This window comes from Actinoalloteichus caeruleus DSM 43889, assembly GCF_000429185.2.
In the GTDB taxonomy this organism is placed as follows: Bacteria; Actinomycetota; Actinomycetes; order Mycobacteriales; family Pseudonocardiaceae; genus Actinoalloteichus_B; species Actinoalloteichus_B caeruleus.
Genome location: NZ_AUBJ02000001.1, coordinates 4,260,472 through 4,375,814, shown reverse-complemented (window position 1 = coordinate 4,375,814; position 115,343 = coordinate 4,260,472). Strand labels below are relative to the sequence as shown.

The 115,343-nt window shown below is 72.2% G+C and carries 102 protein-coding genes, 1 tRNA gene and 3 pseudogenes (2 of these 106 only partly in view); 46 read left to right on the top strand and 60 right to left on the bottom strand.

What is annotated here, in order from left to right:
- The 3 genes from G443_RS17390 to G443_RS17380 form a co-directional block, all read left to right on the top strand.
- Positions 1 to 35 carry the end of a beta-keto acid cleavage family enzyme gene (locus tag G443_RS17390; protein ID WP_026419683.1) on the top strand. The gene continues 823 nt to the left of window position 1, outside the view, so 35 of the gene's 858 nt are visible here — the last part of the coding sequence; its start codon lies beyond the left edge, outside the window; the stop codon is at positions 33 to 35.
- Positions 36 to 124: 89 nt separating this feature from the next.
- Complete coding sequence (locus tag G443_RS17385; RefSeq protein ID WP_026419684.1) at positions 125 to 700, top strand: RsiG family protein; 576 nt, start codon at positions 125 to 127, stop codon at positions 698 to 700.
- A gap of 67 nt (positions 701 to 767) precedes the next feature.
- A complete protein-coding gene (locus G443_RS17380; protein ID WP_026419685.1) occupies positions 768 to 1,724 on the top strand; it encodes an asparaginase in 957 nt (318 codons plus the stop codon).
- On the opposite strand, the pseudogene G443_RS26035 reads toward G443_RS17380, so the two are convergent.
- Positions 1,717 to 2,579 (bottom strand): annotated as a pseudogene (locus G443_RS26035) (DUF8083 family protein). The gene G443_RS17380 and the pseudogene G443_RS26035 sit on opposite strands and share 8 nt — an antisense overlap.
- Positions 2,580 to 2,792: 213 nt before the next feature.
- Here G443_RS26035 and G443_RS17370 point away from each other — a divergent pair.
- Complete coding sequence (locus G443_RS17370; protein ID WP_026419687.1) at positions 2,793 to 2,978, top strand: DUF3073 domain-containing protein; 186 nt, start codon at positions 2,793 to 2,795, stop codon at positions 2,976 to 2,978.
- A 1,025-nt stretch (positions 2,979 to 4,003) separates the two neighbouring features.
- Here G443_RS17370 and purM read toward each other — a convergent pair.
- The 3 genes from purM to G443_RS17355 form a co-directional block, all read right to left on the bottom strand.
- Positions 4,004 to 5,110, bottom strand: a complete 1,107-nt coding sequence (purM, locus tag G443_RS17365; RefSeq protein ID WP_372492986.1) for a phosphoribosylformylglycinamidine cyclo-ligase — start codon at positions 5,108 to 5,110, stop codon at positions 4,004 to 4,006.
- A gap of 162 nt (positions 5,111 to 5,272) precedes the next feature.
- Positions 5,273 to 6,835: an amidophosphoribosyltransferase gene (purF, locus tag G443_RS17360; RefSeq protein ID WP_026419689.1), complete on the bottom strand. Its 1,563-nt coding sequence runs from the start codon at positions 6,833 to 6,835 to the stop codon at positions 5,273 to 5,275.
- A 248-nt stretch (positions 6,836 to 7,083) separates the two neighbouring features.
- Positions 7,084 to 7,470 carry a sterol carrier family protein gene (locus tag G443_RS17355; protein WP_026419690.1) on the bottom strand — a complete coding sequence of 129 codons (387 nt, stop codon included), beginning with the start codon at positions 7,468 to 7,470 and terminating at the stop codon, positions 7,084 to 7,086.
- A gap of 534 nt (positions 7,471 to 8,004) precedes the next feature.
- Here G443_RS17355 and G443_RS17350 point away from each other — a divergent pair.
- Positions 8,005 to 9,906, top strand: coding sequence for a glycoside hydrolase family 15 protein (locus G443_RS17350; protein WP_026419691.1), 1,902 nt, complete (start codon positions 8,005 to 8,007; stop codon positions 9,904 to 9,906).
- 71 nt (positions 9,907 to 9,977) lie between these two features.
- Here the strand turns inward: G443_RS17350 and G443_RS17345 are convergent, their stop codons facing one another.
- Both G443_RS17345 and G443_RS17340 read right to left on the bottom strand, forming a co-directional pair.
- Complete coding sequence (locus G443_RS17345; protein WP_026419692.1) at positions 9,978 to 12,146, bottom strand: putative bifunctional diguanylate cyclase/phosphodiesterase; 2,169 nt, start codon at positions 12,144 to 12,146, stop codon at positions 9,978 to 9,980.
- A 380-nt stretch (positions 12,147 to 12,526) separates the two neighbouring features.
- Entirely contained in the window at positions 12,527 to 13,564 is a 1,038-nt protein-coding gene (locus tag G443_RS17340; RefSeq protein ID WP_081715569.1) for an SAM-dependent methyltransferase, read from the bottom strand.
- Between the two features lie 180 nt (positions 13,565 to 13,744).
- Between G443_RS17340 and G443_RS17335 the strand changes: the two genes are divergently transcribed.
- Positions 13,745 to 14,653, top strand: a complete 909-nt coding sequence (locus tag G443_RS17335) for a lysozyme (protein ID WP_211237565.1) — start codon at positions 13,745 to 13,747, stop codon at positions 14,651 to 14,653.
- A gap of 240 nt (positions 14,654 to 14,893) precedes the next feature.
- On the opposite strand, the gene purL is transcribed toward G443_RS17335, so the two are convergent.
- Genes purL through purS form a run of 3 tightly spaced genes read right to left on the bottom strand, consistent with a single transcriptional unit; the run spans position 14,894 to position 18,170 of the window.
- On the bottom strand, positions 14,894 to 17,230 hold the full coding sequence (gene purL / locus G443_RS17330; RefSeq protein WP_211237566.1) for a phosphoribosylformylglycinamidine synthase subunit PurL: 2,337 nt from the start codon (positions 17,228 to 17,230) through the stop codon (positions 14,894 to 14,896).
- On the bottom strand, positions 17,227 to 17,898 hold the full coding sequence (gene purQ, locus G443_RS17325) for a phosphoribosylformylglycinamidine synthase subunit PurQ (protein WP_016698768.1): 672 nt from the start codon (positions 17,896 to 17,898) through the stop codon (positions 17,227 to 17,229). The genes purL and purQ overlap by 4 nt, the downstream gene beginning before the upstream one ends.
- Positions 17,898 to 18,170, bottom strand: a complete 273-nt coding sequence (gene purS, locus G443_RS17320; protein ID WP_026419695.1) for a phosphoribosylformylglycinamidine synthase subunit PurS — start codon at positions 18,168 to 18,170, stop codon at positions 17,898 to 17,900. The genes purQ and purS overlap by 1 nt, the downstream gene beginning before the upstream one ends.
- 348 nt (positions 18,171 to 18,518) lie before the next feature.
- Here purS and G443_RS17315 point away from each other — a divergent pair, with 348 nt between their 5' ends.
- The gene (locus G443_RS17315) at positions 18,519 to 19,733 is read left to right on the top strand and encodes an alpha-hydroxy acid oxidase (RefSeq protein ID WP_026419696.1); all 1,215 of its coding nucleotides are present in this window, start codon (positions 18,519 to 18,521) and stop codon (positions 19,731 to 19,733) included.
- 52 nt (positions 19,734 to 19,785) lie between these two features.
- Here G443_RS17315 and G443_RS17310 read toward each other — a convergent pair whose 3' ends face one another.
- A complete protein-coding gene (locus G443_RS17310) occupies positions 19,786 to 20,661 on the bottom strand; it encodes an NAD(P)-dependent oxidoreductase (RefSeq protein ID WP_026419697.1) in 876 nt (291 codons plus the stop codon).
- A 120-nt stretch (positions 20,662 to 20,781) separates the two neighbouring features.
- On the opposite strand from G443_RS17310, the gene G443_RS17305 reads away from it, so the two are divergent.
- The gene (locus G443_RS17305; RefSeq protein ID WP_035292642.1) at positions 20,782 to 21,147 is read left to right on the top strand and encodes a winged helix-turn-helix transcriptional regulator; all 366 of its coding nucleotides are present in this window, start codon (positions 20,782 to 20,784) and stop codon (positions 21,145 to 21,147) included.
- A gap of 188 nt (positions 21,148 to 21,335) precedes the next feature.
- Here G443_RS17305 and G443_RS17300 read toward each other — a convergent pair whose 3' ends face one another.
- Complete coding sequence (locus G443_RS17300) at positions 21,336 to 21,749, bottom strand: hypothetical protein (RefSeq protein ID WP_081715592.1); 414 nt, start codon at positions 21,747 to 21,749, stop codon at positions 21,336 to 21,338.
- Positions 21,750 to 22,669: 920 nt separating this feature from the next.
- Between G443_RS17300 and G443_RS17295 the strand changes: the two genes are divergently transcribed.
- The gene (locus G443_RS17295) at positions 22,670 to 23,305 is read left to right on the top strand and encodes an MBL fold metallo-hydrolase (RefSeq protein WP_026419700.1); all 636 of its coding nucleotides are present in this window, start codon (positions 22,670 to 22,672) and stop codon (positions 23,303 to 23,305) included.
- Positions 23,306 to 23,352: 47 nt separating this feature from the next.
- Here G443_RS17295 and G443_RS17290 read toward each other — a convergent pair whose 3' ends face one another.
- From G443_RS17290 to purD, 11 genes are all read right to left on the bottom strand, one after another.
- The gene (locus G443_RS17290; RefSeq protein ID WP_026419701.1) at positions 23,353 to 24,258 is read right to left on the bottom strand and encodes a phosphoribosylaminoimidazolesuccinocarboxamide synthase; all 906 of its coding nucleotides are present in this window, start codon (positions 24,256 to 24,258) and stop codon (positions 23,353 to 23,355) included.
- Positions 24,259 to 24,448: 190 nt separating this feature from the next.
- Complete coding sequence (locus tag G443_RS17285) at positions 24,449 to 25,669, bottom strand: PPE domain-containing protein (protein ID WP_253860239.1); 1,221 nt, start codon at positions 25,667 to 25,669, stop codon at positions 24,449 to 24,451.
- Between the two features lie 38 nt (positions 25,670 to 25,707).
- Positions 25,708 to 26,460, bottom strand: coding sequence for an ESX secretion-associated protein EspG (locus G443_RS17280; protein WP_162147323.1), 753 nt, complete (start codon positions 26,458 to 26,460; stop codon positions 25,708 to 25,710).
- A 150-nt stretch (positions 26,461 to 26,610) separates the two neighbouring features.
- A complete protein-coding gene (locus G443_RS17275) occupies positions 26,611 to 26,994 on the bottom strand; it encodes a hypothetical protein (protein ID WP_026419704.1) in 384 nt (127 codons plus the stop codon).
- 185 nt (positions 26,995 to 27,179) lie between these two features.
- On the bottom strand, positions 27,180 to 28,613 hold the full coding sequence (purB, locus tag G443_RS17270; protein WP_026419705.1) for an adenylosuccinate lyase: 1,434 nt from the start codon (positions 28,611 to 28,613) through the stop codon (positions 27,180 to 27,182).
- Between the two features lie 192 nt (positions 28,614 to 28,805).
- Positions 28,806 to 29,705: a hypothetical protein gene (locus G443_RS17265; RefSeq protein WP_026419706.1), complete on the bottom strand. Its 900-nt coding sequence runs from the start codon at positions 29,703 to 29,705 to the stop codon at positions 28,806 to 28,808.
- Positions 29,706 to 29,875: 170 nt separating this feature from the next.
- Positions 29,876 to 30,745 carry a hypothetical protein gene (locus G443_RS17260; RefSeq protein WP_026419707.1) on the bottom strand — a complete coding sequence of 290 codons (870 nt, stop codon included), beginning with the start codon at positions 30,743 to 30,745 and terminating at the stop codon, positions 29,876 to 29,878.
- Positions 30,745 to 31,290, bottom strand: a complete 546-nt coding sequence (locus G443_RS17255) for an RNA polymerase sigma factor (protein WP_026419708.1) — start codon at positions 31,288 to 31,290, stop codon at positions 30,745 to 30,747. The genes G443_RS17260 and G443_RS17255 overlap by 1 nt, the downstream gene beginning before the upstream one ends.
- Positions 31,291 to 31,736: 446 nt before the next feature.
- The gene (locus G443_RS17250; RefSeq protein ID WP_026419709.1) at positions 31,737 to 32,231 is read right to left on the bottom strand and encodes a DUF3093 family protein; all 495 of its coding nucleotides are present in this window, start codon (positions 32,229 to 32,231) and stop codon (positions 31,737 to 31,739) included.
- Positions 32,232 to 32,460: 229 nt separating this feature from the next.
- A complete protein-coding gene (locus G443_RS17245) occupies positions 32,461 to 32,976 on the bottom strand; it encodes a hypothetical protein (protein ID WP_026419710.1) in 516 nt (171 codons plus the stop codon).
- A 108-nt stretch (positions 32,977 to 33,084) separates the two neighbouring features.
- Positions 33,085 to 34,350 carry a phosphoribosylamine--glycine ligase gene (gene purD / locus G443_RS17240; protein WP_026419711.1) on the bottom strand — a complete coding sequence of 422 codons (1,266 nt, stop codon included), beginning with the start codon at positions 34,348 to 34,350 and terminating at the stop codon, positions 33,085 to 33,087.
- Between the two features lie 245 nt (positions 34,351 to 34,595).
- Between purD and G443_RS17235 the strand changes: the two genes are divergently transcribed.
- The gene (locus G443_RS17235) at positions 34,596 to 36,215 is read left to right on the top strand and encodes a Na+/H+ antiporter (protein ID WP_026419712.1); all 1,620 of its coding nucleotides are present in this window, start codon (positions 34,596 to 34,598) and stop codon (positions 36,213 to 36,215) included.
- Between the two features lie 17 nt (positions 36,216 to 36,232).
- On the opposite strand, the gene G443_RS17230 is transcribed toward G443_RS17235, so the two are convergent.
- Positions 36,233 to 37,522 carry an adenylosuccinate synthase gene (locus tag G443_RS17230; RefSeq protein WP_026419713.1) on the bottom strand — a complete coding sequence of 430 codons (1,290 nt, stop codon included), beginning with the start codon at positions 37,520 to 37,522 and terminating at the stop codon, positions 36,233 to 36,235.
- 59 nt (positions 37,523 to 37,581) lie between these two features.
- Between G443_RS17230 and G443_RS17225 the strand changes: the two genes are divergently transcribed.
- Positions 37,582 to 38,253: a hypothetical protein gene (locus G443_RS17225; protein ID WP_030104372.1), complete on the top strand. Its 672-nt coding sequence runs from the start codon at positions 37,582 to 37,584 to the stop codon at positions 38,251 to 38,253.
- Positions 38,254 to 38,550: 297 nt separating this feature from the next.
- Entirely contained in the window at positions 38,551 to 39,192 is a 642-nt protein-coding gene (locus G443_RS17220; protein ID WP_026419715.1) for an HNH endonuclease family protein, read from the top strand.
- Between the two features lie 107 nt (positions 39,193 to 39,299).
- Here the strand turns inward: G443_RS17220 and G443_RS17215 are convergent, their stop codons facing one another.
- Entirely contained in the window at positions 39,300 to 39,761 is a 462-nt protein-coding gene (locus G443_RS17215; RefSeq protein ID WP_051314188.1) for a pyridoxamine 5'-phosphate oxidase family protein, read from the bottom strand.
- Between the two features lie 308 nt (positions 39,762 to 40,069).
- On the opposite strand from G443_RS17215, the gene G443_RS17210 reads away from it, so the two are divergent.
- The gene (locus G443_RS17210; protein ID WP_026419716.1) at positions 40,070 to 40,330 is read left to right on the top strand and encodes a hypothetical protein; all 261 of its coding nucleotides are present in this window, start codon (positions 40,070 to 40,072) and stop codon (positions 40,328 to 40,330) included.
- Positions 40,331 to 40,364: 34 nt separating this feature from the next.
- Here G443_RS17210 and G443_RS17205 read toward each other — a convergent pair whose 3' ends face one another.
- From G443_RS17205 to G443_RS17180, 6 genes are all read right to left on the bottom strand, one after another.
- Complete coding sequence (locus tag G443_RS17205) at positions 40,365 to 41,603, bottom strand: FUSC family protein (protein WP_155886209.1); 1,239 nt, start codon at positions 41,601 to 41,603, stop codon at positions 40,365 to 40,367.
- Between the two features lie 95 nt (positions 41,604 to 41,698).
- Positions 41,699 to 42,406, bottom strand: a complete 708-nt coding sequence (locus G443_RS17200) for an SRPBCC family protein (RefSeq protein ID WP_103055925.1) — start codon at positions 42,404 to 42,406, stop codon at positions 41,699 to 41,701.
- Between the two features lie 79 nt (positions 42,407 to 42,485).
- On the bottom strand, positions 42,486 to 42,905 hold the full coding sequence (locus G443_RS17195) for a DUF3151 domain-containing protein (RefSeq protein ID WP_026419717.1): 420 nt from the start codon (positions 42,903 to 42,905) through the stop codon (positions 42,486 to 42,488).
- Positions 42,906 to 42,997: 92 nt separating this feature from the next.
- Positions 42,998 to 44,032, bottom strand: a complete 1,035-nt coding sequence (fbaA, locus tag G443_RS17190; protein WP_026419718.1) for a class II fructose-bisphosphate aldolase — start codon at positions 44,030 to 44,032, stop codon at positions 42,998 to 43,000.
- Between the two features lie 340 nt (positions 44,033 to 44,372).
- Positions 44,373 to 44,666 carry a YciI family protein gene (locus tag G443_RS17185; RefSeq protein WP_026419719.1) on the bottom strand — a complete coding sequence of 98 codons (294 nt, stop codon included), beginning with the start codon at positions 44,664 to 44,666 and terminating at the stop codon, positions 44,373 to 44,375.
- 316 nt (positions 44,667 to 44,982) lie between these two features.
- On the bottom strand, positions 44,983 to 45,252 hold the full coding sequence (locus G443_RS17180; protein ID WP_162147318.1) for a hypothetical protein: 270 nt from the start codon (positions 45,250 to 45,252) through the stop codon (positions 44,983 to 44,985).
- A 374-nt stretch (positions 45,253 to 45,626) separates the two neighbouring features.
- Here G443_RS17180 and G443_RS17175 point away from each other — a divergent pair.
- The 3 genes and pseudogenes from G443_RS17175 to G443_RS17165 form a co-directional block, all read left to right on the top strand.
- Positions 45,627 to 46,193, top strand: a pseudogene (locus G443_RS17175) (SigE family RNA polymerase sigma factor); the annotation flags it as partial.
- Between the two features lie 407 nt (positions 46,194 to 46,600).
- Positions 46,601 to 47,830, top strand: a complete 1,230-nt coding sequence (gene nagA, locus G443_RS17170; RefSeq protein WP_081715571.1) for an N-acetylglucosamine-6-phosphate deacetylase — start codon at positions 46,601 to 46,603, stop codon at positions 47,828 to 47,830.
- A gap of 36 nt (positions 47,831 to 47,866) precedes the next feature.
- Positions 47,867 to 48,127, top strand: coding sequence for a hypothetical protein (locus G443_RS17165; protein WP_030104364.1), 261 nt, complete (start codon positions 47,867 to 47,869; stop codon positions 48,125 to 48,127).
- A gap of 260 nt (positions 48,128 to 48,387) precedes the next feature.
- On the opposite strand, the gene G443_RS17160 is transcribed toward G443_RS17165, so the two are convergent.
- The 9 genes from G443_RS17160 to G443_RS17120 form a co-directional block, all read right to left on the bottom strand.
- A complete protein-coding gene (locus G443_RS17160; protein ID WP_026419723.1) occupies positions 48,388 to 49,785 on the bottom strand; it encodes an FAD-binding oxidoreductase in 1,398 nt (465 codons plus the stop codon).
- A gap of 75 nt (positions 49,786 to 49,860) precedes the next feature.
- Positions 49,861 to 51,054, bottom strand: a complete 1,194-nt coding sequence (locus G443_RS17155) for a glycoside hydrolase family 76 protein (RefSeq protein ID WP_035292524.1) — start codon at positions 51,052 to 51,054, stop codon at positions 49,861 to 49,863.
- Positions 51,055 to 51,116: 62 nt separating this feature from the next.
- The gene (locus tag G443_RS17150; RefSeq protein ID WP_081715593.1) at positions 51,117 to 51,761 is read right to left on the bottom strand and encodes a TrmH family RNA methyltransferase; all 645 of its coding nucleotides are present in this window, start codon (positions 51,759 to 51,761) and stop codon (positions 51,117 to 51,119) included.
- 98 nt (positions 51,762 to 51,859) lie between these two features.
- Positions 51,860 to 52,648 carry a LemA family protein gene (locus G443_RS17145; protein ID WP_155886210.1) on the bottom strand — a complete coding sequence of 263 codons (789 nt, stop codon included), beginning with the start codon at positions 52,646 to 52,648 and terminating at the stop codon, positions 51,860 to 51,862.
- 104 nt (positions 52,649 to 52,752) lie between these two features.
- Complete coding sequence (gene pyrE / locus G443_RS17140) at positions 52,753 to 53,337, bottom strand: orotate phosphoribosyltransferase (protein ID WP_051314169.1); 585 nt, start codon at positions 53,335 to 53,337, stop codon at positions 52,753 to 52,755.
- 73 nt (positions 53,338 to 53,410) lie between these two features.
- Positions 53,411 to 54,184, bottom strand: coding sequence for an SDR family NAD(P)-dependent oxidoreductase (locus tag G443_RS17135; RefSeq protein WP_026419728.1), 774 nt, complete (start codon positions 54,182 to 54,184; stop codon positions 53,411 to 53,413).
- A gap of 100 nt (positions 54,185 to 54,284) precedes the next feature.
- The gene (locus G443_RS17130; RefSeq protein ID WP_026419729.1) at positions 54,285 to 54,998 is read right to left on the bottom strand and encodes a TtfA family protein; all 714 of its coding nucleotides are present in this window, start codon (positions 54,996 to 54,998) and stop codon (positions 54,285 to 54,287) included.
- 166 nt (positions 54,999 to 55,164) lie between these two features.
- On the bottom strand, positions 55,165 to 57,759 hold the full coding sequence (clpB, locus tag G443_RS17125) for an ATP-dependent chaperone ClpB (RefSeq protein WP_026419730.1): 2,595 nt from the start codon (positions 57,757 to 57,759) through the stop codon (positions 55,165 to 55,167).
- 222 nt (positions 57,760 to 57,981) lie between these two features.
- Positions 57,982 to 59,436 (bottom strand): SLC13 family permease, encoded by a 1,455-nt coding sequence (locus G443_RS17120; RefSeq protein WP_026419731.1) that lies wholly within the window; start codon positions 59,434 to 59,436, stop codon positions 57,982 to 57,984.
- A gap of 544 nt (positions 59,437 to 59,980) precedes the next feature.
- Here G443_RS17120 and G443_RS17115 point away from each other — a divergent pair.
- A complete protein-coding gene (locus G443_RS17115; RefSeq protein ID WP_026419732.1) occupies positions 59,981 to 61,633 on the top strand; it encodes an alanine/glycine:cation symporter family protein in 1,653 nt (550 codons plus the stop codon).
- Positions 61,634 to 61,905: 272 nt separating this feature from the next.
- On the opposite strand, the gene G443_RS17110 is transcribed toward G443_RS17115, so the two are convergent.
- Both G443_RS17110 and G443_RS17105 read right to left on the bottom strand, forming a co-directional pair.
- Positions 61,906 to 63,468, bottom strand: a complete 1,563-nt coding sequence (locus G443_RS17110) for an MDR family MFS transporter (RefSeq protein WP_245588890.1) — start codon at positions 63,466 to 63,468, stop codon at positions 61,906 to 61,908.
- A 360-nt stretch (positions 63,469 to 63,828) separates the two neighbouring features.
- Positions 63,829 to 64,671: a TetR/AcrR family transcriptional regulator gene (locus G443_RS17105; protein ID WP_026419734.1), complete on the bottom strand. Its 843-nt coding sequence runs from the start codon at positions 64,669 to 64,671 to the stop codon at positions 63,829 to 63,831.
- 94 nt (positions 64,672 to 64,765) lie between these two features.
- On the opposite strand from G443_RS17105, the gene G443_RS17100 reads away from it, so the two are divergent.
- Complete coding sequence (locus tag G443_RS17100) at positions 64,766 to 65,656, top strand: alpha/beta fold hydrolase (RefSeq protein ID WP_245588875.1); 891 nt, start codon at positions 64,766 to 64,768, stop codon at positions 65,654 to 65,656.
- Here G443_RS17100 and G443_RS17095 read toward each other — a convergent pair.
- Positions 65,631 to 66,134, bottom strand: a complete 504-nt coding sequence (locus G443_RS17095) for a MarR family winged helix-turn-helix transcriptional regulator (RefSeq protein WP_245588876.1) — start codon at positions 66,132 to 66,134, stop codon at positions 65,631 to 65,633. The two genes, G443_RS17100 and G443_RS17095, sit on opposite strands and share 26 nt — an antisense overlap.
- Positions 66,135 to 66,283: 149 nt before the next feature.
- Positions 66,284 to 67,174 carry a pyridoxamine 5'-phosphate oxidase family protein gene (locus tag G443_RS17090; RefSeq protein ID WP_026419737.1) on the bottom strand — a complete coding sequence of 297 codons (891 nt, stop codon included), beginning with the start codon at positions 67,172 to 67,174 and terminating at the stop codon, positions 66,284 to 66,286.
- 241 nt (positions 67,175 to 67,415) lie between these two features.
- Here G443_RS17090 and G443_RS17085 point away from each other — a divergent pair, with 241 nt between their 5' ends.
- Positions 67,416 to 68,588: an FAD-binding oxidoreductase gene (locus G443_RS17085; RefSeq protein WP_081715572.1), complete on the top strand. Its 1,173-nt coding sequence runs from the start codon at positions 67,416 to 67,418 to the stop codon at positions 68,586 to 68,588.
- A gap of 232 nt (positions 68,589 to 68,820) precedes the next feature.
- Here G443_RS17085 and G443_RS17080 read toward each other — a convergent pair whose 3' ends face one another.
- Complete coding sequence (locus tag G443_RS17080) at positions 68,821 to 69,963, bottom strand: polysaccharide pyruvyl transferase family protein (protein WP_026419738.1); 1,143 nt, start codon at positions 69,961 to 69,963, stop codon at positions 68,821 to 68,823.
- A 192-nt stretch (positions 69,964 to 70,155) separates the two neighbouring features.
- On the opposite strand from G443_RS17080, the pseudogene G443_RS17075 reads away from it, so the two are divergent.
- A pseudogene (locus G443_RS17075) lies at positions 70,156 to 71,999 on the top strand (acyl-CoA dehydrogenase).
- Between the two features lie 334 nt (positions 72,000 to 72,333).
- Here G443_RS17075 and G443_RS17070 read toward each other — a convergent pair.
- Together G443_RS17070 and G443_RS17065 are read right to left on the bottom strand one after the other, a co-directional pair.
- Positions 72,334 to 73,755, bottom strand: a complete 1,422-nt coding sequence (locus G443_RS17070) for a sugar porter family MFS transporter (RefSeq protein ID WP_030104350.1) — start codon at positions 73,753 to 73,755, stop codon at positions 72,334 to 72,336.
- Positions 73,756 to 73,933: 178 nt separating this feature from the next.
- Entirely contained in the window at positions 73,934 to 75,676 is a 1,743-nt protein-coding gene (locus tag G443_RS17065) for a pyruvate dehydrogenase (RefSeq protein WP_026419741.1), read from the bottom strand.
- Positions 75,677 to 76,355: 679 nt separating this feature from the next.
- On the opposite strand from G443_RS17065, the gene G443_RS17060 reads away from it, so the two are divergent.
- Positions 76,356 to 76,988 carry an HAD-IA family hydrolase gene (locus G443_RS17060; protein ID WP_026419742.1) on the top strand — a complete coding sequence of 211 codons (633 nt, stop codon included), beginning with the start codon at positions 76,356 to 76,358 and terminating at the stop codon, positions 76,986 to 76,988.
- 889 nt (positions 76,989 to 77,877) lie between these two features.
- On the opposite strand, the gene G443_RS17055 is transcribed toward G443_RS17060, so the two are convergent.
- Together G443_RS17055 and dcd are read right to left on the bottom strand one after the other, a co-directional pair.
- Positions 77,878 to 78,405 (bottom strand): hypothetical protein, encoded by a 528-nt coding sequence (locus G443_RS17055; RefSeq protein WP_253860238.1) that lies wholly within the window; start codon positions 78,403 to 78,405, stop codon positions 77,878 to 77,880.
- A gap of 953 nt (positions 78,406 to 79,358) precedes the next feature.
- The gene (gene dcd / locus G443_RS17050) at positions 79,359 to 79,940 is read right to left on the bottom strand and encodes a dCTP deaminase (RefSeq protein WP_026419744.1); all 582 of its coding nucleotides are present in this window, start codon (positions 79,938 to 79,940) and stop codon (positions 79,359 to 79,361) included.
- Between the two features lie 68 nt (positions 79,941 to 80,008).
- Between dcd and G443_RS17045 the strand changes: the two genes are divergently transcribed.
- Positions 80,009 to 80,079: transfer RNA gene (locus G443_RS17045), tRNA-Gly, on the top strand.
- Positions 80,080 to 80,195: 116 nt separating this feature from the next.
- On the opposite strand, the gene G443_RS17040 is transcribed toward G443_RS17045, so the two are convergent.
- From G443_RS17040 to G443_RS17030, 3 genes are all read right to left on the bottom strand, one after another.
- A complete protein-coding gene (locus G443_RS17040) occupies positions 80,196 to 80,780 on the bottom strand; it encodes an RloB family protein (RefSeq protein ID WP_035292527.1) in 585 nt (194 codons plus the stop codon).
- 6 nt (positions 80,781 to 80,786) lie between these two features.
- Positions 80,787 to 82,094: an AAA family ATPase gene (locus G443_RS17035; RefSeq protein ID WP_026419745.1), complete on the bottom strand. Its 1,308-nt coding sequence runs from the start codon at positions 82,092 to 82,094 to the stop codon at positions 80,787 to 80,789.
- Positions 82,095 to 82,399: 305 nt separating this feature from the next.
- Entirely contained in the window at positions 82,400 to 83,059 is a 660-nt protein-coding gene (locus G443_RS17030; RefSeq protein WP_253860237.1) for an SgcJ/EcaC family oxidoreductase, read from the bottom strand.
- Between the two features lie 68 nt (positions 83,060 to 83,127).
- Between G443_RS17030 and G443_RS17025 the strand changes: the two genes are divergently transcribed.
- Positions 83,128 to 83,679, top strand: a complete 552-nt coding sequence (locus G443_RS17025; protein ID WP_051314171.1) for a MarR family winged helix-turn-helix transcriptional regulator — start codon at positions 83,128 to 83,130, stop codon at positions 83,677 to 83,679.
- A gap of 150 nt (positions 83,680 to 83,829) precedes the next feature.
- Here the strand turns inward: G443_RS17025 and G443_RS17020 are convergent, their stop codons facing one another.
- A complete protein-coding gene (locus G443_RS17020; RefSeq protein WP_026419747.1) occupies positions 83,830 to 85,917 on the bottom strand; it encodes an Ig-like domain-containing protein in 2,088 nt (695 codons plus the stop codon).
- 690 nt (positions 85,918 to 86,607) lie between these two features.
- Here G443_RS17020 and dnaK point away from each other — a divergent pair.
- The 4 genes from dnaK to G443_RS17000 are packed head-to-tail and all read left to right on the top strand — an operon-like array spanning position 86,608 to position 90,862.
- Positions 86,608 to 88,482, top strand: coding sequence for a molecular chaperone DnaK (dnaK, locus tag G443_RS17015; protein ID WP_026419748.1), 1,875 nt, complete (start codon positions 86,608 to 86,610; stop codon positions 88,480 to 88,482).
- Positions 88,479 to 89,237, top strand: a complete 759-nt coding sequence (grpE, locus tag G443_RS17010; protein WP_026419749.1) for a nucleotide exchange factor GrpE — start codon at positions 88,479 to 88,481, stop codon at positions 89,235 to 89,237. Before dnaK ends, grpE begins: the two co-directional genes overlap by 4 nt.
- An 18-nt stretch (positions 89,238 to 89,255) precedes the next feature.
- The gene (dnaJ, locus tag G443_RS17005) at positions 89,256 to 90,419 is read left to right on the top strand and encodes a molecular chaperone DnaJ (protein WP_026419750.1); all 1,164 of its coding nucleotides are present in this window, start codon (positions 89,256 to 89,258) and stop codon (positions 90,417 to 90,419) included.
- A gap of 2 nt (positions 90,420 to 90,421) precedes the next feature.
- The gene (locus tag G443_RS17000; RefSeq protein WP_026419751.1) at positions 90,422 to 90,862 is read left to right on the top strand and encodes a heat shock protein transcriptional repressor HspR; all 441 of its coding nucleotides are present in this window, start codon (positions 90,422 to 90,424) and stop codon (positions 90,860 to 90,862) included.
- Positions 90,863 to 91,193: 331 nt separating this feature from the next.
- Here G443_RS17000 and G443_RS25135 read toward each other — a convergent pair whose 3' ends face one another.
- On the bottom strand, positions 91,194 to 92,840 hold the full coding sequence (locus G443_RS25135) for a VanW family protein (RefSeq protein WP_272500049.1): 1,647 nt from the start codon (positions 92,838 to 92,840) through the stop codon (positions 91,194 to 91,196).
- A gap of 246 nt (positions 92,841 to 93,086) precedes the next feature.
- Between G443_RS25135 and G443_RS16990 the strand changes: the two genes are divergently transcribed.
- Entirely contained in the window at positions 93,087 to 93,878 is a 792-nt protein-coding gene (locus G443_RS16990) for a hypothetical protein (RefSeq protein ID WP_253860236.1), read from the top strand.
- Between the two features lie 111 nt (positions 93,879 to 93,989).
- Here G443_RS16990 and G443_RS16985 read toward each other — a convergent pair whose 3' ends face one another.
- Both G443_RS16985 and G443_RS16980 read right to left on the bottom strand, forming a co-directional pair.
- The gene (locus tag G443_RS16985) at positions 93,990 to 94,310 is read right to left on the bottom strand and encodes a GroES family chaperonin (protein ID WP_026066133.1); all 321 of its coding nucleotides are present in this window, start codon (positions 94,308 to 94,310) and stop codon (positions 93,990 to 93,992) included.
- A gap of 69 nt (positions 94,311 to 94,379) precedes the next feature.
- Positions 94,380 to 96,272, bottom strand: coding sequence for an NHL domain-containing thioredoxin family protein (locus tag G443_RS16980; protein WP_026419752.1), 1,893 nt, complete (start codon positions 96,270 to 96,272; stop codon positions 94,380 to 94,382).
- A 56-nt stretch (positions 96,273 to 96,328) separates the two neighbouring features.
- Here G443_RS16980 and rdgB point away from each other — a divergent pair, with 56 nt between their 5' ends.
- Complete coding sequence (gene rdgB, locus G443_RS16975; protein WP_245588877.1) at positions 96,329 to 97,033, top strand: RdgB/HAM1 family non-canonical purine NTP pyrophosphatase; 705 nt, start codon at positions 96,329 to 96,331, stop codon at positions 97,031 to 97,033.
- Positions 97,034 to 97,084: 51 nt separating this feature from the next.
- On the opposite strand, the gene G443_RS16970 is transcribed toward rdgB, so the two are convergent.
- The 3 genes from G443_RS16970 to G443_RS16960 form a co-directional block, all read right to left on the bottom strand.
- Positions 97,085 to 97,282, bottom strand: coding sequence for a DUF397 domain-containing protein (locus tag G443_RS16970; RefSeq protein WP_026419754.1), 198 nt, complete (start codon positions 97,280 to 97,282; stop codon positions 97,085 to 97,087).
- Between the two features lie 265 nt (positions 97,283 to 97,547).
- Positions 97,548 to 97,739 (bottom strand): DUF397 domain-containing protein, encoded by a 192-nt coding sequence (locus G443_RS16965; protein WP_026419755.1) that lies wholly within the window; start codon positions 97,737 to 97,739, stop codon positions 97,548 to 97,550.
- A gap of 11 nt (positions 97,740 to 97,750) precedes the next feature.
- On the bottom strand, positions 97,751 to 98,617 hold the full coding sequence (locus G443_RS16960; RefSeq protein WP_026419756.1) for a helix-turn-helix domain-containing protein: 867 nt from the start codon (positions 98,615 to 98,617) through the stop codon (positions 97,751 to 97,753).
- 692 nt (positions 98,618 to 99,309) lie between these two features.
- On the opposite strand from G443_RS16960, the gene G443_RS16955 reads away from it, so the two are divergent.
- From G443_RS16955 to G443_RS16900, 12 genes are all read left to right on the top strand, one after another.
- A complete protein-coding gene (locus G443_RS16955; RefSeq protein ID WP_026419758.1) occupies positions 99,310 to 99,573 on the top strand; it encodes a hypothetical protein in 264 nt (87 codons plus the stop codon).
- A gap of 241 nt (positions 99,574 to 99,814) precedes the next feature.
- Positions 99,815 to 99,985: a hypothetical protein gene (locus G443_RS16950; protein WP_155886213.1), complete on the top strand. Its 171-nt coding sequence runs from the start codon at positions 99,815 to 99,817 to the stop codon at positions 99,983 to 99,985.
- A gap of 84 nt (positions 99,986 to 100,069) precedes the next feature.
- Positions 100,070 to 100,423: a hypothetical protein gene (locus G443_RS16945; protein ID WP_253860235.1), complete on the top strand. Its 354-nt coding sequence runs from the start codon at positions 100,070 to 100,072 to the stop codon at positions 100,421 to 100,423.
- Positions 100,424 to 100,489: 66 nt separating this feature from the next.
- Positions 100,490 to 100,819 (top strand): hypothetical protein, encoded by a 330-nt coding sequence (locus tag G443_RS16940; RefSeq protein WP_253860234.1) that lies wholly within the window; start codon positions 100,490 to 100,492, stop codon positions 100,817 to 100,819.
- 5 nt (positions 100,820 to 100,824) lie between these two features.
- Entirely contained in the window at positions 100,825 to 101,496 is a 672-nt protein-coding gene (locus G443_RS16935; protein WP_253860233.1) for a hypothetical protein, read from the top strand.
- Between the two features lie 345 nt (positions 101,497 to 101,841).
- Positions 101,842 to 103,782, top strand: a complete 1,941-nt coding sequence (locus G443_RS16930) for a heavy metal translocating P-type ATPase (protein WP_372492985.1) — start codon at positions 101,842 to 101,844, stop codon at positions 103,780 to 103,782.
- A gap of 152 nt (positions 103,783 to 103,934) precedes the next feature.
- Entirely contained in the window at positions 103,935 to 104,567 is a 633-nt protein-coding gene (locus G443_RS16925) for a hypothetical protein (protein WP_155886174.1), read from the top strand.
- A gap of 108 nt (positions 104,568 to 104,675) precedes the next feature.
- Entirely contained in the window at positions 104,676 to 105,293 is a 618-nt protein-coding gene (locus G443_RS16920; protein ID WP_026419226.1) for a copper resistance CopC family protein, read from the top strand.
- A 28-nt stretch (positions 105,294 to 105,321) separates the two neighbouring features.
- Positions 105,322 to 105,858 carry a copper chaperone PCu(A)C gene (locus tag G443_RS16915; RefSeq protein ID WP_026419225.1) on the top strand — a complete coding sequence of 179 codons (537 nt, stop codon included), beginning with the start codon at positions 105,322 to 105,324 and terminating at the stop codon, positions 105,856 to 105,858.
- On the top strand, positions 105,858 to 107,081 hold the full coding sequence (locus G443_RS16910) for a Dyp-type peroxidase (RefSeq protein WP_026419224.1): 1,224 nt from the start codon (positions 105,858 to 105,860) through the stop codon (positions 107,079 to 107,081). Before G443_RS16915 ends, G443_RS16910 begins: the two co-directional genes overlap by 1 nt.
- A 9-nt stretch (positions 107,082 to 107,090) precedes the next feature.
- The gene (locus tag G443_RS16905; RefSeq protein WP_253860232.1) at positions 107,091 to 108,707 is read left to right on the top strand and encodes a PepSY-associated TM helix domain-containing protein; all 1,617 of its coding nucleotides are present in this window, start codon (positions 107,091 to 107,093) and stop codon (positions 108,705 to 108,707) included.
- Positions 108,704 to 109,213 carry a GNAT family N-acetyltransferase gene (locus G443_RS16900; protein ID WP_026419222.1) on the top strand — a complete coding sequence of 170 codons (510 nt, stop codon included), beginning with the start codon at positions 108,704 to 108,706 and terminating at the stop codon, positions 109,211 to 109,213. Before G443_RS16905 ends, G443_RS16900 begins: the two co-directional genes overlap by 4 nt.
- A 22-nt stretch (positions 109,214 to 109,235) precedes the next feature.
- On the opposite strand, the gene G443_RS16895 is transcribed toward G443_RS16900, so the two are convergent.
- Positions 109,236 to 110,414 carry an aminotransferase class I/II-fold pyridoxal phosphate-dependent enzyme gene (locus tag G443_RS16895; RefSeq protein WP_026419221.1) on the bottom strand — a complete coding sequence of 393 codons (1,179 nt, stop codon included), beginning with the start codon at positions 110,412 to 110,414 and terminating at the stop codon, positions 109,236 to 109,238.
- Positions 110,415 to 110,707: 293 nt separating this feature from the next.
- On the opposite strand from G443_RS16895, the gene G443_RS16890 reads away from it, so the two are divergent.
- The gene (locus G443_RS16890; protein WP_016699496.1) at positions 110,708 to 110,884 is read left to right on the top strand and encodes a hypothetical protein; all 177 of its coding nucleotides are present in this window, start codon (positions 110,708 to 110,710) and stop codon (positions 110,882 to 110,884) included.
- Positions 110,885 to 111,195: 311 nt separating this feature from the next.
- Here the strand turns inward: G443_RS16890 and G443_RS16885 are convergent, their stop codons facing one another.
- A complete protein-coding gene (locus G443_RS16885; protein WP_051314074.1) occupies positions 111,196 to 112,263 on the bottom strand; it encodes a GntG family PLP-dependent aldolase in 1,068 nt (355 codons plus the stop codon).
- Positions 112,264 to 112,403: 140 nt separating this feature from the next.
- On the opposite strand from G443_RS16885, the gene G443_RS16880 reads away from it, so the two are divergent.
- The 4 genes from G443_RS16880 to G443_RS16865 form a co-directional block, all read left to right on the top strand.
- The gene (locus G443_RS16880; protein WP_026419220.1) at positions 112,404 to 112,922 is read left to right on the top strand and encodes a SigE family RNA polymerase sigma factor; all 519 of its coding nucleotides are present in this window, start codon (positions 112,404 to 112,406) and stop codon (positions 112,920 to 112,922) included.
- Positions 112,923 to 112,976: 54 nt separating this feature from the next.
- The gene (locus G443_RS16875) at positions 112,977 to 113,753 is read left to right on the top strand and encodes a hypothetical protein (protein WP_155886173.1); all 777 of its coding nucleotides are present in this window, start codon (positions 112,977 to 112,979) and stop codon (positions 113,751 to 113,753) included.
- Positions 113,754 to 114,703: 950 nt separating this feature from the next.
- Complete coding sequence (locus G443_RS16870; protein WP_016699500.1) at positions 114,704 to 115,027, top strand: DMT family transporter; 324 nt, start codon at positions 114,704 to 114,706, stop codon at positions 115,025 to 115,027.
- Positions 115,028 to 115,067: 40 nt separating this feature from the next.
- Positions 115,068 to 115,343, top strand: the 5' end (the start) of a protein-coding gene (locus G443_RS16865) for a TetR/AcrR family transcriptional regulator (RefSeq protein WP_026066119.1). 318 nt of this gene lie beyond the right edge of the window; the window shows 276 of its 594 coding nt (coding positions 1–276); the start codon lies at positions 115,068 to 115,070; the stop codon falls past the right edge of the window.

Below are 115,343 nucleotides of genomic sequence, written 5' to 3'. Positions count from 1 at the left end.
AGTTCCTCGGAGTACGCGCCGTGGACGGCGACTGAACCGTGGGCGCACCGGACGGCGAGCGGCCCCACGGGCGAACACCGCATCGGACTTGGGTGGGCACGACGATGAGGCTGAAGGTGTCGACATGATCGAGGTACGGCCCGGTGGGCGCAGGAGGATCGACCGCGTACTGGCCCCCGACTACCTGACCGGCGTTCGTGACAGGTCCCTGGCGGAGGTTCGTGACCTGCGGGACGAGGCGGCGCAGGAGGAGACGGACCTGTCGTACCTGCGCCGGTTGCTGCACGCGCGCATCGACATCGTGGTGGCCGAGCAGCGGCGACGCGCTGAGGGCGGTTCCGCGTCCGTGGTGGAACAGCTCGCCCTGATCCTGTCCCGCAACGCGATCGGCCCGGCGACGGGGTCCGGGCGCTACCAGAACCCGGAGCCCTCCAGGGCGGAGTCCCACCGGCGCCACGTCGAGGCGCTGGTGTCCGACGTGGACCTCTCGGACGTCACCTCGCTGCCGGACGAGAAGCTGGCGGAGGCCGCCGAGGGCTACTCGGCGGAGGAGGAGTCGGTGTCCCTGCGCCGGCGCCAGGTGCAGACCGTGGTGGACACCCTGAACGAGGAGATCGCGCGCAGGTACCGGGAGGGCAGGGCCTCGGTCGACGAACTGCTCGCCAGGGAACGGCACACCCCCGGTCAGGAGCCCGGCTGAGCGGCCCCCGAGCACGGTCCTGACCGAGTGACGGGCCCGGTGGGGGGCGGTCCGTAGCATCCCCGTGATGAGCGTGCCCCTCGTAGAGGTCGTCAGGTCAGGTTTTCGGGAGAGCGTCCACCACGGCTCGGTGGCGTTGCTGGACGCGGACGGGCGGGATGCCGGTTGCCTCGGGGAGGTCCTGGCCCCGGTCTCGCCCCGGTCGGCCAACAAGCCCTTCCAGGCGCTCGCCCTGCTGCGCGCCGGTTTCGCCCCCCTCTCGGACGCGGACCTCGCGCTGTCGTGCGCCTCGCACAGCGGCGAGCCCGACCACGTGGCCCGGGTCCGGGGGTTGCTGGCCACCTACGGGTTGACCGAGGCCGCGCTGCGGTGCCCACCGGACCTCCCGCTGTTCCCCTCGGCCAGGAACCGGGTGCTGGCGGCGGGCGGCGGGCCGGCGGCGGTGACGATGAACTGCTCCGGCAAGCACGCCGCGATGCTGGCCACCTGCGTGCGCAACGGGTGGCCGACCGAGGACTACCTGTCCGCCGAGCACCCGCTGACGGCGGCGGTGTCCGAGACCATCGCCGAGTTGACCGGTGAGCAGCCGGGGCCGCCCGGGGTCGACGGGTGCGGCGCGCCCCTGTTCACGCTGTCCCTCACCGGACTGGCCCGCGCCTACGCCCGGCTCGTCACCGCGCCGCCGGGCAGCCAGGAGGCGCGGATCGCGCACGCGATGCGCGCTCACCCCCGGTTGGTGGCCGGAACCGGCCGCGAGGACACCCTGCTGATGTCGGCGGTCCCGGGGTTGTTGTGCAAGATCGGCGCGGAGGGGGCGTGGGCGCTGGCGCTGCCGGACGGCCGGGTCGCCGCCCTCAAGATCGACGACGGGGCGTCCCGCGCCCGGCAGCCCGTCGGAGTGGGCGCGCTTCGCGCGTTGGGGGTGACCTGGACCCCGGAACTGGCGGAACTCGCGGAGGTGCCCGTCGAGGGCGGCGGCCGCCGGGTCGGCTCGGTGCGGCTGCTCCCTGGCGTCCTCAGTTGAGGCGTTCGCGGGTGGCCACCTCGGTCCAGAAGTCCCGCAGCTTCTCGTACCGGATGGCGACCTCCTCCGGGTTCTCGCCGCCGAGCGCGGCGAGCGCCTCCTGGACGTCGGCCGCCGAGGTGTCGTCGGTGAGGGTGTCGTCGTCGAGCAGCTGGACCAGCCCGCCGTAGTCGAGTTCCACTGCCGAACCCGGGTCGAAGTGGTCGAGCCAGCGGGAGGTGTCCCGGAGCAGTGCCGCCGGCCCGTCGGTGCCGAGCGTGTCCTCCAGCCGCTGGCGGGCCTCCTCGGCCCGCTCCAACGCGCGCACCATCGGCACCCGCCAACACACCCGCCGGTTCGCGTCGCCCAGCGGCGTCAGCACCACCTGGCGCTCCTCCTGCCGGACCAGGGCGAACCACGGCAGCGGGACGCGCCAGGTCGCCGTGACGACGTGGACGGCGCCGCCCAGCACCCCGGAGACCGCCGCGGTCGCCCGCGCCCGCGCCACCTCGGGTGGCACGTCGACGGCGGCGCGCAGCAGCGGGGGCTCGCGCTGCCGAGGAACCCGACCAGGCCGGCCGCCGCCCTGGCGCGGACGTCCTGCGGGCAGACGAGCGGGCCGGGGCCGACCTCCACCGAGGGGTAGCCGGCGACGTCCTCCGGATCGAGGACCAGGACTCCGGGGACGTGCTGCCCGGGGCCCGCGCCGTCAGGGCCGTCGAGGGGCAGCAGCCGACGCGGCTGGGAAGTCTGTGAACGCAACCACAGTTCGCGTTCCCAGTCGCCCACGGTTCCCGGATCGAGCGGGCCGTCCCGTAACGCCCGTTCCACGGCCGAACGTGACTCCCCGTGGAAGGCGGACAACGGTTCGTACACCCGGAGGTAGGCGACGAACGGACGAGGCACGAGCAAATCCTGTCATGAGCAGGGACGGTGGGGGTGGGCGGTGGGGACTGCGTCACGTAGAACGGATGCCACGTCGCATCTACCCCGGCAGTCACGGTACGGTAGTGGGCAGGAAAAGCTGTCGAGACGATACGGGGCCGCCGTTCCCCCGGCCGCCCCGTTCCTGTGCGAGGGGGTCGAGCCATGGGGCGCGGCCGAGCGAAGGCCAAGCAGACAAAGGTGGCCCGGGAGCTCAAGTACAACACCCCCGCCACGGACTTCGATGCCCTACAGCGCGAGCTGTCGGGCACCGGGTCCTCTGGCGACCGGTCGGACAACGACCGACCCGATGACTCGTACGACGACTGGTACGACGAATACCGCCGCTGATTCGGTTGACTGCTCAACCGAACGACGGGGTGAGAACCCCGTGGGGGTGTTGTGGCAGCCACTCGAATCGGTCGGGTCTCGTCACGGGTCCGGGGTCCTTGTACTACGGGGCCTTGCCGGAGCAGCAAGCACCACACGCGACAGGACCAGGTGAGAAGCCTGGTCCTGTCGCGCGTGTTGCCGAAGTTGGTCCGGTGCCGCCCGCCCACCGGGCTTCGGTGCGGCGGCGATCCAGCCTGTCCTGGTCCGGGGCACCACGCCGTTCCGGCGGCGACGCGCTCCGCCGGATCTCGCAGGCCTCCGGCACGGCCGGGCTCGTCCGGTGCACCGCCGCCTCGCGCGCGGCGACTGGGGGTGCCGGCTCTCGTGCCGACGACGTCGCACCGGCGGTGTCCGCTCTCCCCGTCCACGGTGCGGCCAGGCCGCTGGATCCGCGTCCCTGATCGGTCGGCCTCCGCGTCTGGTCGCCGCCTGACGCGGCCCACCCTCCGAGCGGCGGGCGCGCTCGCGAGTGGTGTGCCCGGCGGCCCGAGGTAGTCCGGCCGCTGCGCGGGCCGAGGTGGCCGAGGGGCATCCCACCAGGCCCGTCAGGCGCGCCGCACCGCCGGTCCTCCCCAACAACCCGGTACGTGGGATCTCACCTCGGCGGGCCCGGTGCGGGCGGACCGGCGTCGCGCTGCTCGACGGGGGCGACACGGAGCCGGGGCCCACCGGCGCGGGCCCCGGGGTGCCGCTTCCGGGGTGCCCGCGACGGCTGGCGCGGGCACCCGCCTACGAGGGGCCGAGGGCGTCCCCACCTCGTCCCGCGCTCCGCTGGACGGCCTCCGGCCCCTGATCACCAGGTGGGCGCACGGCCAGCCGGGGGTGCGCGACGAGTTCACGAAGGTGTCGGACGAACTCCCAACCCGCGCTCACCCGCACGCGGCGACCCACGGCCCCGCCGCGCACGCGGTGGCACCCGCCGGGTGCGGGGAAGTGGCCGGGCGGGACCGCACCGGCCTCGGCCGGACGTTCCCGCCCACCGGTCAGAACCGGGGGTGCTCCCCCGTCAGCAGGACGGCTGGCCGGTTCTCGTCATCCCCGACCACGTCCGGGGTCCGGCGGACCTCGCCGGCCACCCAGGCGGGCACGTGCCGGGCGGTGAGCACGGCCAGCGCGCGGTCGGCCTCCTCGGCGGCCACGACGGCGACCATGCCGACCCCCATGTTGAAGGTCTGCTCCATCTCGTCCCGGCCGACCCTGCCGCGCTGCTGGATCATCGAGAAGACGGGCGAGGGCGTCCAGGTGCCCCGGTCGACCACGGCGGTCAGCCCCTCGGGCATCACCCGTGAGAGGTTGCCGGCGAGACCGCCCCCGGTCACGTGCGCGAAGGTCCGGACCTCGGTCTCGGCGATCAGCGCCAGGCAGTCCTTGGCGTAGATGCGGGTCGGCTCCAGCAGCTCCTCCCCCAGCGAGCGACCGAACTCCTCGACGTGCCCGGAGAGGGGGACCCGAGCGATGTCCAGCAGCACGTGCCGGGCCAGCGAGTACCCGTTGGAGTGCAGGCCGGAGGAGCCCAGGGCGATCACGGCGTCACCGGGGCGCACCCGGTCCGGCCCGAGCAGGGCGTCCTCCTCCACGACCCCGACGCCGGTCGCCGACAGGTCGTAGTCGGTGGCGGCCATCATGCCCGGGTGCTCGGCGGTCTCACCGCCCAACAGCGCGCACCCCGCCTGGACGCACCCCGTGGAGATGCCCTTGACCAGCTCGGCGATCCGCTCCGGCACGACCTTGCCGACGGCGATGTAGTCCTGGAGGAACATCGGCTCGGCACCGCACACGACCAGGTCGTCGACCACCATCGCGACGAGGTCGATGCCCACCGTGTCGTGGATGTCGAGCGCCTGGGCGATGGCGATCTTGGTGCCGACCCCGTCGGTGGACGAGGCGATCACCGGCTCCCGCCACCGGTCGAGGCGCAGCTTGAACAGGCCCGCGAACCCCCCGAGGCCCCCCATCACCTCTGGCCGGGTGGCCTTGGCCGCCCACGGCTTCAACCGTTCCACGGCTTCGTCCCCCGCGGAGATGCTGACTCCGGCCGCGGCATAGGTGGCGCTGGACATCTCGGGCTGGGCAGTCACAACTGGCTCCATGTCATCTGCTGACAAAATCTCGTCGGCCACGCTACGCGCGGTGATTCCCGGTCATCGCCCTCGCGGGGCGGCCCGTGGCGTCACACGCGCGCGGTCGCCATCCACCTTTCCCAGGTCGACGCCTCATCGGCGGTGAGACGTCCGTTCACGACCGATGCTTACTCATGGCCGACGTAGCGCGTCGGCCGCGCCGTTGCCTTGCGGCTGTGCTGGCTCCGCGGGACCGGCCACTCCGCGTTCCGCACCACCGTCAAGACCCTCGAGCAGAAACTTGCCGATCATGCGGTCGGCCGGCAGCGGGATCGGGTAGTCGCCGTCGAAGCACGCGGCGCACAACCTGGTCCTGGGCTGCTCGGACGCGGCGATCAGCCCGTCCAGTGAGACGTAACCGAGCGAGTCGGCTCCGATGGACCGGCGAATCCCGTCCTCGTCGATCCCGTTCGCGATCAGCTCGGCCGGGGAGGCGAAGTCGATGCCGTAGAAGCAGGGCCAGCGGACCGGCGGGGAGGCGATCCTGACGTGCACCTCGACGGCACCGGCCTCGCGCAACATGCGCACCAGCGCGCGCTGCGTGTTGCCCCGCACGATCGAGTCGTCGACCACCACGAGGCGCTTGCCCCGGATGACGTCGCGCAGCGGGTTCAGCTTGAGCCGGATGCCCAGCTGCCGGATGGTCTGGGAAGGCTGGATGAACGTCCGGCCGACGTAGGAGTTCTTGACGAGACCCTGGCCGTAGGGGATGCCCGACTCCTGCGCGTAGCCCACCGCCGCGGGGGTGCCGGACTCCGGGACCGGGATGACCAGGTCGGCGTCCACGGGGTGTTCGATCGCCAGCCGCCGCCCGATGGCGACCCGGGCCGCGTGCACGGAACGGCCGGAGATGGTGCTGTCCGGGCGGGCCAGGTACACGTACTCGAAGACGCAGCCCTTGGGTTCCGGCGGGGCGAAGCGGCTGCTGCGCAGTCCCTCCGCGTCGATGGCGACCAGTTCGCCCGGTTCGACCTCGCGCACGAAGGACGCGCCCACGATGTCGAGGGCGGCCGTCTCGCTGGCGACGACCCATCCCCGGTCGAGCCGGCCGAGGCAGAGCGGTCGGACGCCCTGGGCGTCGCGGGCCGCGTAGAGGGTGGTCTCGTCGGAGAAGACGAGCGAGAACGCTCCCCGCAGGGCGGGCAGCAGCTCCAGCGCGGCGTTCTCCAGCCCGGTGTCGGCGGCGGCGGCCGCCAGCAACGCGCAGACGACGTCCGAGTCGGTGGTGGCCTCGGGGTTGCCGTCCCGCCGCCGGGCGGTCCGCCCGTCACCGTCGCCCGTGCCCTCGGTCAGCTCGCGGAGCCGCTCAACCAGTTCCGCGGTGTTGACGAGGTTGCCGTTGTGGCCCAGCGCGAGACCGCTGCCGGTGGCCGTGGTCCGGAACGTGGGCTGGGCGTTCTCCCAGCTGCCGGAGCCGGTGGTCGAGTACCGGTTGTGGCCGACGGCGACGTGACCCCGCAGCGAGGAGAGCACCTGCTCGTCGAAGACGTGGCTGACCAGGCCGAGGTCCTTGTAGACCACCAGCTTGGAGCCGTCCCCTACCGCGATGCCGGCCGCCTCCTGACCCCGGTGTTGCAGGGCGTACAGGCCGTAGTAGGTGAGCTTCGCCACCTCCTCGCCGGGAGCCCAGACACCGAAGACCCCGCACTCCTCGTGCGGAACGTCCCGCTCCACGTCGCCTGGCTGGGCGGCCACGCCCGGCGGGACGGGGGTAGCGGAGGACTCGGAACGGCACGGCGACCCACTTGCGGCCGCGGGCTGGTGGGTGACCACCGGAAACTCCCTCACAACGGAGTTGGATGCCTCGGCGTGCCCGGGGCCGGACGCGGGACGCGCCGCGGAGGACCACCCGGGATCGCCACGTTCGTCTTCGAGTGTAAGCCGACTCGTTCCCGGCACCGCACCGCGAGCCGCGAATTGGGCCAGCCAGGCATGTCGCCGACCTACTCGTCCGGTTTCACCATCGGTAGCCAAGCTCGCAGGTCAGCGCGGTTCCCGGAGGCCGAGACACGCCCCGAGTCCACCGCTTCGTCCCACTCCGCACGGCCGGTGGCGAGGTCCAGCCACGTCCTGGCGTCCGTCTCGACCACGTTGGGCGGCGTTCCACGGCTGTGGGTCGGCCCCTCCCCGCACTGGACGGCGGCGAAGGGGGGTACGCGCACCTCGATGGCCCCGCCCGGCGCGACGGCGGCCAGGGTGCGGAGGCTGAGCCGGACCGCCTGTCCCAGGACGCGGCGGTCGGGTTCGGGAGCCTCGCCGCGCAGCCAGGGCGCGACGGCCGTGACGGCGGCTCGGAGTTCGTGGGGATCGACGGACCGGCGGGCTGGCACCTGGGCAGCCTAGGACCTGGCCGTTCCGCGCGGACAGGCGAGCGGCCGGGGCCGGGCCGCATGTCGTCGCCACCCCGACCGTCGGGTGACCACGACGGTGGAGAGCGCCGCCCGCCCGCACCCGGGCGCGTCCCGGACGGGCTGGGCAGACTGACCACGAACTCCCCTCGGCCCCAGCGGTCGGGGGGGATGGCCGGGGTGTCGGGTGGGATGGCCGAGGTGCCGCTGTTCGGCTCCCACCACCTCGGAGTGCCGCGCGGTGGGGCGCGGGCGGTGGGGCGCGGGCGGTGGCCGGTCCTGGGGCCGCCGGCCCGGTCCCTCCCGGGACGCGGCGGCGCTGACCGGGGCGCCGCGGCGCGCCGTTCCTCAGTGGCCACCCCAACCACGCCCCGTCACCGCCTCACCCGTCCGAGGGACATGCGTCCGGCGCGGCGCGTGGTCTCCGCGCCCGCCCGGAGACCAGCGGAGATCCGAGGTCGGTCGGCGCCGGCGAACCTGGATGCGGGAGTGCCCCCGCCGTCCTAGCCTCGGGCCATGGCCGTCGACCGGAGGGCTCCCGGGACGGGGTGGTCCCCCGTCCCGGGAGGCGGCCCGGGTCGGGTGGAGGACTACGCCCTGCTCTCCGATCTCCGCACCGCGGCGCTGGTCGGCCGCGACGGCTCGGTGGACTGGCTCTGCCTGCCCCGGTTCGACGCGGGGTCCTGCTTCGCGCGGCTGCTCGGCGACCACAGCCACGGCTACTGGGCGCTCACCCCGACCTCGGGTGACTGCCGGGTCCGCCGCCGCTACCGAGGTGACTCGCTGGTGCTGGAGACGGAGTTCGAGACCCCGGACGGGCAGGTGCTCGTCGTGGACGCGATGCCGCCCGCGCCGCACGGCGGACCGCACCAGCCGGTGCTGGTCCGCTCGGTCACCGGGCTACGGGGCAGCGTGGAGATGGAGATGCGCTGGGTGGTGCGGTTCTCCTACGGAGCCGCCGTACCGTGGGTCCGGCGCACCCGGAAGGGGGGCGTCGAGGGCATCCTCGCCGTCGCCGGACCGGACACCGTTGTCCTGCGCGGGGACCCCCTGCCCGTGGCGGTGGCGGGGGCCCGCGCCCACCACACCCGGTTCCCGGTGTCCCGAGGGCGGACCTTCCGCTGGTCCATGCAGTGGTCCCCGGACCCGGAGGAGCTGCCCGGACCCCGGGACGTCGCGGCCGACCTGGTGACGACCGAACGGTTCTGGCGGACCTGGGCCGAGCAGATCGACTACGACGGCCCGTACCAGCAGCCCGTTCGCCGTTCCCTGTTGACGCTCAAGGCGCTCACCTACGGTCCGAGCGGCGGTATGGTCGCCGCCCCGACCACCTCCCTGCCCGAACGGTTGGGGGGCGTGCGGAACTGGGACTACCGCTACTGCTGGCTGCGGGACGCCACCCTCACCCTGCTCGCACTGGACAGCACCGGCTGCCACGGGGAGGCGGCGGCCTGGCGGCGGTGGTTGCGGCGGGCCGTGGCCGGGGACCCTGGCGACCTCCAGATCGCGTACGGCATCCGGGGTGAGCGCCAGCTGGTGGAGTGGACGGCCGACTGGCTGCCCGGCTACGAGGGCTCCCGGCCGGTCCGGATCGGCAACGCGGCGCACAGGCAGCTCCAGCTCGACGTGTACGGCGAGGTCATGGACGCCCTGCACCTGGCCAGGGAGCGCGGCCTTGGCGACACGGCCGAGTCGTGGGAGGTGCAGCGGGCCCTGCTCGCCGATCTGGAGACCCGGTGGCGGCGACCCGACCACGGCCTCTGGGAGGTGCGGGGGCCGGCGAGGCGGTTCACCCACTCCCGGGTCATGACCTGGGTCGCCTTCGACCGGGCGGTGCGGGCGGTCGAGGACCACGGGCTACCGGGCCCCGTCGACCGGTGGCGGTCGGTGCGGGACCGGGTCCGGGAGGAGGTGCTCACCCGGGCGTGGAACCCGGAGGTGGGGGCGTTCACCCAGTACTACGGCAGCGGCGAGGTCGACGCGGCGACCCTGCTGATGCCGGCGGTCGGTTTCCTGCCGGCCACCGACCCGAGGATGGCGAGCACGATCCGCGAGGTGGAGACGCGGCTGCGGACGGACGGCCTGCTCGCCCGGTACGCCACTCCTCGGGACGTGTCGGCGGTGGACGGCCTCCCCGGCGGGGAGGGTGCCTTCCTCGCCTGCTCGTTCTGGCACGTGGACGCGTTGGCGCTCGGCGGCCGGGTGGCCGAGGCGACCGAGGAGTTCGAACGCCTGCTGGGACACGCCAACGACGTCGGGCTGCTCGCCGAGGAGTACGACCCGGCGAGTCAGCGGCTCGTCGGGAACTTCCCGCAGGCGTTCAGCCACCTGGCGCTGGTGAACTCGGCGATCCTGCTCTCCGACCGGGAGCACGGCCGCCACCACCGGGACCGGCGTCGGGTCCGCCGCGCCAGCTGAGGTCCGGCCTGGCGCTGGTCGGGCAGGTCACCACCACCGCCAGGCCGCCCCGCCGGTGGCACGGGGTCCGGTCAGAAGAGCCCTTCCCGCAGGAACCTGCTGATGGTCTCCGGCGGCCCTGGTCGCGCGAAGAACCAGCCCTGCCCCGACTCGCAGCCGATGTCCCGCAACCGCTCGGCCTGGGCCCTCGTCTCGACACCCTCGGCCGTGACGGTCAGGCCGAGCGCGTGCGCCAGCGTCACCAGCGCGCCGACGATCTGCTTGTCCACCGGGTCCGCCGGCTTGTCGGGTGCGCGCAGCCCCTCCACGAAGGAACCGGCGATCTTCAGTTCGTGCACCGGGAGGCGTCGCAGGTAGGCGAGGTTCGAGTACCCGGTACCGAAGTCGTCGATGGCGATCCGCACACCCATCTCGTAGAGGCGGCGGAGCGCGTCGAGCTGGTCGTCGGCCGTTCCCATGACCGCGCTCTCGGTGAGCTCCAGCTGGAGACCGGTCGGCGGGATACCCGTGTCCCGCAGGATCGACTCCACGTCGTTGACCAGGCCGGGGTCCCGCGACTGCCGGGCGGCGAGGTTGACGCTGACGTAGGGCGCGGCGGGACCGAACTCCCGCTGCCAGCGGCTGGCCTGCTGGCAGGCGTGCTCCAGGACCCAGCGACCGAGCTGGACGATCAGCCCGGTCTCCTCCGCCAGCCCGATGAAGCGGTCGGGTGAGAGCAGGCCGTGCTCCGGGTGCCGCCACCGCACCAGTGCCTCCACGCCCACGACCGCGTTGTCGGCCAGGCGGACGAGCGGCTGGTAGTCGACGAAGAACTCCTCCCGCTCCAGCGCCGCCGGCATGGTCGCGGACAGGCGGAACCGCGCCACCTCCCGAGCGTTGCGCTCGGGGTCGTAGACCGCCCACCGGCTCTTGCCCTCGGACTTGGCCCAGTACAGGGTCACGTCGGCGTCGCGGATCAGGTCGGCGGACTCCCCGCTGACCACCGGGCGCTCCACGATGCCGATGCTGGCCGACACCGACAGCTGGTGGCCGCCGATCCGGATCGGTTGGTTGAGCAACGTCAGCACCCGGTCCGCCAGCTCCACGATCTGCTCGGTGCCCGTGGAGTCCTCGACGAGGACGACGAACTCGTCACCGCCCATCCGGGCCACCAGGCAGTGCTCGCCGTTGACGCACTCGGCCAGTCGGCGTCCCACCGCGACCAGGAGTTCGTCGCCGACGTGGTGGCCGAGGCTGTCGTTGATGACCTTGAAGCCGTCCAGGTCGAGGAAGCAGAGGCCGACCCGTTGTCCGACGGGCGGGTTGCTGAAGACGCGGGCCAGCCGGTCGAGCAGCAACGCCCGGTTGGCCAGGCCGGTGAGCGGGTCGTGGAGCGCCTGGTACTTGAGCCTGTTCTGGAGCTCGTGCCGGTCGGTGACGTCCTCGACCATGGCGACGAGGTACTGGGGACGGCCGTCGGCGTCGCGGACGAGGGACATCGTGAGGTTGGTCCAGACGGCGGAACCGTCGTTGCCGAAGAACTGCTTGTCCACCTGGAAGTACTCGCGGTCGCCCCTGGCGAGTTGCCGGTACGCCTCCCAGGTCGACTCCGCGTCCCCGGCGTGCATGAACTTGCGCAGGTTCGTGCGCAGCAACTCGTCCCGGGAGTAGCCGAGCATCCGTTGGAGCGAGACGTTGACGTCGAGGAAGGTGCCGTCGAGGTCGGCGAGACCGATGCCGACGGCCGCGTCGCTGAACAGCGCCCGGAACCGCGCCTCACTGGCCCGCAGCGCCGCCTCGGCCTGCTGCCTCGCGTCGAGGACGGCCTCCCGGATCGCCTCCTGTTCCTCCAGGGTCCGTTGTCGGAGCGCGTTGGCGTAGCCCGCGGCGACCGCTCCCTGGATGGCGGAGACCCGGCCCCGGGGCACGTCCGTGCCCGGCAGGGAACCGACGAGTTCCGTTCCGACGAGCACCAGCGTCCGTTCGATGCTGGCGGGAGAGGTGAAGTGGGCCTCGACCAGCTCGGCGCCCACCTCCCAGCCCGGCCGGGCCACGAAGGGTTCGGTCGACAGGGCGGTGAGGAGACGGCGTGCGAGGCGGCTCAGGAACTCGACCATCTCCGATCTGGACATGGAGACGTAGCTGGTACCGGACACCAGGGCCGCCCAGTCACGGCCGAAACGCTCGCAGGCCGCATCCAGGCGCTCCACCTCCTGGCCCGGGGGGAGATCCCGGACCCGGCCCTCCGTGTGCTCGGACATCAGAGCGCGCCCGCCGGTCGTGGCAGCACCAGGAGTCGGGCCGAGGTCCGACACACGTCGTCGCCCTTCACGGGCTCGACCCTAACGCCCGAGCGGGAACGACGCTGCGGCACCGCGCCCCAGGCCATCGGGACGACCCCGGCCACCCGGCGGTGGGGGGTCGCGGCCGTCGCGTCACGGCCGTCCTCGTCAGGCGACCCGCTGGGGCATCGCACAACCGCACCTCTCGTCGTCACCACACGTCTGACAGCATCCGAAGCACCTGACGGTACCGGGTCCGACCGCTTTTTCGGAGGTTACCGGCCAGCAGCCGGTTTCCGGCGCCGGGCCGGCCCACGGGTCCGCCAGGAAACCGTGCCCGCACCGGATCGGAAAGTGATTCATCTCTTGCGGGCCAATCCGGCCACCGCGGGCAACGGGGGGCTGGCCGAGTCGGCCACGTACTCACCGGTGCGCCAGCACCCCAGGGGGGCCAGGCCCGGGTCCACCAGCGAGAAGGGGCCGAACAGCCGGGCCACCTCCGGGAGGGTGCGCCACTCCAGGGCGCCGGAACTGCGGGCGTAGAGGTCGCCGATCCGCTCGCGCGCGCCCGGGGGGCAGCCGTCGTCGCCCTGCCGGGAGAAAACGATGTGGGACAGGGCCAGGTGACTTCCGGGGGCGACCTCACGGTGGTAGTCGAATATCGCCTTCTCCGGTTCGTCGCTCTCGGAAAGGAAATGCAGAACACCGCCGACCAGAATTCCGAGCGGCTTTTCCCCGTCAATGAGCCGACGGCCCGGGGCGCTACCGAGAACGAGGTCGACATCCCGCAGGTCCGCCTGGACCACGTCCGCGAGCGGGTTGTCGGCGAGCAGTGCCCTGGTGCGCGAGACGACGACCGCCTCCCGGTCGACGGCGAGCACGCGGCAGGCCGGGTCCAGGTCCTGGGCGACGGCGTGGAGCGCGCCGACGGTGGGGATACCGGCGCCGAGGTCGAGGAACTGCCGGATGCCCGCCGCGTGCATGCGCCGCAGGGCGTCCCGCAGGAAGAACCTGTTCGTCATGGCCAGCTCGGCGGCTCGGGGAAAGATCCGCAGCACCCCGTCGGCCAATTCCCGGTCGGCGGCGAAGTTGTGCGCACCACCCAGGTAGTAGTCATGCATTCGGGCGACATTCGGCCGCTGAAGGTCAACTTCGGATGGCACTCCCCGCGGACGTGTGGCGTCCAAAGCAGCTCCCCCGCCCCGTTTCTCACCCGACCGGGGATCAGCATACGTCGCGTCACAACTCACCGAATCGCTGCATTCCACGGGTCCGACCACCACCGCCGAAGCGGTCTCCGCGCTGGCAGCGCCTGCCCCGACCCGGGCGGTGTCACCCACGAGACGGATCCACCCGGCCCGACCCTGGAGTGCCGGCGGCCGTCGCGGATGCGACATTCGACGCCGCGACCCTCGGCGGCCGCGGCCGCACCACCGGGCAAATGCGGCAAACCTGCTATAGGCTCCGTGGGAAAATCACGACAGCCTACGAATTCCTGTCATTCATTGACATCGCTGGTCCGGTTCGCCGGCTGGCGCGACGCAGTTCCCGTTCCGATACCCATGGCGTGGGGGTGCATGTTGAGAACCAGCAGCGGAGCCCGTCGGCTACCGGCACGAATCGGACTGGCGATCGGATCGGCCGCCACGGTGCTGATCGCGTTGTTAACTCCGGCCGCGGCCGGTCAGGAGCAGGACGAACCGACCGGTGCCGCGCAGCAGGCGGGACAGGCCCAGCAGTCGGAACAGGCGGAGCAGGCGGAACACCCCGCCGGTCCGATGGGCCACTGGGCCGGCTCCCAGATCGCCAAGCACGAGGGGCGGGACGGCGGCGTCCCGGACGCCAGGGCCGCGAGCGTCACGCAGACGCACGGCCTCGACGTCAGCGGGTGGCAGAAGAACGTGGACTGGGCCGGCGTCGTCCGTAACGGCGGGAAGTTCGCCTACGTCAAGGCCACCGAGGGAACGGGGTTCAAGAACCCGTACCACACCCAGCAGTACAACGGCTCCTACGACCACGGCCTCATCCGGGGTTCCTACCACTTCGCGTTGCCCGACCGCTCCAGTGGGGCTGCCCAGGCCCAGTACTTCGTGAAGAACGGCGGCGGGTGGTCCAAGGACGGCAAGACGCTGCCTGGCGCGTTGGACATCGAGTACAACCCCTACGGCAACACCTGCTACGGGCTGAGCCAGTCGGCGATGGTCCAGTGGATCAGGGACTTCAGCAACGAGTACCACCGGTTGACCACCCGGTACCCGACCATCTACACCAGCACCAGCTGGTGGAAGACCTGCACGGGCAACAGTTCCGCGTTCGGCGGCACCAACCCGCTGTGGCTGGCCAGGTACTCCAGCTCGGTGGGAGAACTGCCCAGCGGCTGGGGTTTCCACACCATCTGGCAGTACAACGACAGCGGGATCTTCCCCGGCGACCAGAACTGGTTCAACGGCGCGTACGACCGCCTCCAGGCACTGGCCAACGGCTGACAACCCGGCATGGCACCCACCCCCGGTCCCGGTCGAGCCCCACTCGACCGGGACCGGACGTGTGGGGACACCAGGAACGCGGGCGCGGAACCAGCGAAGGGCATCCGCCGCCGACCCCCACCGCACGGGGCCGGGGAGGCGAGCTCCGCCGCGCCCAGCGCGGGTGGCCCCACGAAAGCGGCCGGCCGGCGACCCACCGCGGGGGCCACCGGCCGGGCCGGTCCGTACCGACGAGTCGGCTCAGTCGAACAGCGCGGGCAACGTGCCCTCCCAGGCGGTCCGCAGCTCGTCCAGCCCGAACGTCGCCACGCCCTGGATCTCCACGGCGTCCGACTCCGGGTCCACCACGCCGACCTTCGTGACCGGCAGGCCCCTGGCCTGGCACATGTCGGTGAACCGCAGCTCCTCGGACCGGGGAACCGCCACCAGCATCCGACCGGCCGACTCGGAGAAGAGCCACACGAAGGGATCGGCGCCTTCCGGCAACACGACGCGGCACCCGGTCTGACCGGCCAACGCGGACTCCACCACCGCCTGGGCCAACCCGCCCTCGGACAGGTCGTGGGCGGCCGACAACATGCCGTCCCGCGAACCGGCGATGACGACCTCGGCAAGCAGCCGCTCCCGGCCCAGGTCGACCCTCGGCGGAACCCCGCCCAGGTGGCCGTGCGCGACCCGCGCCCACTCCGAGCCGTCGAACTCGTCCCGGGTCTCGCCGAGCAGCAGCAGCGTCTCGCCGGGCTCGGTGCCGAAACCGGTGGGGACGCGCCGGCGGACGTCGTCGATCACGCCGAGCACACCCACGACCGGCGTCGGCAGGATCGCCGTCGACCCGGTCTGGTTGTAGAAGCTCACGTTGCCGCCGGTGACGGGGATGCCCAGCTCACGGCAGCCGTCCGCCAGCCCGCGCACGGCCTGCTCGAACTGCCACATCACCCCGGGGTCCTCCGGGGAGCCGAAGTTCAGGCAGTTCGTCACGGCGGCGGGGGTGGCCCCGCCGGCCGCCACGTTCCGGTACGCCTCGGCCAACGCGAGCTGGGCGCCGGTGTACGGGTCGAGCCGGCAGTAGCGGCCGTTGCAGTCGGTGGCGACCGCGACGCCCCGACCGGTCGTCTCGTCGATGCGGATCATGCCGCTGTCGGCGGGCTGGGCCAGCACCGTGTTGCCCCGGACGTACCGGTCGTACTGGTCGGTCACCCAGGCGCGGCTCGCCAGGTTCGGCGAGGAGATCATGCGGAGCACCGTCTCGCGCAGTTCCTCGGGACCGCTCGGGCGGGCCAGGGCCTCGGTGGTGTCGGCGATGAGCTCGTCCTGGTCGGCCGGCCGCTCCACCGGCCGCTGGTACACCGGGCCCTCGTGGGCGACGGTGCGCGGCGGGCAGTCGACGACCGTCTCGCCGTGCCAGGTGATCTCGAGACGACCACCCCGGGCCGCCTCCTCCTCGCTCACCTCGGTGACCTCACCGATCACGGTGGCGGTCACGTCCCACTTCGCGCAGACCCGGAGGAACGCGTCGACGTCCTCGGGCCGGACGACGGCGCACATCCGCTCCTGCGACTCGCTGGAGAGGATCTCGGCCGGCGTCATCCCGCTCGCGCGCAGCGGCACTCGGTCCAGCTCGACCCGCATCCCGCCGTCACCCGCGGAGGCCAGTTCGGAGGTGGCGCAGGACAGGCCAGCACCGCCCAGGTCCTGGATACCCACGACCAGCCGGTCCCGGAACAGCTCCAGGCAGCACTCGATGAGCACCTTCTCCGTGAACGGGTCGCCGACCTGCACGCTGGGCAGCTTCTTGCGGCCCGACCCGGTCTCGTCCCCGGAGAAGGAGTCCGAGGCGAGCACGGAGACGCCGCCGATGCCGTCCAGGCCGGTCCGCGCGCCGAACAGGATCACCTTGTTGCCCACGCCGGACGCGTGGGCCAGGTGCAGGTCCTCGACCCGCATCGACCCGATGCACAGGGCGTTGACCAGCGGGTTGCCCGCGTAGGTCTCGTCGAAGACGACCTCACCGCCGATGTTGGGCAGTCCCAGGCAGTTGCCGTAGCCGCCCACGCCGGCGACGACCCCGGGCAGCACCCGGCGGGTGTCCGGGGCGTCGGCCGGGCCGAAGCGCAGCGGGTCGGCCACCGCGACCGGTCGGGCGCCCATCGCCAGGATGTCCCGGACGATGCCACCGACGCCGGTCGCCGCGCCCTGGTACGGCTCCACGTAGGAGGGGTGGTTGTGCGACTCCACCTTGAAGGTGACCGCCCACCCGTCGCCGATGTCGACCACGCCGGCGTTCTCGCCGATGCCGGCGAGCATCCCGGCCCGCATCTCCTCGGTGGTCGTCTCCCCGAAGTAGCGCAGGTGGACCTTGGACGACTTGTACGAGCAGTGCTCGCTCCACATCACCGAGTACATCGCGAGCTCGGCGTCGGTGGGGCGCCGGCCGAGGATGGCCCGGATCCGCTGGTACTCGTCGTCCTTCAGGCCCAGTTCCCGGTAGGGCTGCGGCAGGCCCGGGGTGGCGGCGGCATGGTCGACGGTGTCGACAGGGGCGGCGGTCTGCTGGCCGGTCAGATCGGTGCTGGTCACGCGGTCACCACTGTGTCGAGGAGGGAAAGGAACATGCCGAGCCCGTCGTCGCTGGGCCCGGTGAGGGCGTCGATGGCGTGCTCGGGGTGCGGCATCAGGCCCAGGACACGGCCGCGCTCGTCGGTGATGCCCGCGATGTCGCGCAGCGCGCCGTTGCGGTTCTCGCCGACGTAGCGGAAGGCCACCCGCCCCTCGCCCTCCAGCCGGTCCAGCGTCGCCTCGTCGGCCACGTACCGGCCCTCACCGGACTTCAACGGCACGAGGATCTCGGCGCCCCGGTCATACCGGGTGGTCCAGGCGCTGGTGGTGTTCTCCACCCGCAGCCACTGGTCGCGGCACACGAAGTGCAACCCCGAGTTGCGCACCAGGGCACCGGGCAGCAGGCCGGCCTCGCAGAGGATCTGGAAGCCGTTGCAGATGCCCAGCACCGGCATGCCGCCCCGGGCGGCGGTGACGACCTCGCCCATCACGGGGGCGAACCTCGCGATCGCTCCGCAGCGCAGGTAGTCGCCGTAGGAGAAGCCGCCCGGCACGATGACGGCGTCGACCCCGCGGAGGTCGGCGTCACCGTGCCACAGCGGGACGGCCTCGGCGCCGGCGGTGGTCACCGCGCGGGCCGCGTCGACGTCGTCGAGGGTGCCGGGGAAGGTGATGACACCGACGCGCATCAGACGGCCCCCGCCACGGAGCCGTCGGCGGACTCCACGGTCACGCGGCGGACGGTCCAGTCCTCGGTGACGGGGTTCGCGAGCAGGGTCTCGGCGATCCGCTCGAGGGTCTCGTCGTCGACGTCGTCGTCGACTTCCAGTTCGAAGTGCTTTCCTTGGCGGACGCTCGTCACGCCCTCGAAACCCAGCCGGGGTAGCGCTCCCGCCACCGCCTGTCCCTGGGGGTCGAGGATCTCCTGCTTGGGCATGACGTCGACGACGACTCGGGCCACGGTCGATGCTCCTGGCTAGTTCAGGTCGGCGGTACCGCACGAGCCTAGCCGAGCGACGAACTCACCCGTTGATACGGGTCGTGAGAAGCTTGATCACACACTGTGACGAAAACTCCGTCGGTCGTCGGTCGAGATCGTCCGTTCGGAGCTACTGGGCCTCGCACCGGAGGGCCACCGGGTGCGCGGCCTGCTGTGGCCAGGGACGAGCCAGGCGGGCCTCCCCGGGGGTAGCGTCAGCGGATGGCCCTGCGGCCGGTCCCGCGACGCGGCGAGCCCGCCGGGCCGCCCTCGAGAGCCACCGCGCCTGGGCGCGGTGCACGTCACACGTCCACGCCGGAGGTCCCGTCCGTGTCCGAGCGCCGCCTGCCCCGCTGGTCCGAGTTCGCGCCGCTGCTGCGCCCGCAGGTCCCCAAGCTCAACCCCACCGAGCGCAGGCTGGACCGGGCCCACACCATCGGCGACCTGCGGACGATCGCCAGGAAACGGACCCCCCGGGCCGTGTTCGACTACACCGACGGCGCCGCCGAGGGCGAGGTCAGCCTGCTGCGGGCGCGCCGGCTCTTCCGGGACATCCAGTTCAACCCTCGGGTGCTGCGGGACGTGTCCTCCCCGAACACCGCCGTGGACATCCTCGGCGCCCCCTCCTCGCTGCCCTTCACCTTCGCCCCCACCGGCTTCACCCGGATGATGAACCACGAGGGGGAACGGGCGGTCGTCCGCGTCGCGGAACGCATCGGCATCCCCTACGCCCTCTCCACGATGGGCACCACCTCCATCGAGGACGTGGCCACCGCCGGACCGGACGCCCGCAAGTGGTTCCAGCTCTACGTGTGGAAGGACCGCGAGGCCAGCGAGAACCTCGTCCGCCGTGCCTGGGACGCCGGCTACGAGGCGTTGGTGCTGACGGTGGACGTCCCGGTCGCCGGCGCCCGGCTCCGCGACGTCCGCAACGGCATGTCCATCCCGCCCGCCCTCACCCCCCGCACCGTCCTCGACGGCGCCATGCACCCGGCGTGGTGGATCAACCTGCTCACCACGGAGCCGCTCACCTTCGCCTCGGTGCGGCACTGGGACGGCACGGTGGCCGAGCTGCTGAACAAGATGTTCGACCCGACCGTCACCATCGAGGACCTGCGGTGGCTGCGGGACCTCTGGCCGGGGAAGCTCGTCATCAAGGGCATCCAGAGCCTGCCCGACGCACTCGACGTCGTCGAGCACGGCGCGGACGCCGTCGTGCTGTCCAACCACGGCGGCCGCCAGCTGGACCGCGCGCCCACCCCGCTGGAACTGCTGCCCACCGTCGTCGGGGCCGTCGGGGAGCGCACCGAGGTCTACCTGGACACCGGCATCACCAGCGGTGCGGACATCGTCGCCGCCCTGGCCCTCGGCGCCCGCGCCTGCATGGTGGGCCGCGCCTACCTGTACGGGCTGATGGCCGGCGGGGAGCGGGGCGTGGCGAAGTCCGTGGACATCCTCCGCGCGGAGATCACCCGCACCATGCAGCTCCTCGGGGTGAACAGCGTCGCCGAACTGACCCCCGACCACGTCACCATCCGCCGCTGAACCGTTCGGGCCGCCCGAACCACCCGGTCCGGGCGGCCCCGGGAACCCCGGCTCAGCCCGCGGCCCGCAGGCTCTCCACGATCCGGATGAAGCCCTCGTCCCCGTGCCCGGCGTCGATCTGCCGCCGGATCAGCGACTGCACCGCCGAGATCAGCCCGGTGTCCACCCCCTGCTCCCGAGTGGCCTCCACCAGGTAGCCGAGGTCGGAGAAGTTCAGGCTCTGCTGACCCGGCACGGCGTAGTCGCCGCCGTCGACGACCGAGGCGTAACCGGCGAAACCCGTGGTCATCGCGCTCAACCACGGCGCGGCCATCCCCGCGAACTCCGTCGCGGACATCCCCGTCGGGCGCACCATCGCCACGCCCTGCGCGAACCCGGCGAACATCACGTACATGCCCGCGAGCAGGGCGAGGTCGTAGAGGCAGGCGAGCCCGGCGTCCTCCCCGTGGAAGGCGCTCTCCCCCCACAGGTCGAGCACCGGGCGGTACCGGTCGAAGACCTCCCGCGAGCCGCTGTAGAGCACGGTGGACCCCGGCTGCCCGATCATGGGTGGCACCGCCATGATCCCGCCGTCCAGGTAGCCGATCCCGTGCTCGGCCGCCCATCGGGCCGACTCCCTGGCCTGCTCGGGGGTCGTCGTGGTCAGGTTCACCACGGTCCGACCGCCGAGCTGGGCTGCGACCGGGTCCAGCACCTCCCGCACCGAGTCGTGGCCGAGCAGGCAGACCACGACGAGGTCCGAGGCCGTCACCGCCTCCCGCGCGCCGTCCACGACCACCGCTCCCCGCTCGGCGAGGGTCGCGCCCCGGCCCGGGGTGCGGTTCCACACCGTCACATGGTGCCCGGCATCCACCAGCGCGGCCGCCAGCGCACGGCCCATCTCCCCCAGGCCCAGCACGCTGACCCGGACGCCCTCGTCGTTCGACATCTCCTCGTCGCTCCCTCTCGTTCCCGTGTGGTGCCGCCATCCTTTCCCCGGGCGGCTAGGGTCGGGAAGTACCGACTAATTAGTGGGGTACTCACCAGGAAGTAAGTGGTGGAGGAGCCGATGGGGAACCGGAACCGCCGTGGGCCCTACGTCTGCGGGATCGACGCCGCGATGGACGTGGTCAGCGGGAAGTGGAAGGCGTTGATCCTCTGGGAGCTGGACCACCACGGGGTGCGCCGGTTCGCCGAGCTGCGCCGTGGCCTACCGGGGGTGAGCGAGAAGATGCTGGTCCAACACCTGCGGGAGATGGAGGACGACGGCCTGGTGCACCGGGAGGTGTACCGGGAGGTGCCGCCGAGGGTCGAGTACTCCCTCACCGGGCACGGGAGGTCGCTGAACGAGGCCCTGGCGCCCCTCGGCGAGTGGGGACGGGGCCGCATCGGGCGGATCGGCGCGGAGCGGCTGCGGGTGGAAGCGGCGAGGTGACCGGGCCGGGCGGCGAGGTTCGCGCCACGCTCGGCGGCCGACCCGCTGACCGCCTCCTCCACTCGATCCAGGGGTGATGCTGGATCTCCGCCGCGTCCGGCCACTCGGTGCCCACCGCCCGCTGGAACCAGCGCGGACGCGGCCACGACGGAGAGCTCAGTCCCCGGAGCGGGGCCTCCCTCCTCGCCTCAGGAGCACCTGGGTTCCATGCTGACCTGGAGCGTGGAATCCGAGTAGTACTCCCGCCCCCGGTCATCCTCGGAGAACAGCCGCACCCCGTCCGTCGACGCGGACTCCGCCGTCCGCTCGGCGATCGTCGTCAAGGTCCACTCCACACCCGGCTCGATCTCCGCGCCCACGACGGGAACCCGCGCCGCCCAGGCCTCCTGCCCGTTCTCAGAGGAGGTGTCGGCGATCATCTCGTCGGACGGGTACCCACCGCCCTGGTAGGGGACGAGGAGGATGTCGCCGTTCTCCTCCGGTTCCGGAACCGGCACGAGGAGCATCTCCACCAGCGTGAAATTCTCCTCGTTCAGCAGCGACGCCCCGGTCACCCGCACCGTGCGGCCACCCTCGTTCTCCAGCCCGCTGCTGAACGTCATGAACGTCTCACCGTTCACGTCGCTCTGGCAGAGCCGAGAACCGACACCCCCGATTCGCACATCACTGATCCGTGGAGAACTGTCGCCACCCACTGACAGGCAGAGCACCAGTGTCATCAGACCCACTCCGGGTGGACGCATACTAGAACCCCCGGCCCCTGGCCGCCGCGCTCCCCGCGCCGGCTCCGGCTCGCCGACCAGAGCCGCCGTGGAACCGTCGATCGGCGACTCGCGCGGCTGGTCCCGCCGACGCGGCGCGCCCGTGGCGACCGGACGGACGGGCACCGGGGAATCTCCCAAGCCCGACCCGAGCCGCCCTCCCAGAAGGCTCGACCTGGTCCTGTTCACACGTCGGCGGCGGCATGCCTCGTAATTTCCCCACCAGCACGGTCCCCCATCGAGAATCCAGCCGCGACCGATGCGCGGCCACGCGGTGAGGTGATGGTATGCGGTACCTGGTTCCCTCGGTACCGCTTTCCGCACGACGCCGCACCGGAAATACGGACTGAAGGGGCCGGAAATGTCCGGCGGAATGTCGGGGACACCGATTTCCTCCCGGCGGGATTCCTTCCACCACCACCGGAGAACACCTCACGACCGGTGGCGGACCCGTTTCAGCGGGGAATTCCGCCGAACAGCGAGGACACCCGTCGTGGCGGTCGTCTCGCGGCACCAGGAACGCCGTCGACGGCCATCCGCCCGTGCGGCTCCGGGCCGTGGCGGGGGCTCTTGCGTCGGCTGCCCGGCGGGACGCGGTGCGCGGCGGTTCCACCCGCGCCGGCACCCCCGCCCCGCCGTCCTCGCAGGTGGGCGGATCGCCTGCTGAACGACGGCGGTCCGCCCGCTAGCGTGGTGGATGCCCTGGGGCCGTCCGGGTGGCAGGCCGGGCGGCCCACCGTCCGCGTCGAGGGGGAGTCGCCGTGCACCTCACACACTTCGGGCACTCGTGCCTGCTGGTCGCCACCGACCAGGCCAGGTTGCTGTTCGACCCGGGGGCCTTCTCCTCGGGCTTCGAGGAGGCCCGCGACCTGGACGCCGTCCTCATCACGCACAAGCACCCCGACCACCTCGACCTCGACCGCCTGCCCGCGCTGCTCCAGGCGAACCCGGGCGCCACGCTGATCGCCGACCCCGGGTCCGCCGAGGCGCTCACCTCGGCCGGGCTCCGGCCCCACCTGGCGACCCCCGACGCCGTGATCACGGTCGCCGGCCTGCCGGTGCGGGCGGTCGGCGGCACGCACGCCGTCATCCACCCGGACCTCCCCGGGCTGCCCAACGTCGGCTACCTGCTGGCCGAGGGAGCGTTCCTGCACCCCGGTGACTCCTTCGTCGTCCCGGAGCAGGCGGTGGACGTGCTGGCACTGCCCACGGCGGCGCCCTGGATGAAGCTCTCCGAGGCGGTGGACTACCTCCGCGCCGTCCAGCCCCGGCTGGCCGTCCCCATCCACGAGGCGGTGCTGGCCATGCCGAGGATGCACTACGACCGGTTCACCGAGCTGGCCCCCGAGGGCACCCGGGTGCGGGTGCTGCCCCGTGGCGAGGCCACGGCGGTCTGACCCCGGCGGGGAGGCCGGCCACTCGCCCGAACCGCGTTCGGCCGGTCTCAGCCGGCGGTCGGCCAGTCGGTGAGGGAGCGACCGGTGATCCGCTCGTAGGCGGTGACGTACCGCTGGCGGGTGGTGGCCACCACCTCGGCGGGCAGCGCGGGGGGCGGCACCTCCGAGGCGCGGTCCCAACCGGACTCCGGGGAGGTCAGCCACTCCCGCACGAACTGCTTGTCGAAGGCGTGCTGCACCCGGCCCGGCTCGTACTCGTCGGCCGGCCAGTAGCGGGAGGAGTCGGGGGTGAGGACCTCGTCCCCGAGCACGAGCCGGCCACCGGCGTCGGTGCCGAACTCGAACTTGGTGTCGGCCAGGACCAGTCCCCGGCTCTCGGCGTGCTCGGCGGCGGCCGAGTACACGGCCAGCGTGGTCGCCCGCAGCTCCTCGGCTCGTTCCCGGCCCACGGTGCCCACCACGGCGTCGAAGGACACGTTCTCGTCGTGTTCGCCGATCTCGGCCTTGGTGGCCGGGGTGAAGATCGGCTCGGGGAGGCGGGACGCCTCGACCAGGCCGGCCGGCAGCTCGATACCGCAGACCGCTCCCGTGCGCCGGTAGTCGGCGGTGCCCGAGCCGGCCAGGTAGCCCCGCGCCACGCACTCCACCGGCAGCATCTCCAGCCGGCGGACCAGCAGCGCCCTTCCCCGGACCTCCGAGGGGATGCGCGGGTCGTCCCAGGCCACCAGGTGGTTGGCCAGGTGGGGCACCCGCTGGGCCAGCAGCTCGAACCAGAACACGCTCATCGCGGTCAGCACCCGCCCCTTGTCGGGGACGGGCGTCTCCAGCACGAAGTCGTACGCGGAGATGCGGTCCGAGGCGACCAGCAGCAGGTGGTCGTCGTCCACGGAGTACAGCTCACGCACCTTGCCCGCGGCGATCAGCGGGTAGTCGGCCAGCTCGATGTCGGACACCGGGAGACCCTAACCCGCCGGTGAGCCGCCCCAGCCGCTACCCGCTCCGGCCACCGGCGGGCGAGCGCGGGGCGGTCGGGGCCGGAGCTCCGCGTCGACGCCGAGCCTCGCGGACGTGGGACGCCGGCATCCTCAGCGGTGCTCCTCGTCGACCGACATGCCCAGCACGGGAGGGGCGACCCGGTCGCCATCACCCCAGACGTCGTCGGTGTCCTCCAGGTAGTCGGCGCGCTCCCGGCCGCTCGCGTCCTCGGGGTGCGCCGACGCCCGCCGGACGCCACCCGCGCGAGAAGGGTGTTCGTGGCTGGTGGGCCCGGCCGTCGGCAGGGCACCGGCGCCGGGACCGAAGGCGTGGCCGCCGGCCGGGGCACCGGGGACGGGCGGGGGAGCGGAGGCCAGAGGTGACGGAGCCGGAGCCCCGGGTGGGACGAAGGGCTGGGGTGCCGGCGCCCGCCCGGCGCCCGGCTGGGGCTGACCGGGGGTCCCAGGGCCGGCCCCGCTGGTGGACCGCCGGTACCCGCCCCCGGGGCCGGTCCACCCGTCGCGGGCGCCGACCCGGTCCCCTGGCTGCCGGGGGTGCCCGGGCCGGCGCACCGGTGGCCGCCCACCGCCGGGGGAGGAGACGGGACCGGGTTCCCGACGCCAGGGCCCCCGGGTGGGCGGGTGCGGGTGGGGTCGCCGGGGCTGGCTGAACGCCCGGCTGGCCGCCCGCCCGCCCCGGCTGGTACTGCGGCGGCAGCGTCCCGGCCCGCCCGGTGTTCTCCGACGCCGGGACCGGCGGCGTTCCCGGCACGGGAGCCGGCCCCCCGACCAGGGGAGCCGACGCGGTGCCCCCGAACGTGGTGACCAGCCGGTCGGCGATGCCGCCACTCCCAGCGCCGGCGGTCGGCACGGGCGTGAACACCGGCAGCCCGTGGGTCGCCTCGCCCACCGCCCCCTCGTACTCGCGCATCAGGTCCCGGGCCCGTTCGGCGGCGTCCCGCTCCTCCTGCTCGGCCAACTCCTGGTCGACCCGCCCGGTCACCAGCGCGGCGACCGGCGCGTTGACCCAGGCGTCGTGGTCCGGGCGGACCGGGACCGGCGGCATCTCCCGCCGCAGGTGTTCGAAGGAGTCCGCGACCTGGCGGGCCCCCGCCCCCACGCTCCGCGCGGTCTCCCCGGCTTCCACGGCGAACTGGGCGAGCGGCGAGACACCGGCCCGCATCCGGTCCGCCGCCTGGCCGTCCCACACCGCACCGCTCGCGTGGAGCGCCTGGTCGATCAGGTCGGTGACCCGCTGGAACCGGTCGCCGAGGCCCCGCTCCCACTGGTCCACCGAGTCGACGAGCGAGTCGGTCGCGGGCTCCCGCAACCAGTCCACGATCCGCTCGTGGCTGATCCCGTTCCAGTAGACGCCGGATCGCTCGTCCACCTCGCACCCCCGTCGTTCGTCGGCCCACCGCGCCCGTCTCAGGTCACGGCGAGGAGTTCGCGCAGCATCTCCGCCAGCCGGGGCAGGTCGACCGGTGCCACGGTCAGCCAGCCGTCCCGTTCGTGGACGGCGTACCTGCCCCGCGTCGTGTCGATCACGTCGATCGCGTACGGGCCCCGGCGGCGCTGGCCCAGTCCTTCCCAGCGGCTCACCCCGAGCTGGCCGGCGCCCACGCGGTCGGTCCCCAGCATGCCCAGCAGCGCGCGGGCGTCCCCGTAGCGGACACCCGCGTCGAGCAGGGCGTCCTCGAAGTCGGCGTCGGACCGGCCCTTCCCGCCGGCCCTGGACACGGCGGCCCCCGGGAGGTTGACCACCTGCCCCGGCCCGGCCCGCACGGCGCCCAGCACGCTCACCGCCGACTCGCACAGCGTGGTCGGCCGCAACGGGTCGATGGCCAGGACGCCGTCACCCAGCACGCCGATGACGGCGTCCTGGCCGGAGAGCGCGGTCATCGCCCGGAGCCGTCGCCCACCGGGGAGGGACCAGCGCACGTCCACCGCGTGGGTGGGCGCGGCGAACAGGCGCAGCGACCAGTCCAGGTCGGGGTGCGGCTCACCGCCCCCGGTGAACAGGCCCCGATCGACCAGCGCGGACCGGCAACGCCGGTCGACGTCCTCGGCCTCCGCCAGGGTCGTCGCGGTCTCGTCGGCGCACAGCACCAGCGGACGCTGCCCGAGCCCCAGCTCACGCCACGCCAGGTTGAACTCGGCCAGCTCCAGAGTGATCGTCACGGTGCCCTCGGAGGTCGCGGTTGGGCGGATCGGTACCGGTCGCCCGAGCATCGCAGGGCGCCGGTGAGCCGGCGGTCAACCCGGTGCGTCGTACGAGGGAGATCGTCGCCGCCAGGTGGGTCGGACGGTGGAGGGCCAGGTACCCGGCGGTCATCCACGGGGCTCACCGGCGGCGCGGACGGCGTCCGCCACCTCGTCGTCCCGCGACTGGTAGTCGCGCACGCTCGCGTCGAGCTGGTCCACGAGGTCGGTGAGCGCGGCGATCGCCTCGTCGAGGGCGACGGCCAGCGACCCGTGCGGGCCGGCGGCACGGTTCACGAGGCGGTCCACGGCCAGCCTGCTGACCGGGTCGGCGGCCGGCGCCCGCAGCCCGCCCAGCTCGCCGGCGGCGACGCGGGCGGCCCGCAACTCCCCCACGGCATCGAGCAGGCGCGCCCGCAGGGCCGGCGCCCCATCCAGGTCGACGTGGAAAGCACCGGCTCCGTCGGCGCCCCCGAACGCGGGGGGCAGGGCCAGGGCGACTCGCGCGGGCATGGCGCTCACCTCCACCGTCCAGTGGACCAGCGCCCTGGTCAAACGCTGGTGTGCCGCCGGAGCCGAGCTGGCCGGATGCCTGTGCGCGGTGTCCGGCGTTCATCCCGCGTCCGGGTCCGGTCAGGGACGGGGCGCGACGTCCTGGGGCGGGCAGCCGGTGCCGGGCGGCACCCGAGCCGTGTCCGTCAGAGGATCGGCGCGGGTGCGTAGCCGGCGGCCGTGGGGTGGCGTTCGACGAGTTCCTCGACGCGGCGGGCCACCGCGTGGGCCTGCGGGCTGGCGGCCCCGGTGAAGGACAGCCGGTCGGCGAGCAGCGCGTCGAGTTCGGACCTGCCCAACGGGAGCCGGTCGTCGGCGGCGAGCCTGTCGAGCAGGTCGTTGCCCCTGGCCCCCTGCTCCCGCATGGCCAGCGCCGCCGCGACGGCGTGCTCCTTGATGACCTCGTGCGCCCGCTCCCGGCCGACCCCGGCCCGCACCGCCGCCATCAGCACCTTGGTGGTGGCGAGGAAGGGCAGGTAGCGGTCGAGTTCGGTGGCGATCACGGCGGGGAACGCGCCGAACTCGTCCAGCACGGTGAGCATCGTCTCCAGCAGGCCGTCGATCGCGAAGAACGCGTCCGGCAGTGCGACCCGTCGGACGACGGAGCAGGAGACGTCGCCCTCGTTCCACTGGTCCCCGGCCAGTTCCGAGGTCATCGACTGGTAGCCGCGCAGCACCACCATCAACCCGTTCACCCGCTCGCAGGAGCGGGTGTTCATCTTGTGCGGCATGGCGCTGGAGCCGACCTGGCCGGGTTTGAAGCCCTCGGTGACGAGTTCGTGGCCGGCCATCAGCCGGATCGTCCTGGCCAGGCTGGACGGGGCGGCCGCCACCTGGACCAGGGCGGAGACCACGTCGTGGTCCAGGGACCGGGGGTAGACCTGGCCGACGCTGGTCAGGACCTGCTCGAAGCCCAGGTGGTCGGCCACCCTGCGTTCCAGTTCGGCCAGCGGCTCCGGGTCGCCGCCCAGGAGGTCGAGCATGTCCTGGGCGGTGCCCACCGGGCCCTTCACCCCGCGCAGCGGGTACCGCTCCAGCAGCTCCTCCAGCCGGCGGAGGGCGACCAGCAGTTCGTCGGCGGCGGTGGCGAACCGCTTGCCCAGGGTGGTGGCCTGCGCGGCGACGTTGTGCGACCGCCCGGCCATGACCTCCTCGCCGTGTTCCAGGGCGAGCCGGGCCAGCCGCGCGAGCAGCGCCACCGTGCTGTCGCGCACCCAGAGCAGGCTCTGCCGGACCTGGAGCTGCTCGACGTTCTCCGTCAGGTCCCGGGAGGTCATCCCCTTGTGGATCTGCTCGTGCCCGGCGAGCGCGTTGAACTCCTCGATGCGCGCCTTGACGTCGTGGCGGGTGATCCGCTCCCGTGCCGCGATCGACGCCAGGTCGACCTGGTCGATGACCCGCTCGTAGTCGGCCACCGCCCCGGCGGGCACCGGGATGCCGAGGTCCGCCTGGGCGGTGAGCACCGCCAGCCACAGCCGTCGTTCGAGCACGATCTTGTGTTCGGGGGACCAGATGGTGGCGAGGTCGGCGGAGGCGTAGCGGCCAGCCAGCACGTTGGGGATACGGGGCTTCGACGTCACGTCAGGGGAGCTTACGGAACACGCCGGGAGGGGGGACGGCGGCGGCCCGCACCGGGTCCGGCGGGTGGAGGTGGGCGGCCTCGACGAGGCGGGGGCCGCGTCGCCCCGGTCAAGCCGGGAGAGCCGCCTCGGCCGCCCACTCGCGCCGCGATTCCCGGGGAGGAGGTGTCCGCCCCGGTGTCCCGGCGCCGCTCACCACCGTGGCCGCAGGTCGACCCCCGGGTCAGTGGCCAGCGCGACCAGGGTGTCGAAGCCGGGAGCGGGCAGGGGGCGTTCGTCAGGCGTCCGGCCGCTGATGTCGTAGGTGTAGCTGGTCATCATGAGGGTGCTGCCGTCCGTGCGGAAATGGGTGACCGACCACAGCATGGGCGGGGCCTCGCGCTCGTTCAGCCTGGTCACCGAGTACTCGAGCAGTGAACCGTCGCCGACCATTCGGTACCCGCAGGTGCTTCGCGGACCGCAGGGGTGGTCCGATGGTCCCGGTGCCGCGCCGGGGAAGGTGTGCTGGAAGATCACCTGCCCGTGGCCGTACTCGTCCTCGAACCCGAGGTCCCCGTTCACGTGCGTCTCGCCGTCGACGAAACCCGGCCCCTCGTTCCCGATGTAGTCCACGGACAGCACGAACAGCTCGGGTGCCAGCTCGGCCAACCGTTGCTCCAGGTAGGGGATGACCTCCGCCGCCCGGGCCGCCATCTCATCCGCCTTGGTCGTCGGTGGCTCGCCCTCTTCGACGTCCTCGGGCACCCAGTCCGCCGGGGGTTCGTCCATCAGGTCGGGCGGCAGCATCGAGCGCCAGTCGTGGTGCCGGAGGATCTCCCGCCGCTCCGCGACCCCCGCCGGCTCCGGGGCGGCCACCGAGCTGGCGGGTGCGGCCGGAACGAGCCGGGAGATCACGTCCGGGCCGCCCAGGAAGGTGGAGGAGGCGAGGAGCAGCGCGGAGACCGACAGCACACCGCCCGCGGAGGCCAGCGCCGCACGCCGGTTCCTGCGCCGCTCCCGGCCCCGCTGGAGCATCCGCTCCAGGTCGAAGGTCATCGGGGGTTCGTCGGATGCGACGTCCCGGAGCCGCTGGCGTACCTCGTCCTCGTCCATTCCCTCGTCCTTTCGTGGGCCCGATCCCTGTTCCCGGCGGCGGATCGCGGTCCTGTGCGTGCTGCGGGTGGTGCCGTGCCGGGGTCACGCTGGGGGTGGGTGGTCGGCCCGGCAGGTGGACGTCACCGCTGGTGGGGGTGGGCCGGAGCGGTCGGCCCACCCCGTGCGGATCAGCCGTCGATCCGGAAGTCGATCTCCTCGTCGGTGGCCAGTTCGGCCAGTCCGTCGAAGCCGGGGACCGGCAGCGGTCGCTGGACCTGCCCGGTGGGGAAGTCGTAGTTGTAGCCCCACACCGAGAGCACGGAACCGTCCACTCGCAGGTGGTCGACCGCGTAGAGCAGCGCCGGGAGCTCCTCCGGCCCCCACGGCTCCACCGCGTACCTCACGGCGGAACCGTCGTCGAGTACCTCGTGCCCGCAGGCCTGGGCAGTGGAGCAGCTCTCGCCGGACGTCGAGTCGCCCCAGACGCCGGGGAAGTTGTACTGGAAGGCGACCTGGCCGGGGCCCTGGTCGTCCTCGTAGCTCACCACGCCCATGACGTAGTCCTGCCCGTCGTGGAAGCCCGGCCCCTCGCCTCCCAACTCACCGATGGTGACCTCGGTCGCCCCTGGCAGGAGCTCCCTGACCCGTTCCTCGACGTGGGGGGCGATCTCGGCTGCCCTGCCGGCGAGCTCCCCGGCCGAGTGCGTGGGGGGCCCGCTCTCGACCGGTGTCCACCCGGTGGGCGGCCCGGCGGCCAACCCGTCGGGCAGCGACTCGGCCCAGTCCCGGCCGGGCTCCTCGGCCGGCGGCGGGGCGGGAGCCGAGGAGGAGGAAGCCACGACGGGCTGGTCGGCGAAGGCGAGGCGCACGCCGTCACCCGACAGCAGCCCCGGACCGACCAGGACCGCCCCGGAGACGGCGAGCACGCCGAATCCCGCCGCCACCACGGCCACGGCGTTCCCGCGTCGGCGACCCGTGCCCTGGGCGACCTCGCCCGGGGATCCCGGTCCGCCGGCGGAGTCCCGCCCGGCCGTCCTGCCGCTGTTCTCGTTCGTCATCAACATGTCCTTCCCGCGACCAGCTCGCCCGCGCCGTGGCCCAGGCGCACGAGGGCGGCCCGGAGGGCGCTCAGGCCGCGAGCGGTCTGGCTCTTGACGGTTCCCTGTGAGCACCGCAGGACGGTGGCGGTCTCCGCCACCGAGAGGTCCTCGAAGTACCGGAGGACGAGCGCGGCCCGTTGCCGAGGCGGCACCTCGGCCAGAGCGCGGCGGACCAGTTCCCGTTCCCACCGCCGTTGTCCCCGTTCGGCGGGATCGGAGCCTCGGTCGGGGATGTCGGGGACCGCGTCCACGCGGTTCTCGCTCCGCCGCCAGGGTCGGCGCACCTCGTCCAGCCAGCACCGCGTCAACACGGTGCGGGCGTAGCCGTGCACCGCGTCCCGCCGGTTGACCCTCGTCCAGGCCTGGTAGAGCTTCACGAAGGCGTTCTGCACGAGGTCGTCCGCGAGGTGCCAGTCACCGCACAGCAGGTAGGCGGCGCGCCGCAGTGGCGCGGCCTGCCGCTGGACGAACTCGCGGAACTGTGCCTCGTCCTCGGCCCTCATCCACTCCCCTTCCCGCGATGCCAGTCCTCTCACGCGGGAAGGGGGACCGAGGTTGCACGAACGGGTGAGCCGTGGTGGGGGACCGGCCGGCTGGTCCCGGTTGGCGGCCTTCCGACACGCCTCGGCGCGGCGATGGTTCGCCCGCACGGAAGGGGGATTCGCTGGGCGGCGGGGCGGGGCCGGACCGGCGTCGCGGGCCGCCCGCTGGATCTCGGCGGGACGCCGCGCGGCACCACTCCTCAGGGAACCGCCCCTGGTGGGTGGGGCCGGCAGGTGTGGGACGGGGACGCCGCACTCGACCAGGACGACGACGGGTGCTGGTCACCGACGCCAGGGCGGAACGTGATGTGTCGCCTTCGGCGGCGATCCCGCCGCGCACGTCTACCCGCCGGCCACTCACGCGGCCGCTCGCCCTCGGGCCGGGGTGGACCCGGGTCGGGGGTGGGTCAGCGGCGGGCGCGCTCCAGGGCGCGTTTCAGCTCCACCGGGCGGGAACAGACGACCAGGTACTCCCAGCCGTCGCTCATCGTGATGCGCACGCCCTCACCACCGCGCATGACCAGGGTCCGCTTGCGACGCCCCGAGACCCGCCACCCGGAGCCGCCGAAGTCGGCAGCGCGTTGGGGGCCGGCGTCCTCGACGGCGGTGATCTCGGCCGTCGGCAGCCTCTTCCGCACGATCGGCCTGGCCACCAGGACCAGCTGCCGCTCACGGACCTCGATGTCGCCGCTGGAGAGCAGGATGAAGAGCCCGGACACCGCCCCGGTCACGACCCCCACGACCAGCCCGGCGACGTTCTCCTCGACGAAGAGGTGCAGGCAGATCACGAGCACCACGGTCCCCACTCCGACGAGGAGCCCCACGATCCTCACCCAGGTGGGGGTGGGAAGCCGCTCCCGGTGGAGCACTCCACCCTGGCTGGCCTCGTCCCTCGATCCCACCGCACCGTCCCCTTCTCCCGATCGTGCCGCCCGTTCACCCTAGTGGTCGAGCGTGGTCGCCGAGGTCGGTCGTTCCGATGGCTTCGTGACCGGCCGCACACTCGGACCACCGGTCGTCCGCCCGGACACCCCGAGTGGGGCCCCTGGACCGGACGGAGTTGGCGGGTCACCCGACGGGACACCGTGGAGCGACCGCCACCGGGCCGTCACCGGGCGCCGGCGTGAGGGATCACACACCGCGCGACTCGTCGAGGGCGAGCAGGAGTTCGTCCGGCCGCGAGCAGACGACCAGGTAACACCGACCGTCCACCAGTTCCACCTCGACACCCTCACCGGCCGCCATCACCAGCGCCCACCGGCGTCGCCCGATGCGGCACCAGCCGAGGACGGGCAGTTCCCCGGAGGTGAGGGGCTCCACCCGCGCCGTGCGGCGTGACCCGGCGATGTCGGCGACGGCGACCGTGCGCCACAGCCGAGGAGGGCAACGCAACACCAGACCGTGCCCCCGCACCGAGACGCTGGCGCCGGCGGTCACCGCGAGCACCGTGAACGCCACGCCGACCCCAGAACCGGCGAGCAGCGCCGTCGAGGACAGCCCCACGAGGATGTGGGATAGCCCGGTCGCCACCACGACCGACGCGCCGGACAACACGCCCGTCCACCGGATCAGCGGGGGCGCGGGCAGTCGTTCGTGGAACAGGACCGTGGACCGGCCTCCGTTCGGCGCGGGGACGTCCTCACTCACCCCGACCCCCTCGCAGCCGTGCCGCCACCCTCCCGCGTGTCGACCACGGTCGGACCGCCGGTAAGGGTAGAGGAGCGAGCCCCTGCCGGGCGTCTCGCGCCGGCGGGTTCACCGTCCGCGTGGCGCGGTGACCTCCCCCTTGACGGCGCGCAGCGCGATGTCGCTCCGGTGGTGCGAACCGGTGAGGTGGACCAGCGCGACCCGCTCGTAGGCGTCCTCGCGGGCGGCGTCGAGGTCGGGGCCCGTGCCCACCACCGACAGGACCCGGCCACCCGAGGACACGACCGCGCCGTCATCCCGACGCCGGGTGCCGGCGTGGAGCACACCGTCCCCCTCGCCGCCGGAGATCACGTCACCGGTCCTCGGCCTCCCCGGGTACCCCTCGGCGGCGACGACCACGGTGACGGCGGCGCCGTCCGACCACTCCAGCGGTGGCAGCTCGGCCAGCCGCCCCGAGGCCACCGCGTTGAGCGGCCGCGACAGCGGGGTGCGCAGCAGGGCCAGCACCACCTGGGTCTCGGGGTCGCCGAAGCGGCAGTTGAACTCGATGACCTGCGGTCCGGTCGAGGTGAGCGCGAGACCCGCGTACAGGAGGCCGGAGAAGGGGGTTCCCCTCCTGTCCAGTTCCTCCGCCGTGGGCCGAACGACCCGCTCGACGATGTCGTCGACCAGCCCCGGTTCCGCCCAGGGCAGCGGCGCGTAGGCGCCCATCCCACCGGTGTTGGGGCCGGAGTCGCCGTCCCCCACCCGTTTGAAGTCCTGCGCGGGAAGCAGCGGTACGACGGTGGTCCCGTCCACCAGGCAGAACAGGGAGGCCTCCGGACCGTCCAGGAAGGACTCCAGCAGCACCGGGTGACCGTCGTCGAGCAGGGTCATCGCGTGCGCCCGCGCCGTGTCGAGGTCCGAGGTCACGACCACGCCCTTGCCTGCGGCGAGCCCGTCGTCCTTCACCACCCAGGTGGGGCCGAACCGGGCCAGCGCGGCGTCCAGGTGGGCGGGGTTGTCCACGATCTCGCTGTGGGCGGTGGGAACACCCGCCGAGGCCATCACGTCCTTGGCGAAGGCCTTCGACCCCTCGATGGCCGCCGCCGCCCTCGACGGCCCGAAGCAGAGCACGCCCGCGGCGCGAACGGCGTCGGCGACCCCGGCGACCAGCGGGACCTCCGGGCCGACGACGACGAGGTCGGCGTTCCACCGCCGCGCGAGCGCGGCCACCGCATCCGGGTCGCCCGGGTCGACGCCCAGGGTCTCCGCGAGCGTGGCGGTACCGGCGTTGCCCGGGGCACAGGCGAGCCCGGTCACCTCCGGGTCGTGGGACAGCGCGAGCAGGAGCGCGTGTTCGCGGGCGCCTGAGCCGATAACCAGGATTCGCACGAGGCGGGAGCGTAGTCGCCCCGCCCGGGAGAACCGTCAGGAACCCCGGTCGAGCGGCGCCCGGGCGCGAAGGGGCGACCGGGCCGGCTCAACACCCGGACCCCACCTCGACGGGTTCACCGTCCCGCCCCGGTTCCGCGCGGCTCACGTACCCGGCGGGCCCGGCCCGCCGGTCCTAGAGTCGGACGGAGCCGGCGCCGCACTGGGTGGCGGACGCCCTCGGACGGGTGGAGGCGGTGGTGCGGATGGGGCCTCTCCTCGTCGTGCTGTTGTGCGCCCTGACCGTCACGGCGTTCGCCCGGCGCCGGAACCTCATCGCGCCGCTGCTGCTCGTCGTCGTGGGACTGGCCGCGTCCGCGCTCCCCGGGACGATCGACGTCGAGATCCCGCCGGAGCTGCTGCTCACCGTCGTGCTGCCACCCCTGCTCTACACCGCGTCCCAGGACAGTTCGTTGATCAGTTTCCGGGAGAACTTCCGCGCGATCGCCCAGCTCGGGGTGCTGCTGGTCGTCGCGGGGACGGTGGCGGTCGGCTTCCTGGCCTACGCGCTCATCCCCGGTCTGCCGCTGGAGGCGGCGCTGGTGCTGGGCGCGGTGGTCTCGCCACCCGACGCGGTGACGGCGGCGGCGGTCGGTCGGCGGCTTCGGCTGCCGCGCCGGGTGATGTCGGTGATCGGCGGCGAGAGCCTGGTCAACGACGCCGCCGCCCTGAGCCTGTACCGGGTGACGGTGGCGGCCGCGGTGGGCGCGACGGGGTCCCTCCTCGAGGGGGTCGCGCTCTTCGTGGAGGCGGCGGTCATCGGCACCGCCGTCGGCTTGCTGCTCGGCGCGGCCGTGCACTTCGTCCGGATGCGCCTCGTCGACCAGGAGGTGAGCACCGCCCTCAGCGTCGTGCTGCCGTTCGGCGCGTACCTGGTGGCCGAGGAACTGCACGGTTCCGGTGTGCTCGCGGTGGTGGCGGCCGGGCTGTACGTGGGGCACCACAGCCCCCGGGTGGGCGTCGCCGGTCGCCTCCAGGAGCAGCAGGTGTGGAAGACGGTGAACCTCCTGCTGGAGAGCCTCGTCTTCGCGTTGATCGGCCTGTACCTGAACCAGATCCTGCGGGAGACGGCGAACTTCACCGCGAGCGCCTGGACCCTGGTGGGTTCCGGGGTCCTGGTGCTCGCCGCGGTCATCGTGTTCCGAGTGGGGTGGCTGTTCGCGGTGACCTACGTGCCGGGCCTGTCCACGCTGTTGGCGCCCACCCGGCCCAGCCAGCGGTTGCCGGTCAGGCAGACGGCCGTGATCGCCTGGACCGGGATGCGGGGCGTGGTGACGATGGCGGCTGCCGGCGCGATACCGCTCACCACCGAGGCCGGCGACCCGTTCCCGGCCCGCGAACTCGTGCAGTTCCTGGCCTTCTCGGTGACGATCGGGACCCTGCTCCTCCAGGGGCTCTCGCTGCCCTGGTTGACCCGCCGCCTCGGCGTCCACGACGGCGGGGAGGCGGAGCAGGACGCCCGGGCCGAGGTGGCCGCGCGGACGCTGGCCACCCGGGCCGCGCTCCGCCGGCTGGACGAACTGCTCCCGGCGGACCCGGTGCCCGGCCGCAACAGCGAGCGGGAACGCATGGCGGCCCGACTGCGCGGGGTGATCGAGTACCAGGGTCGGGCCGCGGTCCGGCAGATCGGCCGAGACCCCACCGAGCGGGGCGAGAGCGGCCACCGCGAGTTCGTGGAGCTGCGGAAGCAGCTGCTCGACACGCAGCGGGCCGCGTTGATCGCCCGCCGGGACACCGGCAAGCTCGCCGACGAGGTGTTGCGCCGCATCCTCCACGAGCTGGACCTGGAGGAGGCGGCGCTCGACAACTCCTGGCGCAACCGCTGACGGCCCGCCCGGGGCGTTCAGCCGGTCAGCGAGTGCCGGACGATGGTCTCCTCACGGCCGGGGCCCACCCCGATCGCCGACACCCTGGCCCCGGACAGCTCCTCCAACCGCAGGACGTAGTTCCGGGCGTTCACGGGCAGGTCCTCGAAGGTCCGGCAGCCGGAGATGTCCTCCCACCAGCCGGGGAGCTCCTCGTACACCGGCTTGGCGTGGTGGACCCCGGTCTGGGTCATGGGCATGTCGTCGACCCGCTCGCCGTCGACCTCGTAGCCCACGCAGACCGGCACCGTCTTCAGACCGGACAGCACGTCCAGCTTGGTGAGGAAGAAGTCGGTGATGCCGTTGACCCTTGCCGCGTAGCGGGCGATCACCGCGTCGAACCAGCCGGTCCGCCGGGAGCGGCCGGTCGTCACGCCGAACTCGCCGCCGGACTTGCGCAGCTGCTCGCCCATCTCGTCGTTCAGCTCGGTGGGGAACGGCCCGGAGCCGACCCGCGTCGTGTACGCCTTGAGGATGCCGATGACGGTGTTGATCCTGGTCGGCCCCACCCCCGAACCGACGGCGGCGCCTCCGGAGGTCGGGCTGGAGGAGGTCACGAAGGGGTAGGTGCCGTGGTCGACGTCGAGGAGGGTCCCCTGGGAGCCCTCCAACAGCACCGTCTCGCCCCGCTCGAGGGCCTGGTTGAGCAGCAGGCGGGTGTCTGCGATCCGGCCGGCGAACTTCGCGCCGCGCTCCAGGACGCTGTCGACGACCTCGTCGACGTCCATCGCCCGCCGGTTGTACACCTTGACGAGGATCTGGTTCTTCAGCTCCAGGGCAGCCTCGACCTTCTGGCGCAGGATCTTCTCGTCGAGGAGGTCCTGCACCCGCACGCCGACCCGAGCGACCTTGTCCTGGTAGGCGGGCCCGATGCCGCGACCGGTGGTGCCGATCTTCGCCTTGCCCAGGTAGCGCTCGGTCACGCGGTCGATGGCCACGTGGTACGGCATGATCAGGTGGGCGTCGGCCGAGATCAGCAGGCCGGAGGTGTCCACCCCCCTGTCCTCCAGGCCGCCCAGCTCGTCGAGCAGCACACCGGGGTCGACGACGACCCCGTTGCCGATGACGTTGGTGACGCCCGGCGTGAGGATGCCGGACGGGATGAGGTGCAGGGCGAAGTTCTGGCCGTTGGGCAGCACCACGGTGTGACCCGCGTTGTTGCCGCCCTGATACCGGACCACCCACTGCACGCTCTCGCCGAGCAGATCGGTGGCCTTACCCTTGCCCTCGTCGCCCCACTGGGCGCCGATCAGCACGATCGCGGGCATGTACACACTCCAAGCAGTACAGACGGCAACGCCGGTCAAAGAGAGTAAACCAGGAGCGCATGGTGACGGTGGTCGCATTGGCCTGCGGAAATCGGGACTTCACCGGTCTCACCGAGCGTGACGACGTCGTGTCGCACTCGGTAGCGGCCACCCCGGGGCGTGAGGAGGTGGACCCGGTGCTGCGGGAACTGGCCGGACGACGGCTGCTGGTCGCGGGCACCGACGCGGATCTCGCCTCGGTGGTGCTGCGCCTCCTGCGCACCGAACGGCTGGCCGAGGTCGTCGTGGGGTACCTGCCCTCCGACCCCGACTCCGAGGTGGCCCGGCTGTGGGGCTTGCCGGCGCGAGACCGGGAGGCGGCGCTGCGGCTGGCCCTGGGCGGGGAGCCCGACCCGGTGCCGCTGCTGCGGGACGACGTCGGTGGCGTACTGGTGGGCCGTGGGGTGATCGGGCCGCTGCGCGGTGTCGTGTACTGCGACGACGAGCTGGTCCTGCGGGGGCAGGCCAGCCAGCTGGAGGTCGGACCGGACCGGGGGCCCGGTCTGGTCGTGCGCACGGTGCGGCGGAACCTGCTGGGCAGGCGGGTTCGGGAGACGAGCGGCCGGGCCGTGCAGATCGGGTGCGTTCCGGCGAGGGTGGTGCGCGACGGGGTCCCGCACGAGCGCCAGCACGGCAAGTGGACCTGGTACCGGCACACCGAGGACCTGCGGTTGGTACGCGGCCTCGTCTGAGCAGCGTCGTCCGAGCGGCGCCGTCGCCTCCTCCGCCGCCGTGGACCGCCTCCCGGACCGCGCGAGGCGACGGCGCGTCGCGTCCCGCACGCCTCCCGGAGCCCGATGGCTGCCCGGGACGGCGCTGCGGCTCAGCCATTGGAAGCCCCGCCCCCCGTTCCGGGGGTGAAAATCCGCTCACGCCTTGCTGGATTTTCACTCTCCGACATCGATTCTTCACTGCCGGGTGTTGCTTTCGTTTCCGTGACTGGGTGACGGTGTGGATCTCGCACTCGTGATCCACGATCGGAGGCATTGATGTCACCACGACGAGCAAGCGCGCTACGGCTGACCTTCGCCGCGATCCTCGCCGCCCTCCTCTCCTTCACCCTGGTCTCCCCGGCGAGCGCCGCACCCCCCGGCATCCCGAGCGAGAGCACCGCTCGGTCCATGCTCGACGGGCTGACCGTCCGAGCGGAGGGCTCCATGTCCGGCTACTCGCGGGACAAGTTCCCGCACTGGAACACGGTCGAGGGCACCTGCAACACGCGGGAGATGGTGCTCAGGCGGGACGGCACCGACGTCGAGGTCGGCGCGGACTGCTACCCGACCGCCGGCAGCTGGTACAGCCCCTTCGACGGGGTCACGACCTCGGTGCCCTCCGAGATCAGCATCGACCACGTCGTTCCGCTGGCGGCGGCCTGGCGTTCCGGCGCCTCCTCCTGGTCGGCCGCCAAGCGGGAGGAGTTCGCCAACGACCTCACCAACCCGCAGCTGATCGCGGTGACCGGCCGGGTCAACAGTTCCAAGGGCGACCAGACCCCGGACAAGTGGGTGCCGCCACGCACCGACTACCACTGCACCTACGGGAAGATCTGGATCGCGTCGAAGGACGCGTACGACCTGAGCGTGACCTCCGCCGAGAAGGAGGCCCTGACCGGGCTGCTCGACACCTGCTGACAGCGCCTCCCCAGCCCTGACCAGGAGAGATGACACGGCGGGCGGCGTGCCCTGCCAGCGCCGCCCGCCCCGTCCCCGGTCGCCGCGCCCCCACGGGGCGCGGCGGATCACGTCATCGGAGACGTCCCCTGGTCCGCCAGCAGCGCCCCCGTCATCCCGGTCTGGTCGGTGCTCAGCCACCGCTCGGGCCGCATCCGCAGCACCACGGCCCCCGCGTGCGTGTCCTCGACGTAACGATCGGCCAGCTCCGCCGGCAGGTAACGGCTCGCTATCCGGAGCCTGTCCTCGACACTCGGCGACTCGTCCCACCGCACCGATCCCTCGACCGTGACGTAGGCGTAGGGGAGGGTGTCCCGTTGCGCGCAGAGGCTGAAGGTGCCGCTGTCCCGGATCAGCCGGTCCTTCAGCGAACCGCCCTCGATCGAGATCGTCACCTCGCCGCCGGGTTCGTAGTGGTACCAGATCGGCACCGCCAACGGAGCGCGGCCGGGCCGGGACACCGACAGGACACCGACGCGCGGTTCGGCGAGGAACCGTTCGCGCTGGTCGACCGACATCCTGAACGTCATGGGGATCCGCCTTCCGTCGCCCCGGTCGGCCCGGCGCCCGACCGCCACCGAGATCAACACCGGTGCGGCGCCGGTCGTTCCCCGACGCGGTGGAGATCCGTCGTTCGACGGAGCCCGGTACGCCGAGCGCCATGGGCGGCTCGCCCACCCGGTGGAGACCACCGGCGCGCGGGGAGGACCGCTCCCGCCCGTCTTCCCTCGATCCGGTGAGGCCACTTGACATCGCGTGTGGACGGTCGCCGGCGGGGCTCTCGACACGTAGCGTCGCGACTGTCCGTGACGCACGCCCGAACGAGAGCAGGTGGCCCATGCCGAACCCGCCGGAACTACTCTCCCCGTTCAGCGCGCCGCCCGGAGGCGTGATGACCGACGAGGTCGGGGTGATCACCGGGGACCTCGAACTGCGGACCGAGTGCGACGAGCACGGGCGGGTGTTCGTGTGGGTGCGGTACGCCGAGGCCGACGAGTGGTACCGGCTGGGAGCGTGCGAGGTCACCCTCCACGACGTCCGGGACCACGAGGTCCTGCACCGGGCGCTGCTCGGCGCGCTGCACCGCCCCCGGGGCTGAGGCCGGCGTGGCCACCCGCCGCCGGTGGCCACGCTCAGCCGCCCGGCGGCCCCGCTCCTCCACCTCGCTCCCCGGCGCCAGGGGCGTCCTGGTCGTCACGCGGGTGGCGGTCGGCCGGTCCACTCGCCGCCGACCGGGAGGACCTCTCCGCGTCGTCCGCCCGCCGCTCGCCGGTCTCCTCGGGCGCCCGCCGTCCACGGTGGAGCGGTGGCAGCACGGCCACGGCGTCGTCCCGGCTCATCCCGGTCGCCTGGAGGAGGTCCACCGCCACCGACCTGAGCTGGGCCACCACCACCCGCATGGAGAAGCCACCGGACTCCAACAGCTCGGCGTTCGCCGCCTTCGCCACCGCGCTGGCCGCGGCCCGCGCCTGCACCGGCTCCCGACCCGAGGACAACTCGTCCCGCAGCAGCACCACCGCCCCGGCGAGGCGTTCCAGCAGGGCCGGCAACGACCGGGCCACCTCCTCGCCGTCCCGCAGGGCCGCGTGCGCCCGCCGGGCGAGAACCCTGGTGTTCCGCAGCGCCAGATCCACCCGGCTCGACGCGGTGACGTAACGGTCCAGGTCCCGCCGCCGCCTCCACCGGAGCGGGGCGATCCTAACGATCTCCCGGCCCGCCTGGAGCGCTTCCTGGAACTGGTCGACCGCGTGCTGGCTCTCCCTGGTCCTCGTCAGCACGGTCGCCGCCCGCCGTGGATCACCCGTGGACACGGCCACCGCGAGCCCCCGCAGCGCGTCGGCGAGTTCCCCGAGGACGACGCGGCCCTTCTGGTGCGCGACGCTCAGGGGGTTCGCCGGCAGCAGGGCGGCCACCGCCAGGGCGATCAGCCCACCCACGAGCGCGTCGACGAAGCGGTCCAAGCCCCCCGTGCCACCCGGCGGCAACAACACCGTGACGAGCACCGCGGAGGACGCGGCCTGCCGCGCGATCATCGCGCCGCCGTCGAGGAACACCGCCACCGACATGGCCAGGCCGACCACCAGGGCGAGCTGCCAGGGCCCGGAACCGATCGCCGAGATGAGCAGGTCACCGATCAGGATGCCGACGCTGACCCCGGCGACGAGTTCCACCACCCGCCGCATCCGCTGGTCGAGCGAGGCGCCCAGGCAGATCACCGCCGAGATGGGCGCGAAGAACGGGCTCGCGTGCCCGATCACGCTGGCGGCGACCCACCACGCCAGCGCCGCCGCCACCGCGCACTGCACGATCGGGATCCCGCTGCGCAGAAGTCTCCGCGCACCGCGGCCGAACTCCTCACGCACCCGGTTCACACGGGCAATTGTGCCCCGGTACGCCGAGGAGGCCCGGCTGACGAGCGTGTGGCCGTGCCCACGACCGTCGGCGGCCGCGAACTGACCCCCGTCCCTCAGCCCACGCGGGTGCCGGCCCCACCCGGGCGGCGGGGGTGAGCGCCGGCGGTCAGGTGGGGGTGGGCGGGGAGCCCGGCACGGACGTGGGCGCGCCGGCTGAACAGCCAGGCCACCGGCACGATCGCCACGAGCGCACCGGCCGCCAGCAGCGCGGCCTCCCGGGCTCCGGTGGGCGGCGGCGGGGCCGGGATGGCCGCCAGGGCCGCCACGTCACCGTTGAGGGTCGCCGAACGGCGGGCGATCGCGAGCCGGAGGCTGCGGTCCCCCTGCCGCATCGCCCACTGGTGGTTGGCGGCGAACACCGGTTTGACCAGGGTGGACAGGTTCCGGAGGAGGGGCTTGTCCGCCCGCACCCGCCAGTCGAAGCGGACCTCCGTGGAGGTGGGGGTCAGTTGACGCAGGCGCCACACCCCCCGGCCGACGAGGTCCCCGCTCGCCGTCAGCGAGCAGGTGTCCCGCCCCACCGACTCCACGGTGAGCCGCCAGCGGAGCGTGTAGGGCAGCCAGCCGGTGGTGTGCAGGTCGTAGGCCGAGCCGACGGCCGGGGGCGCGTCGGGCGGGGAACCGTCCACCCGGTCGACCGTCCGGTACACCGACGGCCACCACTCGGGCAGGGTCATCGGGTCGAAGAGGACCTCGGCCACGTCGGCGACGAGACCGGGCACCTCCCACCTGCTGTCGAACGCGTAGTCGTTGTCCGGCAACGCCCCTGTCCCCTCTCGGCCGTTCTCACCCGTGGTCGACGCTACCGCGACTCCCCGGGCCCACCCCGTCGGTTCCCGGTCAGTCCCCCGACAGTCCGGTGGCCACGGCGGCCTCCGGGTCGGAATCCACGAGGAACTGGCGGCAGCGTTCGAACTCGTCCTGCTCACCGATCCGCTCGGCCGCCAACGCGAGAGCGGCCAACGCGGACAGGAATCCCTGGTTGGGCCGGTGCCGCCACGGAACGGGGCCGTGCCCCTTCCACCCGGCCCGACGCAGCTGGTCGAGGCCCCGGTGGTACCCGGTCCTGGCGTAGGCGTAGGCGGCGACCGGGTCACCCTGCTCCAGTGCCCGCTCGGCGAGCGCCGCCCAGGCGGCGCTGAAGGTCGGATGGGCTCGGGCCACGTCCCCGGGGTCGGTGCCGGAGTCCAGCTCAGCCTGGGCTTCGGTGAACTCGGGCAGCAGTGTCGGGTCCGGTCCGAGCAGATTCGTGTGGCTCATGACCGCATTGTGTCGGGCCGGCCGCCATCGGCCCGCTCCGACCCCCGCCCCGGTCTCCGCTCGGACACCACGGGGCGGGGGCTCCGGCGAGCTCAGCCGGCGATCTTGCGACCGGCGGAGTGCAGGTTCTCGCAGGCGTGCGCGACCCGGGCGGCCATGCCCTGCTCGGCGGCCTTGAGGTAGCTGCGGGGGTCGTAGACCTTCTTGTTCCCGACCTCGCCGTCGATCTTCAGCACACCGTCGTAGTTGCTGAACATGTGGGCCGCCACCGGGCGGGTGAACGCGTACTGGGTGTCGGTGTCGATGTTCATCTTCACGACCCCGTAGGACACGGCCTCGTGGATCTCCTCCAGCAGCGAGCCGGAGCCGCCGTGGAAGACGAGGTCGAAGGGCTTCGAGCCCTCGGCGAGCCCGAGCTTCTTCGAGACGACGTCCTGACCCTGCTTGAGGATCTCCGGGCGGAGCTTGACGTTGCCCGGCTTGTAGACCCCGTGCACGTTGCCGAAGGTCGCGGCGAGCAGGTAGCGGCCGTTCTCGCCGCTGCCCAACGCGTCGACGGTCTTCAGGTAGTCCTCCGGCGAGGTGTACAGCTTGTCGTTGATCTCGTTGTCGACGCCGTCCTCCTCACCGCCCACCACGCCGACCTCGATCTCCAGGACGATCCGGGCCTTCGCCGCCCTGGCGAGCAGGTCCCTGGCGATCTCCAGGTTCTCGTCGATCGGAACGGCCGACCCGTCCCACATGTGCGACTGGAACAGGGGGTTCTCACCCCGGTTCACGCGCTCCTGGCTCACCTCGAGCAGCGGGCGCACGAAACCGTCCAACTTGTCCTTCGGGCAGTGGTCGGTGTGCAGCGCGATGTTCACCGGGTACTTCGCCGCCACCACGTGCGCGAACTCGGCGAGCGCGACGGAACCGGTCACCATGTCCTTCACCTTGGTGCCGGACAGGAACTCCGCGCCACCGGTGGACACCTGGATGATGCCGTCGCTCTCCGCCTCGGCGAAGCCGCGCAGCGCTGCGTTCAGTGTCTCCGACGACGTGACGTTGATGGCCGGGTAGGCGAACTCGTTCGCCTTGGCCCGGTCCAACATCTCCGCGTAGACCTCTGGGGTGGCGATGGGCATCGGTCTCCTCCTCGGGGCGTGCCGCTGCGCGACGTCGACGGGCGACGCGGAACCTGACGTTCCGTGCGCGTGAATCCTAGGGGCTGCGGGTCCGCGAACGTGACGTGAACTCCCCGCCGCCCGGGCGGGCGACACGTTCCGCGCGAGATCAACATAACGGGTGGCCGGAACGATTCAGCCGGGGAGGGGCGGGGGAACCGCCCACCCGACCTCGACCTCGACGCGACCGTTCGCCCGAACGGCGGCCACCACCCGACCGGACGGCGTACGAGCCCGTGCCGTGCCCAACGCCGCGCCACGTCGACGGGCGCGGCCCGCGACCGGCGGCGGGGGCGGGAGCTCAGCCGCCCGACGTTCCGAGCCAGGCCCCGAGCACCGGGGTCCACTCCCGGATCCGGGTCCGCGTGATCACACCGGCCGGGGTGTAGGGGTCCGCGGTCAGCACCTCCCGCAGGGCCGCCTCGTCCGGCACCTCATAGACGAGCAGGGCGCCGGTGTCGTCCGCCCAGGGACCGGCGGCGAGGAGCACTCCCCGCTCGGCGAGCGCCGCGAGGTAGTCGCGGTGCCGGGGGCGGGCGGCGTGTCGGGTCTCGGTGTCCGCGCTGTACGAGAACTCGACGGCGAAACGGGCCACGGGTACCTCCCTGCGATCGTTCGCTGGACCGTACCGCGCGCGCCCCCCTCCCCCAGCGCCGCCCGCACCAGCCGGTGGGCGCCCGACACGCGCGGCATCCGCCGCGACCGAGATCACAGAAGATCGTCCACCCGCGCACGCGGAGTGACCGCGCACCGGGGAACGTGAATGCGCGGAACCGGGCGACGCACTCCGAACACCCGCCCCACATTCCACTCCGGACCACACGGGGAATTCATCGACAAAAAAGGTTTTGGCAGGCCGCGCGGGCGACCTGCCAAAACCTCGGGAAATTCCTCGTCCGCTACCGACTAACTCAGTAGTCGATCGAGACGTACTCGAAGCCACCGTACTCCACGTCGTAGTTGACCTTGACCTTCACGCTGTACCAGTCAGCCGCCTCGAAGCGGAAGCGGGGCCCCCAGCCGTGGCCGTGGCCGTGGCCGTGGCCGTGGCCGTAGCCCTTGTCGTGGCCCTTGCCACTCTCCTGCTCGCCGGCCAGGGCCGAGGGGGCAGAGATCAGCAGGGGCATGGCCACGGCGGCGCCGACAACCAGAGTCCTCGCGACGTTCTTTCCGATACGCACAGTCCCGACCTCCGTCGAATTGCGATGATTTCCCGGCTGGCCCGTTGTTCCCCAGCCAGAAACCATCGTGCGGCAGCCCGGTGGGGCCGGCCACGGGAGACCGGGCAATTCCCTCTACCCAGTGAAGATCGGTTTTCGCCATGATTTTCTCCCGCCGTCGCGGACCTCGAGCGCGCATTCCCCGGGCGGCGGTGGGCCACACGAGCACCTGACCTGGCGAATTCCCTCGACCGAGGGCGTGCGCCGGGCGAGGCCCTCCGAGGGGCCCGGGGCGCCCCGCCACGGAGGCCCCGGCTCGCCGGTCTGGGTTACGAACACCCGGCGTACCTGGGTAACGTCTAGCCCGTGGGTGTGGAGAGGTTCCGCCGGGGCCCGGCACGACTGAGCGATCGGTCGAACGCACGTTCGGTCACCTCAGGAAGCTCGACATGTCCGGACCCGCCGCCCCCCAGACGCCGTTGACGCTGGAGGACCTCTACCGCCAGCACCGGATGCGGATGGTTCGGCTGGCGATCCTGCTGGTCGACGACATCTCCACCGCCGAGGACGTCGTCCAGGAGGCGTTCACGGGCCTGCACCGGAACTGGTCGGGCCTCCGGGACGCCGCCGCCGCCGTGGGCTACCTGCGCACCGCCGTGGTCAACGGCAGCCGGTCCGTCCTGCGACGCCGCAAGACCGCTCGGGAGTACGTGCCGCCGCACAGCCCGAACGCCCGGTCGGCGGAGTCGCTGGCCATGTTGACCGCCGAACACCAGACCGTGGTGCGCGCGCTCGCGCAGCTGCCACCCCGCCAGCGCGAGGTCCTGGTGCTGCGGTACTACGGCAACCTGTCGGAGGCGGAGATCGCGGAGGCCACCGGCATCTCGAAGGGCACCGTGAAGTCGACCGCGTCCCGCGCCCTCGACGCGTTGCAGGCGATCCTGCGGCAGGGCCAGGGCTGACCTCCGCGCGCGCCGGCCCACGCCTGGCGCCGCTCGGGTCGTCCCAGTCGCCCGGCACTCGGGCACCAGCGCACCGGCACCGCAGCCACCCCCGCCGGGCCGTCGGGGAGGGCCGTGGACCACGAGGGGCGGGGCGTCGCCACGCTCCCCGTCCGACCCCGGCGGCCTGGCTCCGGGCACGGCACACGCGCTCCCGGGACCGGTGGGGCACCGCCGGCCACCCTCAGGTGCCCGCCGACCACGTCGCTCGGTCCGGATCACCACCCCCGCCCTCGGGCCCACCGCGACCCGCCGGTGCGCATCCGCTCGGTGGAACCTCTCGCCATCGGCACGGCCGGTGGTGTAGACCACTAGGCGGCCGGGCTGGTCGCCTCGCGACAGCCGACGTTCGTCCTGGGGAGCATGCAGTGGGCGGGACGCCTTCCGAGGTCCGTGGTTCGATCAGCCGGGCCAGTGCGGTGTCCACGCTGGTCACCGGGGGCAGGGTGATCACACCTGACGGTGAGGTGACGGGCTGGGTCGCGATCGACGACGGCAGGATCACCGCCGTCGGTGACGGGCCCGCACCCGCCGCGCGGTCCGTGGTGGACGCCGCCGGCGGGTGGGTCGTCCCCGGTTTCGTGGACATCCACTGCCACGGCGGCGGCGGCGCGTCCTTCACCGAGGGGACCGCCGAGGCGGTCTCGACCGCCGTGGACGTCCACCGGCGCCACGGCACCACCACCCTCCAGGCCAGCCTCGTCTCGGCCGCACCCGACGAGCTGGTCCGGCAGATCGGGTCGCTGCGACCGGCGGTGCGCTCCGGCCTGCTGGCCGGCATCCACCTGGAGGGCCCGTTCCTGGCCGAGGGGCGGTGCGGTGCCCACGACCCCGCCGCCCTGTGCGCGCCGGAACCCGCGCTGGTGGACCGGCTGCTGGCCGAGGGAGGGGGAACCGTGCGGATGGTGACCCTGGCACCCGAGCTACCCCACGCCCTGCCCGCCGTGCGCCGTCTCGTCGGGGCCGGGGTGCTCGCGGCCGTGGGGCACACCGACGCGACCGCCGACCAGGCACGGGCGGCGGTGGACGCCGGCGCGAGGGTCGCCACGCACCTGTTCAACGCCATGCGTCCGCTCCACCACCGCGAGCCCGGGCCGATCGCGGCGCTCCTCGACGACGAGCGGGTCGTGGTCGAGCTGATCTGCGACCTGGTCCACCTGCACCCGACGGTCGCCCGGTTGGCCGCCCGGCACGCCGGCCCCCGGCGTACCGCCGCCGTGACCGACGCCATCGGCGCGGCCGGCGCGGGCGACGGCGAGTACGTGCTCGGCGGCCTCCCCGTCACGGTGACCGGCGGAGTGCCGCTGCTCCCGGGCGGGGCGCTCGCCGGCAGCAGCCTGACGATGGACCGCGCCTTCGCCAACCTGGTCCGGGGCTGTGGTCTCACCGTCGAGGAGGCCGTGCGCGCCACCTCGACCACGCCTGCCTCACTGCTGGGGCTCGACGCCGCCGTCGGGGCGGTGCGCCCCGGCCTCGACGCGGACCTCGTGGTGCTGGATGAGGAGTTCACCATCCGCGCCGTGCTGGCGAAGGGGACCCGGGTTCCGCCAGCGGGCACGTCCGACGAGGCCCCGCCGGTTGGTCACCCGTCGAGGTGACGATCAGTTCGGGGACCGCTCGGTATCCTCCCTCCCGTGGGAGATCCGTCGGATCCGGAGCAGGTGCTGTCCAAAGCGTTGCGCGCGCAGGCGCTCCAGGCCCGGTCCGACCCGCCCTCGGCTCCGGCGGAGGTCACCAACCCACCGCCGGACGAGACGGCGACCCAGCGCGGCCTCCTCCCCAGCGGCCGGGACCAACCCGCGGGCGGCGGGCGGCGGCTGGCCGTCGTCGCGGGGATCTCCCTCGGGCTCGGCCTGCTCTGCGGGGCCGTGGCCGGCGTCATCACCGTGCTCTGAGGCCCTCCCGCCGGGGCCACGCTCCCGTCCGCCGGCGGAGCCGCGTGCCGGAGCCGAGCCCCGCGTCATCCCGCCAGGTCACCCCGATCGGGGCTGGGCTGCCGCGAAGGCCCCGACGCCGCCCCCTCCGACGGGCGGTGGACCGCCGTCGCGGGCCGCTGCCCCTCGGGCGTCGCCAACGGAGCGCACGCCCGCCCCGACCCCGGGCCGCCCGACCTCGTGTGGCGGGGGACGGGGGTGCGGCGCGCCCGGTGGCGGTGTCAGCCCCGGAACATCGAACCCGGGTTGAACAACCCCCCTGGGTCCAGGGCGTTCTTGATGGCCCGGTGCGCGCGCAACCCGACCGGACCGATCTCCGTCGCGAGCCAGTCCTGCTTGATCTTGCCGACGCCGTGTTCGCCCGTCACCGTTCCGCCCAGCCGCAACCCGAGGGCGAGGATGCGGTCGAAGGCGACTCGCGCGGCCTCCGCCTCATCCGCCCTGGACGCGTCGTAGACGATGGTCGGGTGCATGTTGCCGTCGCCGGCGTGGCCCGTGACGGCGACGGTCAACCCGACCTCCTCCCCGATCTCGGCGCAGCCCGCGATCAGTTCGGCGATCCTGGTCCTGGGGACGCAGACGTCGTCGGTCAGCCAGGACCCCAGGGTCTCCAGGGCGGGCAGCACCGCCCGCCGGGCGGCCAACAGCAGCCGCCCCTCGGCGAGGTCGTCGGTGTGGTGGGTGAACTCGGCGCCGGCGTCCAGGCAGACCTGTTCGAGCCTCGAGACCTCGGCGAGCCCCGCCGCCCTACCAAGGTCCGACTGGCCGATGACCAGGGCAGCGCTCCCCGCGCCGTCCCCCAACTCGGTCGACAGGTGGCGTTCCACGGCCCTGACGCACACCGAGTCCATGATCTCCAGGAGGGAGGGGACCATGCCCTCCCGCACGATCCTGGACACCGCCACGCCGGCGGCTCCGGTGGAGCCGAAGGAGGCGACCACGGTCGCCGGTGCCTGGGGCAGCGGACGCAGCGCGAGCGTGGCGCGTGTGATCACGCCGAGCGTGCCCTCGCTGCCGACGAACAACCTGGTGAGGTCGTACCCCGCGACCCCCTTGACGGTGCGGCGCCCGGTCCGCAGCACCTCGCCGTCGGCGAGGACCACCTCCAGACCCAACACCGAGTCGGTGGTCACCCCGTACTTCACGCAGCACAGCCCGCCGGCGTTGGTGGAGAGGTTCCCGCCGATGGTGCACCAGTCGTAGCTGGAGGGGTCGGGCGGGTAGAACAGCCCGTGCTTCTCCACCGCCGACCTCAGGTCGAGGTTGACCACCCCAGGCTCGACCACGGCGACCCTGTTGTCCGGGTCGATCTCGACGATCCGGTCCATCCGCGTCAGCGCCAGGACGACGCACCCGTCGACGGCGTTGGCCGCTCCTGACAGGCCGCTGCCCGCCCCCCTCGGCACGATCGGGACACCGGCGGCCCCGCAGGCCCGCACGACGTCCTGGACCTCCTCCGTGGTGGCCGGCAGCACCACCGCGGCTGGTGATCCCGCCGGTGCGAGCGGCATCATGTCGCGACGGTAGGACTCGGTGACGTCCCGGTCCACCAGGACGTGGTCCGGCCCCACGGCGGCACGGAGGGCGGTGAGCAGGTCGACGTCGACGAGTGAGCCCATGTTGCCTGACGGTAGCCGTTCCGCCGGGTGACCGGAAGGACGCGCGACGGCGACCGCGGTGCTCGTGGCGGCGGGTCAACCGGAGGCCGACACCCCCGACCGCTCGACCGAGGCGGCCGCCTCCAACACCATCCAGGCGCCGAGCTGGACGGACAGGTCCCGTTCCGGGATGACGTCGGGGCTGACGGCGCCCTCGCCGCCCCGTGGGCGTTCGGACAGGGCCGGTGGCCGGGGCGGAACCCGGGCCGGTCGGTTCCAGTCCGCCGGGAACAGCGGGCCGGAGTCGACCACCCGCCGGTTGCGCCAGACCGCCTCCGCCGAGGCCAGGACCAGCTCGGCCGCCAGGGCCCGCGATCCGACGTCCGCCGGCGGGAGCCGGGCGACGGCGAGCGCGAGGTAGCGGGCGAGGATCCCGGAGAACAGTCCCCCGTCGCCGCCCCCGTGGGTCCGCAACGCGCCGCTGGAGGTGACCAGGCGGGTCGCGACGGCGTCCACGGTGCGCCTGGCCCGCAGCCACCACCGCTGCTCGCCGGTCGCCGAGGCCAGTTCCAGGGCGGCGCCGAGGTACACCCCCTGGCAGTAGGTGTAGACGCGGCGGACCACCCGGCGCACGCCGCCCCGGTAGTCGACCCGGGCCCCGTCCCAGACCAGGCCGGTCACCGGGTCCACCAGGGTGGTCTCCAGCCACTCGGCGATCGCGACCGCCCGTTCGAGCCCGTGACCGGGGGCGTCGGTGCCCAACCTCGCGTGCAGGATCGCCGCCGGGCCGTTGGCGGGCGTGTTCTTGAAGTCGTCGTGGTACCGGGCGTGCCGCCGCCACCAGATCCCGCCACCACCGTGCCGGGTCCAGGCGGCCCGCAGTTCGGCCTCCACCGCGCGCAGGGCGTGCTGGTGCCGCTCCCCGGTCACCTCGCCGGCGCGGTGCAGGGCCAAGCCGAGCCAGGCCATGTCGTCGTAGTAGTCGTTGGTCCAGCCGAGGTTGCGCAGCACCACGCCCCGCACCAGGCGGTTGAGCGCGGTCCTGCGCGCCCGGCTCGGGTCCCGGAGCTCGGCGTCGACGAGGCAGTCGATCAGGTGCGCCTGCCACCAGTAGTTCCAGGGTCCGACACCGAGGCGCAGGGCGGCGCTCGGCGGCCAACTGGCGAGGCCGATCAGGGTGCCGGGCAGCCCCCACACCCCACGGAGGTGGCGCTGCCGAACGGCGCGTTCGGCGACCTCGGCTCGCGCGGCCCACACCCGCCGCCGCGTCGGCAACAGTTCCTCGGTCATGCGCACATCGTGCCCTCAGCGGCGGGGACGGCCGCCCGGATGACACGGCCGGCGGCCCTTGTTCACCAGGCCAGGGTCAGGTCGGCGTGGTCGCGGACCCAGGCGTGCATGACGATCCCCGCGGCGACGCCGGCGTTGATCGAGCGGGTGGAGCCGAACTGGGCGATGGAGACGAGCAGGTCGGCGCCCTCCCGCGTCTCCGCGCTCAGACCGCTCCCCTCGTGCCCGAAGACGAGGACGCTCTCGCGGGGCAGCGCGGTCTCCTCCAGCCGCACCGAACCCGGGGTGTTGTCCACCCCGACGACCGCCAGCCCGGAACGGGCGGCGAACCCGAGGAGGCCGGCCACCTCGTCATGGTGTTCCAGGTGCTGGTACCGGTCGGTGACCATCGCACCCCGCCGGTTCCACCGACGCCGACCGACGATGTGGACGGCACGCGCCCCGAACGCGTTGGCCGTGCGGACCACGGTCCCGATGTTGTGGTCGTGCTGGAAGTTCTCGATGGCCACGTGGAACGGGTGCCGACGGGTGTCGAGCTCGGCGACGATCGCCTCCCGCCGCCAGTACCGGTAGGCGTCGACCACGTTGCGCCGGTCGCCGTCGCGGAGGAGTTCGGGGTCGTAGTGCTCGCCGTCCGGCGGCGGTCCCGCCCAGGGGCCGACTCCCACGACCGGGCCCGAGGGGGTCCACTCCGTCGGGCCCACCACCGCCGGCTCCGGCCCCACCACCGGCGAGGGCTCGGCCTCGGGCGAGGGGCGGCGGGCGGTGGTCGGAGCGGAGTCGCGGTAACCAGGGGAGCCGGCGGTCACTGCCAGCCGCCGGGGCCGGCCGGGCCCTGCGGTGGCTGCCCCTGCCCGGGGTGCGGCTGGCCGTACTGCTGCGGCGGCTGCGGCTGCCCGTACTGCTGCGGCGGCTGGCCGTGGACCTGGGGACCGGGCTGCTGTCCGTACTGCGGGCCCCCGGTGGGCTGCTGGAGCTGCGGCGCCGCCGGCGGCCCGCCGGTGAGGGAACCGAAGGCACCGGACAGCGACGGGGTCGCGCGGGCGTTCGGGTCGTCGACCTCGAAGTAGTCCGCCTTGGTGATCTTGGCCATGCCGGCGACGATGGAGGAGGGGAACGACTCGACCCGGGTGTTCAGGGCCCGCACGTTCCCGTTGTAGAAGCGACGACCGGCGGCGATGCGGTCCTCGGTCTCGGCCAGCTGCTTCTGGAGGTGGAGGAAGTTCTGGTTCGACTTCAGCTCCGGGTAGCTCTCGGCGATGCCGAAGAAGCCGCGCAGCGCTCCGGACAGCTGCTGCTCCGCCTGCCCCTGGTCGTGGACGCTGGCGTGCGTCTGACGGGCCTGCATCGCCTGCGACCTGGCGGCGATCACCTGTTGCAGCGTCGTCTGCTCGAAGTGGGCCGACGCCCGCACGGTCTCCACGAGGTTGGGGATGAGGTCATGACGTCGTTGGAGCTCGACGTCGACCTGCCGCCACGACTCCTCGACGGTGTTCCGCTGGGCGATGAACCGGTTGTAGCTCACGACGTAGCCGATTCCGACCACGACCGCGAGCACGAGCAGGACCACGAGGATCACGAGCAGGGCATCCACGCCCGCAGGTTACCCGTCCACGCGGGTCGGGAAGAGGGCTCCGCGAAAAAATCCCGACGCGAACCTCACACCGTCGGCGCCGGGACCCGTGGCCGGGGCGACGCTCAGAGCCCCAGGTCGTCGAGGTCCAGCAGGTAGCGGTAGGGCAGGCCCGCAGCCTCGATCCGCTCACGCGCCTCGGTCTGCCGGTCCACGACGGTGGCGACGCCCACCACCTCGGCGCCCCCGGCACGCAGGGCCTCGACGGCTGTCAGCACGCTGCCACCGGTGGTGGAGGTGTCCTCCACCGCGAGCACCCGACGACCGGTGACACCGGGTCCCTCGATCTGCCGCTGCATCCCGTACTGCTTGGTGGCCTTCCGCACGACGAAGGCGTCCAGCGCGAGGCCATCGGACGCGGCCGAGTGCAGCATGGCGCCCGCCACCGGATCGGCGCCGAGGGTGAGCCCTCCGACCGCCTGGAAGTCCCAGTCGCTGGTCAGCTGCCTGAGCAGCCGGCCGATCAGCGGTGAGGCCTGGTGGTGCAGCGTGGCCCTGCGCAGGTCGACGTAGTAGTCGGCCTCGGCGCCCGAGGACAGGGTCACGGTGCCGTGGACGACCGCGAGCTCCCGCACCAGGCGGGCCAGCCGAGCCTTGTCCTCGGAATCCACGTTCGGGGTGGGGGAGTTCGATGCCGCCGCTTCTCGCACGGTTCGCTAGCTTCGCACAGCCCCGGACCGGCACCGGCCGCCGGTCCGGGAGGCCACCCCGGTTCCGGCGGGGTCAGTCCCGACCTCGGGCGGTGCGACCGGCGACCCGGCGGACCAGCCAGCGGGGCAGCAGCCGCGAGACCGACGCCAACGCCTTGTACTGGTTGCCCGGTACGGACACCGCGCGACCGCGCCGCAGGTCACGCAGTGACTCGTGCACGACGAAGTCCGCGTCCAGCCGGAACGACCGGGGCAGGCCGGACATGTCGATGTCGGCCCGCTCGTGGAACTCGGTCCTCGTGAACCCCGGGCACAACGCGAGCAGGCGGACCCCGCTGCCCCGGGTCCCCGCCGCCAGGCCCTCGGTGAACGACGTCACCCAGGCCTTGCTGGCGGTGTAGGTGGAGCCCCGCCCCGGCAGGAAGCCCGCGATGCTGGACACGTTGATCACGTCGCCACCCCGCCGCGCCAGCATGCCGGGCAGCGCGGCGTGGGTCAGCTGGAGCACCGCGGTGACGTTGACCTCCAGCTGCGAGCGCAGCGCGGAGAACTCGTTGCGCTCGAAGTGGCCGCCGGTGGAGAAACCGGCGTTGTTGACCAGCAGGTCCACCGGTCGCTCCTCGTCCCGGAGGCGGGCCGCCACCCGGTCGCGGTCGGCGGCCTCGGCGAGGTCGGCGGTGATCGTCTCGGCCTCCACCCCGTAGCGGTCACCGAGCTCGGCGGCCAGGGAACTCAGCTTCGACTCGGTGCGGGCGACCAGGACGACGTCGTACCCCTCGGCGGCCAGGCGGCGGGCGAAGGACAACCCGATTCCCGAGGTTGGACCGGTGATCAGCGCGGTGGGCATGTACCGCACGGTAACAACCTGAACGAGTGATGGGGGTGAGTCGCACGGAGTCGGACTCCGCTCGGGGTCAGGTCGGCGAGGCGTTCCGCCGGCGGCGGGATCAGGACTGGCTCGAAGGCCGGAAGATGCGCTCGTCCTCCTGGTCGACGGTGAGCGCGTGGGTGCGCTGCTGCTCCCGCTCCTCCTCGTCCACGGGGTCGATCAGGTCGGCGATCTCCCCGACGTCGCGCAGCAGCCGCTCCAGGCGGGAGGGCGAGGCGTTGGAGGGCGCGGCGGCCAGCACCCACTCCTTCTCCAACCAGACCACGGTGACGTCGTCGCCGACCTCCTCCGCAGCCTCGACCAGGTCCGGTGTGATCAGCTGGCGCGCGGCCGACAACTGGGTGACGAAGGCGTACCGGGAACCGACGGGCCCGAGCAGGTCCAGGCCGGACTCCTGCGGGACGGGGACGCTGGGCAGCCAGAGCTCCACCACGACCTCGTACTGCTGGCGGCAGCGCACCGCGACCAGCACGGCGCCGGCCTTCCCGCCCGACTCGTGGTCGAACACGTACACCTGTCGCCGGCCGTCGGCGGTGAAGGTGGAGCCCGCGACCACGTCCCTGGCGACGCCGCCGCTCTGCGCCGCGAGGAAGCCGTGGCTCCACCGGGTCGGCAGCACCTGGTCGCTCTCGGCGAACTGCCAGCCCCGCAACGCCGCCCATCGACGTCGTTCCCGGTTGCGCGCGCTGCGTTGCGCCGTGTCGGTGGCGAGCAGCGCGACACCCGCCATGGCGAACACTACGGCCGCCGTGAACCACACCCAAGTCGGCATCCCCACACTCCGCAGGGTAGCGAGCCAGGGCACGTTCACGAAGATCGTATGCCCGGTTGTTCGCGAATTGACCGGAAGTAGCGGCGGGTGGCGGTGAACCGGCTGCTCAGGGAGCGGTGCGGGGCCCAACGTCCGACCGGGGCGGACCGCCCCCGGCGGGTCGGGGTCAGGCCCGCCCGGTGACCAGCAGGCGGTTGGCGCCAGGGGCGCTGTCGTCGACCTCCACGACCACCTCGTTGCCGTCCCGGATCTCGCCGGACAGCAGCTTCCGGGCCAGCTGGTCGCCGATCGCGGTCTGCACCAGCCTGCGCAGCGGCCGGGCGCCGAAGACCGGGTCGAAACCGTTGAGGGCGAGCCAGTCCTTGGCCGCCCTCGACACGGTCAGGGTCAGGCGACGCTGCCCCAACCGCCGTCCCAGTGCCTCGATCTGGATGTCGACGATGCTGGTCAGCTCCTCCGTGGACAGCGAGTGGAAGACGACGAGGTCGTCGAGCCGGTTGAGGAACTCGGGCTTGAAGTGCTGGCGGACCACGGCGAGGACGGCATCCCGCCGTTCCCGTTCTCCCAGGGTGGGGTCCGCGATGGCCTGCGACCCGAGGTTGGAGGTGAGCACCAGGATGGTGTTGCGGAAGTCGACGGTGCGCCCCTGCCCGTCGGTGAGCCGGCCGTCGTCGAGCGCCTGGAGGAGGATGTCGAAGACGTCCGGGTGGGCCTTCTCCACCTCGTCGAGCAGCACCACCGAGTAGGGGCGGCGGCGGACGGCCTCCGTCAGCTGCCCGCCCTGGTCGTAGCCGACGTAGCCGGGAGGGGCACCCACCAGCCGGGCCACCGAGTGCTTCTCGGAGTACTCCGACATGTCCACGCGGATCATGGCGCGTTCGTCGTCGAACAGGAAACCGGCGAGCGCCTTGGCGAGTTCGGTCTTGCCCACGCCCGTGGGGCCGAGGAACAGGAACGAGCCGGTGGGCCGGTCGGGGTCGGCCACGCCGGCCCTGGCCCGGCGGACCGCGTCCGAAACCGCGCGCACCGCCTCGGCCTGACCGATCACCCGAGCCCCGACGGCCTCCTCCATCCGCAGCAGCTTCGTCGTCTCCCCCTCCAGCAGGCGGCCGGCGGGGATGCCGGTCCACGCGCTGACGACCTCGGCGACGTCGTCGGATGTCACCTCCTCCTGGAGCATGACCTGCTGTTCCCGACCGTTCTGCGTGGCGGCGTCGAGTTCCTTCTCCAGGCTGGGGATGCGCCCGTAGCGCAGTTCCGCCGCCCGCCCGAGGTCACCATCCCGTTCGGCCCGTTCGGACTCGCCACGCAGCTGTTCCAGCTGCCCCTTGAGCTCCCGAACCCGGTCGATGGAGGTCTTCTCGTTCTGCCAGCGGGCGGTGAGACCGGCCAGGGCCTCCCGGCGCTCGGCGAGCTCCGCCCGCAGGGCGGCCAACCGCTCGCGCGACGCCTCGTCCGCCTCCTTGGCCAGCGCCATCTCCTCGATCTCGAGCCGCCGCACGGCCCGCTCCACCTCGTCGATCTCCACCGGCCGGGAGTCGATCTCCATCCGCAGGCGGGACGCGGCCTCGTCCACCAGGTCGATCGCCTTGTCCGGCAGGAACCGCGCGGTGATGTACCGGTTGGACAGCGCGGCCGCCGCGACGAGGGCGCTGTCGGTGATCCGCACCCCGTGGTGCACCTCGTAGCGTTCCTTAAGGCCCCGCAGGATCCCGACCGTGTCCTCCTCGGAGGGTTCCCCCACCATGACCTGCTGGAAGCGTCGCTCCAGGGCCGGGTCCCTCTCGATGTGCTCCCGGTACTCGTCGAGCGTGGTCGCCCCGACCATGCGCAACTCGCCCCTCGCCAGCATCGGCTTGATCATGTTCCCGGCGTCCATGGCGCTCTCGCCGGTGGCGCCCGCTCCCACGATGGTGTGCAGCTCGTCGATGAAGGTGACCACCTGGCCCGCCGAGTCGGTGATCTCCTTGAGCACCGCCTTGAGCCGTTCCTCGAACTCGCCCCGGTACTTCGCGCCGGCGACCATCGACCCGAGGTCGAGTCCGACCACCCGCTTGCCGCGCAGGGACTCCGGGACGTCACCGGCCACGATGCGCTGGGCCAGGCCCTCGACGATGGCGGTCTTGCCGACCCCGGGCTCCCCGATCAGCACCGGGTTGTTCTTCGTCCGGCGGGACAGCACCTGGACCACCCGGCGGATCTCGGTGTCCCGACCGATCACCGGGTCCAGCTCACCCCGGCGGGCGCGCTCGGTGAGGTCGACGCCGTACTTCTCCAGCGCCTGGTAGGTGGCCTCCGGGTCGGGGTTGGTGACGCGGGCCGAGCCTCGGACCCGGGTGAAGGCCTCGCGGAGGTTGTCCGGGGTGGCGCCGTGGTCGCGCAGGAGGTCGGCCACCCGTCCGCCCTCCTTGGCCAGCCCCACCAGCACGTGCTCGGTGGAGACGTACTCGTCGCCCATCTCGGTCGCCAACCGCTGGGCGTGGGTGACGGAGCGGACCGCCTCCGGTGACAGCTGGGGCGCGTTCACCGTGGCGCCCGTGGCCGAGGGCAGGCCGGCCGTGAGGCGTTCCAGATCGCCCCGCAGCGCGGCCGGATCGACGCCGACCGCGGAGAGCAGCGGCGACGCCACTCCGTCCCCCTGGGCCAGCAGGGCACCGAGCAGGTGGGCCGATGACACGTCGGGGTTGCCGGCCAGCGTGGCGGCCCGCGCCGCGGCGGAGATCGCCTGCTGGACCTTCGTGGTCGGATTGAACGCGTCCATCCCTCACCTCGTCAGCTCGTACACCTGGTCGGCTCCCGGGGCTCCGAGCCCCGACCGGAGCCGCGCCCTCGCCCGACTCCGCTCATCCACACGTCCAACGTCAGAAAAGTTGAGCCAGTTCCACTCAACCACGTATCCGGGTGTGGTGTGGACCACGAGGGCACGGCGAAACCCCGCCCCGGAGTGGACGCGCCGAGGCGGGAGTAGTCGGCCGAGGCCGACTCAGAGGCTCAACCCGAAGACCCAACCGACGAGGCCGTACATGGTCAGGGTGATCAGCACGATGGCGATGAGGTTCAACCAGAGCCCCGCCCGCACCATCTGCCCGATCCGCACATACCCGGACCCGAAGGCGATCGCGTTGGGCGGCGTCGCCACCGGCAGCATGAAGGCGCAGGTGGCGGCGAGGGCTACCGGTATGGCCAAGGTCATCACGTCCAGCCCGAGCCCGAGGGCCACCCCGCCCATGATCGGCAGGAAGGTCGCGGCGGTCGCCGTGTTGCTGGTCAGCTCGGTCAGCGCCAGCACGAGCACGGTCACCCCGGCCACCAGGAGCACCACCGGGATGGCGCCAACGCCGGCGACCTGCTCTCCGATCCACTCGCTCAGCCCGGTCGCCGAGAACTGGCTCGACAGGCTCAGACCCCCACCGAAGAGCAACAGCACGCCCCACGGGATCTCCTTGGCGGTCTGCCAGTCGAGTACCGCCACCCCCTTCCTCGGGGCGACGGGGAGGACGAAGAGGATCACCGCCACCGCCATCGCGATCACGGCGTCGATGTTGCTCGCCCCGGTGACGAGGGGCAGGAAGATCCACGAGAGGGCGGCGAGGACGAACACCGCCAGCACCATCCACTCAGCCCGGCTGACAGGGCCCAGCGCGGCGAGTTCGCGGCGGATGAGTTCGCGGCCGCCGGGGATGTTCCTGATCCGCGGGGGAAACACGAAGCGAGTCAGCACCAGCCACGCCAGCAACATGAAGACCACCGCGAGCGGAACCCCGACGAGCATCCACTGCCCGAAACCGATGTGGATGTCGTGGGAGTCGCGGAGGTAACCCACCATCAGGGTGTTGGGGGGAGTTCCGATGATGGTTCCCAGCGAGCCAATGGACGCCGCGTAGGCGATTCCCAGCATCAGCGAGGTCCCGAAGTTGGAGTCGCCCTCACCCTTTCCGAGCTGCCGGACCAGGCCGAGCACCGAGAGACCGATGGGCAGCATCATCACCGCCGTGGCTGTGTTCGAAACCCACATGGAGATGAAGCCGGTCGCCAGCATGAAGCCGCCCACCAGTCGGCGAGGACTGGTCCCGACGGCGAGCACCGTCGCCAGGGCGAGCCGCCGGTGCAGGTTCCACCGCTGCATCGCCAGCGCGAGCATGAAACCGCCCATGAACAGGAAGATGACGTCGTTGGCATAGGGACTCGCCGCGTCACCCACCTCGGCGATCCCGAGCGCGGGGAAGAGCACCAGCGGCACCAACGCGGTCGCGGGCAGTGGGATGGCCTCCGTCATCCACCACACGGCCATCAGCACGGCTACCGCCGCGGTACCGCGTCCCGCTGGGGAGAGGGAGTCGGGGAGCGCGAGGAAGGCCGCCAGCGCGAGCACGACGCCGAGCCCGAGGCCTATCCACCGCCTCCGAACCGTGGCCGGGGGTTCGGCGGCCGCGGAGATCCGCTGGTCAGCAGCCCCCGCACCGGTCTCACCCTCGGTCACGGGGACTCGCCCCCGAGACTCCTCCGCGTGGGGTTCGCGCCCGGTCTGGTCCACCCGCCACCTCCCGTGAGTCACTGAGTGCGAAAAATACCCCAGACGTGTGACTCGTACCACTTCCACCGGTGGCGACCCTCGACCCTCGCCCCGCCCAGCGCGCAGGCGCCCCTGGCCCATCGGGACGATCGCGAGGCGTTCGAGCAGGAGCCGACTGTCGACCACGGGACCAGCCGGCCGCGGAGCGGCGAGTCCACGCTCATCGTCGGCGTGGCGGGGACCCGCCAGGAACCACCGGCGCGACGGCACTCTCCCAGAAGGAGCAATCGTGAACCATCCGTGATACGGATCACTACGGACGGCGACCAGGAACCCGGCAGCGTTCCCGTGGCTAGGGCATACGCCACCGCAATCAACCGAAACGGGGCAGTAACAATTGTTACGCTCCGCATCAAATTCGGCCCGCCCTCTTGCGGTGAACCGGGGTTTACCCGTGCACTGTCATGCCATGTCACACATCACGACGGCGACCCCGCCGCCAAGTCCGCCAACCGGCGACCCGGCACCCGTCCTCCTCGCGCAGGACGGCGGAGTCCTTTCCGGCGTCGAGGACGCCATCAACAGCGTCTTCGCACCCATCGAGTCATTCACGTCGTCCATCATCTTCGCCGAGATCACGGTCTTCGGGGCCGCGTTCCCGGTCATCGTCGCCTGGCTGGTCATCGCGGCGGCGGTGTTCACCGCGTACTTCGGCCTGGTCCAGCTCGGCAAGTTCCGGCTCGCGATCCAGATCGCGCGTGGGAAGTACACGCGCAACGACGAGCCTGGGGAGATCACGCACTTCCAGGCCCTCTCCTCGGCGCTGTCGGGGACGGTCGGCCTTGGCAACATCGCGGGTGTCGGTGTGGCGGTCACGGTCGGTGGGGCCGGCGCGACGTTCTGGATGATCCTGGCCGGGTTCCTGGGCATGTGCACCAAGTTCGTCGAGTGCACCCTGGGCGTGAAGTACCGCAAGATCGACGCGGACGGCACCGTCCACGGCGGCCCCATGTACTACCTCCGCCAGGGCATCGCCGAGCGCTTCCCCAACGGCTTCGGCCGCTCGCTGGGCAAGGTGCTGGCGATCGGCGCCTCGGTGATGCTGCTGTTCTTCGCCCTCGCCGGCGGGAACATGTTCCAGGCCAACCAGACCTTCGCCCAGTTGCGTTCGGTGACCGGTGGTGAGGACGGTCTCCTCGGTGGAGGGGGAGCCGCCTTCATCTTCGGACTACTACTCGCTGGCCTCGTGGCGCTGGTCATCGTCGGTGGGATCAAGTCGATCGGCAAGGTGACCTCGCGGCTCGTGCCGACGATGGGCGTCATCTACGTGCTGGCCTGCCTCGTGGTCATCCTCGTGAACGTCAATGAGGTGCCACGCGCCTTCGGTGAGATCGTCTCCGGCGCCTTCGCCCCCGAGGGCGTCGCGGGCGGAGCGCTGGGCGTGATGATCATCGGGTTCCAGCGGGCCGCCTTCTCCAACGAGGCCGGCGTGGGGTCGGCACCGATCGCGCACGCGGCGGTCCGCACCCGCCACCCGGTCACCGAGGGGCTCGTGGCGCTGCTGGAGCCCTTCGTCGACACCGTGATCATCTGCACGATGACGGCGCTGACGATCGTGATCGCCAGCACGGACTTCTGGCACGACGCCAAGGCGGCGGTGGCTGCTGGGGCTGACAGCCCGGAGGGCGTGACGGTGACGTCCAACGCCTTCGAGACCGTGCTGCCGTGGTTCCCCTACGTCCTGATGGTCGCGGTCGCGCTGTTCGCCATCTCCACGATGATCACCTGGAGCTACTACGGCGAGAAGGCCTGGAACCACCTGTTCGGGGCGGGGCGGGTCAGCTCGGTGGTCTACCGCGCGGTCTACTGCGCCCTCATCGTGTGCGGAACGGTCCTCACACTGGGGCCGGTGCTGAACTTCGCCGACGCGGTGCTGTTCGGTGTCGCCTTCTTCAACATCCTGGGCCTCTACCTGCTCGCGCCCATCGTCAAGCGCGAGTTGAGGGACTTCCTCGGCAAGCTGAAGTCCGGGGAGATCCGACCGGTGGACCAGGACACCTCCGGGTCGTCGGCCGGCTCGCCGCCGGAGCCCTCCGATCGGGAGAAGGACGGCGTGGGCTGAGGGCGTCCCCACGCGGGGTGACACCGGGAGTTATCCACAGACACGCCCGGCCGGTGCCGAGTTCTCCACCGGATATCCCCAACTGATCCCCAGTTATCCCCAACTATCCACAGCCAGTCCACGCCAAATCCACAGTTCCGCCCCAAGTTGTCCACACAGCCTGTGGATAACTTGGGGCGGACGGCCGCCGGTTGTGGAGTTATCCACAGTCCGTGGACAACTCCACAGGGTGACGCCTTCCAGGTGACGGCGGTACCGCACGGGCGAGGCCGTCACCCGCGGTCAGCACCATCCCCGGACCGCCCAGCCGATCCGGCCGGAGTACCCGGGCTCGGTACGGGCGCACCCACGGCGGGAGCCGGCACGGCGTGCTCCACGTCGACGGTGGTCCGCAGCGGCACCTCCCGGATGCCGAGGACCGCGAACAGCGCCACCAGGGCGGCCAGCGCGGCGACGAGGAAGACCGTTCCGGTGGCGTCGCCGAACGCCGTCATCACCTCCGCCCGGACCCCCTCGGGGAGCCCCGCGAGATCCAGGGAAGCGCTCTGGCCGCCTCCCGTCCCCACCCGGGCGGCCACGCTGGCGGACAGCACGGCGCCGAGCGCCGACACGCCGGAGGCGCCTCCGAGGGATCGGAAGAAGGTGACCAGGGCCGTCGCCGATCCGAGGTCACGGGCGGGAACGGTGTTCTGCACGGCCAGGACGAGGTTCTGCGCGCACAACCCCACCCCCGCGCCCACGACGGCGAGGAACACCCCCACCAGCACCAGGTCCGTCCGGTGGTCGATCGTCGCCAACAGACCGAGCCCGACCGGCAACGCCACCGCGCCCACGAGCAGGAACCGCTTCCACCGCCCCGACCTGCTGATCAGCTGACCGGAGAGGGTGGAGGTGAACGCGAGCGACAGCACCAACGGGATCGTCATCAGCCCGGCCACGGTGGGCGAGTACCCCCTGCCCAGCTGGAAGTACTGGCCGACGAACACGGGAACTCCGAACATCGCCACCCCCGTCCCGACGCCGGCGACGACGGAGAGCGCGGTCGTCCGGTCCCGGAAGAAGCGGAGCGGGACGACCGGGTCGACCGCCCTCGCCTCCACGAGGACGGCCAGTCCGAGGAGCACCACCGCACCTCCGACCAGCAACGCCGTGGTCGGCGACGCCCAGGCGAACGACTGACCGGCCAGGGACACCCACACCAGCAGCAGGCTCACGCCTCCCACCAGCAGCGTCGCCCCGAGCCAGTCCACCCGCACCGGGCGGCGGACGGTCGGCAGGCGCAGCGTGCGGCCGATGACCACGAGCGCCGCCACCGCGACCGGGACACCCGCGAGGAAGCACCACCGCCATCCGAGCCAGGGGGTGTCGACGATGAGGCCGCCGATCAGCGGACCGCTGACCGTGCCCACGGCGAAGACCGCCCCCAGGTAACCGCTGTACCGGCCGCGTTCCCTCGGGCTGATCATCGCGGCGATGACGACCTGGACGAGGGCCTGCACGCCGCCAAGGCCGAGTCCCTGCACCGCCCGGAACCCGATCAGCATCGGCATCGACTGGGCGAGGCCGCCCAGCACCGAGCCGATCGTGAAGACGGAGAGCGCGATCTGGAGGAGCAGCTTCTTGCTGAAGAGGTCGGCGAGCTTGCCCCACACCGGGGTGGTCGCGGTCGCGCCGAGCAGGGTGGCCGTGACCACCCACGTGTACTGGGCCTGGGTGCCGCCGAGTTCGGCGGTGATGGTGGGCAGCGCGTTCGCCACGATGGTCGAGCTGAGGATGGCGACCAGCAGCGCGAGCAGCAGTCCGGAGAAGACACGCATGATCTCGCGGTGGGACATCGGGGGCTGGTCGTCCGGCCCCGGGTGCACCGCCGCGCCCGTCGCGACGACCGCCGCGTCCTGCGTCCCGCCTGACACCACCACCTGGTGCTCCCCCGAACTCTCCTCTAGTCATTAGTTGCCTTATGCAACTTTACGCTCGCGGTGGAGTGCCCACCACGCCTCTCCGGGTGAGATGGCTTACCGCGTGGATGTCCGACGCCGCGCCTCCCGCCACCGGGGCCGCGCGGGACACCGAGCACGGGAAGGCCGGAGATCGGCGCCAACCGGGGAAGGGCGCGCTCCAGGGCCGGGTCCAAGGGGCCACGACCGTGGGGCCGACCCGTGGCCGGCCGGGGTCAGGGCGACGGTGGCGCCATCTCAACCCTCGGAGGCTTCTCCCCGCCCATCCACCCCGGTCGCCGAGGAGAGACCGTCCAGCAGGACGGTGAGCCCCGCGACGAAGACCGCGTCGACCCCACGAGCCCACCCCCGCTCCGCTCGTTCCGCCCCGGCCGAGTCCCGCGTCCCGCCGCCCTGGCCCGCCGACGCGTCGCCAGCCAGGCGGACGGAGTGCGGGAACCGCTCGGCGAAGTCGGGGGCGACCTCGCGCAGCAGGGTGGAGCGGCGCGTCCACCACTCCCGGTCGGGCACCCCCGTCTCGGCGGCGGCCCGGCCCGCCTCGGCCGCCGTGCGCGCGGAACCCCGGACGTGGTGGAAGAGGGCGCTGACCGCTCCCCGCAGCACCCGCCCCGGCAGCTCGGTGGACCGGAGGAGCCCAGCAAGGGCCTCGAAGACGACCTGCTCGTGCGGCCCGAGGACCGGGCGGGCGTGCGAGACCTGGAGGACCCACGGATGACGCAGGTAGAGATCACGCAACTCGACCGCCCACTCCAGGACGCCCGACCTCCAGTCCGCCGCCTCCTCGCACGCGCCGGAGAAGTCGGCGTGCGCCTGGTCGTACATCAGGTCCACCAGCTCGGCCTTCCCCGGCACGTAGGTGTAGAGCGCCATCGCGGACCGCCCGAGCCGTTCCCCGACGGCGCGCATCGACAGTCCCGCGAGACCCTCCTCGTCCGCGAGGCCGATCGCCGCCTCGACGATCGCCGACGCGGTGAGGCTTTGCCTGGGACCCGGTGCGGACCGCGACGGCCCGCGCTCGGACCCCGCCCACAACAGCCGCATGGTCAGGTCCGCGTCTCCCCGACCTCCGATGACCGCCACCCACATCTCCTTACAACGTAATGTATTGTCGCCCGCACATCACCGTACGACGTAAAGGGATATCGGGGCCGATCGCCCCGGCGAGGAGCGCGACATGATGGGGTACAGCACCACGCACGACGGCGACCGGCTTGACCTGGAGATCACGGGGAGCGGGCCCACCGTGCTGCTCCCGGTGGACCCCACCCCGATCACCGGGGACCGGGCCGAGGAGATGCGGAGGTGGGGCGCCGACCCCGCCCTGGGGCGCGCGCTGGTCGACGGGCTGAGCGACCGCTTCCGCGTCGTCGCCTTCGACTACGAGGGCCACGTCATGGGCCGGCCCAAACCCACCACCCTGACCCCCGGGAACGTCGCGGCCGACATCCTCGCGGTCGCCGACGCGGTCGAGGCGGAGAGCTTCGCCTACTACGGCTACTCCTGGCTCGCCCTGGCCGGGCTCCAGCTCGCGATCAGGACCGACCGGCTCTCCGCGCTCGTCATGGGCGGATTCCCCGCCCTGAACGGCCCCTACGCCGAGATGCTCGAGGTCACCACGGCCGCACACCGGCGCGCCGAGGCTGGCGGCCACGACGGGCGCCAGGAGACCGACGGCGGGGGCGAACCGGACTGGGACACCGTCGAGATCTCCGCCCCGCCGGAGCGGACCCGGCAGTTCGTCACCCTGTACGAGGCCCTGACGGGCTTCGACGACCGGGCGGCTGCCGCGTCGGTGCGCTGCCCCCGGCTGTGCTTCGCCGGCGCCGCCGACACCATCGTCTACCCGGAGTCCTGGGGTGGGGTCACGGTGGACATCGCGGGCGGGCTCATGCGGGGCCGCGCCGAACTCGCGGAGGCTGGCTGGGACGTGGAGCTGCTCGACGGGCTCGACCACCTGGGCGCGATGCTGCCCCACCACGTGTTGCCCGTGGTGGCGCCCTGGCTGCGGGGGGCGCTCGCGGCCCGAGGAGACGTCCCGGTCAGAAGGCCTCGTTCAGCCGGTTGAGGAGGCGCGCCAGCTCGGTCAGGTCGGAGGTCGGCCACTCGGCGAGCTGCTCGTCCAGGCGCTCCCGCCGCCGCTCCCGAACCTCCCGGAGCCGCCGCGACCCCAGGTCGGTGAGCTGCACGCGCCGCGCGCGGCCGTCGACGGGGTCCGGCACCCGTTCGATGAGCCGCAGCTCCACCAGCTTGCTCAGCTGCCGGCTGATGGTGGACTTGTCGAGGTTGAGCAGGTCGACCACGTCGGTCCCCCTGACGGGGCCGCGCTCGGCGATCATCGACAGCGTGCCGTAGGCGGCCGGCTCCAGCTCCACGTGGATCTGCGAGGCGAGTCTGGCCGTGCTCTGCTTGGCGCGGCGGAAGAGGATGGTCAACTCGCGCTCGACACTGTCGGCCGCGGCCCCACGGGTGCCGTCGGCGCCCGTGCCCAGCCGCTCCGGCCCGTTCACGGCCATCGTCGAACCGTCCATGCGTGTCGGGTTCACCCTGGTCCCCCTCGCTCCCACCCCCTCAAGTCTGACAGACCAGGGACCGGGATGTCCGAATCGACCGGGCGAACCGGGAACGTCCGAGCGCGGGTGTGAGTACCGCCACCCGGCCGAGTCGGGAGGGCCGGTCGGCGGAGGGGGCGGCCTCACCCCGAGGCCGGCTCCGAGTGCCGTTCCGGGGCGGGGCTCCAGGGCCGCTCATCACCCTTGGCCTCGAAGTAGTCGCCACCCTTGCGCCGCGCGTCGTCGGTGCCCCAGGATCGGTCCCGTGGCACCGGCATCATCCGAGGGATGTGCTTGCGGCAGTGGACATAGGCCTCCTCGACCCGGACGACGACCCACCGTTCGGGCGTCCTGCCACGGTTGTCGTCCTCGGGCAGGTCGGAGTGCCTCGCTCGCAGTTCGGCGTCCTCGACCACGCTGGCGCGACCGTTGACATGCAGTCCGATCAGGTCCTGGACCAGGTCCAGCATGAGGATCCCCACGTGGGGGTTCTCCTCGATGTTGCCGAGGCTGGCCATGACGCCGTTGCCCCGGTACTCGGGGTAGGCGAGGTGGTGCGGGTCGAGCACCCGGATGAAACCGGGCGGGCCCGAGCGCAGCGAGGCGTCGCACTCCCCCGACCCGTCGGCGGTGGCCACGAAGGCCATCTCCATCCGGCCCACGAACCGTGCCATCTCGTCGTTCAGGCGGTCGAGCATCTGCTCCTGGTAGAAGCGCCGCGCACGCCGCTCGGTGCCGTGCCGCTCCTGGAGGACGTGTTCTCCCCGGGAACCGGGCAGGGGATGCCCGGACGAGGACACCGGCGGCGCGACCGGCCCCGGAGCGGGCGGTGCCCCCACCGGGACCACGGGGAAGGCGTGCCGCACGGTCTGTTCGGGATCGGGCGGGAGCGGTGCCACGACCGTCGCCCCGGCGCCCGACGACCCGGTTCCCGGTGCGCCTCCCCAGCCGCCCGGCCCTACCCCGGTCGGAGGAGCGTCGACGAGCTCAAGTTCGTGCAGATCGGGGTCCGCGGTACCCGTTGGCACCAGCATCTCGCGAATCACGGGCCCCACAGTGTCACGAAGACCTCTGAAGTTCCACGATCTACCCCCTACCTTCGCCCAACCGTCGCAGGCATTATGTACTCGCAGTTACATGCCGACACTCGAAGGTGGCATCAAGGACTCAGGCAACCAGAGAACGAGTTACTGTCCCCCTTGTTGGGGATCCTGACAAGGAACGGCGCGTCACGCCCGGCGCGCCGAACGACGTGGAGAAGACTGCGCCCGGACTATGACAGCGAACGCCGTGCTTAGCCCCGTGCCTCCCTCGCGACCGGAATCTGCCTCGGGGGTCAGCGCCACCGTGCGCCTGATCCGGGAAAGCTACGCGGCCGTCGAGCCGTACGCCGACGACGTGGCGAGGTTCTTCTACGGGATGCTCTTCAGCCTCGCGCCCAAGACCCGCGAGCTGTTTCCCGCCAACATGGAGGTGCAGCGGAGCAGGCTGCTTCGCGCCCTGGTGCACACGGTGCAGATGATCGACCGGCCGGACGACCTGGTGCCGTTCCTCCGCCAGCTGGGCCGCGACCACCGCAAGTTCGGGGTGATCGCCAGCCACTACGAGGCGACCGGCACCGCGTTGCTGGCGGCGATCAAGCGGTACGCCGGTCCGGTGTGGACCGACGAGGTGGAGCTCGCGTGGGCCGAGGCCTACACGATGATGGCCACCACCATGCACAACGCGGCCGAGGCGGACGAGAACCCGGCCTGGTGGAACGCCAGGGTCGTGGAGCACCAGCGGTTGAGCTGGGACCTCGCCGTGGTCCGGGTGCAGCCGCACCAGCCGGTCCCCTACCGCGCCGGTCAGTACGTCAGCGTCGAGGTCCCCCAACGGCCCCGGCTGTGGAGGTACCTGACCCCGGCCAACGCGCCCAGCGAGGACGGGACCCTCGAGTTCCACATCAGGTCGGTCCACGGCGGTTGGGTCAGCCGTTCCGTCGTCGGGCACACCCAGGTGGGTGACACCTGGCGGGTCGGTCCTCCGATGGGCCGGATGGGCGTCGACCGGGAGAACGGTCGCGACGTCCTGATGATCGCCGGTGGGACCGGACTCGCCCCCATGCGCGCGATGCTGGACGAGCTGGCCCAGTACGGCACGAACCCCCGGGTGCACCTCTTCCTCGGTGGCCGGACCATCGAGGACCTCTACGAGCTGGACAACCTGCGATACCTCGCGATGAGCAACCCCTGGCTCACCGTGGTGCCCGTCGTGGAGTCCGGCCCCGCCCGGCAGGGCACCGAACACGGCACCCTCGCGGAGGTCGTCACCCGCTACGGGGCCTGGTCGGAACGGGACGTCATGGTGTGCGGCTCCCCCGCGATGATCCGGGCCACCGTCTCCAGGATGCTGGTGGCGGGAACGCCCCTGGACCGCATCCGGTACGACCCGTTCACCCTGGACTGACCCCCGGGGTCCGGCTGGCGGGCCCTCCTCCCGCGCGGCGCTCCCCCGCCGCACGCCGGATTCCGGTGTGTTCCCGGCGGGGGCGGGGAGGGCGGGCACGCACCGGGGCACCGCGCCCCGCCGGCGAGCGGAGCTCCTGGCGCTCACGCCGCCACCCGCGCTCCCCGGCCCGCTGTCCCGACCCGGACCGGCCCCGTGGGAGCCGGTCCGCGTCCCCGACGGCAGGGGAGGATCAGCGCCGGTACGGGTAGATCCGGTCGGCGACCCGGCGCTTCGCGGCCCGGTACTCGGCGAGGGACTCGGGGCTGTACCCGCCGTGCACCGGTCGGGTGGGGATCTCGTCGAGGTCCTCGACCAGCGTCCACCCGCTGCCCAGGTCGGTCAGCGAGCGGTGCTTGGTGGCGTAGTAGTCGGGGTTGATGCTCACCGCGACACCGTTGGCGCCCACGGCCGCGCCGACCAGGTGGGGGTGGAACCGGGTCGACAACCAGGTCTGCCCGGCGGCGGCCGGCATCCCGTGGTCGAGCACCTCCGCCAGCGGGTACATCCGCACGCCAGGGAACTCGGACTCGACCAGGGCGAAGACGTCGCGGTCCACCCGCGGGATGCACTCCACGAACCCGAGCCGGTCCGGCGGGACGTCCCAGGCGCGCAGGGTCTCGGTGACGAACGCGGCGAGCGCGGGCACGCTGACCCTGAGGAGGTCGGACTGGACGCAGACCATGAACTCGCGCAGCTCGTCGTCGGTCCGGTAGAGGTGGGGGCCGAGGTCGAAGAACAGGTCGTCGCACGTGTGGCTGACCGCGCACGTCTTCTCGAGCAACCGGGCGGAGGGCGCGTCGCGGACGTCGACCACGTCGAACCGGGTGGCCAGCTCGCGGATCAGCGTCTCCCCGTGTTCGGGTGCCGGCCACAGGCCCACTCCGGTCATCGCGGTGCGGGCACCGGACCGGCGGGCGACCGAGACCATCCCGGCGAGCAGGCCGACGTGGCGTGGCCACACGCCGTTGACGTAGCCGCCGCCGATGATGTGCAGGACGTCCGCCCGGTGCGCCAGCTGGATGCCCGAGGCCCAGCGGGGAGCCATGCCCGGGTCGTTGACGGCGCGCTGGGCGAACTCGTTCACCTGCCACGGCTCCTCGCTGGGCGCCTCCCAGCACAACCGCCACAGGGTGTCGGTGAAGCGGGCCCTGGGGTGCAGGTGGCCGAGGAGCACCTGGGCCGGCCCGGGGCTGGGGCAGTCGAGCCAGACATCGGCGTCCGGCGCGACCTGCCGGAGGTGTCGCAGCCAGGCAGCGGCGATCATCTCGTCGCCGTAGTTCGGGAAGCCGGTAGTCCCGATGAGGTAGTAGAGGGCTCTGTCGCTCTCACTCATTGCGTCGAATCTCCCGTTGGACACCTGAACAGGTGAGTAGAAGTGTGCCCGACTGGGTGCATACCCCGAGGGTCGCCAGCCAGTCGTGATCGACTCGACGCTTGCCCGTGTTACCGACGGGTAATAAGCTGTTGTTACCGACGGGTAGGAGTGCCTGCCCGACCAGCACCGCCTGAGACCGGGAGCAAGGGCATGGGTCACTACAAGAGCAACGTCCGGGATCTGGAGTTCAACCTCTTCGAGGTGTTCGGGGTGCAGCGGCTGCTGGGCACCGGCCCCTTCACCGAGGCGGACGAGGAGACGAGCCGAGGCGTCCTCGAGGAACTGAACAACCTCGCCGTCGGCCCGCTCGCCGACTCGTTCGCCGTGGGGGACCGGGAAGGCACCACCTTCGACCCGGCCACCCACTCCGTGACCCTCCCCGAGGAGTTCAAGCGCTCCTTCCGGGCACTGTGGGACGGCGAGTGGTACCGGCTGAGCCTGCCCAACGAGATGGGCGGCTACGGGATCCCCCCGTCGGTCCAGTGGGCCGCCAGCGAACTCATCCTGGGCGCGAACCCGGCCGTGTACATGTACATGGCCGGCCCCAACTTCGCGTCCGTCCTCTGGGAGAACGGGACCGAGGAACAGCGCCACTGGGCACAACTGATGCTGGACCGGGGCTGGGGCGCCACGATGGTGCTCACCGAGCCGGACGCCGGCTCCGACGTCGGTGCCGGTCGCACCCGCGCCATCCGCCAGGAGGACGGCTCCTGGCACCTGGACGGGGTGAAGCGGTTCATCACCTCCGGTGACCAGGACATGACCGAGAACATCATGCACCTGGTCCTCGCCCGCCCGGAGGGCCCGGGAGTCGAGACGAAGCCGGGCACGAAGGGGCTCAGCCTCTTCCTGGTGCCCAAGTTCCTCTTCGACTCCGGGACGGGTGAGCCCGGCGAGCGCAACGGGGCCTTCGTCAGCGGCGTCGAGCACAAGCTCGGCCTCAACGTCTCGGCGACCTGCGAACTCTCCCTCGGGCAGCACGGCGTGCCGGCGAAGGGCTGGCTGCTCGGCGAGGTCCACGACGGCATCGCCCAGATGTTCCAGGTCATCGAGTACGCCAGGATGATGGTGGGCACGAAGGCCATCGCGACCCTCTCCACCGGTTACCTGAACGCGCTCGAGTACGCCAAGGAGCGGGTCCAGGGCGCCGACCTCACCCAGATGACCGACAAGACCGCCCCCGGGTACCCATCACGCGGCACCCCGACGTGCGGCGCATCCTCATGCTCCAGAAGGCCTACACCGAGGGCCTGCGGGCGGTGTACCTGTACACGGCCCACTTCCAGGACCAGATCGCCCACGGCCGTGCCACCGGGGAGGACGTGTCGCTGGCGGCCCGCGTCAACGACCTGCTGCTCCCGATCGTCAAGGGTGTCGGGTCGGAGCGGGCGTTCGAGATGCTGACGCTCTCGCTCCAGACGCTGGGCGGGTCCGGGTACCTCAGCGACTACCCCATCGAGCAGTACCTGCGGGACGCCAAGATCGACAGCCTCTACGAGGGCACCACCGCGATCCAGTCGATGGACTTCTTCTTCCGGAAGATCATCCGGGACAAGGGCCAGGCGCTCGCCCACGTCGCCACCGAGGTGCAGAACTTCCTCAACTCCGAGGGCGGCAACGGCCGGCTCAAGGAGGAGCGCGCGCTGCTCGCGCAGGCCATGGAGGACTTCCAGGGCATGCTCGGCTCGATGGTCGGGTTCCTGACCTCCTCGCAGGAGGACCAGCGCAACCTCTACAAGGTCGGGCAGAACAACGTCCGACTCCTGCTGAGCGCCGGCGACCTGCTGATCGGGTGGATGCTGCTGCGCCAGGCCGAGGTCGCGTCGACGGCCCTGGACGGCGAGGTCACCCCCCGGGACCGCGCCTTCTACGAGGGGAAGCTGGCCGTCGCCTCGTTCTTCGCCAGGAACGTCCTCCCCGAGCTGTCCGCGCGGCGCCAGGTCCTGTCGGCCACCGACAACTCGCTGATGGACGTCCCCGAGGAGGCCTTCTGACCCGCTGAGCCGTTGGCGCCCGCCGACGGCACCACCCCCAGAGGAGCGGCCCACCGGCTCCGACCTCCGCCGGGTGGGCCGCTCCTCTCCCCGGGCCGGGTCGTCCCCTCCTGGTGGCCCCACCACGCCGGTGGGCTGGGTCCGCACCGGAGACGCCCGTCGCACCGCCCACCGCCGGCGCACCGCCCCGCGCCGGCTCTCCGCTCGTCGCGTCGAGCGGCCGGGCGGCACCCGGCCGGTCACACCGGGCTCGCCCGCCGCGCCTCCCGGGGTAGCGAGCGCCCTCGCGGCCCGAGCGGGCGGCGGCTCCGCCACCCGGTCCCGGCCCCCGGGCTCAGCCCATCTCCTCCAGCTTCTTCCCCTTCGTCTCCCGTACCCACCGGAGCACGAACACGAAGGACAGGGCGGCGAACACCGCGTACATCACGTAGGTGCCGGCGAGGTTCCAGTCCCGCAGGCTGGGGAACGTCACGGTCACCAACCAGTTCGCGATCCACTGCGTGGCCGTGGCCACCGCCATCGCCGCCGCCCTGATCCGCAGCGGGAACATCTCCCCGAGCAGCACCCACACCATCACGCCCCAGGACAGCGAGAAGAAGAGCACGAAGGAACTGGCGGCCACCAGGGCGACCAGGCCCCAGCCGGGAGACAGCTCGGCGGAGTCACCGACCACGGTGGCCCGCGAGAACGCGACGGCCGCCGCCGACAGGGCCACCGTCATCCCCGCCGACCCGACCAGCAGGAGCGGCTTGCGGCCCACCCGGTCCACCAGGGCGATGGCGACGAAGGTCCCGACGATGTTCACGATCGACGTGAACAGGCTGAGCAGCAGCGAGTCGCTCTCCTCGATCCCCACCGACTGCCACAGCGACGCCGAGTAGTAGAAGATCACGTTGATGCCGACCAGCTGCTGGAAGGCGGACAACCCCATCCCGATCCAGACGATGGGCAACAGGCCGAAGCGGCCGCCGGTGAGGTCGCGCGGGGTGGGTCGACGTTCCGAACCGAGAGCGGACCGGATCTCCTCGATCCGGTCGTCCACCGTCGACTCGTCCGCGCCCTCCACCCTGGCCAGGATTCGGCGTGCCCGGCCCACGCGCCCCGTGCGCACCAGGAACCGGGGGCTTTCCGGGATCGTCAGGGTCAGCAGGAGGTAGAGCAACGCCGGAGCCAGTTCCACCCCGAGCATCCACTGCCACGCCTCCAACGGCCCCAGTTCGCCACGGGCCCCACCGGCGGCGGCCGCGATCGCGTAGTTCACCAGCTGCGAGGCGGCGATGCCGAGCACGATCGCCAACTGCTGCATCGAACCCAGGCGGCCCCGGTAGGCGGCCGGCGCTATCTCGGCGATGTAGGTCGGCGCGATCACCGAGGCGATGCCGATCGCGACGCCACCGAGCAGGCGCCACACCGTCAGGTCCCAGACCGTGAAGGGCAGGGCGGAACCCACCGCGCTCACCGCGAACAGGATCGCGGCGAGTTGCATCACCCGGATCCGGCCGTGCCGGTCAGCGAGGCCGCCGGCGACCCAGGCACCCAAGGCCGACCCCAACAGGGCGGAGGACACCGTGAACCCCACGAGCAGCGAACTGACCTCGAACCGGTCCTGGATCGCGTCCACGGCGCCGTTGATCACCGACGTGTCGTAGCCGAACAGGAAACCGCCCATCGCGGCGGCACCGGCGATCAACACCACGTAGGCGAGGTTCTCCTGCGATGTGTGACCGGCGCCCTGGCCGGTACCTCCTGCCACCATCCGGTGTGTCCCCCAGCGTTTCGGTCGGCGGAACGGTCCTGTCTGTAGCCCTCGTTACCCGCCACCGCGCGTTTCCACACCCCGGAAGTCGATCAGACCCCCGACCAGGGGTCCCGCCACCGGTCCGCGCCACCTCCGGCCAGGACGACCCGCTGGGTGGGGCGGAGACCCGGTCAGTTCAGGGGCGGGGGATGTTCCGCAGGTTGCTCCTGGCGAGCTGGATCATCCGGCCGACACCGCCGGCCAGCACCGTGCGTCCCATCGACAGGGCGAACCCGGACACCTGCTCCGCGGTGATCCTCGGGGGCATGGACAGCGCGTTCGGGTCGGTCACCACGTCCACCACGGCGGGGCCGGGACGGTCGAAGGCCTCCCGCAACGCCGCCCGCAGGTCGGTCGGTCGCTCGACGCGCACCCCGTGCGCACCGGCCGCCCTGGCGATCGCGGCGTAGTCGGTGTGCTGGGTCGCCGTGCCGTGTTCGGGCAGTCCGGCCACGAGCATCTCGAGTTTGACCATGCCCAGCGACGAGTTGTTGAACAGGACGACCTTCACCGGCAGGTCCGCGGCGACCAGCGTGAGCAGTTCGCCCAACAGCATCGAGAAGCCGCCGTCACCGGCCATCGCCACCACCTGCCGTCCGGGTTGGGCGAGCGCCGCCCCGATCGCCTGGGGCACCGCGTTGGCCATCGACCCGTGGCTGAAGGAGCCCAACAGGCGGCGGCGACCGTTCGGGCTGAGGTAGCGGGCGGCCCACACGTTGCACATCCCGGTGTCCACGGTGAACACCGCGTCATCCGAGGCCTCCTCGTCCAGCACGGACGCCGCGTACTCGGGGTGGATCGGCAGGTGGTGCTCCACGTCCTGCGTGTACGCCCCGACCACCCGCTCCAGGGCGGCGGCGTGCTTGCGCAGCGCGTTGTCCAGGAACGTCCGGTCGTGCTTCTCGGCCACCATCGGGAGCACCTGTTCGATGGTCTCCGACACCGAGCCCCAGACCCCGAGCGCCAGCGGCGCCCGCCGGCCGAGCTGCTCGGCCCGGTGGTCGACCTGCACGATCCGCACCCCGTCCGGCAGGAACGCCGGGTAGGGGAAGTCGGTGCCCAGGAGCACCAGCAGCTCGGCCTCGTGCATGGCCTCGTAGCAGGCGCCGTACCCCAGCAGCCCGCTCATGCCCACGTCGAAGGGGTTGTCGTACTGGATCCACTCCTTGCCGCGCAGGGCGTGGCCGACGGGTGCCTTCACCCGCTCCGCCAACCGCATGACGAGGTCGTGCGCGCCCTGGGTGCCCCGCCCGCAGAAGAGGGTGACCCGGCTGGCGTCGTTCAGCAGCTCGGCGAGCCTGGCCAGCTCGTCCGGCCCCGGGCGGACCTTCGGCCGCTCGGTGACCAGGGCGTGCCCGACGGGCTGCTTCGAGGCGGCCAAGCCCGCGACATCACCGGGAAGGATGATGACGGCGACCCCACCTCGGCCCACCGCGTGCTGGATCGCGATGCGGGTGACCCTGGCCAGCTGCTCGGGATCGGTGACCATCTCGCAGTAGTGGCTGCACTCGACGAACAGCCGGTCGGGGTGGGTCTCCTGGAAGTAGCCGGTGCCGATCTCGCTGGTGGGGATGTGCGAGGCGATGGCCAGGACCGGGGCCATGCTGCGGTGGGCGTCGTAGAGCCCGTTGATGAGGTGCAGGTTGCCCGGCCCGCAGCTGCCCGCGCACACCGCCAGCCGACCGGTGACCTGCGCCTCCGCCGAGGCCGCGAAGGCCCCGGACTCCTCGTGGCGGACCTGCGTCCACTCGATGCCCCGCCGACGGCGGATCCCGTCGACCACCGGGTTCAGGCTGTCGCCCACCACCCCGTAGACGCGTTCCACGCCGACCTCGCGCAGGATCTCCACGAGCTGGTCGGCCACCGTGTTCCTGGCCATCGCGGTACCTCCGTCCTGTCACCGGCGTGGAGGGCTCCCAGCCGTCCTGGCACGGCCCAGGCGCCAGCCCGCGCGGCGGCTCGTGGTTCCGGGTTCCCCCACCTTCGCCGAGGTCACGCGGGCCGGCAACAGCGCGGTCCGGCGGGGGCGGGCACGCTGCCCCGCTCGTCGCCCGCCCTCCGGTGGTGCGGGGCCGGGCGGGGTCGCCCGCCCTCGGCCGGGGCGTCCGGGCAGGGTCTCGGCGGTCGGGCTGCCCGCCGGCGTCACCCGGTGGCGGTGGAGCGCGGGGGACACCGGTGGAATACCGGGTCCCGGTCCGGGCAGCGGCCAGGTCACGGCCCCGCGCCGCTCGGCGGGCGCCTGGGTCGGCGGGGGCGCGCCGCCCCTCGTGGCTGGGGGGTGGACGACCGCTCCGTGCGGTTCGACAGGACCTGAGCGACCGGCCGCCCCGGGGCCGGTGAGGTGCGGGGCGCTCGGACTCCGCCCGGCAGGTCCCCGGGTCCGTCCTCCCCGCGTGCCCAGAGCCGACCGGGCGTGTCGGCCGCCGGCCGGGTCCGTCGGCGACCGACCCGGGCCGCCCCTCGACGCCGGCCCGGTGCCCGGCAGCCACCCGCCCGGGCCGCTGGGCGGGCGATCCCGTGGATTCCCCGGCCCTGGCCTACTCGGCTACCGTCGAGCGATGTTCGTGCGGGCGCTTCTCCTCGACCTGGACGGGACCCTCGTCGACTCGACCCCGGCCGTCGACCGGTGCTGGAAGCGCTGGTGCCAGGAACACGGCGTGGACCCGACCGGACTGGCCGATCTCCACGGACTGCGTTCGGCCGACGCGGTGGCCGCCGTGTTGCCCCCCGAGCGCGTCGCCCCGGCGCTGGAGCGGCTGGACGAGCTGGAGCTCGCCGACCTCGACGATGTCGTCGCCCTCCCCGGGGCCGCCGAGGTGCTCGCGGCGGGCGGTGGTGACCGGGCGGCGATCGTCACCTCGGCGGGTCGCGCGCTGGCCGGGAAGCGACTGGCGGCGGCGGGGCTGCGGGCCCCGCGCGTCCTGGTGACCGCCGACGACGTGACCAGGGGCAAACCTGACCCGGAGCCCTACCTCACGGCCTCGCGGCTGCTGGGCGTGCCGGCGGAGGACTGCCTCGTGGTGGAGGACGCGGCGGCCGGGGTGGCGGCGGCGCGGGCGGCTGGGATGCGGAGCGTGGGCGTGGGCACCAACCCGGACGTGGGTGCGCTGCCCGCCGACCTGGTGGTGTCCACGCTCACCGAGCTGCGGTGGGCTCGCCGGGACGGCGGGGTGGAGGTCGTCCGCCGCTGACCGTGGGCTGAGCCCGGACCGGGCCGGGTCAGGTGGCGGGAACTCGACCGGTCCGCCGTGCGGACGGTCTCCGGTGTCCGGCCGGCGCATGCCTCCGGCAGGGCGGGAGGCGCACAGGGGGTTCCCGTGGTGCCGTGGCGGACCGGCTGGTCCTCGTCGGGTGGAACACCGCCGGTTCGGGCACCAGCGTCGGCCCGTCGACGCTGGGACGAGGAACCCCACGGCGTGGACCTGCTGCGCTGGCCCCCGGATCGCGGCGTCAGCGTCAGCGGCGTTCCGGCGCGAGAGCCCACCGGGTCCGCGCGGCCTGCCGCTCCGGCCATGTGGCGGCCCCGGCCGGCGCCCGCACGTGCCCCGTGGTGGACGAGGCCCAGCGGGCAGGACGAGAACGTACCGGCTGGGACGTGGAGCGGTCAGCCACGATCGGCGTCACCGCCACGAGCGGGGTGACCGGTTCTCCAGCTCAACCTGGAGCCGAGGTCAGCACGCCACTGGGGAGGCGTACCCGCGCGCGAGGTCCCCACCACGCTCCTGCCTGTTCTGCCTCACCGCCCTGCTGGCCGGGGACGAGGTCCCATCGGATCAGGCGCATCGGGCGCACGTCGCCCTACGGGCGGTTCGCGGCGCGCCTCCACGCTGTCCGCGGGGCCCCCGAGGCCCCCCGTCCGGTCAGGACCCGTGGGTCGGGCGTGAGCCACCGCCACACCAGCGGCGAGCGGCTGACCAGCATCTGACGGGTGCGGTGGAGAACGGGGTGTCGGGCGGGTTCGACCTCCTCCCGCCCTTGATCGTCAGGAAGGCCGGACTCGGGTACAGGCGCGGGACCGGCCGCCAGCCGGTCCGGTGATGGCCAGTCCCAGGCGCGACTCGCCCAGCCGCACCGCCGTGTTCACGACAGTCCGGCTACCAGCGGTTCCATGACCGGCACCAGCTGGTCACATGCCTTCGCGGACCCCGTCACGTCGTCCTCTCCCGGCTCGAGCGGCACGGAGAAGACGACGCTGAGCATCTCGTGGAGATTGTCGGCTGCCTCGGCGGCGTAGTCGACCTGTCGTCCGACCAGGAACGCGGCACACATCGAAACACCCTGATCAGGAACCGGAGCGATGTACACATCCCGCCCGGCGACGCTGATCAGTTCACCGCCATCCGGGAGCGGGACCCACCCGAATCCCACCTCCGTCACAAGGACCGCGCCGCCCGGGAGGAAGCTCACGGCCTCGCATACGACGTCCCCGGTCCCGCGTGCCCGCAACGGCACCTCCGCCAACGTGTCGTGCAGAACCGCGACCTCGAGGCCGCCGATGACCTCACACGGATCCAGGGACAACAGGCTCCCCGGTGGAGGTACCACGGAGTGATCCGTGCCGTCTACCAGGCGGTAGGCGGCCGCGACCGCGACTTCGGAAGCCGCCACGCACAACTCCTCGCCGCTACCGACGCTCCTGTCCTCGGCCTCATGCCACATCTCGACGATGATGGCCGGCCCCCAGAAACCCAGACCAGCGTCGTCTCACACGTACCATCCGCGACGGTGTCCCAGGTAATCACGTCCAAGTCGCGCAGCACGCGAGACGCAGGGGATGGAACGAGGACTTTCTCGTCGTCGATACGCAGCGCTCCTGACACGTCCCAGTCCCCGAAAAGGCATTGCGCGATCGCGTGCGCACTCGTCTCCATGCTCAGGGAGTCGCCGTCCAGGACAGGTTCCAGGACCGACATGTCCACCAGCGCGCGAGCATCCACCAGCCGTGGTTCCGTGATCGGCGTCTCGGCGAAATCATCCTCGTGCCCCTCACCTCCCGCCTCCGAGGTGCGCTCGCTCCCCGTCGCCCCAGGCGTGGCCCCCGACTCCTCCACCGGAACGGCTTGTCCCTCGACCACACGGCTACCGCAGGCGGCCAACGAACACACCAGCAGAGCTCCGGCAACGGCTCCCACCGCTCGGCGGGTGGCTCTCCTCATCACCGCACTCCCCTTGGTCCCTGGTGCGCGACCTTCCCAGGACCGGCAGCACACCCACATCAGCTGCTCCCCGGTCCGCGCCAGTGACTGGTCTAGCGCGTCCCGACGTACCTGAACGGCCGGTCCGCCGAAGCTTTATGGTCCCGTTAGGTACTGATGCGGCTACGCGGCGCCGCCTCGACTGGGGGGCGCGGCACGAAAATCACCAGGGACGTGAAAGGACGGAGCCCAGGTCGGGGCGAGGATCTCGGCTTCACGACCCCTCGCACGCATCCTGGCCACGTTCGCTCTGGGGCCGCTGACCGTACGCGCACTCGCCCATCGTGGTGCTCCAGGGCATGCGGATCAGTCCTCGGCCCGGTCCACGCGACCGCCGCCCACCGAACGGCCCGATCGGCCCGGGCCTCAGCGCCTGGTCTCGAACCGCCGGAAGTTCAGGTGCGCCCGGGACGGCGTGGGCCCCCGCTGGTTCTGGTAGCGGGACCCGGCCGCCGAGGAGCCGTAGGGATTCTCCGCCGCACTGGACAGCCGGAAGAGGCAGAGCTGCCCGATCTTCATGCCCGGCCACAGGGTGATCGGCAGGTTCGCGACGTTCGAGAGCTCCAAGGTGATGTGCCCACTGAAGCCCGGGTCGATGAAGCCCGCCGTGGAGTGGGTGAGCAGCCCCAGCCGGCCGAGCGAGGACTTCCCCTCCAGCCGCCCCGCCAGGTCCGTGGGCAGGCTGACCGTCTCGAAGGTCGAGCCCAGCACGAACTCGCCGGGGTGCAGCACGAACGGGTCGTCGCCCTCGGTCTCCACGAGGGAGGTGAGCTCGTCCTGCTGGAGGGAGGGGTCGATATGGGTGTACTTGCTGTTGTCGAAGACCCGGAAGAACCGGTCCAGCCGGACGTCCACACTGGAGGGCTGCACCAGCTCGGCGTCGTACGGATCGATCGCGAGCCGGCCGGCTCCGATCTCTTCGCGCAGGTCACGGTCACTCAGAAGCACCGCGCCAGCCTAACTGGCGGGGGGTGGTGGAGGCCTCGGCGGGCACCGTGTATGCTTCAACAGCCACTGCGGATGTAGTTCAATGGTAGAACATCAGCTTCCCAAGCTGAGAACGCGGGTTCGATTCCCGTCATCCGCTCGTAGCACGAAGGCCCAGGTCACAGGGTGTCCACCCCAGACCTGGGCCTTCGTCATGCCGAGGGGATCCGCCCCGCGCCGGTCGCCCCTCCCGACGGTGCGTCCCGACTCCGCCGGCTACGTCCCGGACATCTCGATGACCAGCTCGCCCACTCCGCTGCCAGGGTTCGCGGGAGGCACGGCGGGGTTGTCCATCGCCGCTCTCCGACAGGCTTCACCCCAGGCACCGTAGGGGAACGTGGGGAGGAGGCGTTTGCCGTCGAGGTACCGCTCCACCCGCTTCCGGAGCGCCTTGGAGCTGATCGCGCCCGTCTGGTCCTCGCAGTGCCACAACAGCCAGATCTCGAAGCAGGGGTTGCTTACCGCGACCTTCAACCGGGCGCGACTCGCGTCCCTGATCGCATCGGCTAACCCCCGGTGGTCGTCCACGTCGACGACGCACCACACGCTGTCGAAGGCCTCCCCCGCGCGCTTCGCGTTGTCGCGCTGGGTCCTCGCCGTGTCCACGACCCTGGATGGGTCGGAGTGCTTTCCAGGCACGACGCTGACGCTCACTCCCGTCGCGCGGAGGCGCCGCCGCAACTCGGTCAAATAGGTGGGTTCCGTTACCTTTCCTTCGGTGACGACCAGGATTCGCCGACGCTCGTTTCGGTTTCCCCTGGACCGCGAGAGGGAGTCCCTACCCGTACCTCGCCTGGTCACCCAGCCTCACTTGCTCGTGGCTCCCACCAACTCGCCCAGGTCCACGATCGGCGTCGCCCCAAAGCGCCCCTCCAGATACCGCTTCTCGACGTTCCCCGCTTCGGGGGTCCTGAACTCGGCCAACGAGTAGAGCTGGCTGGCCCCGGACGAATCCTTCTCGGTGAACCACACCTCGTCCCGTTCCAGCTGGCCCCTGGTCAGCTTACCGAGCAGCGAGACATCGTGGGACGAGAAGAGGAGTTGCGCACCCGCGGTGTTGGTGGCCGGCTCCTCGAACATGCGAACGAGGGTGGCGGTCAGGACGGGGTGCAGACTGCTGTCGAGCTCGTCGACGACCAGGACGCCGCCAGCCCGCAGGACGTCCAGGGCGGGCAGTGCCATCGTCAACCACGTGATGGTGCCGTGGCTCTCCTCGTCGAGACCGAGCATGACCGAGGTGTCGGGAGCAGCCCCGGCGTGGGAGAACCGGAGGCGCCGACTGACATCCTCGAGGACGTCGTTGAAATCAGCCTCGCCGGCGCCGTGCTCGGCCTGGACGAAATCGTGCACGTGCCGGAGGAGTTCCAGGAACTTCTCGTCGACCTCGGCTCGCTCCACGGTGACGCCGGTTATTCCGACATCCGCGACCCTCAGCAGCACTGACGCTCGATCCTCGGCGTTGTCCCCCTCGAGAATCCTCTTGACCGCCGCCAACCGTCGGTCGGTCGCGCCGTTCCCGCGCCAGAACGAATCGAACTTGCCCAGAATGGAGGCCCGCACTGTGGACAACCATTCGTGGCGGTAGCTGGCCGCAGTGGACAGGAACAACGCGTTGTCCCGCGTCACCTTGGATATCGTGGCGTTCTCACCCTTCAGGGTCCTGCCGAAACGATAGGGCGTCCGACTGGAGGCGTCCCGCTCGAACAGCACCCGCCGTCGCCCTCGCGGGTAGGAGTACAGCCATTCCTCCACCACTCCCCGACCGTTGCTCCGGAACCCGTACGTGTGCCGAATTCCGTCGACAACGACGTCCATCTCGTAGCGGGAGGGACTTCGCGCGGACTCCTGGTCCAGCTTGAAGGGGTGGTAGGGGAAGGTGTCGCGCTCCGCCCAGTGGACGTTCGACTGGCGAATGGCGGTGACGGCGAAGTGAAGCGCGTCGAGGACGGTGGTCTTGCCCGAGGCGTTGGCCCCGTAGATCGCCGCGACCCTCCGGGTGACATCGGCCCAGTCGCCGTCGTAGCCCGCTCCGACGGCGCTGCCCGCCCTGATCATCGACAACTCGAACTCGTCGCGGAAGGACTTGTGGTTGGCGGCTCGGAACCTCAACAACACGACCACCACCCCCAACTGCCGTGTGCGCGCGGTTTCGACGCCCTGTGCGTCACAAACTTGTCGTGAACGGCACCCTGATAGTACCCAGTGCACGGCCGGTCCAGCAGGCACTTGTGGGTGAACATCACGGCGGGACAGCCGGGACCGGGCCCGTGCGGCGGCACACCATCGGGACCGCGACCCGCTTCCCACGCACCGGGCGATCGCCTCGCGGACGGGGAGCGTTGTTCGGACACCGGCGTCCTCCGCGCCAGTGTCCACCCGCACACCCCCGGAGAACCGCCGCTCGATCGCCCGCTCGTGGTTCACCGCTCGGCGGCGGGCCGGGTCTCGGGCATCCACAGGTACTGGATCCGCTCCATGACCTCCTGGCGCTGGGTGTTCTGGAACGCCGCGACCCGCCAGGCACCCCCGTCCCGGAGCAGGGTGTAGGTCTGCACCTTGCTCGGCTCGCCGGGCTCATCGCCCTCATACGTGTCGCCGCGCGCGGTGAGGACCGCGACGTCCTCGGTCAGGACCTGCAACCCGAGGTAGGAGTCCGTCAGGCGGGTGCCGGCGAGGACGCCGTCGAAGAGCGCCTCGTGGCTGCGCACGATGTCCTCCCGTCCGACGTAGTGGGTGGCGGCGAAGGTGGTGTAGGTGGCGTTCTCGGTGAACACCGCGCCGTAGGCCTCCGCGTCATGTTCCGCCCACGCCCGGCCGAGCTCGGCGACCGCCGCACAGGCACCCGCCCTCGCCTCGGCCACGACCTCCGGCCCGAGACCGGTGGTGACGGGGACCTCGGAACACTCGGCCACGCCCGTGTTCGCGACATCACTGGTGGCTTTCAGCGCGAGGTAACCACCGCCCGCGCCGAGCGCCAGCACAGCACCGAGGCCGCCCAGCACCCACCACAACCGGCGGCGCGTCCGGCGGGGCTCAGCATCGCTCGTCTCGACCCGTTCCTGGGACAGCACCTCGACCACCACAGCCTCCTTCACTTCGTGCAATAATTGACTGCGTTCAATTATTGCACACGATCAAGGATGGTGCGATGCCCCCTGACGAGATGACGTCCATCTACCGCCGCTACCTGGCCGCCGTCGTCCGGTTCCACCTGGCGGCAGCGGACATGAGCGGGCTGGGCCACACCGACTACCAGGCCAGCAACCTGCTCGACCTGGACGGCCCGATGACCTCGGGAGAGCTGGCCACCAGACTCCGGATCACCCCGAGCGCCGCGACCCGCGCCGTGGACCGCCTGGTAGAGGCCGGGCTGGCGGAACGCACCACCGATCCCGAGGACCGTCGCCGCACGGTGGTCCGGCACACGGGTCGACTGCCGGCACCCCTGGTCGAGCTGCTCGGCAGGACCAGGGAACCCATCGGACGAGCCGTGGGCGCGCTCACCGAGGAGCAGCGCGCGGGCCTGCTGTCCTACTTCCGCGCCGCGACCGAGGCGTACCAGGGGGCGGTGGGCTCCAGCGGCTCGGCCGGCCAGCAGTCGACGGCGGGCTCCACCCCGGGCGACCCGCCCCCGAACCCGGCGGCCCTCCGGCCCGACCAGGGCGGGGAGGCCTCCCCGCCGCCCACCCCGCCGGCCTGACCCCCTCCCGGTCCCGGGGTGGGTGGGGTGACGCCCCGCCCACCCCGGACGCGACGAGAGGGGGCGGCCGCGTCGTGCGGCCGCCCCCTCTCACCAGGGACGTTCCCCGTCCGGTTCCTCCAGGAGGCGCCGGGCGGGGTCAGCGTCGGATCAGGCCGTCTCACCGCCCTCGGCGCCACGGCGACGGAACTTCAGCACGAGCGCGGTACCTCCCGCGAGGGCGACCCCGCCGACGACGAGCATCGGCACCAGGAGACCGAGACCGGTGTCGGCCAGGTCATCCCCGCCGCCACCGCCACCGTTACCCGCGCCGTCCTCGTCGTCACCGCCAGTGCCACCGCCGGACGGAGGCGGGGTGGTGGTCGGCGGGGTGCTCTCGCCACCGCCTCCGAGCACGCGGAAGGAGACGGTCGCCTCAGCCGACTCCAGGCCGTCGACGATCTGGAGGGCGCGCACCGTGTGGTCGCCCAGGGAGAGATCGGCGTCGAGTTCGACCCGCCAGTTCCCGTCGGCGTCGGCCGTCACCTCGACGGCGTCCCGCTCGTCGACGGCCACCCGCACGGTGGCCTCGGCGACGGCGGTCCCACGGATCACCGGTCGCCGCTCCTCGGTCTCCGAGCCCTCGGCGGGCTCGGTGATCACGGGCGCGGCGGGTGCGACCACGAAGCTGGAGGTGCCCTCGTCGGACCTGACGGTGGTCCCGCCCACCGCCAGCGACTGCGCCACGGCCACGGTGTACTCGCCGTACCCGAGGTCGCCCTCGGGCTGGAAGGACCAGGCTCCCCCGGCGTCCGCCGTCACGGTGGTGTCCGATCCGGCCAGGTTCACCGAGACGGTGGCGTGCGGCGCCGCCTCCCCGGTGATGGTCGGGCGGGCCTCGCCCACACTGGCGCCGTCCGCCGGCGAGGTGACCACCGGCGCGTCCAGCTCGGTCAGCACGTTGACGTCGTCGAGCTTGGGCAGCACGTCGTTGACCAGCGAGACGGCCAGCGCCCGTGGTTCGCTGAACTCGGGGCTGGAGCTCTGCGGGTGGCAGGTCTCGTTGCCGTTCTCGTCGTAGTCGTAGTACGCGGCCGAGCTCATGCCGACCGCGAGGGTGCCGGCGACGATCGCGCCGCCGCTGTCGCCGCCCTCGACGCAGGCGTTGAACTCGAAGCCGTCGACGCTGACGATCTCGCCGCCGTCGGGGAACTCCCAGTTGGTGTCGGCCACGGTGACCTCACCGCAGGTGAAGCCGGTGGTGCGACCGGACTTGCAGACCTCCATGCCCTCCAGCGGGGCGACGACGCCGGTGATCGCCCGCGCCGAGCCGTCCCAGGTGTTGACCGAGGTCGAGACCGCGTCGCTCGGCGCGATGGTCGCGTAGTCGTCGGACCCGTTGCCGAACGCCACCTCCTGGAAGGTGCCGATCTTCTCCACCGGGAAGGTGAGGCCCCCGGCGGGCTCGCGGTAGACGGAGTCGAAACCCTCCCGCGCCAGGCAGTGGCCCGCCGTGAGGAAGAGCGGGTTCAGCGCGGAGTCGTAGGCGGCGAATCCGAACGAGCAGAGGTTGTACAGGTCGCTGGGTCGGCTCGCGCCGTCCCGGCCGGCCACGTAGCCGTCGCCGCCCCGGATGTCGACCAGCCTCGGCTGGCCACCCTGCTTCTCGACGTTCACCTCGACGCCCACGTCGGGTCGCCCCGAGGCGACGCCGGCACCCTCCTCACCGGACACGGTGAGGACGAGGCCGCGTTCGCGGTTGCTCACGGCGATCCCGCGCACGAGGTCGCGCTGGGCCTCGGGCAGCCCGCGCACCCAGGAGGCCAGTTGGTCACCGGCGGCTTCCAGCCGCTCCCTGCTCGGTCCGCCGACGTGGGCCTGGGCGCCCGCCGCCCGGACGACCTCGGCGGCGGACTCGTCGGTCACGTTGACGTGCAGGGTCCTGCTGTCCTTGTCGAACCAGGACCCGCCGAAGCTGGCTCCGAGTTCGGCCTCCAGGTCCTCGCTGGCGAGGGACGCGTTCCCCGCCGCCGTGGCTCGCTCCGCGTACACCTCGGCGTTGACGCCGAGGTCGCGTTGGACGGCGATCCGCATCTCGGTGGGCAGCGCCTCGGCCGCGACGTCGAGCAGCGTCTCGCCGGCCGGCTCCTCCTCCACCTGCGCGGCGGCGGTGGTGGCGCCCAGGGCCGACCCCGCGGCCACCAGACCGGCGGCGAGCACCGCCGTCAGCAGTCCCCGTCTGGGACTCGCCTTGGTCATGAAAGTCCTTCCCTTCACACCCCAGCCCCCAGTGCCTCACGCCTTCGAGCGAGAAAGGGACATCACTCTTTTGGGCGACATGGGGACCGTAACCAGGGGGACGAAGCCAGGAAGTGATCTTCGTGAAATAGTGCACAAAGTTGGCCGGTTCGTTACCTACCTGCGGTGATGTCGGTGACACCGCTCGCACAACCACCGAGGTGGTGCCCTTGATCGGCATCGGGTAATGGATGGGTAAATACCGTTCCCGTCACCTTGATCGCCCGTTCGAGATCTTCCAAAGAGTGAGAAGAAGGGGCACCCGCCCGACCGGATCCCGCCGGGCGCATCGACCCGGATACCTCCGCCGGAGCCGCTCACCCGGGTCGAGCGACCGCGGCCACCAGCCCGCCCCCGGCCACGCGGGCCGCGCGGAACCGACCAGGCGCCAGCGCCAGCGACCCGCCAACGCTCGGGGGCGCCGCGCCACCCGACGCGGCCCACACGGCCACCGCGCCAACTACCGAGCCCCTGACCAGGGAAAACGAAAGAAGGCGCCGGAGCAGGGAACAAGAGCGACGGGTATCACGTTGGGCGTGGCAGAAAGATTGAGCGCGGGACGCTCAAGGCCTGGTTGACTCCGTCGACCGGGTGAGCGCAGACTTGAGCCCGTTCCACTCAACGCATAGCAGAGCAGCAGGAGGTTCTTCGATGTCGCGTGCGGTCGGTATCGACCTGGGGACAACCAACTCGGTGGTCGCCGTACTCGAAGGCGGTGAGCCGACGGTCATCGCGAACTCGGAGGGTGCGCGCACGACGCCGTCCGTGGTGGCCTTCGCCCGCAACGGCGAAGTGCTCGTCGGGCAGTCGGCCAAGAACCAGGCCGTCACCAACGTCGACCGGACGATCCGGTCCGTCAAACGCCACATGGGCACCGACTGGGCCACCGAGATCGACGGCAAGAAGTACACCTCGCAGGAGATCAGCGCCCGGACGCTGCAGAAGCTCAAGCGGGACGCCGAGGCGTACCTCGGCGAGGAGGTCACCGACGCGGTGATCACCGTCCCCGCCTACTTCGAGGACGCGCAGCGGCAGGCCACCAAGGAGGCCGGCCAGATCGCGGGCCTGAACGTCCTGCGGATCGTCAACGAGCCCACCGCGGCCGCGCTGGCCTACGGCCTCGACAAGGGCGAGAAGGAACAGACCATCCTGGTCTTCGACCTCGGTGGCGGCACCTTCGACGTCTCGCTGCTGGAGATCGGCGACGGCGTCGTCGAGGTCCGCGCCACCTCGGGTGACAACCTCCTCGGTGGTGACGACTGGGACCAGCGCATCGTCGACTGGCTGGTCGAGCGCTTCAAGTCCAGCCAGGGCATCGACCTGAGCAAGGACAAGATGGCGATGCAGCGGATCCGGGAGGCCGCGGAGAAGGCGAAGATCGAGCTGTCCTCCTCCTCCACCGCGAGCATCAACCTGCCCTACATCACGGTCGACGCCGAGAAGAACCCGCTGTTCCTCGACGAGACCCTGTCCAGGGCCGAGTTCCAGCGCATCAGCTCCGACCTGCTGGAGCGCACCAAGACCCCGTTCAACAACGTCATCCGTGACGCCGGCATCAGCGTGGCCGACATCGACCATGTCGTGCTGGTCGGCGGTTCCACCCGGATGCCCGCCGTCGCCGAGCTGGTCAAGGAACTGACCGGTGGCCGGGAGCCGAACAAGGGCGTCAACCCGGACGAGGTCGTCGCCGTCGGCGCCTCGCTCCAGGCCGGCGTGCTGCGCGGCGAGGTCAAGGACGTGCTGCTGCTCGACGTCACCCCGCTCTCCCTCGGCATCGAGACCAAGGGCGGCGTGATGACCAAGCTCATCGAGCGCAACACCACGATCCCCACCAAGCGGTCGGAGATCTTCTCCACGGCTGACGACAACCAGCCCTCCGTGCAGATCCAGGTCTTCCAGGGCGAGCGCGAGATCGCGGCCTACAACAAGAAGCTGGGCGTCTTCGAGCTGACGGGCCTGCCGCCGGCGCCGCGCGGCGTGCCGCAGATCGAGGTCAGCTTCGACATCGACGCCAACGGCATCGTGCACGTCAACGCCAAGGACCTCGGCACGGGCAAGGAGCAGTCGATGACGATCAGCGGCGGCTCCGCGCTGCCGAAGGACGAGATCGACCGCATGATGCGCGACGCCGAGCAGCACGCGCAGGAGGACAAGCAGCGGCGGGAGGAAGCCGAGACCCGCAACCAGGCGGAGAGCCTCGTCTACCAGACCGAGAAGGTCCTCAAGGAGAACGACGAGAAGCTGCCGGCCGACGTCAAGGAGAAGGTGCGGGCCGCCATCGACGAGGCCAACACCGCACTCAAGGGCGAGGACCTCGCGGCCATCAAGACGGCGGTGGAGAAGCTGGCCACCGAGTCCCAGGCGCTGGGCCAGGCCCTGTACGCCAACACCGGGGCGACGCCGGGGGACGCGGGCCAGGGTGAGGCCGGGACCGCCGGCGCCGGTGCCTCCGGTGGCGCTGGCAGCGCTGGCGCCAAGGACGACGTCGTCGACGCCGAGATCGTGGACGAGGACGACAAGAAGTGAGCGCGCAGGGGCAGGAACTTCCCGATCGTGAGAACGGGGACGAGCAGCCCAGGGTCGTGATCCGCGACCGCCGCCGCATCGACCCCGAGACCGGCGAGGCGCGCGACCCGGACGCCGAGAGCAACGGCGGCCGGCACCGCGCCGAGCCGTCCCCCGAGGAGCCGTCGGCGCCTCAGGAGGACGAGCCGGTGGTCATCGAGGCGGACGCCGTGGAGACGGCCCCGGAGGACGCGCCCGTCGCGGAGACCGAGGCCGCCGCCCCCAGTGAGCTGGAACAGCAGCTGGCCGAGCGGACCGCCGACCTCCAGCGGCTCAGCGCCGAGTACGCCAACTACCGGCGCCGGGTCGAGCGCGACAGGGAGGCCACGATCAACTCGGCCAAGGCCGCGTTGGCGACCGACCTGCTGGTCGTGCTCGACGACCTGGAGCGGGCCGCGGCCCACGGCGACCTGACCGGCCCCTTCAAGGCGGTGGGCGACAAGGTCGTGGAGACGCTCACCAAGGCCGGGCTGGAGCCGTACGGCGCGGAGGGCGACCCCTTCGACCCGTCCGTGCACGAGGCGGTGCAGCACGACACCTCGCCCGACGTCAGCGAGCCGACGGTGACCACCGTGCTGCGTCGCGGCTACCGGTTCGGGGACCGGGTGCTGCGGGCACCGCTGGTCGGCGTGACCGACCACGACCCGTCCGGTACCCCCACCCCGGTGGCTGACGAGGGCTCGTCCAACGGTGACCAGGCCGAGCGGGACGCGTGAGGAAGGGAGGGACGTTCGGTGAGTTCGAGGGACTGGATCGAGAAGGACTTCTACGCGGAGCTGGGCGTCCCTCCTGACGCGTCCGCCGACGAGATCAAGAAGTCGTACCGGAAGCTGGCCCGGGACCTGCACCCCGACGCCAACCCCGGTGACACCAAGGCCGAGACCCGCTTCAAGGCGGTGTCCGAGGCTTACGGGGTGCTGTCCGACGCCTCCAAGCGGAAGCAGTACGACGAGGCTCGCCGGCTGTTCGGGTCGGGTGGGTTCCGCGGCGGCGGCAACTTCGACGGTTTCGGGTCGGGTGGCTTCGACTTCGGCGACATGTTCGGCAACCGGGGCGGGTCCTCGGGAGCCGAGAGCCTGGGCGACCTCTTCGGCGGTCTCTTCGGCCGCCGTCGCGGTGGCGGCGGTACCCGCGCCCAGCGCGGCGCCGACGTGGAGACCGAGATCAGCATCGACTTCACCGAGGCGGTGCGGGGTGCCACGGTGCCGCTGCGGCTCTCCAGCCCGGCGTCCTGCCAGACCTGCGGCGGCTCGGGTGCGAAGGTGGGCACCAGTCCGCGCACGTGCCCGAACTGCGGCGGTGCCGGCCTGGTCAACCGCAGCCAGGGTGCGTTCGCGTTCAGCGAGCCGTGCCGGGACTGCCGGGGGTCGGGCAAGCTGATCGACCAACCCTGCCCGGACTGCGCCGGCGAGGGCGTCACCACCCAGACGCGGACCCTGACCGTCCGCATCCCGGCCGGGGTGTCCAACGGTCAGCGCATCCGGCTGGCGGGGCGCGGGGAGCCCGGCCGCGACAACGGGCCCACCGGCGACCTCTTCGTGCTGGTGCACGTCACCCCCCACCCGGTGTTCGGGCGGGACGGCGACAACCTCACGGTGACCGTTCCGGTGACGTTCCCCGAGCTGACGCTGGGAACGACCTTGACCGTGCCCACCCTGGACGGAAGGGTGTCACTCAAGGTGGCTCCCGGCACCGCCAGCGGCCGGACCCTCCGGGTCCGGGGCAAGGGGATCGAACGACGCGACGGACGGGTCGGCGACCTGCTGGTCACCCTGCGGGTGAGCGTTCCCAGCAAGCTCGACGACGCGGCCAGGGCAGCGTTGGAGGCCTACGCCGAGGCCACCGCGGACCACGATCCGCGCGCGGAGATCCTGCGGCGCGCGGAGGACGGGAGGTAGGCATGACCCCGGGTTTCCCGTTCCCTGCCGGTGCCGACGAGGACACCCCGATGTTCGTCATCTCGGTGGCGGCCCAGCTCTCCGGCCTGCACGCGCAGACCCTGCGCACCTACGACCGGATGGGCCTGGTCTCACCCGGCCGGGCCAACGGCGGGGGTCGTCGCTACTCGCCGAGGGACATCGGTCTGCTCCGCGAGGTCCAACGGCTGTCCCAGGACGAGGGCGTCAACCTGGCCGGGATCAAGCGGATCATCGAGTTGGAGAACGAGCTGGAGGCGCTGCGGGACCGGGTCGCGGAGCTGTCCGAGCAGGTCGCGGCGGCCCATGTCGCCGCGGAGCAGGCGGCCGCCGCCGTGCACGCCTCCTACCGCAGGGAACTCGTCCCGCTGCCGGGACGACGGGAGACCGCGCTGGTGGTCTGGAAGCCCAAACCTCGCCGCTGAGCGCGCGGTACCGCCAGCGATGAGGGGCGGCGTCCGGTGTGGAACCGGGCGCCGCCCCTCGTCATGCCGCGACCGGCCCCCATGACGACGCTCTCGCGTGACGCCCCGGCCCCGCCTCGGCACCGGGCACGCGGAACACCACCGCTCGTCCGTCCCGTGCCCGGGCTCACCCGGGCTGGCCGTCGGCTCCGGCACGTTCATCGACCGCCGACACCATCGACGGCCCGGACCCCGTGGTCCGGGTGCTCGGGGCCAGGAACGAGGAACGGCCGGGGAGTGCTCCCCGGCCGTTCGTCAGCTCGTCCGAGAGCGCCGCGCTCCCGCCCGGCGCTCAGCCGCCGGTGCTCGCGGCGCTGCTGCCGGCGTCACCACCGCCGCCGCGAGCGACGCACTCGATCTTCGGCTGCGGCCGGTAGTGGACGGTGCGCGGCTCCCGGCGGACCTCCTGGCCGCTCAGGTCCTTGATGACCCGGGTGTCGGTGACCGAGAAGCCGCGGCCGCCCGCGCTCGGGCTGCACTCCGGGTCGCTGACCTCCACCGTCTCGGGGTCCTTGTGGTCGAAGGGCTCCCCGGTGTCCGACTCGACCTGGTACTGCTTGGTGCCCCAGATCCTGACCGTGATGTCGCTGGGCGTCCAGATGGTCTGGATCGCGACGCCGTGGTCGAGGTTGTTGCGGAACGACACGTCGATGACGCTGCTGCCATCGGGGTTCTGGAAGACCGTCGCCTCCCGGCCCATCGGGTACCGGCTGATGTAGTAGCTGTGCTCCTGGTGGCGGACGTCCTCCAGGCCGGCGAAGTAGTAGGCGTTGTACAGGGTGGTGGCGAACTGCGAGATGCCCCCACCGACGGCCCGGCCCGGCTTGCCCTGCTCGATGATGCCGGCGTCGACGTAGCCCTGGGCGGCCTGCCTCGGGCCGGTGTGCCCGTTGAGGCTGAAGGTGTCGCCCGGCTTGACGATCGCGCCGTTCACCTGTTCGGCGGCCCGCTTGATGTTCTGCCCGGAGTCGGGGGCGAACCCACCCGTGGTGAACTCGCCGATGACCTCCTTGACGCCCAGGTTCTCCGCGTCCTCGGTGGTGACCTCGGCGGGTTCGTCCTCGTAGTGGGCGGCCAGTCGCCGGTCGGCGCCTCGGAGGATGGTCTCCTCCAGGGGTTCGAGGGTGGTCTCCCAGTTGATCGCCCTGCCGTCGACCGACGGCTTCACCGAGGGGGACCCACCGCTGAAGACGATCTCCGCGTCCTGGCCCTTCTCCTCGGTGTCCTTCAGCTGCTCGGACAGGTTCTCGGTGAGCGCCTCGCGGTCGATCTCGTGGTCCAACCCCCCGTTCTCCCCGGGGGTGAAGGTGAGGAGTTCACCGATGGTGGCTGGCTCGACGATCGCGTTGGCGCCCTCGCCGGTGACGGTGAGCGGCCCGGACACGGCCGGGCGGGCCACCTCCTCCAGCGCGAGCTGGACGCCCTCCTCGGTGGTCCCGACCTCCTCCACCTCGACGGGCAACGCGACGGAGTGGCCGTTGGCCCAGTCACGCATGAGCACGTCGACGGCGCCGTCCACGTCGAGCCGCTGACCGGCGACGGGGTTCACGGGCACGGCCTCGGATCCCTCGAACCGGATGTCGCCCTCCTTGGCCTCCCTGTCGAACTCGGGGGCGAGGTCGGAGACGGCACTGGCGAGCTGGTCGCGGTCCGCCTGCGGCACGGGGGCGATCTCGGTGGTCGAGAAGAAGGAGGTCAGCCTGGTGATCGGGTTGAGCGGCTGGTCGCCGACCAGTTGCATGGTCTCGGACCAGTTCATGCTCAGCCCGGCGTTGTCCGGTTCGATCGCGGCGGTGACGTCCCCGCCGGTGACCTCGATCGGCTGCCCGAGGCGGGGCCCGATCTCGTCGCGCAGTCGTTCCTCGGCGGCCATCCGGTCCATGCCGCCGATGTCGACGCCGGCGACCTCGACGCCACGCGGCACCTTCCCGGAGCTCATCGCCATGTCCACGCCGTAGAGGACGGCGAGGCCCGCGATGGTGGCCGCGACGGCGATGGCCGCCTTGACCAGCGTCCTCCGCTTTCCGGATCCGCCGGCGGGCTTGTCGGGCCCGGGGGCTGCTGAGGTGGTGGGCCGCCGGGGCCGCCGGTCGTTGGGGGGCCACCCGGGTGCCCTCCGGTGACCGCCTGGTCGCCCGGGGTCGTCCCCGGTCCGGTTAAGCCGGCCGCCGGGGAGAAGGGTTCGGTGGCCGCGGTGGGCGGGCCACCGGGGTGCTGGGCCGCCGGGATCACCGGGATGACCTCGGTCGGCTGGTCGAGGTCGGTGGTGACCGGTTCCCCGACGTGGGTGCCCCGGGGCGGCGTTCCCGGCAGCGCGGCCGTGGTCGCTTCGGCGGCGTTGGACCGGGTGGCGTCAAGGGGGCGGTGGACCGTGGTGGCGTCCGCCGAGGCGGCCGGAGCCGGCATCGTCTCGGTCCGCGACTCGGAGTCCTGCTCGGGCCGGGGGCGCGGTTCGGTGTCGCCCTCGCCGTCCAGTCGCCCGCCGATGGGAGCGCTGACCGTGGTGGCGTCGCCGTCGAGGCGCGCGGTGACCGGCTCCCGCGCCGGGGTCCGCCCGGAGCCGGGCGCGTCGAGCCTCGCGGTCTGGTCCTGGCTGGGGGCGGGGGCCGTCTCGGAGGAGGTGGGGGCCGCTGGCTCGCCGCCCTGCCAGACCCCGGGGCTGACCGGCCGGACGAACACGGTGGTGCCCTCGGCGGGTTCCGGGTTCGAGGGGGTCGCGGCGAAGAAGAGGTTGGACTGCCCGGTCGGCGCGGTGTCCCGGGGTGCTCCTGCTCCCTGGTGTCCACCAGTCGCCGACTGGCCGTGGTCGCGCCGGCCACCGGTCTCCTCCGGGCGGAGCGCCGACCCGTGGGCCGGCTCCCCGCCTGGCGGTGTGCCGGGGCCGTTCGGCGTGGACGGCTGGTCGCCGGATGACTGGTCGAAGAGCGAGCCACTCATGGACGGCACGATCTTCGTCGTCTCGTCCGGCCGCTGCTGACCGTGGGGCATGTCCCTGTCCCTGTCTGGCACCGTCTCCCCTTCGCCATCGAACGTGTGGGGCCTTGTGGCGGTCTGATCTACCTGCTCGCCATCACGTTCGGGTCACGGGTCACAAGTACAGACCGGTTCCGTGCTCGGTCTGTTCGCTCGCGACAGCATGTAGATCGCGTTCACGCATGACGAGGTACGACTGGCCCTGGACTTCGACCTCGAACTGTTCGTCGGGATTGAAGAGCACCTTGTCCCCGACCTTGACGGTCCGGACGTTGCTCCCCACTCCGAAGACCTCACCCCAGGCCAACCGCTTGGCGACCTGCGCGGTGGCGGGGATCACGATACCGCCGCTGCTGCGCCGTTCACCGTCCTCCGGCGACGCCCGCACCATGACGCGGTCGTGCAGCATCTGGATTTCGAGCTTCGCTACGGACACTGGTAGAGCCTACTCGTGGTCCCGGGCGGCCCATCCAGTGGCCGACAGCCGACAACAACCATATCAGCGTTACTCCTCGGTGTGATTCTCTGTGGACTCGTCCAGGCCACCCATCACCAGGGGTAGCCGAGCGGTTCCGCCGCGCGTCACGCGCACCGGCACCCCCCAGTCCTGTCTGGTCAGCCGGCAGGCCGGGTGTTCGACGAGCTCGGAGTCCTCGCAACTGGCCGCTTGGGCGACGACGTGCAGCACGCCCTCGTCGACGGTGTCGGAGAACACCAGGTCGCGGGTGAGGGACTGGTCGACGCCCGCGCCGGACACCAACAGCTCCGGCGGGGAGGACGTCACCTCCAGCCGGGTCGCCGGCCCGTACCGCTCGTCGAGCTTCTGGCCGGCGGGCGGCTCGAACACGACGACCAGCCTGACCTGACCGCTGCCGACCTCGGTGGCGGGGCGCCGCACCTGCTGGGCCTCCCCGGCGATGATGCGGGCGGTGACACCGGGCGGCACGGGGCGTTCGACGCGGTGGGCCGCCGACAGCGCGACCACCAGTTCCCCGTCGAGCACGGTCGCGCCCGCCGGCTCCGCGAGGTCACCGACCAGGGTGGAGACCTCCTGGGAGGCCGGGTCGTACCGGCGCACCGCGCCGTTGTAGGTGTCGGACACGGCGACGCTGCCGTCCGGGAGCACGGCGACGCCCAACGGGTGTTGGAACAACGCCTCGCCGGCGGGCCCGTCGCGGTGCCCGAAGTCGAACAGCCCCGTTCCGACGGCGGTGCGCACCACGAAGTGCGGCTCGTCACCCCTGGCCGGGTCGCCGCCACGTTCGATCCACCGCAGCGCGGAGGTCTCGGAGTCGACCAGCCACAGGCGGTCGTCGGCGGCGGCCAGGGCGGAGGTCTGCGCGAAGAACGCCTCCCCGATGGGGCCGTCGGCCAGGCCCTCGACGGTCGTGCCGGCGAAGCGCCGCACGGTGCCGCTCCTCGGGTCGTAGAGTCCCAGGGTGTGGTTCCCGGCCATCGCGACCACCACTCCACCGGCCGGCTCCCACCAGGCCACGTCCCACGGACTGGTGAGCGGGACCTCGGTGCCGGGGCCGGCGTCCGCGCCGTCCCGCCACTGCTCCCCGGTGCCGGCGAGCGTCCTGACCTCGCCCGTGTCCAGGTTCACCCCCCGCAGCAGGTGGTTGACGGTGTCGGCGACCACCACGTGGACGCCCAGCGCCTCGGCGAGGTCGGGGGGCAGCAGGGTGCTGCCGCCGGGCTCGGAGAACGTCGCCTCCTCGGCCGGCCCGTCGCTCCGGCCGCGCTGACCACTGCCGATGCGGCGGAGGACGGTCGTCCCGTCGGCGGCGAGCTCGACGAGGCTGTGGTGGGCGGTGTCGCTGACCAGCAGCGTCCCGCCGGGCAGTGCGGTCACCGCGCCGGGGAAGCGCAACTCGGTGGAGGCGGGTGGCGGCGGGGTGTAGGGGCCGGAGCCCCGGTGCAGGGTGCCCTTGTCCGCGTGCTCGCTGACGATCTCCGCGACCAGGTCGCGCAGGGTCTCGACGTGCCCCTCCCCGGCGGCGACGTGCACCACGTACCCCTCGGGGTCGATCAACACCAACGTCGGCCAGGCCTTGACCGCGTAGTTCTGCCAGGTCACCAGCTCGGGGTCGTCGAGCACCGGGTGCTCGACCGAGTAGCGCTCGACGGCGGCGGCGAGGGCGTCCGGGTCAGCCTCGTGGGTGAACTTCGGCGAGTGGACGCCGATCGTCACGAGGACGTCGGAGAACTCCTCCTCCAGGGGACGCAGCTCGTCGAGGACGTGCAGGCAGTTGACGCAGCAAAAGGTCCAGAAGTCCAACAGGACGACCTTGCCCCGCAGGTCCGCGAGGCGGACCGTCTCACCGCCCGTGTTCAACCAGCCGCGCCCGGTGAGCTCCGGGGCGCGGACCCTGGCCCGCCGCTGTACAGAAGTCACGTCGCGAGTAAACGCGACGCGCCGGCGGAATGTTCCGGCACCCACGAGACGATCAGGTGCGCCCGTTCACGGTCGCCGGGTTCGGACGGGTGTCGGTCAGCCACGACCGGTTCAACCTGGAACTCCCGGCGGGCGACATCGCCGCCGCGGAACACCCGAGCGCCCGAGCACCCGAGCACCCGAGCACCCGGAGGATCGGCATGATCACAGCGGTTTCCCTGATCACCGGGAACGCGGGCAAGGCGGCGGAGTACACCGAGCTGCTGGGCGTTCCCGTCACCGCCGTGCGGGACGAGCTGGTGGAGATCCAGTCCCTGGACGTCGAGGAGGTGGTCCGTCACAAGGCCGCGCAGGCCTACCGGACCCGGCGGGCGCCGGTGCTCGTCGACGACACGGCTCTCACGTTCGACGCCTGGAACGGGCTGCCCGGCCCCCTCATCGCGTGGTTCCTCAAGGCGCAGGGGGTCGAGGGCCTGGTGCGGATGGCCGCCGGCTACTCCAACCGCGCCGCCACGGCCACCACCGCCCTCGGCTACGCGGACGCCGACGGCGTGCGCGTCTTCACCGGGACGCTGCGGGGGAGCGTGGCCCACGCACCCCGGGGCGGCAACGGGTTCGGCTACGACTCCATCTTCATCCCGGAGGGCGAGGACCGCACGTACGCCGAGATGGACACGGCCGAGAAGCACCGGATCTCCCACCGCCGCCACGCCGTGGACGCCCTGCGACGCGGCCTCGGTCTCGCCGCTCCTACCACTTGACCGGGTGAACCGGTCGCCGCGACACGAACCCCTCCGCCCAAGACGGGCGGCTCAGACGCCGGTCCGCTTCAGGGAGCCGACGAAGGCGGCGAACACCTCGTGGTCAACGACGAGCATTCCCCCTGCACGGTTCTTCGTGTCCCGCACAGCCACCACGGCCGACGTGGAACCCACCTCGACACAGTTGTCGGAACCGTTGCTGCTCCGACTCGACTTCCGCCAGTTGGTCAGGGTCATGCTCGCGTCCATGTGCCACGTCCTCGGAGAGGGGAACCACGTCGGCCGGGAGGTGTGGTGCGACCCGCTTGGGCTCCCGGTTCGGCAAGTAGGGACAGGTACCCAGCTTGCCTGTCCGTCGGAGGGTGGGCTATCGGTCGACTTGGTATGCCGCCGCCCCTGTTTGGCCTAGCACGGTGACCAAGCTCGTCCGTAGCCGTCGCGAGCAAGGCTCGCGTTGACGGCTGGACGGGTGCCCGCCGACCCGGTGGGTGGTTGGCCGGCGGGCCGGTGGGTGTCAGAGGCGGCCGGCCTTGACCGCCGTGAGGAAGCTGCTGAAGGTGTGGCGACTGACGACGAGGGTGCCACCGGCGCGGTTCTTGGTGTCGCGGATGCCGACGAGGCCCGGTGCACCGCCAATCTCCACGCATCCACCATCGTTGCCGCTGCTGCGCGTTGACTTCCGCCAGTTGGCCAGGACTACGTCCATCTGCATGGTCCTTACTCCGAATAGCTGCTCTGTGCGTGTATGAGGTAGTTGCGGGTGTCAACAGTGTCCAGAGCAGAGCCCAGCAGCCTGCCCCAAAGCTGCTTGTAGCTGGAAATCGAATCTGGATCATCCAAATACTCGCCAGCCCGGTATGACTCTGTGTACACGAATTCCAACGGTGATGCCTTACCAGCTGCCGGTATGACGTAGTGGGTGAACTGGTAACGCGCGTTGCCGGCTGCTCTGGAGCGGAACGGCAGTATGTGCATCCTGACGTTCTCTTGCTCGGAGATGTCGAGCAAGTATCGGATCTGCCCCTGCATCACCGCTGGTGATCCCTGTACCCGCTTGATGCACGACTCGGACAGTACGAACGTAACGCAGGGTGCCTGGTGGGAGACGAGTACGGTGCGACGTTCCAGCCTTGCCTGTATCAGGCTTTCCGAAGCGCTCTGGGTGCCCGCTTCGGTGAACAGGGCCCGAACGTACTCCTCGGTCTGGAGTAGCCCCGGAACGATCTCGACCTCGTACCAGTTGATGGTCGAGGCATCAGCTTCGAGGTCGACAGCCATGCGGAAGTACTTCGCGTACGCAGCGCGGTATCCGCTCCAGTGGCCCCGTTGGTCGGCGCCCTTGTTCAGGCTCAGGTACCACTCCACGTCCACCGCGTCGTTGTCGATGACACGCTCCTGGTAGAACTCCACCAACGCTCGCAGATCGCGCTGTCTCAAGCCTGTGACGCCGTGCTCCAGCCGCGACATCACGGCTTGCGAGCGTTCGATCGCCTTCCCGGCTTCCTCCAGCGTCAGACCTGTGCGTTCGCGCAGGTGGCGGAGCTCGTTGCCGAGCTGTAGCCGTCGCACGGTGGGTGTGGGCATGTCGTTAGCTTGCCATCCTTGCTCCGCAGCGTGACCGGGCAGCCACCGTCGCCGTCGCCTCTCCTGCCGGCAGGGTCACACCTAATCCGTTGGAGTGAAAACTCCTTCCGAATATGCGATTTTGCTGTCTGTGACGTTCCTCTTTTAGCCACATATGCGCTATGAAAGCTCTACGACATAGCGAAGGGGCCGGGCTGACTGTGCGGGCCGCCCAGCCCCTCCTTGAAGAGAGGAACCGACGCAATGCCCGTCGATCCCATCCCGGTAGCCATGCTACTGGCCGTAGCCGTCCTGCTCGCCGAGGTGTACCGCCGGCACCGAGGGCGCCCTGACCAGCCGATCCGTGCCGTGGTCACCGTCAGCGGCGTGGTCTTCCTCAGCGGCCCACCCCCCACCGATGGCGTCCTCCGGTCCACCTCGGACACCCCGTGGTCGACCCCAGCGCGCACAAGTCCCACTGGCTGCGGACGTCCCGCCCGCCCCTGGCCATCGGTACCCGGAACCGCCTACGCCAGCACCCACCCCGACACCGGAACGAACACCGACAGTGAGGACACCGGCCGCCATCACTGGCGCCCCACCCCCACCACCCTCCCGCCTGCGGTCGAAGGCCCCGACCCGGGGTGGGTCACCGTCCTCAGCGGACACCTCCCCCTCCCGGCCCCATCCCGACACCCCCGGGGGCGGGTCGCGTGATCCTGTCCGCAGCCCTCGGAGCCTGGGCCGCCCTGACCCTGCTGTGGACCGTGGAATGGGCCGACCGCGTCCTGCTTCCCCCGCTCCGCGGAACCATCCGGCTGCGTCGGGTCCGGCGCACCACCCGTCAGGCGTTGATCGCCGCCGGGCATCCCTGGCCCCGCCCCCGTCGCCCCCGCCGCAGGCCACCCTCCGCGCCTCGGCCGAGACCGGTCGGTGCGGTCGTCGTCCCGAAGGATGACGTCCCCACCGACTCCTGATCGCAGCCGCTCACCCCCGGTGCCTCCCCTTCGGGTCGTGTCCTGCCCGCCTCCCCGTGTGTGGAATCGCGCGGCCTGTCGGGGGTGGTGGCTGCCCGGTCGCCCGGTGGGTCGAACCGGGACACCCCGGCCCCCCTGTTGTTCCCGGTTCCCACCGGGCGACCACCCCTCCGTTGCTGCCCGCTGTCGGTGCGCCACGGCCCGCGCGGTGCACCCCTGCTGACCGAAGGACCCCTCACTCGTGATCGTCCTCGTCCTCGTCCTCGTCCTCGTCCCCGTCGTCGTCTCGGTCCTCACCGGCTGCTTAGCCCTGAGCGTCGTGGTGGGCCTGGTCGCCTCGTTCCGCTCGGCCGTCGAGGACCACCCGCTGTCCCGGTCGCTGACCACCCTGTTCCCCGGACCCACCCCGTGACCCCGGCTCCCGAGGACACCGAGACGGTGTCGCCGCTGGTGGTGCGGTCGCGGCGGGTCCGCCCCTACCTGCCGGAGGACGACCATGACCGACACCGCGACCCGGACCGCGCTACGAGCGGTGCCGGAACTGGCCGGGATCTACGCGTTGACCCGTCGAGGCTGGCAGTGGACCTCGTTGTCCCGGGGCACCGGGACGCTGGTCGGCTGGTTCGCCTGGTCTGGTGGGCCGTTCGTGGACTGGTGCGTGATCCGGGGCTACGGGGAGGTCGAGGCCGTCCGGGTCCGTGACGGCGACGGGCTGGTCTGGCAGCGCTGCGGATCGGTCGGTGTGGTCGCCGCTGAACTGAAGGACCTTCCCCCACCGCACGCCCCAGGTGCGCCGCGCCTGCTGACAGGACGCCGGTGGCGGCCACCCAGTCCCCTACGCCCTCGCTGATCAACCCCCACCACCCCCGTTCCCCTTCCTTCTTCCTTCTTCTGCTCTGTTGAACAGGACGGGTTCGTGTACTACGTCATCAACCGCTGTCTGGAGCCGATCAACGCCCGCTCCTACCTCGGCCCGTTCCCCCGCTACCCCCAGGCCCTGCGGGCCTGGGCGTTCCGGGGCCAGGTCGTCCTGGCCGCCCTGGGCACCGACGCCATGCGTTCGGAGGTCAGCACGGCCGGCCGCCTGTACTACCTGCTGCCCCGTGACCCCAGTCCTGGTCCCACCGGTGTTCCCGAGCTGGCACGGGGGCCGCTGCGGTGTCGGCACACCGCCGAGGCCCAGGCCGGTGAGGGGTTCCTCCTCACGTCCCAGTTGCTGCCCGACCCCGTGCTCAGCGGGACGTGACCATCGTGAACGACACGTCTGATCCCGGCCGTCTGCTGGCCTCGTCGGGAGCCAGGCCCACCAGCACGGTTCACGCCCACCCAACCGCAGCGGACAAGGACGCGGCCGCCCGTGATGGGATCACCGGGGCGTGGATCACCCGGTGCGCGGTGCGGTCCCCGATCGTGGGCCGCCTCTACGGTCACGTCGACCTCGACACCGGCCACGGACCCCTCGTCGCCCCCGGCCTGCGCTACCTGGTGGGTACCTTCGACCACCGACGAACCGTGCTCTGCGGCGCCGTGGTGCGGCACTACGCCGAGTTCGACGACCTCACCACTCACACGATCGCCGAGATGCGGGACCTGGCCCGGCGGTGGCGGGTGCGGGACTTCGTTCCTCCACCGACCACGCTGAAACGCCGCCGCCGACGCGTCCCGAGCTGGGCGCGGGTGCGGTTGTGGTCCTGGGAACCCGAGGTCGAGCTGGACGTCAGCTATGTGGGTCGGGTCAGCTTCAAGCACGCCGACTGGGCCCGCATCGGCCCAGATCCCGAGTGGTGCGTCGTCCGATGCGGGCTCCGCCTCGGCCACGACAAGCAGCCGGTGACCCCGAGGGCCAACGGGTATTGGCCTGGGTCTCATCTCTCCACCAGCTCACATACCAACAGAACAACGAGTGTTAGTTTGTTGATGTGATCGCCTCGGACTGGAACTCATGCGAGCCACCGCGCCTGGACCTCCCCCACGTGGAGCGGATCCGCCTGGCGGCGCCACTGGCCGGTGACGAGCCGTGCGTGCGCGACGGCGCCCGGGTGACGGGTCGGGCCAGGGACCCGGTTCCACACCACCGCCGGCGGCTCGGGAGTGCCGCCCGCCGCGACGGGCGCCTGGTGGCGCACTGGCTCACCGGGAGCGGCCGGCCGCTGGTCACCGCCGTTCCCGATGCCGCATCCCCTGTGGACGCCCTGACCGGCCCCGCGGCGGGGCGGGAGCTCGACGGCGGAGCACCGGAGCGGGCTGAGGCCGGCCGGGGTGGCGACCGTGGCTGACGAGTGCTGCGCCCCCCGGGAGGAACACCCCGGGACCCGAGACCAGCCCGGCCCCCGGGACCACGCCGAACAGCGGGGACCGCGACGGTTGTGGCAGGTCCGCGAGCTCCACGTGGCGGCCGTGGCGGCCCTGCTGTTGGTGGCCGGGTGGCTGATCTCCACCTGGGGTGACGAGCGGGTCGGCGCGGTCGTCGAGCTGGCCGCCGCCGTCGTCGGCGCGGCCACGTTCGCTCCCCGGGCCGTGCGGGCGTTGCTGCGCGGCCGGATCGGCGTGGGAACGTTGATGACCATCGCGGCGGTGGGGGCGGTGGCTCTCGGCCAGTTCGCGGAGGCCGCGATGCTCGGCGTCCTCTTCTCCGTCGCCGAGGGCCTGGAACACCACGCGGTGCGCCGGACCAGGGACGGTCTCCGCGCGCTGTTGGACCTGGTGCCGCCGAACGTGACGGTCCTCCGGGACGGAGTCCAGGTGGCGGTGCCGCCCGAGCAGATCGCCGTGGGCGAGGTGATGCTGGTCCGACCGGGTGAGCGGGCGGCCACCGACGGGATCGTGCGCTCCGGGCGCACCACGCTCGACCTGTCCGCGATCACGGGCGAGTCGATGCCCGTCGAGGCCGGTCCTGGCACCCCGGTGCACGCGGGCGCGATCAACGGGGGCGGCGCGGTCGAGGTCGAGGTCACCGTCCCCGCCTCGGACTCCTCGCTGGCGCGGATCGTGCACATCGTCGAGGAGGCCCAGGACCGGAGGGGGCGGGGGCAGCGGCTGGCCGACCGCATCGCCCGACCGCTGGTCCCGGCGATCATGGTGCTGTCGGCGGTGGTCGGTGTCCTCGGCGCGCTGCTGGGCGACTCGTCGGTGTGGGTCGAACGGGCGCTCGTCGTCCTCGTCGCCGCCTCCCCCTGCGCGCTCGCGATCTCGGTTCCGCTGACCGTCGTCGCGTTCGTGGGTGCCGCGAGCCGGCACGGGGTGCTCGTCAAGGGCGGCTCCGCCCTGGAGGAACTGGGGCGTGTCGACACCGTCGCGCTGGACAAGACGGGCACCCTCACCCGCAACGAGCCGGAGGTGATCGACGTCGTCACCCCGGGGAACGGCCGCCGCGAGGACGTCCTGGCGGTCGCCGCCGCGCTGGAGGCGCGCAGCGAGCACCCGCTGGCCCGGGCGATCCTCGGCGCGACCGACGCGGTCCCCGACGCCGAGGACGTCACCGCCGTGCCCGGCCGGGGACTGCGGGGACGCCAGGCCGGGCGGCGGGTGCGGTTGGGCAAACCGGGCTGGGTCGACCCGGGGTCGTTGCGCGCCGAGGTCACCCGGCTCCAGTCGCTGGGCGCCACCGTGGTGGTCGTCGAGGTCGACGGCACGGTCCTCGGCGCGATCGCCGTCCGGGACGAGCCGCGCCCGGAAGTCCCCGAGGTGGTGGCCCGGTTGGGGCGGCTCGGCATCGAGACGGTGATGGTGACCGGCGACAACCGGGTGACGGCCGGGGCGCTCGCCGACCGCGCCGGGATCCGCGAGGTGCACGCCGAGCTGCTACCCGAGGACAAGGCCGCCCTGGTGTCCCGGCGGGGCCGCACGGTGGCGATGGTCGGTGACGGGGTCAACGACGCGCCGGCACTGGCCACCGCCGAGGTGGGCATCGCGATGGGAGCGGTGGGCACCGACGTGGCCATCGAGACCGCCGACGTCGCGTTGATGGGCGAGGACCTGCGGCACCTCCCGCACGTCCTCCGACATGCCAGGCGGGCCCGACGGATCATGCTGGGCAACGTGGCGCTGTCGCTGGGGATCATCGCGGTGCTCGTCCCGCTGGCCGTGTCGGGGGCGCTCGGGTTGGCCAGCGTCGTGTTCGTCCACGAGCTCGCCGAGGTCCTGGTCATCCTCAACGCCGTCCGCGCCGCACGGATCACCCCCCTGCCGGCGGGGCGGGTCGGCGACTGAGCACGGAGGGAGACGGCCATCCCGCTCCGCCGCGCGGCGGCGTCCATCGAGGTCAGGGGATCACGGCCGCCCACCGCTACTCCGGTTGGCCGAGAGGGGACGGGACCTATGGGCCGTGTCCCCACCGGCGGCCGAACTGCGACAATCGCGCCGTGCCGACACCGCCAGCTCGCCGACTCCTCCGGGGGACGGCCGCCGCGTCGGTAGCCACCTTCCTCGCCCTGGTCTCGCACGTCGCGGGCGGCGGGACCCCGCCGGCCTGGTCGGGCGTCGCCGTGCCCCTGGCGGTGTCGGTGGTCGTGTGCGTGGCGCTGGCCGGGCGGTCGCTGTCGCTGGCGCGGTTGTCGGTCTCGGTGGCGGCCAGCCAGGTGCTGTTCCACCTGCTCTTCGTGGTCGGGGCCGATCCGCACGCGGCGCACCACCACCACGGGCCGCCGGTGCTCCACGAGCACCACCACCAGCACCACCACGCGCTGGGCACCTCGGCGGCGGTGGTCGAGCCGCACCTGCACGGCGGGCCGTCGATGTGGTTGTGGCACGGGGCGGCGGCGGTGATCACGGTGGCGGCGCTGTACCGGGGCGAAGCCGCCCTGGTGGGGCTCCGCCGGCTCGCGGCGGCGTTCGCCGCGTGGCTGCGGCACCGGCTGCACGTCCTCGACCTCCGCCCACCGCACGCCCCCGACGTGCGGTTACCCCGCGGGTACGGGGACCGGGTGCTCCTCCCTCCCGGGTACTTCCCGTCGGCGTGCCGACGGCGGGGACCGCCCCCTCTCGGCGTGGTCTGACGTCTCCGTCCACCGCCCCGGGTGGTGGTTCCCCTCCCAGCGCCGACAGCGTGCGGCGTCTCCTTCTGCCGTCGCTCGCGGCGTACCGGCCGAAGAAAGGTCCCCGTCGTGCCCGTTGTCCTGTCACGTCCACGCGCGCTGCTCCTGGGCGCGTTCCTCACGCTGTGCGCGTTGCTCCTGCCGGTCACGCCGGCCTTCGCCCACGACCAGCTGTTGTCCAGCACCCCGGAAGCGGGGGAACGGCTCGAGTCGCCCCCTTCCGAGGTGGTGATGGAGTTCTCCGGCAACGTCCTGACGATCGGGGCCGCGGTGATCGTGGTCGACGAGGAGGGCCGGGACTGGGCGGCGGGTGAACCAGAACTGGACGGCACCCGGGTCACGGTGCCGTTGGAGGAGGGCATGACCGACGCCGGCTTCGAGATCCGGTGGCGGGTGGTGTCCTCCGACGGCCACCCGGTGAGCGGGATCATCCCCTTCACCCTGGGCGACGGCGAACCGTTGGCCCAGGGCGACGACGGGGCGACCGTGGGGGCCGAGCAGGGGGACAGCACGGGCGCGGGTGACACCGCGGAGGGTCAGACCGACGAACAGGGCGGTGTGCCCCGCGCCGTCCTGGTCGGGGTGATCGGAGCGGCCGTGGCCACGGCCGCCTTCGCCCTGACGGTCCTCGTTCGCCGCCGCCGGGCCCGGCCCGGCGGAACCGACTCCTCGGCCGACGCCGGGTGAGTCGGCAACATCGAAGGGAACACCCCTGATGAACAGTCGGAAGACCGCGTCACTCGTCTCCCTCACGGCCGCGTCGGCCTTCGCGTTGGCCGCCTGCGCCTCCACCGACGAGGAGGAGCCCGCGGAGGCCGCTCCCGCCGCCGACGTCATCCGCATGGACGACGCGTGGGTGAAGGCCGCCGAGGAGGGCATGTCCGCCGCCTTCGGCGAACTGGCCAACAGCGGTGACGAGGACGTCACGGTGGTCAGCGTGACCACGCCGGCGTCCACGGTGCTGGAGCTCCACGAGACGGTGGAGAACGAGGCCGGCGCCATGGTCATGCGTGAGGTCGAGGGCGGTTTCGTCGTCCCGGCCAGCGGCTCGCTGTCCCTGGAGCCGGGCGGCGACCACATCATGTTGATGGACCTCACCGGCCCACTGGATGCCGGTGAGGACGTCACCTTCACCCTCACCTTCTCCGACGACTCCACCTTCGAGTTCTCGGCACCGGTGAAGGAGTACTCGGGCGCCAACGAGTCCTACGAGGGCGGCGACTCCGAGCACGACATGGACATGGACCACTGATGGCCGGCGACCGGAGCGCCGACTCCGGTCGCCGTGGCTCGACCCGGCGGCGGTTCCTCCTCGGAGGAGCCGTCGCCGGGATCGGCGCGGCCACGGCGATCGGCGCGGACCACGTGCTCAACCGGCGGCCGGCGGAGGGCGAGCCGGCCGCACCCCTGAACGGGGAGGAGACGGTTCCCTTCCACGGCGTCCACCAGGCGGGGGTGGCGACGCCCGCGCAGGCGCACGCCGTCCTCGTCGCCCTGGACCTGCGGGACTCCACCGACGCGGACGCGTTGCGGCGGATGATGCGCATCCTCAGCGACGACGCCGCCCGCCTCACCCAGGGTGTGCCCGCCCTGGCCGACTCGGAACCGGAGCTCGCCGTCACCCCGGCGCGGCTGACCGTCACCTTCGGCTTCGGCCCCGGTCTGGTCGACCGCGCCGGCGGAACCCGGCCGGAGTGGTTGCGGGCGTTGCCCGACTTCGGGGTGGACCGGCTCCGCCCCGAGTTCAGCGACGGCGACCTGCTCATCCAGGTCGCGGCGGACGATCCGATGACGGTGGCGCACGCGGTGCGGATGCTGCTCAAGGACACCCGGGGCTTCGCCTCGGTCCGGTGGACCCAGCGGGGGTTCCACCACGCCCACGGGTCGGTGCGGCCGGGCACGACGATGCGGAACCTGTTCGGCCAGATCGACGGGACCACCAACCCCCAGCCCGGGACGGAGGAGTTCGAGCGGCTCGTGTGGAACACCGAGGGCTGGTTGGCCGGGGGCACGGGGATGGTGGTGCGCCGCATCCACATGGACCTGGAGGGGTGGGACCGGCTTGACCGGCCTGGCCGGGAGCAGTCCGTCGGCAGGTACCTGTCGAACGGCGCGCCCCTGACGGGCACCGACGAGTTCGACGAACCGGACTTCGAGGCCACCACGCCCATCGGGTTCCCGGTGATCCCCGAGTTCTCCCACGTCCGCCGGGCCCGCAGCGACGATCCGAACGAGAAGATCTTCCGGCGGGCCTACAACTACGACGACCCGCCCTCGGGTTCGGAGATCTCCAACTCGGGGTTGCTGTTCGTCTCGTTCCAGGCCGACGTCGACCGGCAGTTCGTGCCGCTGCAACGCAGGTTGGACGAACTGGACCTGCTCAACGAGTGGACGGTGCCGATCGGCTCCGCCGTCTTCGCGATCCCACCGGGGTGCGCGGAGGACGGCTACGTCGGCGACACCCTGCTGGGCTGAGGGGGCGGCATGAGCACGTCCCTCAGCTCCCCGCCCACCAGGGGGGAACGGTCGGCGGCGGGGAGCGGGCGGCGCGGGTGGTTGGGGCAGCTGCTGCGGCGGCTGCACTTCTACGCGGGCATCCTCGTCGGGCCGTTCATCCTCGTCGCGGCGATCAGCGGTGCCCTCTACGCGCTGACCCCGCAACTGGAACAGGCGATCTACCAGCGGGAGCTCCAGGCCCCCGTCAGCGAGGTCCAGCTCCCGTTGGCCGAGCAGATCGAGATCGCCCAGGCCCACGTCGAGGGCGAGGGCGCGACGCTCAGCGCGGTGCGCCCCGCCCCGGAACCGGGCGACACGACGCGGGTGATGTTCGCGGAGGAGGGGTTGGGCCCGAGCGAGTCGCGGGCCGTCTTCGTGGACCCCGGCACCGGTGAGGTCCGGGGTGACCTCACCGTGTACGGGACCAGCGGCGCGTTGCCGGTGCGCACCTGGATCAACAACCTGCACCGGGGGTTGCACCTCGGCGACGTCGGCCGCGTCTACAGCGAGCTGGCGGCCTCCTGGTTGGCGGTCGTCGTCCTCGCCGGGCTCGGCCTGTGGATCGCCCGGGTCCGCCGGTCGCGGTCGAAGCGGGACTTCCTCGTCCCGAACGTCCGGCGGACGGGGCAGCGGCGGTTGTTGTCCTGGCACGCCTCGCTCGGCGTGTGGGTGCTGCTCGGCGCGTTGTTCCTCTCGGCCACCGGGATCACCTGGTCCCAGTTCGGGGGGACCAGCGTGTCGTCGATGCGCTCGGCCCTGGGTTGGGAGACGCCGGCGGTCAGCACCAGCCTTGGCGGAGAAGCCGAGGACGCCGGGGAGCACGACCACCATCACCACCACGGGGTGATCACCGCCCCCACCGGGGATGCGAACCCGGCGACCTTCGACGCCGTCCTGGCGATCGCCCAACGGGTGAACGTCAACACCGGGCTGGTGGAGATCCAGCCGCCGGCCGAGCCGGGCACGGCGTGGGTGGTGCAGGAGATCCAGCGCAGCTACCCGACCGAGGTCGACGCGGTGGCCATCGACGGCACGACGATGGAGGTGGTCGACCGGGTCGACTTCGACGACTACCCGCTGGCCGCGAAGCTGTCCCGGTGGGGTGTCGACATCCACATGGGCACCATGTTCGGGCTGCCGAACCAGATCCTGCTCGTCGGCGTGGCCGGCGGGATCGCGGTGATGGTGGTCCTCGGGTACGCCATGTGGTGGAGGCGTCGACCGACCCGTGAGCCGGGCGCGTTCGGCGGGCGGGCCCCGGCCGGGGCGCCTTCCGCCGGGCGCCGTGGTGGGGGTGGCCGCCGTCCTCGCCGTCGCCGGCCTGGTCGGCTGGTGGCTGCCGCTGTTGGGGATCAGCCTCGCGGCGTTCCTCGCCCTGGACCTCGTCCTCGGCGCGGTGGCGCGCCGACGGGAGCGGGACAGGGCGGGCGACGCCGCCTGACCCGGGCCGGGGTTCCCGTCGCCGGCTCCGCCTTCCCGGCGGACCACCGGCGGCGGGCGCCCCACCGGCCCTCGACGGTGGTCGACGCCGCGATGGGACGGCGCTCACGGCGGGGGCGGTCCGGCCCTGGGTGGGGCGGCGAAGCGCCTAGGCTGCTGCCGTGACCAGCTCAGAACCGGCCGTGCCCCCGCTGACGATCGACCGTGACGACCTGTCCCGGCCCCAGGTGCGCGAGCTGGTCGCCGAACACCTCGGCGAGATGCGCGCCACCTCGCCCCCGGAGAGCGTGCACGCCCTCGACCACAGCGGGCTGGTCGCGCCGGACGTGTCCTTCTGGACGGTGTGGGAGGGGGACGCCCTGCTGGGCTGCGGGGCGCTGCGGCGGCTGTCCCCGATGGCCGGGGAGATCAAGGCGATGCGGACCCGGGCGGAGGCCAGGGGCCGCGGGGTGGCCGCGCACCTGCTCCGCTTCCTGCTCGAGGAGTGCCGCCGCCGGGGCTACCGGGACGTGAGCCTGGAGACCGGCAGCGAGGACTTCTTCGCGCCCGCCCGCCGGCTCTACGCGCGGCACGGGTTCACGCCCTGCCCGCCGTTCGGGGACTACCGGGAGGACCCGAACAGCGTCTTCATGACGCGGCGGCTGGACGTCGACGGGGCCGGCGGCCGCTGACCCCGTCGACGCCGTGCCGTCATCAGGTGAGGGTCGGCAACCAGCCCCCGATGCGGGCGACCGCCTCCCGCATGTCCTCGGTGGCGCCGGCCACCGACATGCGGATCCAGTTCCGCCCCTCGACGGGGTCGAAGTCGACGCCCGGGACCACGGCCGTGCCCGTGTCGGCGAGCAACCGCCGGCTGAACTCCATGCTGTCCCCGGTCAGGTGGGACACGTCGGCGTAGACGTAGAAGGCTCCCTCCGGGGGTGCGATCCCCCGGATGCCCAGGCCGGTCAGACCGGACACCAGCAGGTCGCGGTTCACCCGGTAGCGCTCCACGTGCGCGTCGGCCTCCGCGTAGGACTCGGGGTCGAAGGCGGCCAGCGCGGCGGCCTGCGATATCGCGGGCGGGCAGACCGTGAAGTTCCCGGCGAGGGCGGACACGGCGTCGCGCAACCCCTCCGGCACCAGGGCCCAGCCGAGCCGCCACCCGGTCATGGACCAGTACTTGGAGAAGGAGTGGATGACGACGGGGTCGCGGGAGAACTCCCAGGCCGAGGAGGTGGCGGCGCCGAAGCTGATGCCGTGGTAGATCTCGTCGGACACCAACTGGACGTCGTGCTCGGCGCACCACTCGACGACGGCCCGCAGTTCCTCGCCGGCTAACACCGAACCGGTGGGGTTCGCCGGGCTGGCCAGCACCAGACCCCGCACCGGCCCCTCGACCTCGGACAGCATCTCCACGGTGGGTTGGAACCCGGTGTCGGCGCCGACGGGCAGCTCCACCACCTCGCAGCCCAGCGCGCGCAGGATGTTGCGGTAGGCGGGGTAGCCGGGGCGGGTCAGCACCACCCGGTCCCCGGCCTCGAAGGCGGCCAGGAAGGTCAGCAGGAACGCGCCGGACGCCCCGGAGGTCACGGTCACGGCCTCGGCTGGCACGTCGACCCCGTAGGTGGTGCCGTAGTGCCGGGCGATGGCCGCCCGGAGTTCGGCCGTCCCCAGCTGTTCGGTGTAGCCGAGCGTGCTGCCCTCCAACGCCGAGGCCGCCGCGCGGCGGACCGGGGCCGGGGCGGGCGTGGACGGCTGTCCGGCGGCCAGGGAGATCACGTCACCGCGTTCCCGCTGGCGGCGGGCCGCCGCGTCGAGCACGGTCATCACGTAGAACGGCGGCACCTGGGCCCGGCTGGCCGCGGTGGCCAGACTGCGCTGGGAGGACATGCCCCGAGCCTAGGAGACACCGCCCGGTTCCCGTCCCGTTCGGTGTGGGTGACCGGGGCGCGGGGCGCTCGTGCCGGGCTCGCCCTCGGAGGCGGAGGCGGAGGCGGGGCCTGGCCGACCGGGCGGGGGTGCCCTCCGCCGCCCCCGCGCGCGGTCGCGGGCTCTCCGGGCGCACCCGGAGATTTCCCTGATACCGGGGCGGGACCGTCTCGCGTGCCGGCCGGCCGTGCGAAGCTGGTTTCGACAAGCCGGGGCTTCGCCGACGTCCCGAGAACGCCGTGAGGGAGGCGCACATGTCGACGATTTGGAAGGTCGTCGGAGTTCTGCTGGTGATCTGGCTCGGCCTGGCCGTGTTGGGCGCCGTGTTCAAGGCGCTCTGGTGGCTCCTCATCGTCGGTGCCGTGCTCTTCGTGGGCACCGCCGCGTACGGAGCCATCAAGGGGAGGAACCAGAAGCAGTTGCCCCGATGACCTGACCGGTCACCCGGTCAGGTCGGCTGGCCGGGCCGGTGCCAGTGACCCGGGGTGGCCGGTGGCGGACACCGGTGGCCCTCGCGGCACCGTCGCGGTCCACGACGGCGGCGCGTGGGGCGCTGCCCGTTCGGCGGTGCCCTTTCCGTCCCGGCCGTTGGGCCGGGACCGGGCGTGCGATCCCCGTGGGGAGTGATGAGGTGGGCGGCCGGCTGGCCGCCGGTCCGGCGTCGGGTGGGGTGCGCGCCGACCTCGACGGACCGCGGAGCGGTCCTGCCGGGTCGCGGTGCCGCCCGCCCTCGGCCACCGGGTCAGGACGCGCTGGCGCGGGATGAGCCGAGGGAACGTCCTCCGCTGGGCCGGGTGGCGTCCTTGCCGATCCGCCGCAGCACCTGTTTGATCTGGGCCCTGGTGACGTCGCGGTGCGTCACCATCCGCACCCGGCCGGCCATCGCGCTGGCGTGCACGCCAAGGGCGGTCAGCCTGCTCAGCGTGGTCGGCAGGTCGAGGGTGGTGGCGAGCACGATGTTGGTCTGGGGGGTGTCGACCTGCCAGCCGATCTCCCGCAGGCCGTCGGCCAGCAGCCGGGCGTTCTGGTGGTCCTCGGCGAGCTGGTCGACGCGGTCCAGGGCGACCAGGCCGGCGGCGGCGAGCACACCGCCCTGCCGGACCCCGCCGCCGAGCATCTTCCGGAGTCGGCGCGCCTCCGCCACGAACTCCGCCGAGCCGGCGACGACCGAGCCGACCGGCGCGCCCAACCCCTTGCTCAGGCACACCTGCGCGGTGTCGACGCCCACCGTCAGGGCGGCGGGTGGGACCTCCATCGCCACCGAGGCGTTCCACAGCCGCGCCCCGTCCAGGTGCACCCGCAGTCCGGCCTCCCGCGCCGCCGCGACCAGCACCGCGTGCTCGTCGGGTGCGACGACCGCGCCTCCGGCCGCGTTGTGCGTGTTCTCCAGGCAGAACAGCCTGGTCCGCAGCGCGTAGTAGGGCCCGGCGCTGGCCGAGGCCGCGGTGATGTCGGAGGCGGCGGGCACGCCGGGGGTGACCCACGGCAACGCCTGCGGCATCCCCCCGGCGAGCCATGCCGCCGTGCCCAGCTCGTTGCCGAGGACGTGCGCCAGGTGCGGGGCGAGGAAGCTGTCACCCCGCTGGAGGTGGGCCATCAGCGCGATGGTGTTGCCCATGCAGCCGGACGGCGTCCACAACGCCGCCTCCATGCCGAGCAACTGCGCGCAGCGCTCCTCCAGTTCGCGCATGGTTGGATCACCGTCGAGGACGTCGTCGCCGACGTCGGCGTCGGCCATGGCGGCGCGCATGGTCCTGTCCGGCTTGGTGACGGTGTCGGAACGAAGGTCGATCGGCACTAGTTTGGTCACGAACAGATCACACCACATAGCCTGAGTGGTGCGTCAAAGCATCGCTCGACCCCGCCGGGAAAGCGTCGGAGGGCCGGTGCAACCGTAAGCGGCGGGTGTTACGTCCTGTCATCAGCGGCACGAGGAGCGGAGAGGTCCGCGTGGACCAGCGTGAGGAGGCCGAGTTCGCGGAGTACTTCTCGGCTCGGCGGGAGGCGGTACGACGGATGGCGTACATGCTGTGCGGTGACTGGCACCGCGCCGACGATCTGGCACAGACCGCGTTCGTGGCCCTGCACCGGCGTTGGCGGAAGATCAGGGACCGGAACGCGCTGGACGCGTACGTCCGGCGCACCGTGGTCCGCGCCATGATCGACGAGTCCCGGCGGCCGTGGCGCCGCGAACACACGGTCGAGCGGATGCCCGACGAACCCGTCTCGTCGACGGATCTCGACGATCGGGTCGCGACGCGGGAGGCGCTGCTGCTCGGCCTGCGACAGGTTGCCCCCCGTCAGCGCGCGGTGCTGGTGCTGCGGTTCCTGGAAGGCATGGACGTCGCGGGCGTCGCCGCCGTGATGAAGTGCTCGGAGGGAACCGTGAAGAGCCAGACCGCCCGGGGGCTGGAGGCCCTGCGAGGCGTCCTGGGCGACTCGCTGGACGATCTGAGGTCGGCGTCATGAGACGCGCGACCGTGTGCCCACTCCGGCCGGGTGCCGGTGGGGAGGTGTGCTGTGGTGGATGAACAGCGGATTGCCGGGTTGTTCCGCGAGGCCGCCGGGGCGGAGACCCCGCCCGCCTCGTTCGACGAGGGCGACGTGGCGCGGGAGTCGCACCGGATCACCCGTCGGCGCCGGATGACGGCGGCCGGGGGGTCGGTCTTCGCGGTCGCGCTGCTCGCCGGCGGCATCTCGGTGGTGGGAACCACGCCGTGGCAGAACGACGGTGGAGGTGAGACGGTGGCGGGCCCGCTGGCTAACGGCCAGGCGGACGCCCCCGAGCAGGGGCCGGCGGTGATGGGGCAGCCGCTGGAGGACCAGGAGAGCCGGGCGGAGGCCGAGGACCTGCCCGGGACGATGCGGGACGAGGCCGAGCCCGAGCAGCCGACGGACCTCCCGGTGCCGGAGCTGGAGCCGGGTTCCCCGCCGGCCGTGGAGCCGGTGCCGACCGGTTGCGGGGCGGTCGACCCCCAGCTGGCGGCCGCCCTGGCCGAGGCGCTGCCCGATGACGCGGAGGAGCCCGGGCCCGTCGACGCGGCGTGCGTGCCGGACTCCCGGGGCGCCAGCGCCCAGGTGGAGGACGACGGGAACCTGGGCACGGTGTCGGTGGTGCTGGGCCCGCCGGACGTGCCGGCCCCTGTCGTGGAGACCTCACCCGACGGGGAGAGCCACTCCACCCTCGCCGAGGGGGGTGGGGTGCTCACGGTGGTGAGCGAGCCGGCGACGCGGGACGCGGAACCGCCGTTCGTGAACCGGCTCGCCGTGCTCGGGGAGCGGTTGGCCGACCAGTTCTGACCCGTCGGGGCGGGTGCTCCCTGGCCGCACCGGCTGTCTTCGGCCCGTGGGCCGAGCTGATGCCCGCCGGTCCTGGGGGCGGTGTTCTCCTGCTCGGCGTGCGGCGAGGTCACGCATCCCTCCTGGCGGAGGCCGAGCACCGCGCGACCAGCCGTCCAGCGGGTACGGCGGCCCTGGGCGCTCCGGGCGTGAGGGGTTCGGCGACGTCCGGGCGCCCCGCGTCCACCCACAGGCTCCCCTCCCCCCGCCCCGGTCTCGGCTGACCCTGCCGGGTCCCGCCGGGTCCCGCCGGGTTCCACCGGGTCCTGCCGGGTTCCGCTGGGTTCCGCCGGGTCCCGCACACCGCGACCAGCGGCGGTACCAGCCGCTCCCGGACCCCCTCGCTCGTCGGGCCGTCGTGCGGGTCAGGCCGTCGGCGGAGCGGGCCGGGGTCGGCTCTGGTTCCGGAGCGCTCGTCGGGTGCCGACGCGACCCCGAGGCCCGAGGCGTCCACCCGCGCTCTCGGACGCGGGTCCACCCGCGCCGGGGGTACAGGGTCAGGACCCCCTTCTCCGCCACGAGCCGTCCCGAGTTCGGGACAGCGGGACAGCGGGACACCACAACCGCGACAGTGCGACACCGGGCCCGGGACAGCGGGACACCGGGGAGGGACCTCCCCGACGGGTCGGCCGCTCCCGACGCCTGATCCGGACCCTCGGCGGTGAGCGCCACACCGCCCGGCTCCTCGGCCGCGCCCCCACCACCTCATCGGCCGCCCCGACGAACGCCGGGAACAGCGCGGGCCCGGTGCGACGGGCGGAGGGCCAGCACCCCGCGATCCACGGATCCCCTCGGTGGTGGTGGGGGACGCCACCACGTGGCGGCACCCTGCTGCACGGAAAAACTGGTACGGTCGTGCCAAAGTAGCGAAACCGCTGGTAGGGAAGCCGGGAGAACGGGGAGGGACCATCGTGGCCTGGGTCGTGCTGATCGTGTCCGGGATCTTCGAGTCGGCATGGGCGATCTCGCTCAAACTGTCGAACGGGTTCACCCGGCTGTGGCCCTCGGTGAGCTTCGCCGTCTTCGCGGTCATCAGCTTCGCCGGCCTGGCGTGGGCGATGCGGGAACTGCCGGTCGGACCCGCCTACGCGGTGTGGGTGGGGATCGGCGCGGCACTGACCGCCGTGATCGGCATGGTCTGGCTCGGCGACGGGGTCTCCACCCTCAAGATCATCTCGCTGCTGCTGATCGTCGCCGGGGTCATCGGCCTGAACCTGAGCGGCGGCGGTCACTGACGGCCGCCGGCCGGTTCCCCGCCTGGCAGGATCGGATGCCATGACCGCAGCAGCCAGCACACCGAAGGGCGAACGTCGCCGTCAACTACTGGTGGCCGCCGCCGCGGAACTCCTCGGCGAGGGCGGGTTCGACGCGATCCGGCACCGCGCCGTCGCCGAACGCGCGGATCTTCCGCTCGCCTCCACCACCTACTACTTCGACTCGCTGGACGACCTGATCGCGGCGGCGGTCGAACACCGGGGGCGCCTCGAACTCTCCGAGGGCCGCCGTCGCCTCGACGAACTGGCGGGCGGCGGCCACGACCGGAGCGAACTC

What these genes read in the sequence shown, in the direction of transcription:
- G443_RS17385 (WP_026419684.1), top strand. Translation starts at nt 125, where the DNA reads ATGATCGAGGTACGGCCCGGTGGGCGCAGGAGGATCGACCGCGTACTG.
- G443_RS17380 (WP_026419685.1), top strand. Translation starts at nt 768, where the DNA reads ATGAGCGTGCCCCTCGTAGAGGTCGTCAGGTCAGGTTTTCGGGAGAGC.
- G443_RS17370 (WP_026419687.1), top strand. Translation starts at nt 2,793, where the DNA reads ATGGGGCGCGGCCGAGCGAAGGCCAAGCAGACAAAGGTGGCCCGGGAG.
- purM (WP_372492986.1), bottom strand. Translation starts at nt 5,110, where the DNA reads ATGGAGCCAGTTGTGACTGCCCAGCCCGAGATGTCCAGCGCCACCTAT.
- G443_RS17350 (WP_026419691.1), top strand. Translation starts at nt 8,005, where the DNA reads ATGGCCGTCGACCGGAGGGCTCCCGGGACGGGGTGGTCCCCCGTCCCG.
- G443_RS17345 (WP_026419692.1), bottom strand. Translation starts at nt 12,146, where the DNA reads ATGTCCGAGCACACGGAGGGCCGGGTCCGGGATCTCCCCCCGGGCCAG.
- G443_RS17340 (WP_081715569.1), bottom strand. Translation starts at nt 13,564, where the DNA reads ATGTCGCATCCGCGACGGCCGCCGGCACTCCAGGGTCGGGCCGGGTGG.
- G443_RS17335 (WP_211237565.1), top strand. Translation starts at nt 13,745, where the DNA reads ATGTTGAGAACCAGCAGCGGAGCCCGTCGGCTACCGGCACGAATCGGA.
- purQ (WP_016698768.1), bottom strand. Translation starts at nt 17,898, where the DNA reads ATGCGCGTCGGTGTCATCACCTTCCCCGGCACCCTCGACGACGTCGAC.
- G443_RS17310 (WP_026419697.1), bottom strand. Translation starts at nt 20,661, where the DNA reads ATGTCGAACGACGAGGGCGTCCGGGTCAGCGTGCTGGGCCTGGGGGAG.
- G443_RS17305 (WP_035292642.1), top strand. Translation starts at nt 20,782, where the DNA reads ATGGGGAACCGGAACCGCCGTGGGCCCTACGTCTGCGGGATCGACGCC.
- G443_RS17300 (WP_081715592.1), bottom strand. Translation starts at nt 21,749, where the DNA reads ATGACGTTCAGCAGCGGGCTGGAGAACGAGGGTGGCCGCACGGTGCGG.
- G443_RS17275 (WP_026419704.1), bottom strand. Translation starts at nt 26,994, where the DNA reads ATGCCCGCGCGAGTCGCCCTGGCCCTGCCCCCCGCGTTCGGGGGCGCC.
- G443_RS17265 (WP_026419706.1), bottom strand. Translation starts at nt 29,705, where the DNA reads ATGGACGAGGACGAGGTACGCCAGCGGCTCCGGGACGTCGCATCCGAC.
- G443_RS17260 (WP_026419707.1), bottom strand. Translation starts at nt 30,745, where the DNA reads ATGACGAACGAGAACAGCGGCAGGACGGCCGGGCGGGACTCCGCCGGC.
- G443_RS17255 (WP_026419708.1), bottom strand. Translation starts at nt 31,290, where the DNA reads ATGAGGGCCGAGGACGAGGCACAGTTCCGCGAGTTCGTCCAGCGGCAG.
- G443_RS17235 (WP_026419712.1), top strand. Translation starts at nt 34,596, where the DNA reads ATGGGGCCTCTCCTCGTCGTGCTGTTGTGCGCCCTGACCGTCACGGCG.
- G443_RS17230 (WP_026419713.1), bottom strand. Translation starts at nt 37,522, where the DNA reads ATGCCCGCGATCGTGCTGATCGGCGCCCAGTGGGGCGACGAGGGCAAG.
- G443_RS17225 (WP_030104372.1), top strand. Translation starts at nt 37,582, where the DNA reads ATGGTGACGGTGGTCGCATTGGCCTGCGGAAATCGGGACTTCACCGGT.
- G443_RS17220 (WP_026419715.1), top strand. Translation starts at nt 38,551, where the DNA reads ATGTCACCACGACGAGCAAGCGCGCTACGGCTGACCTTCGCCGCGATC.
- G443_RS17215 (WP_051314188.1), bottom strand. Translation starts at nt 39,761, where the DNA reads ATGACGTTCAGGATGTCGGTCGACCAGCGCGAACGGTTCCTCGCCGAA.
- G443_RS17210 (WP_026419716.1), top strand. Translation starts at nt 40,070, where the DNA reads ATGCCGAACCCGCCGGAACTACTCTCCCCGTTCAGCGCGCCGCCCGGA.
- G443_RS17195 (WP_026419717.1), bottom strand. Translation starts at nt 42,905, where the DNA reads ATGAGCCACACGAATCTGCTCGGACCGGACCCGACACTGCTGCCCGAG.
- fbaA (WP_026419718.1), bottom strand. Translation starts at nt 44,032, where the DNA reads ATGCCCATCGCCACCCCAGAGGTCTACGCGGAGATGTTGGACCGGGCC.
- G443_RS17160 (WP_026419723.1), bottom strand. Translation starts at nt 49,785, where the DNA reads ATGGGCTCACTCGTCGACGTCGACCTGCTCACCGCCCTCCGTGCCGCC.
- G443_RS17155 (WP_035292524.1), bottom strand. Translation starts at nt 51,054, where the DNA reads ATGACCGAGGAACTGTTGCCGACGCGGCGGCGGGTGTGGGCCGCGCGA.
- G443_RS17135 (WP_026419728.1), bottom strand. Translation starts at nt 54,184, where the DNA reads ATGCCCACCGCGCTGATCACCGGTCCAACCTCGGGAATCGGGTTGTCC.
- G443_RS17130 (WP_026419729.1), bottom strand. Translation starts at nt 54,998, where the DNA reads ATGCCGACTTGGGTGTGGTTCACGGCGGCCGTAGTGTTCGCCATGGCG.
- clpB (WP_026419730.1), bottom strand. Translation starts at nt 57,759, where the DNA reads ATGGACGCGTTCAATCCGACCACGAAGGTCCAGCAGGCGATCTCCGCC.
- G443_RS17115 (WP_026419732.1), top strand. Translation starts at nt 59,981, where the DNA reads ATGTCACACATCACGACGGCGACCCCGCCGCCAAGTCCGCCAACCGGC.
- G443_RS17110 (WP_245588890.1), bottom strand. Translation starts at nt 63,468, where the DNA reads ATGTCCCACCGCGAGATCATGCGTGTCTTCTCCGGACTGCTGCTCGCG.
- G443_RS17100 (WP_245588875.1), top strand. Translation starts at nt 64,766, where the DNA reads ATGATGGGGTACAGCACCACGCACGACGGCGACCGGCTTGACCTGGAG.
- G443_RS17090 (WP_026419737.1), bottom strand. Translation starts at nt 67,174, where the DNA reads ATGCTGGTGCCAACGGGTACCGCGGACCCCGATCTGCACGAACTTGAG.
- G443_RS17085 (WP_081715572.1), top strand. Translation starts at nt 67,416, where the DNA reads ATGACAGCGAACGCCGTGCTTAGCCCCGTGCCTCCCTCGCGACCGGAA.
- G443_RS17080 (WP_026419738.1), bottom strand. Translation starts at nt 69,963, where the DNA reads ATGAGTGAGAGCGACAGAGCCCTCTACTACCTCATCGGGACTACCGGC.
- G443_RS17070 (WP_030104350.1), bottom strand. Translation starts at nt 73,755, where the DNA reads ATGGTGGCAGGAGGTACCGGCCAGGGCGCCGGTCACACATCGCAGGAG.
- G443_RS17065 (WP_026419741.1), bottom strand. Translation starts at nt 75,676, where the DNA reads ATGGCCAGGAACACGGTGGCCGACCAGCTCGTGGAGATCCTGCGCGAG.
- G443_RS17060 (WP_026419742.1), top strand. Translation starts at nt 76,356, where the DNA reads ATGTTCGTGCGGGCGCTTCTCCTCGACCTGGACGGGACCCTCGTCGAC.
- G443_RS17025 (WP_051314171.1), top strand. Translation starts at nt 83,128, where the DNA reads ATGCCCCCTGACGAGATGACGTCCATCTACCGCCGCTACCTGGCCGCC.
- G443_RS17020 (WP_026419747.1), bottom strand. Translation starts at nt 85,917, where the DNA reads ATGACCAAGGCGAGTCCCAGACGGGGACTGCTGACGGCGGTGCTCGCC.
- dnaK (WP_026419748.1), top strand. Translation starts at nt 86,608, where the DNA reads ATGTCGCGTGCGGTCGGTATCGACCTGGGGACAACCAACTCGGTGGTC.
- G443_RS17000 (WP_026419751.1), top strand. Translation starts at nt 90,422, where the DNA reads ATGACCCCGGGTTTCCCGTTCCCTGCCGGTGCCGACGAGGACACCCCG.
- G443_RS25135 (WP_272500049.1), bottom strand. Translation starts at nt 92,840, where the DNA reads ATGAGCTCCGGGAAGGTGCCGCGTGGCGTCGAGGTCGCCGGCGTCGAC.
- G443_RS16970 (WP_026419754.1), bottom strand. Translation starts at nt 97,282, where the DNA reads ATGGACGCGAGCATGACCCTGACCAACTGGCGGAAGTCGAGTCGGAGC.
- G443_RS16965 (WP_026419755.1), bottom strand. Translation starts at nt 97,739, where the DNA reads ATGGACGTAGTCCTGGCCAACTGGCGGAAGTCAACGCGCAGCAGCGGC.
- G443_RS16960 (WP_026419756.1), bottom strand. Translation starts at nt 98,617, where the DNA reads ATGCCCACACCCACCGTGCGACGGCTACAGCTCGGCAACGAGCTCCGC.
- G443_RS16945 (WP_253860235.1), top strand. Translation starts at nt 100,070, where the DNA reads ATGACCGACACCGCGACCCGGACCGCGCTACGAGCGGTGCCGGAACTG.
- G443_RS16915 (WP_026419225.1), top strand. Translation starts at nt 105,322, where the DNA reads ATGAACAGTCGGAAGACCGCGTCACTCGTCTCCCTCACGGCCGCGTCG.
- G443_RS16910 (WP_026419224.1), top strand. Translation starts at nt 105,858, where the DNA reads ATGGCCGGCGACCGGAGCGCCGACTCCGGTCGCCGTGGCTCGACCCGG.
- G443_RS16905 (WP_253860232.1), top strand. Translation starts at nt 107,091, where the DNA reads ATGAGCACGTCCCTCAGCTCCCCGCCCACCAGGGGGGAACGGTCGGCG.
- G443_RS16895 (WP_026419221.1), bottom strand. Translation starts at nt 110,414, where the DNA reads ATGTCCTCCCAGCGCAGTCTGGCCACCGCGGCCAGCCGGGCCCAGGTG.
- G443_RS16890 (WP_016699496.1), top strand. Translation starts at nt 110,708, where the DNA reads ATGTCGACGATTTGGAAGGTCGTCGGAGTTCTGCTGGTGATCTGGCTC.